General features: G+C 69.8%; 69 protein-coding genes and 4 pseudogenes (1 of these 73 cut by a window edge). 37 read left to right on the top strand and 36 right to left on the bottom strand.

The window, feature by feature from the left end; translation table 11 throughout:
• The 6 genes in view from LXT23_RS10965 to LXT23_RS10940 are tightly spaced (at most 4 nt apart) and all read right to left on the bottom strand, a layout consistent with a single transcriptional unit that may run on beyond the window.
• On the bottom strand, nt 1–631 hold the 5' portion of the coding sequence (locus LXT23_RS10965) for an ABC transporter permease (protein WP_253980063.1). The gene continues 602 nt to the left of window position 1, outside the view; 631 of the gene's 1,233 nt are visible here — the first part of the coding sequence; its start codon is at nt 629–631; the stop codon falls past the left edge of the window.
• 4 nt (nt 632–635) lie between these two features.
• Nucleotides 636–1,874, bottom strand: coding sequence for an ABC transporter permease (locus LXT23_RS10960; RefSeq protein ID WP_253980062.1), 1,239 nt, complete (start codon nt 1,872–1,874; stop codon nt 636–638).
• A complete protein-coding gene (locus LXT23_RS10955; RefSeq protein ID WP_253980061.1) occupies nt 1,871–2,623 on the bottom strand; it encodes an ABC transporter ATP-binding protein in 753 nt (250 codons plus the stop codon). The genes LXT23_RS10960 and LXT23_RS10955 overlap by 4 nt, the downstream gene beginning before the upstream one ends.
• Nucleotides 2,620–3,891, bottom strand: coding sequence for an efflux RND transporter periplasmic adaptor subunit (locus LXT23_RS10950; RefSeq protein WP_253980060.1), 1,272 nt, complete (start codon nt 3,889–3,891; stop codon nt 2,620–2,622). Before LXT23_RS10950 ends, LXT23_RS10955 begins: the two co-directional genes overlap by 4 nt.
• Nucleotides 3,888–5,342: a TolC family protein gene (locus LXT23_RS10945; protein ID WP_253980059.1), complete on the bottom strand. Its 1,455-nt coding sequence runs from the start codon at nt 5,340–5,342 to the stop codon at nt 3,888–3,890. The genes LXT23_RS10950 and LXT23_RS10945 overlap by 4 nt, the downstream gene beginning before the upstream one ends.
• Nucleotides 5,339–6,043: a YIP1 family protein gene (locus LXT23_RS10940; protein WP_253980058.1), complete on the bottom strand. Its 705-nt coding sequence runs from the start codon at nt 6,041–6,043 to the stop codon at nt 5,339–5,341. Before LXT23_RS10940 ends, LXT23_RS10945 begins: the two co-directional genes overlap by 4 nt.
• A gap of 218 nt (nt 6,044–6,261) precedes the next feature.
• Here LXT23_RS10940 and LXT23_RS10935 point away from each other — a divergent pair, with 218 nt between their 5' ends.
• Both LXT23_RS10935 and LXT23_RS10930 read left to right on the top strand, forming a co-directional pair.
• A complete protein-coding gene (locus LXT23_RS10935; RefSeq protein WP_253980057.1) occupies nt 6,262–8,820 on the top strand; it encodes an AAA family ATPase in 2,559 nt (852 codons plus the stop codon).
• A 215-nt stretch (nt 8,821–9,035) separates the two neighbouring features.
• Nucleotides 9,036–9,902, top strand: a complete 867-nt coding sequence (locus LXT23_RS10930) for a DUF2520 domain-containing protein (RefSeq protein ID WP_253980056.1) — start codon at nt 9,036–9,038, stop codon at nt 9,900–9,902.
• Between the two features lie 63 nt (nt 9,903–9,965).
• Here the strand turns inward: LXT23_RS10930 and LXT23_RS10925 are convergent, their stop codons facing one another.
• Nucleotides 9,966–11,291, bottom strand: coding sequence for a hypothetical protein (locus tag LXT23_RS10925; protein WP_253980055.1), 1,326 nt, complete (start codon nt 11,289–11,291; stop codon nt 9,966–9,968).
• A 95-nt stretch (nt 11,292–11,386) separates the two neighbouring features.
• On the opposite strand from LXT23_RS10925, the gene LXT23_RS10920 reads away from it, so the two are divergent.
• The gene (locus LXT23_RS10920) at nt 11,387–14,638 is read left to right on the top strand and encodes a hypothetical protein (RefSeq protein WP_323378886.1); all 3,252 of its coding nucleotides are present in this window, start codon (nt 11,387–11,389) and stop codon (nt 14,636–14,638) included.
• On the opposite strand, the gene nadD is transcribed toward LXT23_RS10920, so the two are convergent.
• The 5 genes from nadD to LXT23_RS10895 form a co-directional block, all read right to left on the bottom strand.
• Nucleotides 14,635–15,195 (bottom strand): nicotinate (nicotinamide) nucleotide adenylyltransferase, encoded by a 561-nt coding sequence (nadD, locus tag LXT23_RS10915; protein WP_253980053.1) that lies wholly within the window; start codon nt 15,193–15,195, stop codon nt 14,635–14,637. The two genes, LXT23_RS10920 and nadD, sit on opposite strands and share 4 nt — an antisense overlap.
• 13 nt (nt 15,196–15,208) lie before the next feature.
• The gene (locus tag LXT23_RS10910) at nt 15,209–15,880 is read right to left on the bottom strand and encodes a hypothetical protein (protein WP_253980052.1); all 672 of its coding nucleotides are present in this window, start codon (nt 15,878–15,880) and stop codon (nt 15,209–15,211) included.
• A 19-nt stretch (nt 15,881–15,899) separates the two neighbouring features.
• Nucleotides 15,900–17,084, bottom strand: coding sequence for an exo-beta-N-acetylmuramidase NamZ family protein (locus tag LXT23_RS10905; protein WP_253980051.1), 1,185 nt, complete (start codon nt 17,082–17,084; stop codon nt 15,900–15,902).
• Nucleotides 17,085–17,097: 13 nt separating this feature from the next.
• On the bottom strand, nt 17,098–18,447 hold the full coding sequence (locus tag LXT23_RS10900) for an adenylate/guanylate cyclase domain-containing protein (RefSeq protein ID WP_253980050.1): 1,350 nt from the start codon (nt 18,445–18,447) through the stop codon (nt 17,098–17,100).
• Nucleotides 18,448–18,515: 68 nt separating this feature from the next.
• Nucleotides 18,516–19,253 (bottom strand): tetratricopeptide repeat protein, encoded by a 738-nt coding sequence (locus tag LXT23_RS10895; RefSeq protein WP_253980049.1) that lies wholly within the window; start codon nt 19,251–19,253, stop codon nt 18,516–18,518.
• Nucleotides 19,254–19,328: 75 nt separating this feature from the next.
• On the opposite strand from LXT23_RS10895, the gene LXT23_RS10890 reads away from it, so the two are divergent.
• A complete protein-coding gene (locus tag LXT23_RS10890) occupies nt 19,329–21,734 on the top strand; it encodes an endonuclease MutS2 (protein WP_253980428.1) in 2,406 nt (801 codons plus the stop codon).
• Between the two features lie 21 nt (nt 21,735–21,755).
• Here the strand turns inward: LXT23_RS10890 and LXT23_RS10885 are convergent.
• Nucleotides 21,756–22,079: pseudogene (locus LXT23_RS10885) on the bottom strand (tyrosine-type recombinase/integrase); the annotation flags it as partial.
• A 173-nt stretch (nt 22,080–22,252) separates the two neighbouring features.
• Between LXT23_RS10885 and LXT23_RS10880 the strand changes: the two are divergent.
• The 4 genes from LXT23_RS10880 (at nt 22,253) to LXT23_RS10865 (ending at nt 24,154) form a co-directional block, all read left to right on the top strand.
• Entirely contained in the window at nt 22,253–22,621 is a 369-nt protein-coding gene (locus LXT23_RS10880) for a hypothetical protein (RefSeq protein WP_253980048.1), read from the top strand.
• A gap of 109 nt (nt 22,622–22,730) precedes the next feature.
• Nucleotides 22,731–23,132, top strand: coding sequence for a hypothetical protein (locus tag LXT23_RS10875; protein WP_253980047.1), 402 nt, complete (start codon nt 22,731–22,733; stop codon nt 23,130–23,132).
• A gap of 6 nt (nt 23,133–23,138) precedes the next feature.
• Nucleotides 23,139–23,654, top strand: coding sequence for a hypothetical protein (locus tag LXT23_RS10870; protein WP_253980046.1), 516 nt, complete (start codon nt 23,139–23,141; stop codon nt 23,652–23,654).
• Nucleotides 23,651–24,154, top strand: coding sequence for a GNAT family N-acetyltransferase (locus tag LXT23_RS10865; protein ID WP_253980045.1), 504 nt, complete (start codon nt 23,651–23,653; stop codon nt 24,152–24,154). The genes LXT23_RS10870 and LXT23_RS10865 overlap by 4 nt, the downstream gene beginning before the upstream one ends.
• On the opposite strand, the gene LXT23_RS10860 is transcribed toward LXT23_RS10865, so the two are convergent.
• The 5 genes and pseudogenes from LXT23_RS10860 to LXT23_RS10840 form a co-directional block, all read right to left on the bottom strand.
• Nucleotides 24,138–24,617, bottom strand: coding sequence for a DUF4123 domain-containing protein (locus LXT23_RS10860; protein ID WP_253980044.1), 480 nt, complete (start codon nt 24,615–24,617; stop codon nt 24,138–24,140). The two genes, LXT23_RS10865 and LXT23_RS10860, sit on opposite strands and share 17 nt — an antisense overlap.
• A gap of 43 nt (nt 24,618–24,660) precedes the next feature.
• Nucleotides 24,661–27,003, bottom strand: coding sequence for a type VI secretion system Vgr family protein (tssI, locus tag LXT23_RS10855; RefSeq protein ID WP_253980043.1), 2,343 nt, complete (start codon nt 27,001–27,003; stop codon nt 24,661–24,663).
• 113 nt (nt 27,004–27,116) lie between these two features.
• Nucleotides 27,117–27,634: pseudogene (locus LXT23_RS10850) on the bottom strand (nicotinamidase); the annotation flags it as partial.
• A 42-nt stretch (nt 27,635–27,676) separates the two neighbouring features.
• A pseudogene (locus LXT23_RS10845) lies at nt 27,677–28,179 on the bottom strand (nicotinate phosphoribosyltransferase); the annotation flags it as partial.
• Between the two features lie 187 nt (nt 28,180–28,366).
• Complete coding sequence (locus LXT23_RS10840) at nt 28,367–31,123, bottom strand: ELWxxDGT repeat protein (RefSeq protein WP_253980042.1); 2,757 nt, start codon at nt 31,121–31,123, stop codon at nt 28,367–28,369.
• Between the two features lie 337 nt (nt 31,124–31,460).
• On the opposite strand from LXT23_RS10840, the gene LXT23_RS10835 reads away from it, so the two are divergent.
• A complete protein-coding gene (locus tag LXT23_RS10835) occupies nt 31,461–32,066 on the top strand; it encodes a Crp/Fnr family transcriptional regulator (RefSeq protein WP_253980041.1) in 606 nt (201 codons plus the stop codon).
• Here LXT23_RS10835 and LXT23_RS10830 read toward each other — a convergent pair.
• Nucleotides 32,044–32,181 (bottom strand): hypothetical protein, encoded by a 138-nt coding sequence (locus LXT23_RS10830; protein WP_253980040.1) that lies wholly within the window; start codon nt 32,179–32,181, stop codon nt 32,044–32,046. The two genes, LXT23_RS10835 and LXT23_RS10830, sit on opposite strands and share 23 nt — an antisense overlap.
• 126 nt (nt 32,182–32,307) lie before the next feature.
• On the opposite strand from LXT23_RS10830, the gene LXT23_RS10825 reads away from it, so the two are divergent.
• From LXT23_RS10825 to LXT23_RS10815, 3 genes are all read left to right on the top strand, one after another.
• Complete coding sequence (locus LXT23_RS10825; RefSeq protein WP_253980039.1) at nt 32,308–33,120, top strand: helix-turn-helix transcriptional regulator; 813 nt, start codon at nt 32,308–32,310, stop codon at nt 33,118–33,120.
• A gap of 163 nt (nt 33,121–33,283) precedes the next feature.
• Nucleotides 33,284–35,089, top strand: a complete 1,806-nt coding sequence (locus LXT23_RS10820) for an ABC transporter ATP-binding protein (protein ID WP_253980038.1) — start codon at nt 33,284–33,286, stop codon at nt 35,087–35,089.
• A complete protein-coding gene (locus LXT23_RS10815; protein ID WP_253980037.1) occupies nt 35,089–36,867 on the top strand; it encodes an ABC transporter ATP-binding protein in 1,779 nt (592 codons plus the stop codon). Before LXT23_RS10820 ends, LXT23_RS10815 begins: the two co-directional genes overlap by 1 nt.
• Nucleotides 36,868–36,911: 44 nt before the next feature.
• Here LXT23_RS10815 and LXT23_RS10810 read toward each other — a convergent pair whose 3' ends face one another.
• From LXT23_RS10810 to LXT23_RS10800, 3 genes are all read right to left on the bottom strand, one after another.
• The gene (locus tag LXT23_RS10810; RefSeq protein WP_253980036.1) at nt 36,912–37,208 is read right to left on the bottom strand and encodes a FruA-associating protein, FapA; all 297 of its coding nucleotides are present in this window, start codon (nt 37,206–37,208) and stop codon (nt 36,912–36,914) included.
• A gap of 303 nt (nt 37,209–37,511) precedes the next feature.
• Nucleotides 37,512–38,930 carry a glycoside hydrolase family 16 protein gene (locus LXT23_RS10805; protein WP_253980035.1) on the bottom strand — a complete coding sequence of 473 codons (1,419 nt, stop codon included), beginning with the start codon at nt 38,928–38,930 and terminating at the stop codon, nt 37,512–37,514.
• Nucleotides 38,931–38,948: 18 nt separating this feature from the next.
• Entirely contained in the window at nt 38,949–39,695 is a 747-nt protein-coding gene (locus LXT23_RS10800) for a carboxylesterase family protein (RefSeq protein WP_253980034.1), read from the bottom strand.
• A 236-nt stretch (nt 39,696–39,931) separates the two neighbouring features.
• Here LXT23_RS10800 and LXT23_RS10795 point away from each other — a divergent pair, with 236 nt between their 5' ends.
• Nucleotides 39,932–41,767 (top strand): vWA domain-containing protein, encoded by a 1,836-nt coding sequence (locus LXT23_RS10795; protein ID WP_253980033.1) that lies wholly within the window; start codon nt 39,932–39,934, stop codon nt 41,765–41,767.
• Between the two features lie 61 nt (nt 41,768–41,828).
• Here the strand turns inward: LXT23_RS10795 and LXT23_RS10790 are convergent, their stop codons facing one another.
• On the bottom strand, nt 41,829–43,124 hold the full coding sequence (locus LXT23_RS10790) for a trypsin-like serine peptidase (RefSeq protein ID WP_253980032.1): 1,296 nt from the start codon (nt 43,122–43,124) through the stop codon (nt 41,829–41,831).
• Nucleotides 43,125–43,263: 139 nt separating this feature from the next.
• On the opposite strand from LXT23_RS10790, the gene LXT23_RS10785 reads away from it, so the two are divergent.
• From LXT23_RS10785 to LXT23_RS10770, 4 genes are read left to right on the top strand one after another with little or no spacing between them, the layout of a single operon-like run.
• Entirely contained in the window at nt 43,264–43,926 is a 663-nt protein-coding gene (locus LXT23_RS10785; RefSeq protein WP_253980031.1) for an RNA polymerase sigma factor, read from the top strand.
• On the top strand, nt 43,923–44,762 hold the full coding sequence (locus LXT23_RS10780; protein ID WP_253980030.1) for a hypothetical protein: 840 nt from the start codon (nt 43,923–43,925) through the stop codon (nt 44,760–44,762). Before LXT23_RS10785 ends, LXT23_RS10780 begins: the two co-directional genes overlap by 4 nt.
• Nucleotides 44,759–47,503, top strand: coding sequence for a CHAT domain-containing protein (locus LXT23_RS10775; RefSeq protein WP_253980029.1), 2,745 nt, complete (start codon nt 44,759–44,761; stop codon nt 47,501–47,503). Before LXT23_RS10780 ends, LXT23_RS10775 begins: the two co-directional genes overlap by 4 nt.
• A 30-nt stretch (nt 47,504–47,533) precedes the next feature.
• A complete protein-coding gene (locus tag LXT23_RS10770; RefSeq protein WP_253980028.1) occupies nt 47,534–49,768 on the top strand; it encodes a S8/S53 family peptidase in 2,235 nt (744 codons plus the stop codon).
• 11 nt (nt 49,769–49,779) lie between these two features.
• Here the strand turns inward: LXT23_RS10770 and LXT23_RS10765 are convergent, their stop codons facing one another.
• Together LXT23_RS10765 and LXT23_RS50350 are read right to left on the bottom strand one after the other, a co-directional pair.
• A complete protein-coding gene (locus tag LXT23_RS10765) occupies nt 49,780–51,342 on the bottom strand; it encodes a glycosyltransferase family 87 protein (RefSeq protein WP_253980027.1) in 1,563 nt (520 codons plus the stop codon).
• A gap of 33 nt (nt 51,343–51,375) precedes the next feature.
• Nucleotides 51,376–52,770 carry a methyltransferase domain-containing protein gene (locus LXT23_RS50350; RefSeq protein WP_323378884.1) on the bottom strand — a complete coding sequence of 465 codons (1,395 nt, stop codon included), beginning with the start codon at nt 52,768–52,770 and terminating at the stop codon, nt 51,376–51,378.
• Nucleotides 52,771–53,096: 326 nt separating this feature from the next.
• On the opposite strand from LXT23_RS50350, the gene LXT23_RS10755 reads away from it, so the two are divergent.
• Entirely contained in the window at nt 53,097–54,398 is a 1,302-nt protein-coding gene (locus LXT23_RS10755) for a flavin-containing monooxygenase (RefSeq protein WP_253980026.1), read from the top strand.
• Between the two features lie 20 nt (nt 54,399–54,418).
• On the opposite strand, the gene LXT23_RS10750 is transcribed toward LXT23_RS10755, so the two are convergent.
• Complete coding sequence (locus LXT23_RS10750) at nt 54,419–55,171, bottom strand: thioesterase II family protein (RefSeq protein WP_253980025.1); 753 nt, start codon at nt 55,169–55,171, stop codon at nt 54,419–54,421.
• Nucleotides 55,172–55,475: 304 nt separating this feature from the next.
• Between LXT23_RS10750 and LXT23_RS10745 the strand changes: the two genes are divergently transcribed.
• The 5 genes from LXT23_RS10745 to LXT23_RS10725 all read left to right on the top strand — a co-directional run bounded on the left by LXT23_RS10745 (nt 55,476) and on the right by LXT23_RS10725 (nt 87,139).
• The gene (locus LXT23_RS10745; RefSeq protein ID WP_253980024.1) at nt 55,476–56,801 is read left to right on the top strand and encodes a cytochrome P450; all 1,326 of its coding nucleotides are present in this window, start codon (nt 55,476–55,478) and stop codon (nt 56,799–56,801) included.
• Nucleotides 56,802–56,930: 129 nt separating this feature from the next.
• Nucleotides 56,931–66,977: an SDR family NAD(P)-dependent oxidoreductase gene (locus tag LXT23_RS10740; protein WP_253980023.1), complete on the top strand. Its 10,047-nt coding sequence runs from the start codon at nt 56,931–56,933 to the stop codon at nt 66,975–66,977.
• 12 nt (nt 66,978–66,989) lie between these two features.
• The gene (locus tag LXT23_RS10735) at nt 66,990–72,797 is read left to right on the top strand and encodes a beta-ketoacyl synthase N-terminal-like domain-containing protein (protein ID WP_253980022.1); all 5,808 of its coding nucleotides are present in this window, start codon (nt 66,990–66,992) and stop codon (nt 72,795–72,797) included.
• Nucleotides 72,794–84,700: an SDR family NAD(P)-dependent oxidoreductase gene (locus LXT23_RS10730; RefSeq protein ID WP_253980021.1), complete on the top strand. Its 11,907-nt coding sequence runs from the start codon at nt 72,794–72,796 to the stop codon at nt 84,698–84,700. The genes LXT23_RS10735 and LXT23_RS10730 overlap by 4 nt, the downstream gene beginning before the upstream one ends.
• Before the next feature lie 24 nt (nt 84,701–84,724).
• Nucleotides 84,725–87,139: a PfaD family polyunsaturated fatty acid/polyketide biosynthesis protein gene (locus LXT23_RS10725; protein WP_253980020.1), complete on the top strand. Its 2,415-nt coding sequence runs from the start codon at nt 84,725–84,727 to the stop codon at nt 87,137–87,139.
• Here LXT23_RS10725 and LXT23_RS10720 read toward each other — a convergent pair.
• Nucleotides 87,136–87,927, bottom strand: a complete 792-nt coding sequence (locus LXT23_RS10720) for a 4'-phosphopantetheinyl transferase family protein (RefSeq protein WP_253980019.1) — start codon at nt 87,925–87,927, stop codon at nt 87,136–87,138. The genes LXT23_RS10725 and LXT23_RS10720 overlap by 4 nt on opposite strands.
• Nucleotides 87,928–88,032: 105 nt before the next feature.
• Between LXT23_RS10720 and LXT23_RS10715 the strand changes: the two genes are divergently transcribed.
• Nucleotides 88,033–88,677, top strand: coding sequence for an HAD hydrolase-like protein (locus tag LXT23_RS10715; RefSeq protein WP_253980018.1), 645 nt, complete (start codon nt 88,033–88,035; stop codon nt 88,675–88,677).
• Between the two features lie 92 nt (nt 88,678–88,769).
• Here the strand turns inward: LXT23_RS10715 and LXT23_RS10710 are convergent, their stop codons facing one another.
• Nucleotides 88,770–90,359: a hypothetical protein gene (locus tag LXT23_RS10710; RefSeq protein WP_253980017.1), complete on the bottom strand. Its 1,590-nt coding sequence runs from the start codon at nt 90,357–90,359 to the stop codon at nt 88,770–88,772.
• 109 nt (nt 90,360–90,468) lie between these two features.
• Here LXT23_RS10710 and LXT23_RS10705 point away from each other — a divergent pair, with 109 nt between their 5' ends.
• Together LXT23_RS10705 and LXT23_RS10700 are read left to right on the top strand one after the other, a co-directional pair.
• Entirely contained in the window at nt 90,469–91,236 is a 768-nt protein-coding gene (locus LXT23_RS10705) for an ATP-grasp domain-containing protein (protein WP_253980016.1), read from the top strand.
• A 219-nt stretch (nt 91,237–91,455) separates the two neighbouring features.
• The gene (locus LXT23_RS10700) at nt 91,456–93,663 is read left to right on the top strand and encodes a M4 family metallopeptidase (RefSeq protein ID WP_253980015.1); all 2,208 of its coding nucleotides are present in this window, start codon (nt 91,456–91,458) and stop codon (nt 93,661–93,663) included.
• A gap of 85 nt (nt 93,664–93,748) precedes the next feature.
• Here LXT23_RS10700 and LXT23_RS10695 read toward each other — a convergent pair whose 3' ends face one another.
• Entirely contained in the window at nt 93,749–94,213 is a 465-nt protein-coding gene (locus LXT23_RS10695; protein WP_253980014.1) for a tetratricopeptide repeat protein, read from the bottom strand.
• A 98-nt stretch (nt 94,214–94,311) separates the two neighbouring features.
• Here LXT23_RS10695 and LXT23_RS10690 point away from each other — a divergent pair, with 98 nt between their 5' ends.
• Nucleotides 94,312–94,902: a hypothetical protein gene (locus LXT23_RS10690; protein ID WP_253980013.1), complete on the top strand. Its 591-nt coding sequence runs from the start codon at nt 94,312–94,314 to the stop codon at nt 94,900–94,902.
• 7 nt (nt 94,903–94,909) lie between these two features.
• Here LXT23_RS10690 and LXT23_RS10685 read toward each other — a convergent pair whose 3' ends face one another.
• Nucleotides 94,910–96,262, bottom strand: coding sequence for a sigma-54-dependent transcriptional regulator (locus tag LXT23_RS10685; protein ID WP_253980012.1), 1,353 nt, complete (start codon nt 96,260–96,262; stop codon nt 94,910–94,912).
• 4 nt (nt 96,263–96,266) lie between these two features.
• Nucleotides 96,267–97,628 (bottom strand): two-component system sensor histidine kinase NtrB, encoded by a 1,362-nt coding sequence (locus tag LXT23_RS10680; protein ID WP_253980011.1) that lies wholly within the window; start codon nt 97,626–97,628, stop codon nt 96,267–96,269.
• Between the two features lie 443 nt (nt 97,629–98,071).
• Here LXT23_RS10680 and LXT23_RS10675 point away from each other — a divergent pair, with 443 nt between their 5' ends.
• The 6 genes and pseudogenes from LXT23_RS10675 (at nt 98,072) to LXT23_RS10650 (ending at nt 104,796) form a co-directional block, all read left to right on the top strand.
• On the top strand, nt 98,072–99,418 hold the full coding sequence (locus LXT23_RS10675) for a TolC family protein (protein ID WP_253980010.1): 1,347 nt from the start codon (nt 98,072–98,074) through the stop codon (nt 99,416–99,418).
• Entirely contained in the window at nt 99,415–100,167 is a 753-nt protein-coding gene (locus LXT23_RS10670) for an ABC transporter ATP-binding protein (RefSeq protein ID WP_323378882.1), read from the top strand. Before LXT23_RS10675 ends, LXT23_RS10670 begins: the two co-directional genes overlap by 4 nt.
• Nucleotides 100,168–100,213: 46 nt before the next feature.
• A complete protein-coding gene (locus tag LXT23_RS10665; protein WP_253980009.1) occupies nt 100,214–101,716 on the top strand; it encodes an efflux RND transporter periplasmic adaptor subunit in 1,503 nt (500 codons plus the stop codon).
• A gap of 15 nt (nt 101,717–101,731) precedes the next feature.
• On the top strand, nt 101,732–102,937 hold the full coding sequence (locus LXT23_RS10660; RefSeq protein ID WP_253980008.1) for an ABC transporter permease: 1,206 nt from the start codon (nt 101,732–101,734) through the stop codon (nt 102,935–102,937).
• A 197-nt stretch (nt 102,938–103,134) separates the two neighbouring features.
• Nucleotides 103,135–104,044: pseudogene (locus LXT23_RS10655) on the top strand (DUF6310 domain-containing protein).
• Nucleotides 104,041–104,796, top strand: coding sequence for a DUF5953 family protein (locus LXT23_RS10650; RefSeq protein WP_253980426.1), 756 nt, complete (start codon nt 104,041–104,043; stop codon nt 104,794–104,796). Before LXT23_RS10655 ends, LXT23_RS10650 begins: the two are co-directional and overlap by 4 nt.
• 156 nt (nt 104,797–104,952) lie before the next feature.
• On the opposite strand, the gene LXT23_RS10645 is transcribed toward LXT23_RS10650, so the two are convergent.
• The 4 genes from LXT23_RS10645 to LXT23_RS10630 form a co-directional block, all read right to left on the bottom strand.
• The gene (locus tag LXT23_RS10645) at nt 104,953–105,441 is read right to left on the bottom strand and encodes a serine/threonine protein kinase (RefSeq protein ID WP_253980007.1); all 489 of its coding nucleotides are present in this window, start codon (nt 105,439–105,441) and stop codon (nt 104,953–104,955) included.
• Between the two features lie 11 nt (nt 105,442–105,452).
• Nucleotides 105,453–106,400: a DUF2381 family protein gene (locus LXT23_RS10640; protein WP_253980006.1), complete on the bottom strand. Its 948-nt coding sequence runs from the start codon at nt 106,398–106,400 to the stop codon at nt 105,453–105,455.
• A 256-nt stretch (nt 106,401–106,656) separates the two neighbouring features.
• Complete coding sequence (locus LXT23_RS10635; RefSeq protein WP_253980005.1) at nt 106,657–106,929, bottom strand: hypothetical protein; 273 nt, start codon at nt 106,927–106,929, stop codon at nt 106,657–106,659.
• On the bottom strand, nt 106,872–107,240 hold the full coding sequence (locus LXT23_RS10630; protein WP_253980004.1) for a hypothetical protein: 369 nt from the start codon (nt 107,238–107,240) through the stop codon (nt 106,872–106,874). The genes LXT23_RS10635 and LXT23_RS10630 overlap by 58 nt, the downstream gene beginning before the upstream one ends.
• Before the next feature lie 369 nt (nt 107,241–107,609).
• Between LXT23_RS10630 and LXT23_RS10625 the strand changes: the two genes are divergently transcribed.
• Genes LXT23_RS10625 through LXT23_RS10610 form a run of 4 tightly spaced genes read left to right on the top strand, consistent with a single transcriptional unit; the run spans nt 107,610 to nt 114,523 of the window.
• A complete protein-coding gene (locus LXT23_RS10625) occupies nt 107,610–109,478 on the top strand; it encodes an N-6 DNA methylase (RefSeq protein ID WP_253980003.1) in 1,869 nt (622 codons plus the stop codon).
• The gene (locus tag LXT23_RS10620) at nt 109,468–110,766 is read left to right on the top strand and encodes a restriction endonuclease subunit S (RefSeq protein ID WP_253980002.1); all 1,299 of its coding nucleotides are present in this window, start codon (nt 109,468–109,470) and stop codon (nt 110,764–110,766) included. Before LXT23_RS10625 ends, LXT23_RS10620 begins: the two co-directional genes overlap by 11 nt.
• Complete coding sequence (locus LXT23_RS10615) at nt 110,763–113,789, top strand: type I restriction endonuclease subunit R (protein WP_253980001.1); 3,027 nt, start codon at nt 110,763–110,765, stop codon at nt 113,787–113,789. Before LXT23_RS10620 ends, LXT23_RS10615 begins: the two co-directional genes overlap by 4 nt.
• The gene (locus tag LXT23_RS10610) at nt 113,786–114,523 is read left to right on the top strand and encodes a M48 family metallopeptidase (protein ID WP_253980000.1); all 738 of its coding nucleotides are present in this window, start codon (nt 113,786–113,788) and stop codon (nt 114,521–114,523) included. Before LXT23_RS10615 ends, LXT23_RS10610 begins: the two co-directional genes overlap by 4 nt.
• A 96-nt stretch (nt 114,524–114,619) precedes the next feature.
• On the opposite strand, the gene sitI6 is transcribed toward LXT23_RS10610, so the two are convergent.
• Nucleotides 114,620–115,342: a SitI6 family double-CXXCG motif immunity protein gene (gene sitI6, locus LXT23_RS10605; RefSeq protein WP_253979999.1), complete on the bottom strand. Its 723-nt coding sequence runs from the start codon at nt 115,340–115,342 to the stop codon at nt 114,620–114,622.
• Nucleotide 115,343 lies beyond the last annotated feature (1 nt).

Below are 115,343 nucleotides of genomic sequence, written 5' to 3'. Positions count from 1 at the left end.
CCTGGTTGTCCATGCTGAACATGCCCAGCATGCTCCCGCGCCGCTGCAGCAGGCCAATCACGCGGAACGGCCGCCCCTTGATGCGCACCTCGTGGCCCACGGGGTCCATGCCGGGAAACAGCAGGTCCGCCACGTCCGTCCCCAGCACCACCACCTGCCGGCCGTCCAGCCCCTCCACCTCGTTGAAGAAGCGCCCGGACTGCAGGGTGACGCCGCTCGTCGTCGGGTAGTTCGGCGGCGTGCCCAGCACGCGCACCGACGGCCGCGTCTCCTGGCTCGCCGTCGCCACCTTCTGGCCGCCCTCGTCGTCCGTGGGCACCACCGCGCCCACCGACGGGCAGGACTCCTCGATGGCGCGCACGTCGTCCATCTCGATGTCCTTGCGCTTGGCGTACTTCGCCCAGTTGATGCGGCCAAAGCCGCCCGCGGGCCACTTCGTCACCTGGAAGGTGTTCGCGCCCATGCGCCCCAGGTCGGTGTTCACCTTGATGCGCAGGCCCTCGATGAGCCCCATCATGGTGATGACCGTCGCCACGCCGATGACGATGCCCAGCAGCGTCAGCAGCGAGCGCAGGGGGTTGCCCAGGAAGGTCCCCAGCGCCAGCCGCAGGTTGTCCAGAATCGCTCGCATCGCGTCACTCGTAGCGGAGTGCTTCCACCGGGTCCAGGTTCGCCGCTCGCGCCGCCGGCCAGATGCCGAACAGCAGGCCCACCAGCGCGGCGAAGCCCACCCCGCCGAAGACGGTGGTGAGCTGCACGTCCGCCGCCAGCGGGGTGATGAGGGAGACGACCTTCGCCGTGCCCAGTCCCACCACCGTTCCCAGCAGGCCTCCCACACCGGACACGCTCGCGGCCTCCATGAGGAACTGGAAGACGATGGTGCGCTTGCGCGCCCCCAGCGCGCGCCGCACGCCAATCTCGCGGGTCCGCTCGCGCACCGACACCAGCATGATGTTCATGATGCCGATGCCGCCCACCAGCAGGGTGATGAGCCCCACGCCCACGGCCACGCCATAGAGCGCGCCGGTGAGCTGCTCGTAGGTCTGCGCCATGGCGTCCGGCTTGTTGATGTTGAAGTCGTCCGGCTGGTCCGGCGGCGTGGAGCGGATGCGCCGGATGATGCCCACCAGCTGGTCCTCCGCCCGCCGCACCTGCGAGGCGTCCGCCACCGCCATCGCTATCTCGAAGCTGCGGCCCTTGCCGAAGCTCGAGAAGAACGTCTTGAAGGGGATGAAGACCACGAGGTCCAGGCTCTCGTTGACGATCTTCCCCTTGCGGCTCAGCGTGCCCACCACCTGGAAGGAGCGGTTGTCGATGCGGATGGTGCGCCCCACCGGGCTCATGCCGGGGAACAGCGCATCCGCCACGTCCGCGCCAATCACCGCCACCGGCCGCGTCACCTCGTCGTCCGCCTCCGTGAGGAAGCGGCCGCCCGTCACCTCGTAGCCGGAGATGTTGAGGTACTCGTGGGTGACGCCCTGGATGCGCACCGTCGACATCTGCTCGCTGCCGTGGGCCACGTCCGCCACGCGCTGCACCGACGGGGAGATGGCCGTCAGGAAGGGCGCCAGGTTGCGCAGGCGCTGCACCTGGTCCAGCGTGAAGTTCTTCCGGCCGCGGTACATCCACCAGTCGCCCTTGACGATCCACGGCCACTTGGACACGTAGAGCGTGTTGGCGCCGAAGGTGGACAGCTGCTTGTGGAAGGACGTGTTGAGGCCCTGGATGATGCCGACGATGGCCAGCAGCGTGGCCACGCCGATGCCGATGCCCAGCGTCGTCAGCACCGTGCGCATCCGGTTGGCCCGCAACGAAAAGAGGGCGATGCGCGCGCCCTCCAGCACGTCGACTCGAACGGCCGACGGGACCTTCATGTGCCCCCCGCCGCCAGCACCGAGGCGGCCGTGCCCAGCGCCACCTCGCGGCCGGAGCCGTCCGCGACGATTTCACCGTCGCTCAGGCGGATGGCCCGGGGGCAGCGCGCCGCCAGCTTGGGCTCGTGCGTCACGAGCACCAGCGTGTGGCCCGCCTGGTGGAGCTGCTCGAACAGCCGGACGATCTCCTCGCCCGTGGCCGAGTCCAGGTTGCCCGTGGGCTCGTCCGCCAGCAGCATGGACGGCTCGGACACCAGCGCCCGGGCAATGGCCACGCGCTGGCGCTGACCGCCGGACAGCTCGTTGGGCCGGTGGTGCATGCGGTGCGTGAGCTGGACCTTGTCGAGCGCCGCCTTGGCCCGCTCCCGGCGCTCACGCGCCGGCAGCCCGCGGTACACCAGCGGCAGCTCCACGTTGGCCAACGCCGTCTCGCGCGGCAGCAGCTGGAAGGTCTGGAAGATGAAGCCGATCTCCACGTTGCGGATGACGGCCAGCTCGTCGTCGGTCATCCGCGACACGTCCTTGCCGTTCAGCATGTAGCGGCCGCTGCTGGGCGTGTCCAGGCAGCCCAGCACGTTCATCATCGTGCTCTTGCCGGAGCCGGACTGGCCGATGATGGCCACCCACTCGCCCCGGCTGATGCCGAACGAGACGCCACGCAGCGCGCGCACCTCCTCGCCGCCCACGTGGAAGACGCGGGTGATGTTCTCGACCTGGATGAGCTGCCCCGCGCCGCTTCCGTGACTCACGACTTCTGCCCACCCTTCATGCCACCGGGGCCGCCCGGGCCCTGCTCGGGCTCGCGCACGATGGTGCCGTCGCTCAGCTCCTTCGACAGCGTCCGGTAGGGGCCCTCCACCACGCGGTCCCCGTCGCTCAGGCCGCTGACAATCTCCAGCTCCGTGTCGGAGGCGATGCCCGTCTGCACCCGGCGCACCTGCGCCTTGTTGTTGGCGTCCACCACGAAGACCACCTTGGCCAGCGACTCGGTGCGCTTGGCCGTCAGCCCGCCGCCCTCCACCGCCGGCTTGAAGTCCGGCAGCGTGCGCTCCGAGCGCACCGTCACCGCCTGGATGGGGACCAGCACCACGTCGTTGCGCGTCTCCGCGGAGATGCGCACCTCGGCGCTCATGCCGGGGAGCACGCCCGGGGGCCGGGTGTCCAGCGCCACCGTGACGGGGAAGCTCGTCACCTCCGCCTCCGTGCCCGGGTTCTTGATGAGCGCCTTCTGGGCAATCTCCACCACCGAGCCCTGGAAGGTCTGCCCCTCCAGCGCATCCAACGTCACCTCGGCAGGCTGGCCCGGCTTGAGGTGCACCACCTCGTGCTCACCCACCTCGAACTTCACCTCCATGGCGGACAGCGCGGCGATGGTCATCACCACGTCCTCGGAGAGGTCCGAGCCACGCACGCGCTCACCCACCTCACGCGACAGCTCGATGACGTTGCCGTCGATGGGCGACTGCAGCGTCGTCTTCGCGAGGTCCGTCTGCGCCTGGTCCACGAAGGCCACGTTGCGCGCCAGCATCTGCTTCGCCGACGCCACCCGCGCATCCGCCGTGTTCTTCGCCGCGCGCGCCTGCTCCACCTCGGCCGCCGACGCCAGGCCCTTCTTCGACAGCTCCTCCACGCGCGCAAGCTCCTGCGCGGAGCGCGTCGACTCCACCTCGGCCACCTGGGTGTCCGCGCGCGACGCGTTCTGCGACGCCATGGCCTGCTTCATCGCGGCCTCGTACAGGCGCTTGTCGATGCGGCCCAGCACCTGGCCCTTCTTGACGGGCTCGCCGTCCTTCACGAGCAGCTCCACCAGGTCGCCGGAGAGGCTGGAGGAGATCTTCACCGTCGTCGCGGCCTGCACCTTGCCCGCGCCGGTGATGGTCCGGGTGATGGTGCCCTTGCGGGCCTTCGAGACCTGGACCTCCAGGGACGGCGGCGGCCGCTCCTTCAGTCCGTTGACGGTGATGGCTGCCGCACCCAGCAACAGGACACCGGCAATCGCACCCTTCCACCACTTCATTTCGACTCTCCTGGGCTCAGGGCGCCCATGGCCCGCGTCAATGTGAAGCGGGCGATTTCGACATCAATCCTGTTTTCCAGCAAGCTGAGCTCGGCGCGCGTCAGGCTGAGCTGCGCGTCCCTGACCTCCAGGGTGGAACCGGCTCCGGCGCGGAAGCGCTCCTCTGCCAGCCGGAGCCCCTGGACGGCGGCCTCGCGGTTGTCGGCGGCCAGGCGAGCGGCCTCCAGCTGGGCTACCAGCGAGCGGTGCGCGAAGCGGACCTCGGCTTCAATCTCCCGCCCCGTCTGCGCCAGCAGCAGCTGCGCGCGGCGGATGCCGGCCTCCGCGCGCCGCGTCTGGGCGCCCGTGGCCAGGCCGTTGAAGAGGTCCCAGCTCAGGTTGACGCCCGCGCTGAAGTTGTTCTGGAGGCGCGGCTCGGTGAAGACCAGCTCCGCGGAAGGGCCGGAGCGCGAGTAGCGTCCCTGCGCACTCAGGCGGGGGATGTACTCCGCACGGGCGATGGCACGCTGCAGCTCCGCGGAGCGCACCTGCGCCTCGAACGCGCGCAGCAGCGGCCGGCGCTCGCGCGCCTGGGAGAGCGCGGTGTCCATGGCGGGCGCGGGGGACGGCTCCTGCGTGAGGACGCCAGGGTCGGTGGCCAGCAGCGGCTCGGTGCCGGGGCGGGCCAGCCAGACGGCCAGCTGCGTCTGGTCCGAGACGAGCTGGGCGAGCGTCTCCGTGAAGGTGATGCGGTCGTTGCCCAGGTTGACGAGCGCGGAGATCTCCTCGTTCTTGCCCACGCGGCCCGCCTGGAAGAGGGCGCGGGCGCGCTCGAGCTGCTCCTCGCTGCGCTTCACCGTGGCGTCCAGCACCTGGAGCGTGGCCTGGGTGCGGAAGAGGACGAAGAAGCGGCGGATGGCCTCCAGCTCGGAGGTGTCCGCCTCCTCCTGGGCCTGGAACTTCTCCGTGTCGCGCAGCACGCCGCTCTGCTCGAGCTGCTTGAAGAGGGCCCTGTCGTAGAGGACCTGCGTCAGCGTCAGGCCCAGGTCGTAGTTCTCCACGTCGCTGGACGGGATCTCCCGCTCGACGGTGCGGGAGACGCCGGGGTTGTCCGGGTCCGGCGTGGGCAGGTTGCGCCTGTTGCGGCCCTCCCAGATCTTGCCCGCGCTGGCGCCAAGCGACAGCTGCGGCAGCACCCGCGAGCGGGAGATGCGCACGTCCTCTTCGGCCACGTCGACGTCCAGCAGGGCCTGGAGCGCGTTGTTGTTCTGGCGCCCCTGCGTGCGGACCTCGGCCAGGGTGACGGGGACGGTGGCCTCCACCACCGACGAGGGAGGCGGCTGCCCGGCCTGCTCCAGCGGGGTGGACTCCGCCGCGCTTTTGCGCGGGGCATCCACCGGGGGCGTCGCGGGGGTGGAGCCGGCCTGGGCGGGAGCCGCGGCCAGCAGGGCGGCGACGAGGAAGGCGCTCATCGTCCACCTCCCATGCCCGGCAGGCCGATCATCACCACGCCGGCGTACATGGCGTACATCACCACCGTCAGCAGCACCGCACGGCCCCGGCTCATGCCGGTGGCGGCGGAGAAGCCCAGGCCCAACAGCACGACGCTCCAGAGGTTGAAGAAGTCCACCGCCGTGGCCACCCGCACCATCTTCGGGCTCAGCCCCTGGAGCACCACGCCCAGGTGGGACGGCACCAGCTGCAGGGCGCGCGCGGAGGTGAGCGTGTGCTGTGCCGCGGCGCAGACGGTGAAGATGAGGTGGTACAGGGCGATGGGCAGCAGCGCCAGGGCCGCCGCCGACAGCAGCCGCTCGAAGGGGGAGGGCCGGTCGAACAGCCAGCTCACCACCCACAGCACGCAGGCCAGCAGCAGCGCCATCAACGGCATCACGAAGACGCCCTTGGCGATGCCACCCACCAGCGCCTTGCGGGAGGCGGTCTGGATCTTGTCGGTGAGGTCGGCCTCGGACAGGCCGTTCATCTCCCCGGTGGCCTGGAGCTCACGGATGACGTCGGGCGCGGCGTCCCAGCGGAGGGAATAGAGTGTCCCGGAGGCGGACACACACAGAGCGAGAATCAAAAGAGGCCAAACCCAGCGGCGGGCCTCGACGGCGGCACGGGTCCCCTCGAAGGGGTCGACGAAGACACGAGCCGGTTGGACGAGAGAGGTCATAGAGTGGGTGTCTCGGAGCGATGTACGACGCTCGCCCTCAGGCAATTGCCTGGCCAGCCGAATAGAGGCGCAGAACAGGCAGGCAGCCAACCGAATTCCGCTGGCGGTCTGCGTTGTACCCCAGTGTTTCAGGGTACCTGTAGCGACCTGTAGCGGAAATTTTGCTGGAGGCCCGGGGAGGGTGTATTCCGCTCGCCTGCCCGCTTGCCGGAGCTCGAATGGTCGATAGCACGGATCTCGCGCAGGTCCTCCACGAGGCGAATGACATCGCGAAGAGCGTGGTCCAGAAGGTCACCTCGGCGCATGTGCTGCTGGCCCTCTTCACGGTGGAGAACCGGGCCCAGCTCCTCCTCAAGGAGCGGGGCGTGGACGAGGACGGCCTCCTCCAGCTGCTGACGTCGGCCCCGGCCGAGCCGGACGGGCTGGTGCGGGAGCTGCGCGAGAAGGCCCGGGAGATTGCCACCAGCCTCGGCTCCGGGGAGGCGGACTGCCTGCACCTGCTCATCGCGGTGACGCGGGTGCGCTGCGCGGCGCACGAGCTGCTCCTCCAGGCCGGCCAGGACCTGGCGACGCTGCGGACGACGGCCATGGCCTACTTCACCAGTGGGCGGATGCCGCGCTTCCTCCAGACGGGCCGCGCGCACGCGCTGGGCTCCCGCCCCCCGGTGAGCCGCCCCGTGGGCGCCCCGCCCTCGCCCCTGCCCGCCTCCACGGTGGCGGTGAGCATGCCGCGCTCCATGCCCGGCGCGCCTCCCGCTCCCCTGCCCTCGCGCCCGTCGCGTCCCACGCCGGCGCTGTCGCCCCGGGACCTCATCGACGTGGATGAGCCGGAGGCCCTGGACGACGTGCCCGTCGCGCCGCCCGCCCCGCCCATGGCCCGGGCGGTGCCGCCGGCACCGCTGCCGCTGTCCACTCCAGCCTCGCGCCCGGTGGTGCCGCCGGCTCCGGCGTCTCCTCTTTCCCAGGCTCAGGCCCCGGCGCGTGGCGTGTCGGTGGTGCTGGACCCCAAGGTGTACCCGCTGCTCACCTCGCTGGGCCGCAACCTCAGCGAGGCGGCCCGCGACGGGAAGCTGGACCCGGTGGTGGGCCGCGCGCGGGAGGTCGAGGAGGTCATCGACATCCTGGGCAAGCGCCGCACCAACAACCCCTGCCTGCTGGGTGAGCCCGGGGTGGGCAAGACGGCGGTGGTGGAGGGCGTGGCGCAGCGGCTGCTGGGCCTGCGCGGCACGCTGGCGGAGAAGGTGCTGGTGGAGCTGGACATGGCCTCGCTGGTGGCCGGCACGCAGCTGCGGGGCTCGTTCTCCGAGAAGCTCAATGCGCTGAAGGAAGAGGTCCGCCGCGCCGAAGGCCGGGTGGTGGTCTTCATCGACGAAATCCACACCCTGGTGGGCGCGGGCTCCACGGGCGAGGGCCCGCAGGACGCGGCCAACGAGCTGAAGACGGCCATGGCGCGGGGCGAGTTCCCCTGCATCGGCGCCACCACGCACGACGAGTACCGCAAGTTCATCAGCGCGGACCCGGCGCTGGAGCGGCGCTTCACGGCGGTGGTGGTGAACGAGCCGTCGGTGCCGGAGACGGTGGAAATCCTCCAGGGCATCATCGGCCGCTACGAGGAGCACCACGCGCTGCGCTACCTGCCGGAGGCGCTGGAGGCAGCCGCGTCGCTGGCCAGCCGCTACGTGACGGACCGGTTCATGCCGGACAAGGCCATCTCCGTGGTGGACCTGGCGGGCAGCCGGTGCCACCGCGAGGGCCGCGAGGTGGTGGAGGCGGCGGACGTGGCGCGGGTGGTGGCGAAGCTGGCGGGCGTGCCCGAGGAGCGGCTGTTGATGAACGACTCGGCGCGCCTGCTCCGGCTGGAGCAGGACCTGTCCGAGCGCGTCATCGGCCACACGGACGCGGTGGCGCGGATTGCGCGGGTCATCCGGCGCAACTACGCGGGCTTCGCGTCGCGGCGGCCCATGGGCAGCTTCCTCTTCCTGGGCCCCACGGGCGTGGGCAAGACGGAGATGGCGCGGGCGCTGGCGGAGGTACTGTTCGGCAACCGGGACGCGCTGGTGCGGCTGGACATGAGCGAGATGGCCGAGGCGCATGGCGTGTCGCGCCTCATCGGCTCGCCCGCGGGCTACGTGGGCTTCGGCGAGGGCGGCCAGCTCACGGAGCCGGTGCGCCGCCGGCCGTCCTCCGTCGTCGTGCTGGACGAAATCGAGAAGGCGCACCGAGAGGTGCAGATGCTGCTGCTCCAGGTGCTGGAGGAGGGGCGGCTGACGGACGGCAAGGGCCGGCACATCGACTTCTCCAACACGGTCATCGTGATGACGACCAACCTGGGCGCGGAGGCGTTCTCCCGCACGGGCCGGCCGGTGGGCTTCGGCGCGGACGCTGCGGGCCCGGCGAGCGCCATGGACCAGGCGTCCTCCGTCGCGCGCAAGGCGCTGCCGCCGGAGCTGTGGAACCGCATCGACGAGCGGCTCCCCTTCCGCCCGCTGGAAGAGGTGGAGGTGGCGCGCATCGCCACTCTGCTGCTGGAGCAGAGCAGCAAGCGGCTGGCGACGGAGCGCGGCATCCAGTACGTCGCGGGCGAGGACGTGGTGGGCCACCTGCTGAAGTCCGGTGGGTTCGACCCGCAGCTCGGCGCGCGGCCCATGCGGCAGATGGTGCAGCGGCTGGTGGAGGCCCCGCTGGCGGAGCGCATCCTCGCCGGTGAGTTCGCCACCGGAGACAGGGTGCGCATCGAGGTCCAGGCCGGTCAGCTCCAGTTCCAGCGGGAGCGATGAGCCGCGCCGCCCGGCGTCCGCCCGTGGTCACCACGGGCAGTGTCCAGCCAGCTCCAGGCGGAGCGAAACGCCCCGCGGCCAACTCAGCGCAGCATCCGGCTGCGGGCAGCGCGGGCAAGGGCCAGACAGCTCCGGGGCAAGCGAAGCGCCCGACCGCCGCTCGCTCCGCGCGGAGTCCGTCCCAGCCCATCGTGGATGAAGGCTGGACAGCTCCTGTGGAATCAAAGCGCCGGACTGCCGCCCGCTCCGCCCGGCGCCCGCCCGTCGTCATCGTGGGAGCGGGCCGGCTCGGTGGAGCGCTCGGGCTCGCCCTGCGCGCGAAGCGGTGGCCGGTGTCTCTCCACTCACGCGGAGCCGAGGGACGGCAGCGGGCCAAGGCCCTGGGACTGAAGCACGCCACCCCGGCGGACCTGCGGCGCGCGCGCGTCGTCATCCTCTGCGTCCCGGACGCGGCGGTGCCGTCGGTGGCCACGGAGCTGTCCGCCACCCTCCCCCGCACGGCCGCGCTGGTCCACACCGCGGGCGCGCTGTCGCTCGACGCGCTGGGCCCGGAGCAGAAGGGCCGTGCCCGGGGCTCCTTCCATCCGCTCTGCGCGGTGTCTTCACCCCGGGACTCGCTCGTCGGACACACGGCGGCGGTGAGCACCCGCTCCCGCGCGCTGCGGGACGTGCTGCGCCGCATGGCCGCGGACGTGGGGCTGAGCGTCATCGACGTGCCCGAGGCGCACCGCGCGGCCTACCACGCGGGCGCGGTGATGAGCGCGGGCGGGCTGGTGGCGCTGGCGGACGCGGCGGTGGCCGCGCTGGGAGTGGCGGGCATCTCCCCCGACGCGGCGCTGGCGGCCCTGCTGCCGCTGATGCGCTCGGCGCTGCGGGGGCTGGAGGCCCGGGGACCTTCGGGCGGGCTCACCGGTCCCATCGTCCGGGGGGACGCGGGCGTGGTGGCGGCACACCTGGGGGCGCTCCCGGAGGACGTCGCCCCGCTCTACCGGTTGCTGTCGCGGCGCGCGCTGCGGCTGGCCGGAGAACGGCTCAGCCCCGAGTCACGCGCCGCGCTGGAACGGCTGCTGCTCAGGTCGTGAGCGGAAGCCTTCGCCGGAGCCACTGCTGCTCGGGGTCGTGAGCAGTGGCTCCGAAACGCGTGCTCAGGTCGTGAGGATGAGCGGCGAGCCCTGGAGCGCCTTGCGCACCACGGCCAGGGCCTGCTCGGACGCGGCCTCCGCCTCGGTGAGGCGGCGCAGGCACAGCTCGCCCTGGACCTGGGTCACCGAACGCTTCAGGTCGGTGAGCAGCGTGAGCGCGGCCTGGAGCATCTCCTTGCCCTGGGGCGAGTCACCGGCCGGCTTGCCGGCGGCCTTCGCCACGTACTCGCCGAAGCGCTTGATGGTGTCCGCCGTCGCCGCGGGGTCGAACTTCTCCAGCAGCGGCTTGATGCGGGCGGAGTTGATGCGGATGAGCCGCAGCGCGCCCACCTTGCTGAACCCGGGGTGCACCAGGCCGATGTCGCTCATCTCGAAGGCGCCCAGCAGGCCCTCGTCCGGAGCCTGGTGCGCGTGCGGCACCACGTCCACGAAGAGGGGCAGCGGGTCCGCGCCCTGCTTGAACATCTCCACCTCTTCCTCGTCCAGCGGCGGGAAGCTCGGCGGGTTGCCGATGAAGAGCAGCGGCAGGACGATCTCGTGCCAGAAGTCCTCGGGCGCCGAGCCCGTGCCGCCCACGGTGCCCTGGAGGTGGGCCATCAGCTCGGCCAGGCGCGGGGCGCGCTCGGCCTGGTCGATGAGCGACTTGGTCGCGTCGAGGCGCTGGAGGGACTGGACGATCTGCCCGTCGAACTGCTGGCGCGCCTCCTGCGGCAGCGGCGGCTGGGTGCGGCCCAGCGCGTTGCGCACGTCACGGGCCAGCACGTCCGGCTTCGTCTCCAGGGCCGTCTTCGCCTTGGCGGGGTCCAGGACGACGAACTGGAGGAAGCCCGGGTCGAACAGGCGCTGGTAGTCCAGGGGCGACAGCTTCGGCGCCTGACCGCTCAGGGGCTGCGCGGGGTTGACGCCCAGGCGCACCTGCCCCAGCGAGCGGCGGATGTCCGCGGCCAGGTCGTCCAGCCGCGCCAGCTTGCCCTGCCCCAGCGAGTCCATCACCGCGCCGAATGGCGACAGCATGATGATGGCGTCGGGGAAGCCCAGCGTCGCGCCCTCGGGCGAGTCCCGGTTGGGGAACCAGAACGCCTGGTGCTCCTGGATGAGGCGCAGGGCGAAGGCCCCGGCCAGGCCGAGCGCCAGCGTCTGGTGCTCCGGCTTGTTCACCTGGAACGGGCCGCCCAGCAGCTTGATGACGGCCTTCTCCACCTCCTGCCACGGCGCCTTGAGCAGGTCGAGGGGCTTTCCCTCGGACTTCTCGAGCGCGGCGGCGACCTGGAGCTGCGCCTGGTGGACGTGCTGGGGAACGGGATGGCCCTGAGGGGCGGGTTCGGACATGGAGGAATCCAGGATCGAAAGGGAGGCGACGCGCCCCCCAATACCGTGAAAAACGCGGTCGTGGCTACGATTTGTGCCCGTATAGGATGCCTCCCATGCCCGCCCCCCGCCGGCTGCCTCCCTGGCATGCCCTGGCCTCCTTTCTCCTGCTGACAACCGTGGGGTGTGCCTTCGTCACACCTCGTTTCCCGCAGAACATCCAGGCGTCCTTCGCGCGGGACGAGATGCGCAAGCTGACGACGGAGTCGCTGGAGCTCTACTACCCGGCGCACCTGAGAGGCCCGGCGCTGCGGATGGCGTCACGGCTGGAGGGCTGCGTGGCCCGGCTGCGCGGGCACACCTGGGACCAGAAGCCGAGGGCCCGGGTGCTCGTCTACCTGACGAGCTCTGACTTCAACAACGCGTACGTGGTGCCGGACTACGCCAGCACGCCGCAGCAGATGGTGATGCCGGTGAACGTGTCGCTGGAGCTGTTCCACCTGTTCGGCCTGGGCGAGGTGGACATCGGCGACGTGGCCTGCCACGAGGCCGTGCACTACGTGCAGCTCCAGCAGACGGACGGCCTCTGGGGCTTCCTCAACCTGGTGACGGGAGGCCTGTTCCAGCCCAACTCCTTCACGGAGTCGTGGTTCCTGGAGGGACTCGCCACGTACTACGAGGGCCGCTTCGGCAAGGACACCGGGCGCCCGCACAGTCCGGTGTGGCGGGGCTGGTACGCGTCGGTGGTGGAGGCCCGCGGGGGCCGGTTGAATCCGGGCTACCTCTCGTCGGAGCACCGGGCGCTGGACCCGTTCGGCGGCAACTACATCACGGGCATGCACTTCGTGGAGTACCTGGCCGCGAAGTACGGCGAGAAGCGGCTGTGGCGGCTCGTGGACGACCAGGGCGACTCCATCGTCCCGCCGCTCGCGGTGACGCTGCGGTTCAAGCGCGTCTACGGGAAGGACATCGGCTCGCTGTTCGACGAATACACGCGCGAGCTGCGCAAGGGCCTCGTGGCGCGCCAGCGGCCGGCGTCGCAGCAGGTCTGGTTGGCGGACGCGGGCTACTTCTCGCGGCTGGCGTCGCATACGGGGAGCGGTGCCACGGCGCTGGTGAGCGTGGGGCGTGAGGACTACTCGCGCCTCACGGTGCGCGAGCCGGACGGGCGCGTGCGCTTCGAGCGGCCCCTGGTGAACCTGCTTCCCGGGCGGAGCTGGGTGCTGGGGTCCCCGTCACTGGTGAGCGGCATGTCCTTCACGGCGGACGGCGCATGGCTCTTCCTGTTGATGGCGGACCTCGACGCGGAGGGAGGCTACGAGGCACGGGTGTGGAAGGTGGATGCGCGCACGGGCGACGTGGTGCGGACGTGGGATGGTCTGAAGGGGCTGGGCGGGAGCGTGACGCCGGATGGCTCGGCGTACGTGTTCGTGAGCCTCGAGGGTGACACGGCCAACGTGGTGCGGCTGGAGCTGGAGACGGGACGGCGCGAGGCGCTGACGCACTTCGAGGCGAGCGCGCCCGTGGGGCCGCCGGCCGTCGCTCCGGATGGCGCGCGGGTGGTGTTCCCCTTCGCCGGGAAGGACGGCTGGGACCTGGTGCTGCGCGAGGCGGATGGGCACCTGCGCTGGCTGACGCAGGACGGGCTCTTCAACTACTCGCCGCGCTGGCTGGACGATGAGCGCCTCGTGTTCCTGCGCGAGCACGATGGCCGGCTGCAGGCCCACGTGATGACGGTGGCCACGCGGGACGTGGTCCGCATCACGGATGTGCCGCACCTGGCGCTGGACGTGAGCCCGCTCGGCAAGGATGAGGTGGCGTTCCTCAATCGCGCGGGGACGGTGTTCACCCTGGACCGTGCACCGGTGAAGCCAGTCGCCGAAGCCCGGGAGCAGCAGGCGGAAGCGCCACCAGTTGGGAGCACCCCGCCGGCGCCCCCCACAGCGCCCCCGCTGGTGGCCGGGGTGTCGTCCCCTCCGGCCCCGACCTCCGGAACGGAACGTCCATTCCAGGAAGCCGGCGCCGCGCCGGAGGCCCCGCCCTCCGGAACGGAACTTCCATTCCACCAGCCCGACGCCGGGGCGCCCCAGGAGTTCTCCGAGTTCCCGGGTACGGCCTCGCAGCCCGGGGCACCCGAGGAGACCGCACCGCCACCGGACAGCCCCGCCGCTCTCACGCCCACGCAGGAAGCGCCGCCCACCAGCACCGATACGCCCCTGGCACTCGCGGCCCTGGATGCGCCCGTGGGCGCGCCGCCTCCGGACCCGGGCGCGGAGCTGAACATTCTCGAGGACGAGCCCTACTCCACCCTGGAGGGCTTCTTCATCCCCGAGTTCCGCCTGCCCTACCTCCTGGTGGCAGCGGACGAGGTCGAGACCGACCGGACGCTGTACAGCGGAGGCCTGGCGCTGTCGGGGCAGGACCGGCTCGGCTTCCACGGGTACTCGCTGCTCCTCTCGCTGAACTCGGAGGAGGACGAGCCGAGCGTGTCGGTGGCGTACGGCAACGCGCAGCTCGCGCCCTGGTACGTACAGGCCTCCGTGGCGCGCGTCCGGGAGAACGAGCGCACGGACCTGCAGGCCACGCTGTTCGGCACGCGCACCTTCTGGACGACGCCGGTGACCATCGGGCTGCTGGCGCTGCGGCGCGAGTACGACGCGACGGACCGCTTCCCCGGTCTCCAAACGCAGCTGATTGGCCCGGAGGTGTCCGTCTCGTACTTCGCGGGAGAGTCCACGTCTTACGGCGGCACGCAGCGGGGGCTGGGGCTGACGGTGGCCGGAGGTGTGTACCCGGGCGCCTTCCGGCGTGACTCGACGATGGGCGACGTGCGCCTGGGCCTGGACGCCTTCGCGGGCGGCCTGCCCTTCACGGGCAACGACAACCTCCAGCTCACGGCGGTGGGCCGCTTCCTCCCGGGTGCCCCGTCCGGCCTGCTGGAGGTGGGCGGCATCAGCGCGGGTCAGCTCTGGTACAGCAGCCGCGACTCGACGGAGACGTCGAGGCTGCCGCTGGAGCTCCAGCCGGGCATCGCCTTCAGCGAGTACCTGCGAGGCTACGAGGACCGGACGACGCGGGCGCGCACTGCGCTCATCGGCTCCGCCACGTACCGCTACCGGGTGCCCATCGACTACGGCTGGGCGTCCACGCTCTGGATTCTCCCATCACTCTTCGTGAGCGACTTCGAGATGGAGGGCTTCGGCTCGGTGGCGCGCACGGACAACCGGGACAACCACGGGGCGGTGGGAGGCTCGGCGGCGCTGCGCCTCACCTTCGGGCAGACGGTGCCGGTGTCCCTCTTCTACCAGTACGCGTACCGCTTCGACCGGGGCCTGGGAGACCTGCACCTGTTCGGCTTCGGCCTCTAGCGGCGCGTCCCCAGCCCGTACAGCCCGCGCGCCCGCGCGTAGGCAATGGCCCCCGAAGGCACCAGCTCCGAGGGCTCCACGCCCTTGGCGAGCAGGTCTCTCACCAGCGTGGAAGACACCTCCGACAGCGGAGGTCCAATCGTGTCCGGCGCCGGGTAGCCCGCGCGGTAGAGCACCAGCACGCGCGCCATCTCCCGGATGCGGTCGAAGTCCTTCCAGTGCGGCAGGTCCTTGAGGATGTCGCTGCCGATGATGAGCGACCAGCGGACCTCCGGGTAGCGCTTCACCAGCAGCGACAGCGTGTCCACCGTCCGCCCGGTGAGCCCCGGCTCGCGCTCAATCAGGCTCGTCTTCAGCCAGCCCGACGACTCCGCGCAGAGCGCCTCGCACATCGCCACGCGATGCTCGAAGGCCTCCATCTGCTTGCCGAACGGGTGCTGCCAGGACGGCATCAGCCACACCTCGTCCACGCCCTGGGTGGCGTGCACGTACGTGGCGGCCATCAGGTGTCCCACGTGGGGAGGGTTGAACGAGCCTCCGAGGAGCGCGACCTGCAAGTCTGGCCTCCCGTCACTTCAGGGTCAGCTTCGAGGACTTCTTCTCCAACACAATCAGCTGCGGCTCCAGCACCACGTGCCCGTCCAGCCGCAGCGCGGAGAAGCGCAAATCGTGCCCCACCTTCTCCAGCAGCGCGCACGTCTGCTCGGCCGCGCCTGCCAGCCGTCCCGGCGTGAGGAAGTAGCGCGGGCCAATCTGCACCACCTTCGGCTCCGGCTCCTTCCCGTGGATGAACACCGCCGCGTTCAGCAGGTCATCCCGCGTCAAATCGTTCTTGTCGTGCACGACGCAGCAGAGCGTGTCGCCCACCAGGTCCATCGCCTTGTTGTTGATGGAGGGGTCCCGGTACTGGAGCGACTCGCGCTCCGGCACGCGCACGAAGCGCTCCATCACCAGCCGCCGGTCGTTCTCCGACGCCACGTCCGCGGGCACGGCCTCCCGGGCCGGGGTGCGCGGCAGCGCGTCCTGCGTGCCCAGCCAGCTCGACACGTCCGCCAGGAAGTCCGCGTCCGAGTACTCGCGCCCGCCCCGGCTCTTCTGCCGCCGCCAGAGCACCCACTCGTCCAGGTCCGTGTAGCGCGCCCCCGTGAAGACGAAGCGGCGCGCGCCCCGGGAGCGCAGCAGCTCATAGGCCGCGTCGAAGGCCTGGAGGTCGCCGTGGCTATCGGAAAAGACACCAATCACGTGGAAGTGGTCCCCCCGCTCAAGCGTACAGCAGGTAGGAGGCCCTTTGCTTCGCGAAGGCCTCGGACTGGGCGGAGAACCCCTCCACCAGCCGGTCCAAAGGCCACCCCGCCTCGATGCCGCGGCGCACCTGGTCCGTGCCGCACAGCAGGTCGAACGCGGGCACGTCCTCGACGAACTCGTACGCGTCCGCGCGCCAGCCGAACTTCCCCGGACCGATGTCGTGCAGCGCCTGGAAGATGGCGATGCCCGTGCGCAGCGGCAGGAAGGCCTGCCGGTCCGTCACGTGGATGAAGGCGCCGTTGCAGGACTCGCCCTGGTACTTGTCGAACGTCGGGGTGAAGCCCACCGCGCGGAAGGCCACGCCCGGCAGGTCCTCCTTGGCCAGCCGCGCCAGCAGCGCGTCCGTGTCCACCCACGGCGCGCCGAACTGCTCGAACGGGCGGCAGGTGCCACGGCCCTCGGAGACGTTGGTCCCCTCCCCCAGGCACATGCCCGGGTACACCAGCGCGGTGTCCGGCGTGGGCATGTTGGGCGACGGCGAGATGAAGGGCAGCCCCGTCTCCGACCAGAACTGGCCACGGCGCCAGCCCTCACACGGCACCACCGTCAGCTCGCAGCCGAAGCCCTCCTGGGTATTGAAGAGCCGGGCCAGCTCCCCCGCCGTCATGCCGTGGCGGTTGGGCAGCGCGTAGAGCCCGACGAAGGAGCGAAAACCCTCTCCCACCAGGTTGCCCTCCATCGCCACGCCATTGAGGGGGTTGGGCCGGTCCAGCACGTAGAAGGGCACGCGCGCCTTGGCCGCGGCCTTCATGGCCAGCGCCATGGTGTAGACGTAGGTGTAGTACCGGCTGCCCACGTCCTGGATGTCGAAGACGAGCGCGTCCAGCCCCTGCAGCCACTCCTGGCGGGGGGACAGCGACTCGAAGGTGGAGCCGTAGAGGCTGTGCACGGGCACGCCGGTGCGCCTGTCGCGGGCCTCGCCCACGGCGACCATGTACTGCGCCTCGCCGCGCACGCCGTGCTCCGGCCCGAAGAGCGCCGCCAGCTTCGCGCCCCCGGCGGAGCCAGCCAGCAGGTCCGCCAGGTGGTGGAAGCGCGAGTCCACGCTGGTGGGGTTGACGATGGCGCCCACGCGCTTCCCCTTCAGCGCGGAGAAGCCCTGCTCCACCCAAACGTCCAGTCCCGTCTTCACCTTCGTCACGGCGTGTCCTTCCTCAGTCCTTGAACTTCTTGAGCGCGTCGTCCGCGACCTTCTTCGAATTGCACTTCATGAAGCTGAGCATCCCGTCGCCCGACTCGTCGTCCGGACCGCCGTCCTCGGCGAGGTCCTCCAGCTCCCCCACCGCGCTCTCCAGCTTCAGCCGCGCGACGGTGGCCACCGCCGCGACGCGGACCCCACACTTCGGGTGCTCCAGCAGGTCGATGATGCGGTCCTCGGCGTCGCCATTGTCCGCCTTCACCGCGCGGGCGTAGTGGTCCAGCGCGCTCCCCGTGTTCCCCGTCGCCTCCGCCAGCCGGCCCTGGAGGTACTGGTTGCGGCCCGGGTCCTTCTCCTGCTGGATGAGCGCCCTCGCCTCCCGGGCCCGCTGGTGCCGCTCCCCATCCGGGGCGTCCTCCACCGCCTGGATGGCCCGCATCGCCGCGCCTCCGCTGAAGGCGACCACGGCCACGCCCGCCACCATCACGGCCAGGCCCAGCCCCACGACGACGCGCCGGCGCTCGCGGACCCGCGTCAGCACGCGCGCGCCCAGGTCCGGGGGCAGCCCTTCCTTCAGCCTCGAGAACAAGGAACCGCCCGCCGACCGCGCCTGCTGCCCCAGCGCGGAAGCTCCCGCCGCCGCGCGCTGGCCCAGCACCGAAGCGCCGGCCGCCGCCCGCTGCCCCAGCACCGAGGCCCCCGCCGCCGCGCGCTGGCCGAGGGCGGACAGGTCCACCGGCGGCCCCAGCGACGACTCGGGGACGCGGGACAGGGCCAGGTTTCCGAAGGGCGGCATCGTCTCGGTGCCCGGCGCCACGGCGATGGCGGCGGCCGAGGGCGCCTCCACGCGGTACGGCGCGCGGGGCACGTGGAAGACGCGAATCTTCCCGGGGATGCCCTTCAGCTCGAAGGCGCCCACCTCCTTCGAGGGCACCTCCGCCTTGTTCATCGCCAGATAGACGGCCTCGGTGAAGTACACCTCGCCGGCCTCGGCGAGCCCCTCCACGCGGGCGGCGATGTTGACGGGCTCACCGAAGACGTCGTTGGCCTCCAGCCGCACCTCGCCCACGTTGATGGCCACCCGCACGTGGAGCTGCTCCTCCTCGGGGGTGTTGCGGTTGTGGTGCCACAGCCGGTCCTGGATGGCGATGCCGCTGAGCACCGCCTGGGTGGGCGACTCGAAGGTGACGAGGAAGGCGTCGCCGATGGACTTGATGATGCGGCCGCCAAACGCCTTGAAGAGGGGCGCCAGCAGGGCGTTGTGGACCTGCAGCAGGCGCTGGTTCTCCTCCAGCGTCTGCCGGCTGGTCCGCTCCGTGAAGCCCTTGATGTCGGTGAAGACGATGGCGAGGTTGGCGGTCTTCAAAGCGGGCGCAGTGTACGTGCCACCGCCCGGGGTGCAATCGCCACGACCAGGTGGATGCCCGCCCGCTGTCAGCGGCGTGAAGGCTTGAGGTCACGCATGCGCCGCTTCGGCGCCGGCTCCATCGACTTGCGGATCTTCTGGGCCAGCTGCGGCCGGCCCGTGCGCTCGTAGAAGTCGGCCAGCCGTCGGAGCACCAGGGGGCTGTCCGGCTGGACGCTCCTCGCGGCCAGCAGCTCGTTCTCCGCGTCCAGCTGACGCTCCTGCTTCTCCAGCACCTCGGCCAGCTGCAGGCGCACCTGCACCCACTCCGGCTTCGCACGGGCGAGGTAGCGGTAGTGCAGCTCCGACTTGAGCCAGTCCCCCAGGGTGGCCCACAGGCCGCCGAGCCGGAATCGGGCGTCCTCGTAGGAGTTGCGGTGCTGGACCGCTTGTTCATATGCCCGGACGGCCTGGAGGGTGTCGCCCCGCTCCTCCCAGAGCAGGCCCCGCAGGTACCAGGCCCGGGGGTTGGTGGGGGCCATGCTGGACACGACGTCCAGGTGGGCCTCGGCCTGCTCCAGGGCTCCGCCCATCTTCAACAGGAGGCGGGCCGCCTCCAGGCGGGGCAGCTCCCAGGATGGCCGGGAGCGGACCAGGGCCTCCACGGCCGCGAGCGCGCCGGCATCGTCGCCGGCGGCCTCCAGGGCCAGGGCGTCCGGGAGGGACGTCGGCGCGGCGGCGGACACGGGGGGCGCCGTCAGGGTGGACGGCTCCGCCGCGTCAGTCGCGCCCGCGAGCATCATGGCCGCCACGAAGAACGCCTTCATGCGCGGCCGATAATAGGTCCGAGCCGCGCTCCTCAACAGATCCTCTTGACGGCCGAACGGCCGCGCATGAAACCCATGACCGTGCAGATATCTCAAAGGACGCTGGAAGACCTCGGCTTCTCGGAAGTGCTACGCGCGCTGACCCAGCGCTGCCGGACCGAGCCCGGAAGGGAACGGGTGCTTGCCCGCCCGTTCCTCGACACCCCGGAGCAGGTAGCGGAGGCGTTCGCGCTGGTCGCCGAGGCCCGCTCCCTCGCCCAGGAGCAGTTCTCCCTGCCGCTCGGCGGCGTGGTGGACCTGCGCATCGCCATCGGCCACGCGGCCAAGGGCGGCATGCTGGAGCCCCGCCAGCTCATCGACGCGGCGCAGCTCCTCTTCGCCTTCGCCCGGACCCGGGAAGCGCTGGACGAGCGGCGTGAGCGGGTCCCCCGGCTGATGGAGATTGCCCGCCGGCTGCCCTCGCTGGAGTCGATGGCCCGCCGCATCGACCAGTGTTTCGAGCCGGACGGTGAGATTTCAGACAGGGCCAGCCCGGAGCTGCGCGAGGCCCGCGAGCGGGCGCGTGGCCTGCACCGGCGCATCAAGTCGCGGCTGGACGAGCTGCTCCACGACGAGAGCTTCCTGCCCAAGCTGCGGGAGAACTACTACACCCTGCGCAACGGGCGGTACGTGGTGCCGGTGGTGTCCAACTTCCGCTCCGAGGTGGACGGCATCGTCCACAACGCCAGCCAGACGGGGCAGACGCTCTTCATGGAGCCGCAGGCCATGGTGGGCCTGGGCAACGACCTGGCCATTGCCCAGTCGGTGGTCACGGAGGAGGAGCGGAAGGTGCTCCAGGAGCTGAGCAACCTGCTCGGCGGCGAGTCGGACCGCCTCCTGGAGGGCCTGTCGGCGGTGGCGGAGCTGGACGAGGCGGAGTCCATCGCCATCCTCTCCGCGGACCTGGACGCCAGCACGCCCGAGTTCGCCGGGGTGACGGACCTGGAGCTGCGGATGCTGCGCCACCCGCGCCTGGTGCTCCGGGACATGGAGGTGGTGGCCAACGACGTGACGCTCACGGGAGACGCCCGGGCGCTCGTGGTGTCCGGCCCCAACGCGGGCGGCAAGACGGTGACGCTGACGGGCGTGGGCCTCTGCTCACTGATGCTTCGCGCCGGCCTGCCGATTCCGGTCGCCCCGGGCTCGCGGATGCCGCTGTACCGCTCGGTGCACTCCACCGTGGGTGACGCGCAGGACCTGGCGCAGGGCCTGTCCACGTTCAGCGCGCACGTCGTCATGCTGCGGGACATCATCGCGGCGGCCGGCGCGGGCTCGCTGGTGCTCATCGACGAGATTGCCGCGGACACCGACCCGCGCGAGGGCGCGGCCATCGCCATCGCGGTGCTGGAGGACCTGATGTCCAAGGGTGTGGTGGTGCTGGTCACCACGCACCTGGAGGAGCTCAAGGCCCTGGCGCACATGGACCCGCGCTTCCTCAACGCGCGGGTGGGCTTCGACTCGAAGCGGATGGCGCCCACGTACCGGCTGCAGATGGGCGCGTCGGGTCAGTCCTCCGCGATCGAGATGGCGGCCCGGGTGGGCCTGCCACAGGCGGTCTGCGAGCGCGCGCGGGAGCTGTCGCTCAATGCCGGCGGCCCGCTGACGAAGGCGCTGGCGGCGGCCGAGGACGAGCGCCGCAAGCTGGGCGAGGAGCTGGAGAAGGCCCGGGCGGCGGCGAAGGAAGCGGAGACGCTGCGGGCGGACCTCGAGAAGCAGAAGCAGCAGTTCGAGCGCGAGCGCCGCGCGCGGATGATGCAGTTCAACGAGGACGTGCACGCGGCCAGCGAGCACGCCGCGGCCGAGGTGCGTGAGCTGCTGGCGAAGCTGCGGTCCGAGCAGAACGAGAAGGCGCTGTCGGAGGCGCGGCTGCAGTTGCAGCAGCGGGCCGAGGACGCGCAGAAGCGGGCGCTGGCGGCGAAGGCGGAGCTGTTCCAGGTGGAAGCGCCGGGGCCGGCCAACCTCAAGGTGGGTGCCTGGGTGCACCACTCCGGGCTGGGCCGGGACGTGGAGATCCTGGAGTTGGCGGACTCGCACGCGGTGGTATCGGCGGGCGGGGCGCTGAAGATGCGGGTGCCCACGACGGAGCTGTCGGGCTCGCGCACGCGCAAGCCGCAGCAGGCGAAGTTCCCGGAGCGGCAGAAGCAGGAGGCAGCGCTGAAGCGCGCGGCCTCGGCGGCGCCCTCGGAGGTGGAGGCGACCCACTTCCGGTGCGACGTGCGCGGCATGCGCGCGGACGACGCGCTCAAGGAGGTGGAGACCTTCCTGGACGGTGGGATGCGCAGCGGCGAGGAGGCCGCGCTCATCATCCACGGCCACGGCACGGGGGCGCTGAAGCAGGCCATCCGTGACTATCTCTCCGCGTCGCCGTACATCCGCATGTACCGCCCCGGTGAGAGCCACGAAGGTGGTGACGGCGTCACGGTGGTGTCGCTGCGGGCGTAGGCATCACATCCCACCGGCTCGAAGCAACTCCTGGATGACCTTGAGCGGGACACCCCTCATTGCGAGGTGGCTGCCGTAGGTGTGGCGGAGGTCGTGCCAGGTGATGGACCCCTGCTCGCGCGTGATGCCAGCGCGGCTCAGTGCCCCCTCTAGCCGATGCTCCGTCATCCCAGCGGTGAGCGGCTGGCCGTCCTCCCGGCAGAACACGTAAGGGCTGCGCAGGTGGCGGTGCCCCTTGAGCGCGTCCACCGCCGAGCCCGGCAGGTCCACCGTTCTTTCCCGTCCACCCTTTGGCAGCCCCGTCACGCCCTGCCAGATGGTGCGCCGAACCTTGAGATGCTCCCGGCCGGTGGAGATCGAGGGCTGCAGCCTCTCCTATCCCAGCCCACGTTGACCCTCTACTCTCCCTGTCAGTACAGTCATACGGCAACTGTATTTCAGTCGGCCGCATCAAACTCCAGGCGCATTTCAGGAAGCATCCTCATGGAACCCAAGCTCAGCACCTGCCGGAGGCGACCATGCTGACTCTGAGTCCGAGCCAGCGGGCCATGATGGCCAGCCAGATGGAGGCCCGGCGCGCCATGAAGCTCGCCGACACCCTCCAGCCGGAACTCCGAGCCCAGGCACCAGACCTCATGAGCGCCTACGACAAGGACCAGGCTCACGGCACCCTCCTGGACACCATCAGCAAGTGCTACGCGCAAGGCATTCATGATGAGGACCAGATCCTGAACATCTGCTACATCCGATTCATCATCAACGCAGATGTCTTTACGAATCAATCATTCGCCTACATTCTGAACAACCGCCTTATGCATCCCTACGCGAAGGCGCGTCATCTGATTCTGTCATTTTTCGCCATCAACGCGATGCGCGGAGGCACCTGACGTGGGGACTCTCGCACTCGGCGTACCTCTCCTGGCCGGCGGCCCTCCCGGGTGGGTGGCGTATGCAGCCCTTGCCGTGGGCACGGTGGTGGTGGGTGGCGCCATCGTCATGAGCAACTCCAAGCCCGCGGAACGGTCCCGGACGAATGACAGGACTACGGCCCGACCCGCTGATTGCATCCCCTGCCGGCAGTGGACGGTCAGGACGCATGCGCAAGGGACGGACGTCGGGGGCACCTCGGCCTCGACCATTGGCTCACCGCCCATCACGCTCTCCGTACCCATTCCGGCGTTGACCGGCGCGGCCAATGCCCATTCCACCTATGCGCTCCTGACCAATACCCAGCAACGGGTGAGAGCAGAAGCCTTCGCCAAGGCACTGAGGTGGCTGTCGGGCTGCCCTTCCAGCGGTGGCTTCCGGGGACAGAAGTCTTTTGAAGTCACGGGCGTAAGAGGGGGCATCCGCTTCGATATCGACTCCTACGGGCCCTCCAACAACTTCGTCACTTGAGGAGCCATGAACCTCGAGCAACTGCGGAAGCATCCGTCCTTTCCCTTCCAGGCCTTCCAGCAGAACGACCTGGAGTTCCTTCTGCTGGAGATGTTCTGGGTCGAGTTCTTCCGAGACTGCCTCGACACGCCTGACCAGGCCCAGGACTGGGAGCCGCTGTTCCCTGCGGAGCGGGATGGCGTGCCCATCCTGGTTGTCGCCAATGCGAAGCGCAACCGGGCCTTACGCATCCACCTGCGGACCAACGAAGACGAGCGTCCCCTCTATCCTTCTGGGACTCCAGAGCTGCCCAACGAATATTTCCTGCCTTTTGATTTGTGGCTGGACACCATCCGCGACTCGACGGGCAGCACGGCGTACCCGGGCCTGGTCATCTCGACAGATATGTCAGCGCCCGCCCTGGACCTGACCCGGAAGCTCGTGACAATGCTCTGCCGGGAAGAGGAGCCAGCAGGGCTCATTCAGGCTTGGCTCGACAACTACTACGAAGAACTGCAGACGCGTGGCTTCTATTGGAAGTGAGCCGTCAGACCTCAATCCGGGAATTCGACGCCTCGGATTTTGAGGGGGTCCGCCAGGTCCTGCGTGAAACCTGGGCCCAGTGCTACGCGGGACTTGGGCTGCTCGAGTCGATGTACAAGCTGCTCGAGGACGAAGCGCTGACGTTCCTCCTGCCGAAAGCCGGCGAGATGCCCCTGCTGGCCCTCGTCGATGCCGAGCCCGCGGGCGTCCTGGTTACGAGACGCGTGCGGAGTATCGACTTCATCCTGGCGCTGTACATCCGCCCCAGGTTCCAGCGAACGGGGCTTGGCAAGGCGCTTCTCGCCCATCCCTCCTGCAACGGTACGAAACCGCCTCCCCAGGAGGCCTGGGTCCGGGAAGCGAGTCCAGGGGCCATCGCCTTCTACCGTGCACTGGGTTTCGCGGAGGTCGGCCGGCGTTGCGTGGCGCTTGCCCCGGACCCGACCGCCAAGGTCATCGTCATGCAGCGGCGACAGACGCTCCTCACCTCGGCGCCTTGAACCGCAGCACCTCGCCCTTCTCTCCCTCCACGAGGACGGTCTCCAGGGCCCCCAGGAACTCGGTCCGTTGCTCCACCGAACACGTTGGGAGAAACATCCGGAGGACGCGCGGATCATAGAACCGGAAGTAGAGCTGCCTTTTCGTGGTTGCGTCCTGCACCATGAGGAACTTGCGCAGGTGCCGCCGCGTCTCCTTGAACGGCAGTCGTGAGGTGAGGAAGAGGCCCCAGCTCTTTCCCCACCCCCGGTGTACGAGCTGCGCTAGCAGCTCCGAGTCACCGGGCAGGCGCACCAGGTAGGGTGCCACCTCCGCCAGTTCCTTGCTCTCCGGGCCCTCGTAGAGAGACTCATATTGCTCCCCCGCCCCCTGAAGAAGCTTCAGAACCCGGCGCTCCCGGGCCGCATCGAGCACCGCGAAGAGCGGCTCGGCTTCCGCCCGCATCATCTTGAGGGCATGCTCCACTCCGGTGGCACCTTCTCCCTCTGACCGCAGCTCCCGGGACATTCTAGGCCCCCTGGCCCGGCGGGTTCTTCTCGCACTTCTCGACGAACGGCGTCCCCTCCACTGCGGCAATCCGCAACGTTTCGACCTGAGCGGACGGAGCGCTTGCGCCTGACTCCTTCTTGACCTTGGCGCCCTTGACCTTGATGTCGGACCCTTCCAGGGTGAAGGTATTGGCTGAAAACTTGACGTTGCCTGACTTGTCGATGGTCAGGATCTGCTTGCCATTCACGGCCAGCAATAACTTGTCTGCCTTCAGTCCGAAGGTCTTGGCCAACCAGCCAATCGGCTCCGTCACGAGCAACTGGGACTTGCCGCCGACGGTGTCCGACATGTCCTTGCCCACCACCAGGGAGACCTGCCCCTTCACCTCCAGTTGCTGTTCGCCCGAGGTCTTCGCCTGCTTGTCCTTGGCGACGACTTCCTGGCGACTGCCCACGACATACTCCGTATGCGCCGCGCCAATCTCCGTCGTTCGCACTCCGCCCGTGGCCTCGTTGAAGGCCAGGGCCACGTTGACGCTGTAGGCACCGCCAATGGTGGTGGCCTTTGCCGCCCCCACGCTCTCCATCGTGCCCTGGGCCACCAGCGCCGTGAGCCCCTTGCCTACCGTCATGGCCTGGTTGCCTTCGACGGACTCGTCGTGGCTCCCCCCCGTGACGCTGTCCCGGTTCTTCTGGACGAGCAGCGACTGGTTGCCCTCCACCACGCCCACGTCGTCCAGCTCGACGTGCAATTGCTGGTTCCCCTCCACCGTGCGCTTGCGGTCCTTCTTCACCAGCAGGTCTTCGTAGCCGCCCACCTGCTGGTCCTTGTCGTTCTCGGTGAGCAGGTCCTCGTCCTTCTGCGCGTGGGTGAATACCTCCTCGGCGCCCGCGGAGTCTTCAATCCGCACCTCGTTGAAGCCATTGCTGCCCAGGCTGGAGGCGCTCTTGCGCGTGGACTTCGTCTTCTCGTCCGGCAGCCCGTATGGGGTGGTGTTGGTGCCGTTGTAGACGGCGCCCGCCACCAGCGGCCGGTCCGGGTCTCCCTCCAGGAAGCGGACGATGACTTCCTGGCCGATGCGCGGGAGCCACACGTCACCCCACGCCGGCCCGCCCCACGGCTGGCCCACGCGCACCCAGCACGACGACTTCTCGTCGTTCTTGCCCTCGCGGTCCCAGTGGAACTGCACCTTGATGCGGCCGTGCGAGTCGGTGTGGATTTCCTCGCCCGCCGGGCCCGTCACCGTGGCCGTCTGCGGGCCAGCAATCTGCGGCAGCGGCGTCAGCCGGCGCGGCCGGAAGGGCACCGCCTTGGGCAAGAGGCGGAACTGGTTGCGGTAGAGCCCCTGCAACGACTCGCTGCCGCCACTCACGTCCGGCTGCACGCCCGAGTGCACCACCTCGGTGATGAGGTACTCGCCCGCGAAGGTGCCGTCCTCCGGTGCGTCCAACTCCAGCAGGAAGCCGGGCGTCAGCCGGGGCGCAATCGCCTCGCCCGACAGCGTCCGCCCGCCCACGCCCACCGCCTCCGCGCGCACGCTCGCCGCCGACCTACCCACCCCTGGCGCCACGTAGCCGGCCGGGTAGTCATAAATCTCCAGCGCCGCCACGCCCTCGGGCGCCTTGCCCTTGCCGGAGATGTCCACCGCGGGCTTCTCGAAGTCGAAGTCCTTCAGGTGCACCGCGCCCGGCCTCAGCCGGTGCACCACCTCCAGTGCGTAGACGAACTCGCCGTCCACCGCCTCCTTGCCCAAGTGCGGGCGCAACGGCAGCATCCCGCCCTGAGGCAGCGGCGCGTGCGCGCTGGGCTTGTCGCCCAGCACCAGCGTGTGGCCCGAGTCGGTGTGCTCGAAGAAGTAGAAGATGCCCTCCCACTCCATCAGCCGGCTGACGAAGGCGAAGTCACTCTCGCGGTACTGCACGCAGTACTCGCGCGGCGCGTAGCTGCCGGAGAGCGCCAGCCGCACCTCCACCCCACCCTCGCCCAGCACCGCCTTGAGGATGTCGGGCACGCTCCTGCCCTGGAAGATGCGACTCTTGTGCACCTGGGACAGCCGCCACAGCTTGGGCACCACATGGGCCCGGTAGCGGCGCCGGCCCGTCTTCAAGCCCAGCGCCTCTACCTCGCGCACCTGGCCGTGCACGTAGCGCGCGTCGCCGTCGCGCACCGACAGCGTCACCAGCGCGTCCTTCCACACGAGGTCCGCCACCGCCAGCGGCTCGCCGTCCTTCGTGAAGAAGTCGACCCGGAAGTCGTACAGCCGGCTGACGCCCTCCGTGCCGGACACCCCGGACACACTCAGCTCGTCGGGGCCGAAGGCACCGACCTGCACGGAGAACGCGGGCTCACTGCTTCGCGACATGACTCCCCTTTCGTCGGCAATAGGACTCCACCGGCGGCCGGGAACGGCGGCGGAATTCTACCACATGGGGGGCAACGCGAACGCACTCCCAGGCCGGGAGGGAGGCAGCAGAGGTCGAGCGGGTCCGTGGTCCGCACCCCGCGCATGCCCGCCGCGCGGAAGTCCTGGAGGGCGGCGTCCGCCACGCGGGGGAAGTCCAGGGCGGGAGGCAGCGGATCCAACGGCGGCGCCGGCACGGGGCTCATGGCGTCTTCCAGGATGAAGACGCGCCCCATCTTCGAGCGGTCCGTCCGCTCGATGTGCTGCCGCGGGTACTGGAGCGTGGACAGGACGCAGTGGGCTTGGCCTGCCCGAAGACGTACACCCGGTCGAAGGACATCAGGTGGTCGAAGAGGCGCGTGTTGAACTCACCCACCTTCTGCCCCTTCACCTCCGTCACCTCGGGAGACAGGACGGAGTAGTTCTCGGTGAGGGGGTGCTCGCCCTTGAGCTCGAACCAGGTGAGCGTGTCACGGACCAGGGCGTGGAAGAGGCTGGCCTCGTAGACGGCGGGCACCAGCGCGTGGCTGAGGCCTCCCAGCAGGGCATGGAAGGGCCAGATGGTGAGCACGTACCGACCGGTGGCCAGAAGGCCACCTGCACGTCGATGCCGAAGGCGGCGATGCGGCGCTGGTTCGAACTCACGGGTGGCCTGGGCGTCCAGGCCGTCCTCGAGGATGTTGACGGGGCGGATGCCCATGTCGCGCGCGCGCGTCACGGCGTAGAGGTACTGCAGCTTCTTGTTGCCCGAGTCGAAGCGGATGGAGTCCTGCGAGCCCGGGTCCTCGCGGATGAGCTGGAAGGCGGCGGGGATGCCGGAGGTGAGCGTGTCGAAGGTGCCCAGCAGGTAGCTGGAGCGGCTGGGCCGGCGCTCGCGCATCGCGCGGAAGGCGGCATCGTCCGAGCCGTAGCGCTGCACGTGCTCATGGCTCATGGTGCCCACGGGAATCATCCCCAGCTTGCGCGCACCCTCCACGTTGCTGGTGCGCATGACGCCGACCTCCTTGCACGCGCGCAGGGCCAGCTCGTGGTGCTCCTGGCAGGTGGCGGCGCGCAGGCCCACCTCGAAGATGCGGGCGGGGTCTCGACGAGGTCGACGAGCGCCTTCACGGTGGCGCGCACGCGGCGCAGGTAGCCCGCGCATAAGAGGGATGGGGGCCCTGTTGAAGAGGAGGGAGGGTGCAGAGGGGCCGAGGAGGGCCGCTGACGGGGCCGCCCGAGCGATGCTCCCGGTCGGTGGACAGGCCGCTTGAGCCCCCTTGGGGCACACGCCTGGGGCGGCTGACGCTGAACGAACGTCAGCCGCCCCGAGACGCCTTCCCGCCTACGGGCTGGCGATGGTCACCAGCGGCAGGCGCCACAGCTCCCGCCCGCTCATGCCGTCCTCCGCAGTGAAGAAGACGGTGTCCCCCTCACGCACCAGGGAGCGCGGGAAGGAGGAGGATGCCCCCGGCGCGACGTCGCCCACGCGCCAGGTGCCGGACTCCGTGCCATCCGTCACCCACAGCTCCGTGCCGCTCACCCCATCCGAGCCGGTGAACAGCAGCAGCCCCTCCGCCTCCAGGGCCAACATCGACACCGCCCCCACCCCGGACGCGGCTCCAGCATGGAGGTCCACCACGCGGACGGTGCCGGCGGCGGTGCCATCCGTCTTCCACAGCTCGCGACCGCTCACGCCGTCCTCCGCCGTGAAGTAGAGGACGCCGTTCAGCACGGTGAGCCCCTTCGGCGAGGCGCTCCCCGCCCCCGGCCACAGGTCCGCCACCTGCACGGTGCCGGCGGCGGTGCCATCCGTCTTCCACAGCTCGCGGCCGCTCACGCCGTCATCCGCGATGAAGAACAGCGCCGAGCCCACGGCGATGAGCGTCTCCGGGGAGGAGCTCGCCACGCCCGCGCGCAGGTCCGCCACAAGCACCGTGCCCGCGAGGGTGCCATCGCTCTTCCACAGCTCGCGCCCCGCCACCGAGTCCTGCGCGGAGAAGTACAGCACCCCGCCCAGGCTCGTCACCTCGCGCGGCGCGGAGGCCGAGGCGCCCGCCCCGATATCCTTCACCTGGAAGGTGCCCGAGCTCGTCCCATCCGAGCGCCACAGCTCGGAGCCGAAGCTCGGGGTTTCAGCGGCGCAGTAGAGCAGCCCGCCGATGGACTTCAGCTCCTGCGGATGCGAGGACGCCGTGAGATACGCGATGTCCTTCACGCGCACCGTTCCCGAGCTCGTCCCGTCCGTGCGCCACAGCTCCCGGCCGTACTGACTTTCACCCGCGGAGAAGTAGACGAAGCTCCCCACCGCCGTGAGGCCCCCGGGGAAGCTGCCGCTGAAGGAACTCCAGATGTCCCTCACGAGGACCGTGCCGGCCGAGGTCCCATCGCTCATCCACAGCTCACGACCATTGGAATGATCGTTCGCGGCGAAATAGAGCGTGTTGCCCAGGCGGATGACGGATTCCGGATGACTGCCCGGCGCTCCTGCCTGGACGTCCTTGACGAGCACCGTGCCCGTGGAGGTGCCGTCGCTCTTCCACAGCTCGCGGCCGTTCACGCCGTCATCCGCGGTGAAGTACACCGCTCCATTCATGCCTGTGAGGGACTCGGGGGCCGAGCCCGAGGCGCCGGTGCTCACGGCCACCGTGCCCGCCTCCGTCCCATCGCTCTTCCACAGCCGGCGGGACGACCCGTCGTGGGTCGCCGCGAAATACAGGGAGCCCAGGGCGTAGACGGTGTTGATGGGATTGCCGGCGCCGCTGCCCACGTAGATGTCCTTCACCAGGACCGTGCCCGCCTCGGTGCCGTCCGACTTCCACAGCTCCTTGCCCGACACGCCGTCCGTCGCGGTGAAGTACACCGTGTTCCCGACACCCGTGGGGTAGCTGATGCTGGAGCTGCTGGAGCCCGGGAAGATGTCCTTCACCCGCACGGTGCCAGCGGCCGTGCCGTCGCTCTTCCACAGCTCCCGGCCGCCCGTGTCGCCCGTCGCGGTGAAGTACAGCACGCTACCGGCCACGGTGAGCGCCGACGGGGAGGAGCCATTCTGACCGGACACGATGTCCGCGACCCGCACCGTGCCGGACTCCGAGCCGTCGCTCCGCCACAGCTCCCGGTTACCGGTGCTGTCGTATGCGGAGAAGTAGAGCAGTCCGTTCATCACCACCAGGTTCTCCGGCGACGAGCTGTACTGACCGGACTCGATGTTCCGCACCAGGTACGTGCCCGCGCTCGTCCCGTCGCTGCGCCACAGCTCGCGCCCGCTCGAGCTGAGGCCCGCGTCCGCAGAGAAGTAGAGGATGCCGTTCATCGCCCGCAGGTACTGCGGGGTGGACCCCGTCGCACCAGCCTGGATGTCACGGACCCGGAGGGTGCCCGCGGCGGTGCCATCCGTCCTCCACAGCTCACGCCCGGACCCATCCTGGCCGGTGAAGAAGAGATAGGAGCCCGCGACGGTGAGGTTGTCCGGAGACGCGGTGCCGGGACCGTACGGAACGTCGGCGACGCGAACAGTGCCCGCAACCGTCCCATCCGTCTTCCACAGCTCACGCCCCGTGGAGCCGTCGTCCGCGACGAAATAGAGGGCCCCGTTGAAGGGAACGAGCGCCGACGGAGTGCTGCTGTCGAGCCCCGGCCGGATGTCCCGCAGCAGCACCGTGCCCGCCGCGGTCCCATCCGTCTTCCACAACTCCTGACCGTGGGTGCAGTCGTTGGCGGAGAAGACCAGCACCCCATTGATGGGGGTGAAGGAGTTGATCGTCGCGGAGTTCGCGCCCGGGCAGACGTCCTTCACCAGCACCGTGCCCGCCGCCGTCCCGTCCGTCTTCCACAGCTCTTCACCCGAGGAGCCGTCGTTCCCGAGGAAGTAGAGCGCTCCATCCAGCTCGCCGGAGAAGTAGAAGCTTGCCGTCAGCGTGGGAGCGGTGGTCCGCACGTCACGGACCAGCTCGGGCGTCCCCGGCGCCAGCAGCGAGGCCTTCCGCGACACGCTGCCCATGGTCCCCTGCTCGATTCCGTCCGCCCCCTCACCACAACCCAGTACCCATCCACCGAGCAGCGCGAGCGCGCCCCCGAGCTGCATCGAAGTTCTGCGAGTCATGCATTCCCCTGTGCGCGGACCTCACACCGCCTCGAGATGGGCGGCGCATCCGCGCCAGAGGCATATACCGTTGTGGACTGGCAACCCTGACATGCCACGGATTGCCGTCAGGCGGTGTCGCCAATGACGCTCACCCCCCGTGCTGCGCAGCCCACGTCTGCGCGTTCGAAGCCCGTCGGGCAACCTGGGAGGCCCAGCAAGCTCAAGAAGTTGCGCCTTCTGCGGCAGGAACTCTGGAGCGATACCGCCCCCATCGTGCCGCCGTGCGAGGTAACGTTCCAGCGGAACGACTTTCACGAGCAGCTGATGGGGTTCCCTCCGGTCGCGCAGTGTTCTCATGAAACACAAGCTCATCGACTACTTCCGCCGCATCGCTCCTCTGTCCGACGAGGAAGCCCAGGCCATCCTGGACAGCATGGTGGTGAAGACCTGTCCGAAGGGCACTCACCTGCTCATGGCGGGCCAGGTCTGCACCGAGGCGTACTTCGTCCTCCAGGGCTGCGTCCGCCAGTACTACGTCGTCGACGGTGAAGAGCGGAGCAACGGGTTCTTCACGGAGAACGAATGGGTCCTCTCGATTCACAGCATGATGACCCAGACCCCGGCGGATCACTTCCTGGTCTGCGCGGAAGACACCACGGTGGTGGTGGGCACCGAGCAACGCGAGGGGGAGCTGTACCGACGCTTCCCTCGCTTCGAGAGCATCTCCCGGATGGCGATGCAGAAGGTCCTGGCGGAACAGCAGGAGCGGCTCGCTTCCCATCTCACCGATACCCCGGAGCAGCGCTACCTCAAGCTCTCGAAGACACGGCCGGACATCCTCCAGCGGATTCCCCAGTACCAGCTGGCCAGCTACATCGGCGTGAAGCCCGAGTCGCTGAGCCGCATCCGGAAGCGCATCGCCACGCGCGGCAAGCCGGCTACGCCGCGACGGAAGGAGTGACCGTCCGGAACCCCTTGGCGATGAGCCAGCCACCCAGGAACAGCTCGAACCAGCCCCCGGGCCCGGAGAAGAGGATGCCCCACGGCAGCCCGAAGAGCTCGATGGTCGACCGCACACGCGAAGCCTGTGCCGGTCAGTGGGGGCGGGCCCATCCGCGGGCCTTGAGCATCATGCGGATTGCTCGCATCATCCGGCCATGCGCAGGGTTCATTCTCATCTGCAAGAGCAGCCACCACGCGCCATGCCCCACGCGCTCTACCGCCCGAAGCCGCCGCTCGACAAGTTCGTGGACTCCTTCTGGGTGTCCGGCGACTACGTCGCGCAGGCACCGCGCGAACGTGTGCTGCCGTCGGGCGCGCAGTCCCTCGTCGTCCCTCTCTATGAGACCCCGACGCGCATCTACTCCGGCGAGCACACGACCGAGGCCGCCGACGTCTCCGGTGCCATCTTGTGCGGCGCGCGAAGCACCCCGCTGATCATCGGCCCCCCACCGGGTCCGACGGTCGGCGTCGAATTCAAGCCCGGTGGCGCGCACCCCTTCTTCGGCGTGCCCGCCAATGCCCTCGCGGAGCAGACCCTGGCGCTGGATGCGCTATGGGGCGCGTCGGCACGCGCGCTGCACGAACGGCTGATGGAGACGCCCTCCCCGCTCGGGCGAGTGCAGCTGCTGGAAGAGCACCTCCTGCACCGACTGCGCCACTCCTTCGAGCTGAGTCCCGCGCTGCGTGCGTCTCTGGACGCGTTCGAGGAACCCGACCTCACGTCGGTCGCTGAAGTCAATCGCCGGACGGGGCTCTCTCCGAAGCGCCTCCTGGCCTTGTTTCGCGAAGAAGTCGGCTTGAGTCCGAAGACATTCTGGCGTGTCCGACGGTTTCGAGCGGTGCTACGCGACCTCGAGCAGGGCTCCTTGCGTGGCGCCGCGTTGGCCGCCGAGCACGGCTACTTCGACCAGGCCCACTTCCTTCGCGAGTTCCGGTCACTCTCCGGCTCGAGCCCGCGCGAATATCTCGCGAAGCGTGTCGCGGGCACCGACCACGTCTCGGTCCACGGGTAAAAATATACAATCCCCGGTGCCTGCCCTGGCGTTTCCTCGGCCCCATGGAACCGAGTGAACGCCCTCCGCACCGCATGTCGGCTGGCCCGGCAGTGACAGCCGGGTCGAACCCCTGGAACACCCCGCGAGCCATTCGCATCACCATCCATGAAGGGAGGCGGGCATGAGTACCGACCTCCCCGCCTCCAAGGCCGAGGAACGCTCGCTCGCGGGCCTCAAGGCGCTCCTCGGGCCACAAGCACTGTTCGTCGCCGGAGCCGCACTCTCGTCGACGTTGGCAGCAGCCCTCGCGCTGGTGCCGTTCTTCGTCGTCGCGCGCATGGCGACCTCGATCTACGCAGCGCCGCCGGACCTCGCCGCGGTTCGCTCGCTCGCCCTCCTCGCCGCGGGTGCGCTCGCGTTGCGCTACATCCTCGTCTCCGCCGCGCACATGCTGGCGCACGTCGCGGCGTTCCGCCTCCTTCATGAGCTGCGCCTGCGGCTCGCGAAGAAGCTCGGCGCCGTTCCGCTCTCGTTCTTCAGCCGTCGTGGCGCCGGGGAGCTGAAGAAGACGCTGATGGACGACGTGAACCAGATCGAAGGGTTCGTCGCTCATTACCTCCCGGATGCGGTCACCGCGCTCGTCGTCCCGCTCGCGACGGCCATTGCCCTCCTGTGGGTCGATTGGCGCATGGCCCTCGCCAGCATCGTGATGGCGCCACTCGCCATTCTGGCGATGTCGGTCGCCATGCGAGATGTCGGCAAGGCGAATCTGCAGTGGGACGAGCTCCAGAGCCGGATGAACCGCTCGCTGCTCGAGTACCTCCGGGGCATCCACGTCATCAAGACCTTCGGCCTGTCCGCGCAGCGCTTCAGCGAGCTCTCGCGCTCCATCGAAGCGGGGCTCACGTGGACGGAGGGGTTCATGCGCACCAACGGCCGCGGCTACGGCGCGTTCGGCGCGCTCATCGGGTCGAGCCTCGTCGTCCTCGTGCCCATGGGCGGCTGGCTCTACACGCGCGGCACCCTCTCGCTCGAGTCGCTCGTGCTCTTCCTCGTGCTCGGGCCACAGCTCCTCATGTCGATGATGCGGCTGATATTCGCGTGGGGCAACGTCGACCGCATCCAGGCAGGCAACGCTCGCATCCAGGCCATGCTCGCCGCGCCGGACCTCGAGACTCCTGCCAGCGCCGCGCGGCCCGCGCACGATGGCGTCGCGTTCCGTGGCGTCGGCTTCCGTTACGAGGACGGCGCCGCGGAGGTCCTCCACGACGTCTCCTTCGAAGCGCCAGCGGGCAAGGTCACGGCGCTGGTCGGCCCCTCGGGTGCAGGCAAGACGACGCTCGTGCGGCTCGTGCTCCGGCTATGGGACGCGACAAGTGGCGCGGTCCAGCTCGGCGGCGTCGACGTGCGCGCACTCACGCTCGATGAGCTGCTCTCGCGCATCTCGATGGTCTTCCAGGACGTGTTCCTCTTTCACGGCACCGTTCGCGAGAACCTTCGTCTCGCCCGTCCCGATGCCACCGATGCGCAGCTCGATGCCGCGTGTCGCGCCGCGCGTGCGTACGACTTCATCCAGGCGCTCCCCAGGAAGTACGAAACGCTGCTCGGTGAGCGCGGCGCACGCCTCTCGGGAGGCGAGAAGCAGCGCCTGTCCATCGCTCGCGCGCTCCTTAAGGACGCGCCGGTGCTGCTGCTCGATGAGGCGACGGCCTTCGCCGACCCCGAGAACGAAGCACGCATCCAGGAGGCGCTGGCCAAGCTGTGCGGGGGGCGGACGGTGCTCGTCGTCGCACACCGGCTCTCGACGATCGCCTCCGCCGACCACATCGTCGTCCTCGACGGAGGCCGGGTGAAGGACCAGGGCACGCACGACGAGCTGCTCGGGCGCTGCCCGCTGTACCAACAGCTCTGGCGCAGCCACACCGAAGCCCTCGACTGGTCGCTGGGTGAACCTGGTGGACCCGCTGTCGCGAAGGAGGTGGGGTGATGCTCGGGGAGATCTTCACACTCGGCGAGCGGCTCGCGGGCCGCAGGGACGCACGTCTCCGGCGCGGCCTCTTCTTCGCATTTGGCGAAGCGCTCGCGATCGCCACGCCCTACGCCCTGGTCACCTTCTTCGTTCGCGAAGTGCTCGAGCGCCGCCTGTCGATGCACCTGATGTGGTGGATCACCGGTGGCATCGCGCTCTCGGTGCTTCTGCGCCTCGTGTTCTCGATCGGGGCGATGTCCAATATCTTCATCGCCGCGCACTCGCTCATGGGGCAAGCGCGCATCCGCACAGCCGACCATCTGCGACGCCTGCCCATGGGGTTCTTCACCCAGCGAAGGAGCGGTGAGCTGGCGGGCGTGCTCACCACCGACGTCGCGCTCGTCGAGGACGTCTGGTCTCACACCATCGGCATCTTCACGTCGAGCTTCGCACTCCCGATGCTGGTCGGCCTCGGTCTCAGCTTCCTGGATTGGCGACTGGGACTCGTCATCCTCGCCGCGCTACCGGTGGCGCTCCTCGTGCTGGCTGCGACCACGCCCCTCTTCGTCCGCGAGTTCGAGGCCGTGCTCGAGGCGGCTTCAGACGTGAGCGCGCGCATCGTCGAATACGTGCAGGGCATCGCCGTGCTTCGCGCGTTCGGCCGGCACGGCGAGGCCTACCAGCGCTTTGTCAACGCAATGGAGCGCCTGCGTGACGCCCTCATCCGCTCCGAGGTCTGGCCCTCTCCGCTGCTCGCCGTGTTCGGTTTCGTCGTCGAGGTGAGCTTCGTCGCGGTGGCGTACGCGGGAAGCGCACTGGCGCTGCGCGACTCGATCGAGCCCGGGGTGCTGCTCGTCTTTCTCATCGTGACGGTGGGTGTCGTGCGCCAGGTGGCGGATCTCGGTGTGGCGCTGCTCATGCTTCGAGCGTCTCAGCGCGCGCTCGGCCGCGTCGACCGGCTGCTGGCGGAGAAGCCGCTTGCGGAGTCATCCGCACGAGCGGCGTCGATCCAGACATTCGAGGTGGAGGTCGACTCCGTGTCCTTCGCCTACGAAGACGAGCTCGTGCTCGACGGCGTCTCGGCGACGTTCCCCGCGCGCTCGCTCACCGCGCTCGTCGGCGCTTCGGGCTCGGGCAAGTCGACGCTGGTCCACCTCATGGCGCGCCTGTGGGACATCCCGCGCCCGGGAGCCATCCGCATCGGCGGCGTCGACATCCGCGACATCCCGTTCGAGGAGCTGCACCAGCACATCGCGATGGTGTTCCAGGACGTCGTCCTCTTCTCCGGGACCATCCTGGAGAACCTCCGCGTCGGGCGGCCCGACGCTTCACTCGAAGAAGTCGAGCGTGCAGCGAAGGCCGCGCGCGCCCACGACTTCATCACGGCCTTGCCGAACGGCTACGACACCCTCCTCGGCGAAGGAGGCGGAACCCTCTCGGGTGGCGAGCGCCAGCGCCTGTCCATCGCGCGCGCCATCCTCAAGGACGCCCCCATCGTGCTCCTCGACGAGGCGACCGCCTCGGTCGATGCGTCGGCGGAGGCCGAGATCCAGCGGGCGATCGACGAGCTGGTCAAGAGGAAGACTGTCGTCGTGATTGCCCATCGCCTGCGCACGGTGCGGCGGGCGCACCGCATCGTCGTGCTCGACAAGGGGCGTGTCGCGGAGGCTGGCACACACGAGGAACTGCTCGCGAAGCGCGGCGTCTACGCGGCGCTCTGGCGGGAGCAGGAGCGCGCCAAGGGCTGGCGGCTCGCGGCGAGCGCCCCACCCCGAGCAACCGAGAAGCCAGCCTGAAGCAGATGGCCATCGTCGCCAGCACCCTGCCCGAGCGCCACCCGTCAGCCCTGGTCGCGCTTGTAGCGGGCCTTGGCGACATGCAGGGCCCACGCCTCGGCCGAGTCGAGCTCCGCCCGCGCGCTGGCAAAGCGGTCGAGGCTCGCGTCGGTGCCATCGAGGGCGAAGATGGCATCGTGGAGCTCCTTCTGGGCCTGGGTGAGGCGGAGGCGGGTCTGCAACCACAGCCGGGCTGTCATGCTCGAAGTGAGCTTCACCTGGCTGGGAGCCCAGGTCTCCAGGGCTGCGAGGTCCGCCGACGTCAGCTGCTCGATTCCTACCTGCTCATGGGTCGTGTGCATGGTCGGATGGTTGCCACGGCCGCCAGGGCCAGCATCTGTCCGCTCGGGCAATGAGAAGCCAGCTGCTGAGCACTCGCTGACAGTTCCACCCTCTCCGGGGGCACCTCCTTCCCCGGGAATCCGAGTTCCGAAACTCCAGTCATCCGATTCCAAAGACACAGGGGCCGATGAAGCAGCGAGGCCCAGGCCTCCACCTCGACCGGGAAGACCTTCTGGCCGGCCAGTGGCTTTGCCATTGCAGCGCCCCACATGGAAGAGGGACCGAGCGCCATGCTCGGTCCCTCCTGGTTTGGCAGGCAGTTGTTACGGGGTGTAGGTGTAGCTGGTCACCCAGTCGATCAGCAGGTGTCCCGGCTGAGCGTTCGAGCGGTCCGGCGCGACCTGAATCGTCCAGCGGTGGTGGGTGTTAGGGATGTCGTGGGTGACCGTCTTCACCAGCGCTCCGTCCACGTAATACTTGACGCTCGTGGGGGTCCACTCGGTCGTGGCGACGTGCCAGTCCTCGAAGGTGGCGATGTTGGTCAGGCTGTCCGAGGAGCCGCAGTGCGGTATCGGGTCGCCGTCGTCGTCATCACAAGGGGTCGGGTGGTGATAGATGTTGAAGTAGCCGTCGAGCGGCCCCTCGGGGAAGTCTATCTCCCCGTCCGACCAGTAGTCAGACGCAGGCCAGACCATCATCGCCGTTCCGTTGCCCTCGGCGTCAACCGCCTTGAAGCGGATCGAGTAGCGCCCGTACAGGTGTCCCCAGGCGCGGTCCGGAGGACCGAACACACCCGCAGCACCGCGGTCACCATCGAGGTTGATGTCCATCATCCCGTCATGGGCGTTGATGAGCGCGCGAGGCCAGTAGATACCGGCGTCATCGTAGGGCCGCCACGAGTTCTCGTAGGTGCGCATGAACGAGCCAGTACCGGTTCCCGTTGACGCCGCGGTGTCAAAGTCCTGGACCATGTTCTGAGTCCAGCCGGGGAGGTTACCGACAGGTGCCCTCGACGTGGGCGGCGGGGTGGTTCCGCTCACGGTGAAGGACTTGTCCGGCATGTCCGGCCACGTGTTGTTGTACCCGACAAACAGAGCGTAGGTGTAGGTCCCGGGCTTGACTGTCATCGTGCCGGTGAGCGCGAGGCCCGTGGTAGGGACAACCACGTTGGTCTGCTTGGCGATGTCGTAGACCGTGCCGTCAGTGTGGGTGGCGAAGATCCCGACTTCCTGCACGGTGACCGAGCTGGAAGCCTTGATGTTGCCGTTCACGGTGACCGAGGTCCCGTTGACCGTCGCCGACAGGCTGTTTTCCGTGAATGTCACAGAGCCCGGAGGGGGCGTGGTCTGGGGAACGGTGAAGGTCTTGTAGGGAGTCCCACCGAGGACGTACCAGACACCATCATTCAGGACACAGGGAGCGTACTGATACGTCCCGTTGGCGAACGTCTTGGACGCCGAGGTGTAGGAGGTGCCCCCCTCAGCGGAGGTGTTGATATAGACGTTCGTGCGCTTCGAGAAGTCCAGCGCTCCACCGCTGTAGGGGTTCACACAGACCTTGTACTCCTCAACCTGCTCGCGCACGGACGCGGAGATGGAAGCGGTAGCCACGGCAGTGTTGCCCGTCACGGTGACGTTGGACGTGATGACGCTGAAGTTGGCAAAAGCTGCGCTGGCGCTGACCGCTCCGAACCCGAGAAGCACGACCCCTGCCGCGGCCAGAGCTGTGAGTTTTCGTTTCATTTTTTCTCCAAACTCCCGTCAGAGCGAGTGGCTCAACATCCACGTGTAGATGTCATGGCCCGCTGAACCGCTGTAGGTCCGGGACCAGGAGTCATGCCCCACGCCCTGATACAGCGTGAGCTGGGCCGGCGGGTTCGCCGCGGGATTGCAGACGTTGTTGAGCTTGTTGACAGGTTCGATGGACCCCCACTGAGACACGGTTCCATCCGCCGTGCCATGGAAGGCCCACACCGGGACGTTCCACATGTTGCAGATGGCAATCCCGTTGCCATTCCCCGCGATGGGAACGATGGCCGCGAGCTTCTGGGGAAAGGCCACCGCGTAGGACCAGGTGACGACAGCCCCCGCCGAGAGCCCCGTCAGATAGATGCGGCTCGGGTCCACGCGGTAGCGGCGCTTGGCGAACTCGATGATGCCGTCAATCTCACTGTTCCCCCACCAGGCATTGAACCGCTGGGGCGAAATGAGGATGAACGGGAAGTGGCGTCCATTCCGGATGAGGCGGGGCGGAGCGGTGACCTCCATGAGCCTCTCGAGGCCGGCGGCCGTCCCATCGCCCTCCTGCCCCAGGCCTCCCAGGAAGATCACCAGCGGATAGGTCGCCTCGGAATTGTCGTCATAGTCCTGCGGCAGGTACTCCCAGTAACCGTAGTTGATGCCCTGAACGGTGGTCCTGGGACGCGCCAGGATCTGCCCCTGCGCGGCCAACGAGCCCTGCGCGAAGAGCAGGACCCAACCCAACAAGATGCGCTGCGATGTCGACATAGCGACTCCTCTCCAACGATGGGGGACGTCGATACTTTAGTTACCAAGTTACACTTATTCCATGAATTGATTGAGTTGCAGTCTAGACAGATAAATCTAGATTCAGTGGAGACAACGGCGCCCCTGGCGTGCGGGCACGGCAACCCAGGCGGCCACCCGCCCACGAGCGCTCGTGTCATGACGTCTGACAGGGGGTTGGCATAGGCTGCCTTTTGTTCCTCACGAAAGGCTCCGACTTGAAGGCTACCTATACGCTCAGCCACCCCGTGCTCCCCATGGGGGCGTCGTCCAAGGTCGATCTGCTGGTGACGTTCTCCTCGGAGGGTACGGCGTCCACGCGACGCTCGCTCAACCTGGGGCTCGTCATCGACCGCTCGGGCTCCATGGCGGGTGCGCCGCTGAAGAATGCCATCCAGGCCTCGCACGAGCTGGTGGAGCGCATGCGCCCCGAGGACACGCTGTCCGTCGTCACCTATGACGACGCGGTGGCCACGGTGCTCGCCCCGGTGAAGGTCAAGGACAAGGCGGCCATCGGCAAGGTGCTCGCCCGGGTCAACGCGGGCGGCTGCACCAACCTGAGTGGCGGGTGGCTCAAGGGCGTGGAGCACGTGAAGAGCCAGCTGTCCGCCGAGGGAATCAACCGCGTGCTGCTGCTCACCGATGGGCAGGCCAACGCGGGCATCACGGACCCGGGCCAGCTCATCAACATGGCGCGGGAGAAGTCCAACGCGGGCATCATCACCACGACGCTGGGCTTCGGCGCCAACTTCAACGAGGACCTGCTCATCGGCATGGCCAATGCCGGCGAGGGGCACTTCTATTACATCCAGTCGCCCGAGGACGCCGCGGGGGTGTTCCGCATCGAGATGGAGGGCCTGGGCTCGCTGGTGGCGCAGAACCTGGAGGTGGTGCTGAAACCCGCCCCCACGGTCAAGGTGGCGAGCGTGCTCAACCGCTACCGCACCGAAGCGCGGGGCCAGGAGGTGTCCGTGGGCCTGGGCGACGTGTACGCCACGGAGCCACGGCAGCTCGCGGCGGAGCTGTCGGTAGCGGCCCCGTCGTCGGCCGGTCCGACGACGCTCGCCACGCTGGTGTTCAAGGCACAGGTGGTGGTGGACGGGAGCGTACGGGAGGTGACGGGCGAAGTGCCCATCCTCGCGCAGCTGGCCCCGGCCGCCGAGTCGGCGGCGGTGGCGGCGGACAGGAACGTGCTGGCCCAGACGAGCCGCCTGCGCATCGCGCGCGTGAAGGACCAGGCCATCGAGCTGGCCGACAAGGGCGAGCTGGCTTCGGCCTCCAAGCGTCTGCGCGAGGTCATCTCCGAGCTGTCGTCCCTCCTGGACAAGGCCTCGTACGAGCTCGCCGAGGAGGTGGAGCAGCTGTCGCACTACGCGCAGCGGCTGGAGTCGCGCACCTACGATGCCGTGCTCCGCAAGGAGCTGAGAGACCAGTCGTATCAGGCCGGCACGCGCACCCGTGGAGACCTGGCGCTGCGCGGGACGGCGGGAGGCTCGGCGGACAGCCTGGAGGCCGTGAGCGACGCGGGCGGTGGCATCGTGCTGGAGTGCGTGCGCGAGGGCGGCAAGCTGCGCGTACACACCGTCTCCCCGGGGTATGACGCGAGCTTCAACGTGCAGTTCCCCCGGAGCGCGCGCGAGGAGGGCGTGCGCTACGTGGTGGAGAAGCTGGAGACCTCCGGAGACGGCACCTTCTACCGGGTGGTGGGCAACATCAAGCGGCTGGCGGCGCCGGGACAGCAGCGGTCAGCACGCAAGCAGGAGGCGGCCCCCGCCAAGACGGGCAAGCCCACGGCCTCGAAGGTGACGGCCAGCTCGGCGGCGGACCTGCCCACGACGAACAGCGTGGGCACGGGGGTCATCGTCCAGTGCGTCAAGGAGGGCAGCAAGCTGCGCGCCCGAGTGGTGTCGGACGGGTACGACCCGAACCTCAACATCCGCTTCCCGCGTGAAATCCGCGAGGAGAACGTCCTCTACGTGGTGGACGAGATCATCACCATGGCCAACGGCAGCTCCTACATCGCCTGCGGCGACATCCGCCGGCTGGTGCAGTAGCGACGCGCGGACGACTCCCCTCCTCCACGGGTGCTCCCCGTGGAGGAGGTCACTTCCTTCGTCAGTTCGAGCTCTGGACTCCGACTTCCGGCCGGGTGGGGTCGTCGAAGACCGGGAGCGGCGCGGGGGGCAGCACGGCCTGGACCGGCGACGACGCCGTGAAGTCGAGGACCGGGTTCGTCGGCTGCGCGGCCTTCATCCAGAGCAGCGACGCCGAGAGGACCACCGAGGCCTCCTCGGCCGTGAGCCAGCGGCTCTCGGGGGCCACGAGGCGGATGAAGCGGGTGGGCGCGGGCTGCGAATCGGGCGCGCCCTCCTGGCTCCCATGGACGCTCTCGCCCGGCGCGTGGAACTCCTGCCAGCGGTAGTACTTGCCCTCGATGACCTGCAGGACCTCACGCTTCGGAAGGAGGTCATTGCGGTTGCTGGGCGGGTTCACCAGGCGGAAGTAGGCCGGCGGATGCAGCGGGATGGGGACGCCCCGCAGCGTCTTCCGATTCAGCAGCAGCGCGCTGAGGGACAGCTGCGGCTGCAGCTGACCGGCTCCGGGAGCGCCGACTCCGACGATACACGCCCTGTTCATCCAGGCCTCGACGACCTGCTGGTTCTCGGAAACCATGCGGGTGCCAATGCCATCCCAGGTGCTGCTGTGGCCCCGGTTGACGCCGACGATGTATCGCTCGTTCGTGCTGCTGTAATACACCCAGACCGGGCTGCCGCTGGCGCCTCCCGTCGAGGTCGCGTCGTAATACATCTTGCGTGACTCGTAGAGGCCGACGTCACCGAACCCGCGCCACTGCTCCTGCGCCATGCCGACCCCCGCGAGAGGCAGGTCCTCGGAGGGGTAGCCCGACAGGTTGATGAAGCCGGGCTCCTCCTCGAATGCGACGGGGATATAGGTGTTGATGCCCATGCTGCCGAACGAGCTCGACACGAAGATGGCGCCGTAGTCGTACTTGCTGTCGAGCGTGGCGACCCACCGGGTGTTGGTGGCGAGCCCCGAGTCCGACCTGCTCCCGAAGGGGTCGACGCTCGCGCCCTGCACCTCGCTGTAGTAGCTGCCGGGATGCACCGATGCAATCTCGCGCCACGTGCCCGTCTGACCGTTCCAGACCACGTGTCCGTTGGTCAGGACGGTGCAGCCCGCGATGAGCCCACCGCTGCCGCGGCCTCCGCCCACGGGGCCGATCTTCACCTTCACGATGGTGTGCCACGGAAACACGATGGGGCTCTCGACGATGTCGCGCTCGTCGGTGGCCTCCGCGGGGGACGCGAAGCCGACGAGGCCCGCGACGAGGGAGAGTGCAGCCGACGTACGGATGTATCGACGATGAACGTGTGACGAAGAAACGGACATGAAGCCTCCTTGCGAGTACAGAAGGCTTTTCGCGTCGGCGCCGGAAGATCCGACATGCCGTTGCGAGAAACAGCAGGGCTCCACTCCGTCCACCCGGTGGACACTCGCGCGTCGCCACATCTAGAGTCCCCTGAATTCCATGACTCGCAGCGTGACGGAGGGGACCGCGGAGCTGGTGGAGCGAGCACTCGCCCGGGATGGCGAGGCGCTGCGGTCCCTGGTGGACATGCTCACCCCCGTCATCCAGTCCCGCGTGGCGCGAGCCCTGCTGCGCCGGGCCTCGGCCGCGAGCGGGCGGAACATCCGCCAGGAAGTCGCCGACCTGACTCAGGACGTGTTCGCCGCCCTCTTCGCCGACCAGGGCAGGGCGCTGCGAGCGTGGAGGCCCGAGCGTGGGCTGACGCTGGCCAACTTCGTCGGCTTCGTCGCCGAGCGGCAGGTGGCCTCCATCCTCCGGACGACGTGCCGCAGCCCCTGGACGGAGGACCCGACCTTGCTGGAGGAGCTCGACTCCCCCGCGGAAGACTCCAGCGTGGAGCTGCGGCTGGAGTCCCAGCAGATGCTGGAAGCGCTCCTGGACCGCCTGCGCGAGGAGCTCAGCCCCCTGGGCCTGTCCCTCTTCGAGGCCATCTTCATCCACCAGCGCTCGGTACCCGAGGTCTGCGAGCAGATGGGCATGAGCCGGGATGCCGTCTACGCCTGGCAGAGCCGGCTGGGGCGGCTGAGCCGGCGGCTCGGCGCGGAGCTCATGTCAGATTCACAGGACCCGCCGCGAATACCTAAAGTGAGTGACGTTCCATGAGCGACAAACTTCTCCGGGAGCTGGGCCGCGTGGCGCGGGAGCGTCAGCGCGCCGAGGCACGCGACGGGCGCTGGGAGTCGCTCACGGAAGGGACGCTCTCGGAGGACGAGCGGCGGGAGCTGGAGCGGCTTGCCCAGGAGGAGCCGTCCGCGGCGGAGGCGTACGAGGCCTTTCGCCCACTGGATGCGACAGCGCGGGAGCACATCGCCGCACGCCTGGAGCGGGAGCTCGCGGAGCAGACCGCTGGTGGCACGCCACTTCTCTCACGCGAACCGCTGGCTCCTGCCCGCGAAGCGCAGTCTCCCGCCCGCCAGGCCCCACGCGCGCCCAGACGGGGCCTGCGGAGGCTCGCGCCGGCGGTGGCCGCCATGGCCGCTGCCGCCGCGCTCCTCTTCGTGCTCCTCCCCCGGGAGACACCTCCCCTGCCGGGCTACAGCCTGTCCGTCTCCAGCGAGCAGGCGGTGCGCGCCGGGGCGCCGGCGCAGGACGTGCCACGCCTCGGTCCCGGCTCCCGGCTCGACGTGCTCCTGCGCCCGGAAGAAACGGTGGAGGGAGCGGTGGAGGTGCGCGCCTTCCTCCTGAGGCCGGGCGAGGTACGGGCCTGGACACCGCCCCTGGAGCGCTCCGCGGAGGGCGCGGTTCGCATTCGCGGTCCGGTGGAGGAGCTGCTCTCCGTTCCGCCGGGCGAGTGGACCCTGGCCATCGCAGTAGGCCGTCCCGGGACACTGCCGGAAGCACCAGAGGAACTGCTCGCCGGAGTCGAGGAGGGCCGCGCGCCACAAGAGGGCCCCTGGAAGCTCCTCACCCAAAAGCTCCTCCTCGTGGACCGCCCTTGAGTCGGGCCTCGCTGCTGCTGGCACTGGGCCTGCTGCTCACCAGCGGGGCCTGTCAGTGCCGGAGCCAGCCGCCCGCCGCAGCGCCACCACCGCCACCCTCCCTGCACGTCGGGTTCGCCGGCTGCGCAGCCGTCACGAGCGGCCCCGTCTGTGAGCTGCCCGGAGACCGCCGCCTCCGGCTCTGGGTGGAGGTTCCCAAGCAGGTGGCGCTGAGCGTCTCCGCGGGTGGGGCTCGCCTTCCCGTGGAAGAGCGCGAAGTCCGAGGCGGACGCGCCTGCACCTTCGTGGTGCCGGCCGGAGCCACGGAGGTGGTGCTGGCGGTGAGCCTGCCCCAGGGCCCGGCGGTTTGGCGGCTGCCGGTGCGGAACTCGGAGCAGGTGCCGCTCCTCCAGCGTGCAACGGCGCTGCGCGCGGAGGGGAAGGCCGAGGATGCGGCGAAGCTGCTGCGCGAGGAGACGCCGGCCCTCCCGGAGGTCCCGCGCACGCGGGCGAAGAGCCTGCTGGCCCGCGTCGAATTATCGCTGGGCCATGCCGAGGAGGCGGCCGCGCACCTGAGGGAATCCATGGCGCTCCATCGCCTCGGGGGGCGGCGCTCGGACGAGGCCAGCGACGCGATGGTCCTCGTCTACACGCTCATCCACCACGGACGCCGCTTCACCGACGCGCGCGAGGTGCTCGAGGCCGTGGGCTCCATGGAAGGCAACCATCCCGAGGGGGGCGCCCAGCGGGCCTACCATGAGGGACTGCTGGCCCTGGAATCGGGAGACGTCGGCGCCGCGCTCCAGCACTTCGCCGAGGCGGAGCTGCTCGCGGAGCGGCTGGGCATCGGACGCCTGCACCGGGCCGTTCGGCAGGTGCTGGCGACGACGCTTCAGTCCCTCGGCCGCGACGAGGAGTCCCTCGTGCTGCTGGGAGCGCTGCGTGACGAAACAGCGGGCTCCGACTGTGAGAAGGCGGACCTGCTCACCAACATCGGCTGGGGACTGCTGCTCGCGCGGGAGGCCGGTGGCGCGCCACGGGGCGAGCCGGTGCCCCCGCTGGAGGAAGCGCTCGCCCTCTACCGCGGCGTGTGTGCCAGCCCTGACGACGAGGCCAATGTCCTCGTGAACCTGGCGCTGGCGGAGCTGCACGCCGGACGCGCCGGGGCCGCGGCGGCACGGCTGCGTGAGGCCCGCCACGCACGCCCCGAGCCGGGAGCCCGCCTCGCCCTGTGGTGGCTGGACCTCGAAGGACGCATCCACCTGGCCGCGGGACAGGCGCGTCAGGCACGGCAGCGCTTCGCACGGCTCGCGGAGCTGGCCGAGGCCTCGGCGTCCCCCGAGGCCCGCTGGCGCGCGGCATTCGGCCAGGCCCAGGCGGCGGAGCAGCTCGGGGACGTGCGCACGGCGCTCGCGGCCCATGCCCGGGCCGAGGCCCTGCTGGACGGCGAGGCCCTGCGGGTGCCGCTCATGGAGGGCCGGCACGTCTTCCTGCGTGAGCGCGAGCGCGGCAGCCGTGCGTACGTCGCGCTCGCGGTGAGGACAGGACACGTCACGGAGGCCCTGGAGGCGGCCCGGCGCGCGCGAGCACGGGTGCTCGAGGCCGTGCGGCTCTCGGACCGAGTGACGCACCTCCCGGCAGCGGAGCGAGCCCGGTGGGACACCGCCCTCGCCGCCTACCGCCAGGAGCGCGAAGCCCTGGACGAAGAGGCCGCGCGGGACTGGCGGCTGTCCACGGCCCGCCTCGCGGAGGTCCGCCAGGCCCGGCGACTGCGGGACGAACGACTGCGGGCGCTCCTGGAGGAGTCCTTCACCCTCCTCGTGCCCGCCGCCTCCGCGACGCGCTCTCCGCAGGGCACGCGTCCCCGTCCCGCTCCCGGGGAGCTGTGGCTCGTCTACTACCCTGCGCCACGAGGGTGGATTGGCTTCGCGGCCGCCGAGCACACCGTGAAGGCCCGCTTCCTCGAGCCCGTCGCGCCCGGTGCTTCGCCCGAGGTGCTGGCCGCCACCCTGCTGGAGCCCTTTCGCGAGGAGCTCCTCGCGGCCCGTCGCGTCACCCTGGTTCCCTACGGAGTGCTTCGCGCGGTGGACTTCCATGCCCTGCCCTTCGGCGCGGACGCGCTGGTCGCGGGGCGTCCCGTGGCCTACGCGCTGGACCTGGCGAGGCCGGAGCCGGCCGAGGCAGCCCCCCGCGAGCGCACCGCGCTCATCGTCGCCGACCCCGAAGGCAACCTCCCCCAGGCGCGAGAAGAGGCGCGGCTCGTCCACGCGGCGCTGCGCGAGGACTGGCAGGTCCAGGTGCAGTCGGGCCCCGCCGCGACGGGGGCGGGCGTTCGCGCCGCGCTCGAGCGCGCGGAGCTCTTCCACTACGCCGGGCATGGGCGCTTCGCCGGGCTCGGCGGTTGGGAGAGCGTGATGCCCCTGCACGAGGGACAGCTGACGGTGGGCGACGTGCTGGCCCTGCGTCGCGTTCCCTCCTGGGTGGTGCTCTCGGGCTGCGAGACGGTCCTCGCGGCCCAGGACTCTCCCGTGGAGGGCCTGGGACTGGCACAGGCCTTCCTGGCCGCCGGCGCACACGGGGCCGTGGCCGCCTGGCGCGAGGTGGACGACGCGCACGCCATGGAGCTGATGCGAGCGCTCTACCGCCACGACGGGCCCTTCACCGCCACCGGGCTGCCGGAGGCGCTCCGCCACGCCCAGCTCGAGCTTCGCGCCCGCCGGCCGGAGTCGGACTGGGCCGCCTTCCGCGCACTCGTTCCCTGAGCCACACCCCTCCCTCCTGGAGACACACGCATGGACCCCACCCGCCGTCTGCTTGCCATCACCCTGGCCTTCGGGGTCGCGGCCTGTATGCCCTCGGGGACAGCCCCGGAAGCAGAAGGGCGCCCGCCCCTGGCGCGTCAGGAGCTCGCTTCGGATGCCGGGACGCCGCCCTGCCCCGCCGCGAATGGAGGGACCTGCGTTGCCGTCTCGCCAGCCATCGCGCCCGAAGCGGCGTGCCCGAGCAGCCGGTGGATTGCCGTCCTGAAGCCGGACATCTCCAGCTGCCCGCCGGGCCCCTCCGGCTCGGCAGGCCAGTGGGTCGAGGCCCGGCTGTTCGCGGCCACGAAGGGACAGTGGGCGCTGCCCCCCGGACTCGCGCCCTTCTGTTCCTACGACTGGGTGTCCTCGGGAAGCGGCCTCCCCCCACCGCTGGCGGTAGCGGCGCTGAAGTCGGCCGTGGACGGGCGGACGGTGAGAATCGACCCCGACTGTCAGGTGGTGGCGCCCCTGGGGACGAGCGCCACCGTCAAGGCCGCCTGGCAGATGCTGCAGAAGGACTTCCATGCGCAGACCGAGCGGCTGGCCGTCCTCCCCACGGGCGCGACGCTCCCCCCTGTCGAGGTGCGCGTCGCGGTGGTGGACTCCTCGCCGCACCGCTACAGCGGGGGCGAGGCAGTGGAGGACCGGCTCGGACATGGGCATGCGATGGGCCGCGTCGTGCGCGAGCTGGGCTGTCCGGACGGCAGCCCGGTCTGCATTGCCCAGGTGTCCAACCACCTGTCGCTCCCCCAGGTGACGCCGAACGTGCGGGACCTGGCGCATGGCGGCTACTTCGGAGAGCAGACGCAGCTCGCGCGGGCCATCCACAACGCGGTGACCGAGTGGCGCGCCCACAACGCGGGGAACGTCCCCCCGGGTGAGCCCGCGACACCCCAGCCCCGGCTGGTCGTCAACCTCAGCCTCGCCTGGGACGCCCGCTTCGGCGGCGCATACGACGGCAATCAGGTGGAGCAACTTCCGGCGCCGGTGCGTGCCGTCCATGCCGCCATCACCCATGCCGTCTGCCGTGGAGCCGTGGTCATCGCCGCGGCAGGCAACGACCCGGGCGGACCGGATACCGTCCACGGCCCCATGCTCCCCGCCCGGTGGGAGCAGAAGCCGGCGCCGGAGTACTCGCAGTGCGAGCCGCTCGAGGACCCGGGCTATCCGGCGCCGACCGCCTACCCCCGCTTTCCGCCAGCCAATGTGACGCCCTACCGGCCCCTGGTGTACGCGGTGGGCGGAGTGCGCGCGGACGACGCCCCGCTGGCGAGCACCCGTCCCGGAGGGCGCCCGCGCCTGGCAGCCCCCGGAGCGCATGCGCTGGCGTCGGACACCGACGTGTTCGGCAGGCTCCAGCCCACGGACATCCTCACCGGGACGTCCGTGTCCACGGCGGTGGTGTCCGGAGTGGCCGCCACCAGCTGGGGTTACCGGCCCGACCTCTCCGGGCCCGAACTCATGGAGCGCGTACGCCAGGGCTCGGTCCCCCTGGGCACCCCCGCGGACTTCTGCCTGGGCGGACTCCCTTGCCCATGGCCCTCCTCGGACCCGCGCCGCGTCATCGGCCGTGTCTCCCTCTTCCGGGCCCTGGAGGCCGCCTGCAAGGGCGTCGTCTCCCAGCACTGCCCGTCACTCCTGCCGCCCCCGCCAGCCCCGCGGCCCGCGCATGGCTCGCCTCTGCCGACCTTGGATACGGCCACGAGGAACAGCATCGAGTCGAAGCTCACCCGCACCGTCGACGGCTCGGCGCTCAACGTGGCGCTACCTCCGCTGCCCATCTGCCGCCAGAGCGCGCTGCGCTCCAACCGCTGGGCCTACGATGAGACGGTCTGCCCGTTCCGCCAGTACTACGGCATCCCGCTCCGGCCCTGGACGAACCCGCAGCCGAGCAAGAATCCCTGCACCTGCTGCCTGATGGAGGTCGACACGAACGAGGCCCTCGCCCTCGCGCCCACCGCGACCCTCTACCTCAGCATCGACAGCGAGTACGTGACCCGGAGCCTGGACTCACCCACGCTGCTGCTCAACGGCAGGTACGAGCTGGACATCTCCGGGGTGATGGAGCGCGCGGGGCAGCCCACCCTCACCGGGGGCGACGAGGTCAAGGTGACCGGGATTCCCATCGACCCGGCCTGGCTCCCCATCGACAGCGCGGAGCTCATGTTGCGCGGTGAGGAGGTGGGCGTCCCGTACTCCACTTCCAGCGAGCTGCTCCTGCAGTAGCGCGCGGGGCCTCAGCCCAGGGTCGCCGACCCCACGTTGCCGGGAACGCGCGCCGGCTCCGCCGCCGGTGCGCTCACCTTCACGGCAAGCCAGAACCCCGTCACGTACAGCACCGTCTGCGCCACCAGGGTGAAGGCCACCATGGGGCCCACAATCGGCGGCCCGTAGATGGAGATGACGAACCACCCGAGGACGAAGGGCACGAGGTACCGCGCACCGGAGCGCAGCAGGGGCGTATAGGCCGCGAACAGCCACACCCCGCCCACCGCGCAGTACGTCCACGGCGCGAACGGGCTCCGGAAGGAGGACAGGCTCAGCAGCGCCAGCCACACCACCAGCTGGGTCAGCCTGAAGTGGGAGCCCGCCTCTCCTCCCGCCTCGCGCTTGTAGAGCCGGTGCGCCACCACCACGGCCAGCGCCACGACCAGCAGCGAGTACACCGCGATGATGGCGCGAGCGACGGCGAGCGGGTCCGCGATCCGCACCCCCACGAGCTGCAGTTTGAAGGGCACGCCGAACGGCGAGTAGTTCACCAGGATGGCCGGCGTGAAGTTCCACACGAAGTCGAACAGCTCTCCGCTGGAGATGCGCGGCACCGCGCTGGTGAGGTAGTCCACGAAGGGCTTCTCACCGACGACCAGGAACGCGAGCACCGTGTAGAGCGCGCCGAAGCCCGTCGTCCACAGCGCGTCCTTCCATCGCCGCTGGACCAGCAGGTAGATGCCGAGCACTCCCGGGAAGATCTTCGCGAGGATGGCGAACGCCAGCAGCGCCCCGCCCAGCGCATGGCGCTTCCTGTCGAACGCAATCATCCCGCCCAGGCACAGGCCGTAGACGAGCAGGTGGATGTTGCCCAGCTGCACGTTCACCAGCGTGGGCAGCGACAGCCACACCACCGGCGTCAGCCCGCCCAGCACCGCGCCCTCGCGCCCGCCCACCCAGGACGCCACGAAGAGCATCGAGAGCAGCGCGGCGGCGGTGTAGAGGACGTACCAGCCCGCCCGCAGCGAGAAGAAGTCGCGGCTGATGCTCAGCATCAGCTTCGGCAGCAGCAGGAACTGGGGCGGATACGCGTAGTAGTCGCGCTCCAGCGGCTCCACCGCCGGGAGCACCGCGTCCAGCTCGGGCGACTTGTAGTGGCTGAGGATGAAGAGGTTCTCCTTCCCCTGCTCCGCGAGCACGGCGGCGCTCAGGTAGCCCGACAGGCAGGTGTGCTTCACCATGAACTCCACCTTCGGAGTCAGCGAGTACTGCTTCTGGTGCGGGTCGAGCATGAAGACGCCCAGCCGCGCCATCGCCACCACCACCAGGAGCGACGCCAGCCCCAGCAGGACGAAGGCCGTCCGGGACCTGCCGCGCAGCCAGGCCACCCACTCGGTGGGGACCCGCGGCACCAGGAAGAAGAACGACAGCGCACCGGCCACGAGCCCCACCGGAAGGGCCGCGCCGAAGGGCACTCCCAGCAACACCAGCAGCACGACCAGCAGGGGCGCCAGGAGCCCCGTGACAAACCCCGCCATCAACGCCGAGCCGGCGTTGAGCGAGGAACGGAATGCGGCGGACTGCGCGGACATGGCGGACGCTCTCTGTCTTGGAAGGCGTGGACGCTACTGGCCGGGACTGACGTCGGCCGGAGCGGCCTTCTCCAGCACGAAGGTGACGTGAGCCGAAAACGGCGCCGCGTGGCGGCTGCGCTCCAGGCACCGCTCCACGCCCCACAGCCGCCGGTAGGCGAACTCCGGCACGAAGTCCGGCAGGAAGGTCCGGTACTCCGTCTTCACCAGCTTCCAACCCTCGCTGAACGGACCGCTGGTCTCCTTGAGCCACACCTCCGTGCCGTCATCGATGTCCTTGATGAGCGGAAAGATGTAGCTCATGTAGAAGCGGAACAGCGGGTTGTTCACATTCATCTCGTGCACCAGGAAGCGGCCCCCGGGCCGCAACACCCGCTGCACTTCCTTGAAGGCCTGCTGCTGCCGGTGCTCGTCTGGCAGGTGGTGGATGACGTTCACCGCATAGACGAAGTCCTGCGAGCCATCCTCGAAGGGCAGCGCCGCGATGGAGCCCTGACGCACCAGGTTCCCATCCGAGCCCAGATACTTCCGGGCCTGCTTCACCTGGTTCTCTGAGAAGTCAATCCCTTCGACGTGATACCCCCGGGACAGCATCTCCTTGAGATACCAACCCTGACCGCAGCCGGCGTCAATCCCGCGCACATATTCCTGACGTGGCAGGTGGTCCTGGTTCAATTCGATCTTCCGGCTGAGCAGCCTCAGGCGGATGTGCTCCGGCACGTTGGATTTGTATTCGTCCGCAATCACATCGAAGTGGTTGGCCTCCGCCGACTCACGGCGCACCTGCTGGCGCAGCCGCACCAGCGCCCACAGGGCCCCCGCGATGACGAGCCAGTAGGTGAAGGCCCGCACCAGCGCCGTGGAGTAGACGGCGACCTCCGCGGACACGCCGAGCTGGACGAGCATGGAGATCATCCCGCGCCCCACCATCAGGAAGCCCGGCCAGGCGAGTGACGCGGCGCCCTGCGCATGGCTGGCGGCGTAGATGCGCACCGCCTCCGGGAGGGCGACCTCCACGCCGAACAGCCGCAGCGTGCCCCACAGGGACAGGCCGGTGACGCTCCAGATGAGGATGGCGAAGCTCTGCGCGAACAGCAGGCTGGTGGCCAGGGGCAGCACGCCAATCCGGCGCGCCCGGCTCTTGGTGGGGAACAGCGCCAGGGCGAACGCCCCCGCCACGAAGACGACGGCCGCGCCCCCCACCAGCGAGTAGGACGCGGCATACGCGAGGACGCCAATCGCCACCGCGTCCGTGGCCAGGTCCGCCAGCAGCAGCGCGAGCGCCCGCATGAACCGCTCCCGGAGCGGCGCGATCCTCAGGACATACAGGACGTAGAACGGCGTGAGGTTGCCCACGAAGGACGCCAGGAAGGCCAGGAACAGCTTGCGGCTGGGCGCCAGCACATGGCCGGCCCGCAGCAGGAACATCCACTTGAGATATCGGGTCGCCAGGTTCCCGATTGTGATCGACGCGGTCAGCGCGACACACAGGATAACAGACAGGACTGACGTGTGATTCAAGACCCCCAGCGCCACGTCGGGAACGCTGTACTCACGGAACGTATCCAATGAGTTGGCAATGGAGAGCCCGATACCCAGCACGAGAAGTATGGCGACAATGGATTGCACCCAGATACTTTTCATGCAAGACTTCCCCGCCTGTTCAATGGATGTCCGGGCTCAATTCGCGATCATTCGCGGCTGCGCTCCGCGGAAACTTCCACGACACAATCACCTCAACAGCTACCATCGCCATGATTGCAAATCAACCGGCCGAGACATTCTGCATCATCGGTGCCGGCGCGGCCGGACTGGCCGTCGCAAAGGCATTCAAGACGGCGGGCCTTACCTTCGAGGTATTGGAGTCCGCCTCTGGAATAGGGGGCATCTGGGATGCCTCGCGCGCCGACTCACCGGTGAGCCGCAACACCCACGTCATCGCCTCGAAGTCCGTGCAGGCGTATCCGGATTTCCCCATGCCGGCGTCCTACCCGGACTATCCCAATCACAGCCTCGTGCTGGACTACCTGAGAGACTATGCGCACAGCGCCGGCATCCTGCCGCACATGCGCTTCAACACCTCCGTGCTGCAGGTGGAGCCGGCGGGCCCGCGGTGGCGCGTGCGGGTGGAGGGCGGGCCTGAGCGCGAGTACGCGGGCGTGGTGCTGGCCAGCGGCCACGACCGCACGCCCCGCATCCCGGAGTTCCCGGGCCAGCACTCCATCGAGGTGCTGCACTCGAAGAGCTACAAGAGCCCTGCCCAGCTGATGAACAAGCGCGTGCTGGTGGTGGGCGCCGGCCAGTCCGCGGCGGACATCCTCTGTGAGTCGGCGATGAACGCGGCGCGGACGTTCCACAGCACCCGGCGCGGGTTCTTCTGCATGCCCAAGTACCTGATGGGCCGCCCCACCGACACCATGCTGCAGGCGAAGGCGCCGAGCTTCCTGCGCCGCCTCTCCTACTACCTCTTCTTCCGCTTCCTCTGGCGGCGCTCCAGGGGCCTGGGCATGCCGGTGCCGGTGATGAAGCAGGACCTGGTCATCCCGGTGCTGGGGGACCAGCTGCATCACCACTACACCCACGGGGACATCGTCCATAAGGGCAACGTGCGCCGCCTGGAGGGCGACCGCGTCTACTTCGACGACGGGACGGACGAGCAGATCGACGTCGTGTTCCTCGCCACGGGGTATCTGCCGTCCTATCCCTACATCGACCGCAAGCACCTGAACTGGGCCGAGGGCGACAACCGCCCGTCCCTGTTCATGCACATCTTCCCGCCCGAGGCCGACAACCTCTTCGTCGTGGGAATGGTGCGACCGGTGGGCTCACACTGGGACGTCTACGAGTACCAGGGCCGGCTCATCGCGGCCTACCTCCGGGCACGCCAGCAGGCGCCGGACAGGGCCCGGCGGCTGGACGACCTCCGGCGGAGCCGGGGCCCCCAGTCCGACTTCCGGGCCGGCATCCGCTTCTACAACCCCGCCGACTACCCTCTAGTGGTCGAGAAGCAGGAGTATGTGAATCACGTGAAGGGTCACCTCCGGAAGCTGGGCTGAGGTGCCCTCCCCGGCCCGGCTCAGCGCCTGCCAGGGACGAACGCCGCGAGCTCGCGCGCCACTGCGGCGGTCAGCGCCGGGCGCTGCTCGTGCAGGTAGAAGTGCCCGCCGGGGAAGAGCTCGACGGACTCCAGGTGGGACGCCAGCTCGCCCCAGGCACGAAGCTGCCCGGGCGTCGCGCGCTCGTCGTCCCGCCCGCCGTAGACGTGGAGCGGGCAGGCAAGCGGGCCGTCGTCCTCGAACTCGTACGTGTCGAAGACCTCGAAGTCCGCCCGGAGGACGGGGAGGAAGAGGGCCCGCAGGTCCGGCTCGGAGAAGACCTCCTCGGGCGTGCCGCCATAGCCGCGAATCTCGGAGAGGAACTCGGCGTCTCCCAGGCGCCACAGCAGCTTGCGGCTCCGGGGCAGGTGCGGCGCGGCCGCGGCGCTGACGAACAGCGCGCAAGGCCCCTGGCGCCCCACGCGGCGCAGGTGCCGAGCGAGCTCGAACGCGAGGAGCGCGCCCATGCTGTGGCCGAAGAATACGAAGGGGAGGTCCAGGAAGGGTGCCACGCCTTCCGCGATTGCTTCCACCAGTGCCGCCGCGCGACGGATGGGTGGCTCGCGCAGCCGCGCCCGCCTGCCTGGCAGCTCTACCGCACACACCTCGATGTCCTCCGGGAAGTCACCTTGCCAGCGGCTGTAGATGGACGAACCGCCCCCCGCATAGGGCAGACAGAACAGCCGCAGCCGGGCAGCCGGCGACGGCCGGCGGTAGAGCCATTGAGCGTTCATGATGTGGTGCGCCACACAGCGTGACACGTCTACGCATGCGGCGAGACACCGCGAGTATTTCGACAACCCGAACAGACGTCAACGCGGGGTCATCGAGACTCAGCCACCGCGGCAATTTCCGTCGCACAGCCGGGCCATGTCAGTCCCCTCAGGTACAGAGCAATCATCGCGGGCTTCAACCCACGAAGGCTCACAAACACGACACGGCAATCCCCACCCAGGTGACCGGCTTCGGCTCATGCGTCAGAAAAATACAGCGAAGAGTGAGGCGAAACAGCCGCCAGGGCCGGGGCTGCTCGCGGCGTTGAAGCTGACTCCTGACCTGACGCGAGACGCGCTCGGGACGATGAGTCGTATCTCGCGCACGCATGGAGACCTGGTGCGGGTGAAGATCGGGCCGATGCTCGTGTATCTGCTCAATCACCCGGACTACGCGAAACACGTCCTGCAGGACAATCACACCAACTACCGCAAGAGCTCCATCTACCACGAGTTCAGCGTCCTGCTCGGCGACGGCCAGCTGACGACGAACGACATGGAGTACTGGCGGAGCCAGCGCAAGCTCATCCACCCGGCCTTCTCACGCGCCCACCTGGAGCGGTACTTCTCGAAGGTCTCGGAGAGCTCCAGCGCCATGCTGGAGCGGTGGGAGGCCTCGGCCCGGGCAGGCCAGCCGCTCGACGTCTATCGCGAGTTCATGCGCCTGCTGCTGAGCCTCACCGGGAAGATCCTCTTCAGCATCGACCTCAGCGAGGAAGCGCCGCAGGTGAGCGACGCGATGCGTGTCGCGTTCGACTTCATCATGAAGCGCGTGAATGCGCCCCTCAAGCTGCCGCGCGACTTCCCCACCCCGGCCCGCCAGCGCGTCGCCCGCCATGTGGACGTGCTGAATGAGATCGTCCGCCGCCTCATCGAGGAGCGGCGCCAGGGCGAGGACCGGGGTGACCTGCTCACCACCCTCGTGCGGGCGCGCGACGAGGCCGGCAATGCGATGAGTGACGAGCACCTGCGCGACGAGATCAAGACGCTGCTCGTCGCCGGGCACGAGTCGCCGGCCAACATCCTCTCCTGGGCCTGCTACCTGCTCTCGCTCAACCCGGACAAGGAGGAGCGGCTCGTCGCGGAGATTGCCCAGGTGGTGGGTGACCGGCCGCCGACGTTCGCGGACCTGCCGCGCCTGCGCTACTGCCAGATGGTCATCGAGGAGACGATGCGCCTCTACCCGCCCGCCTGGGTGGTGGAGCGCACGCCCATCGAAGACGACGAGATTGGCGGCTTCCACATCCAGGCCGGGGCCCGGGTGACGATGTTCATGTACGAGATCCACCGGCACCGCGACTTCTGGGAGGAGCCCGAGCGCTTCGAGCCCGAGCGCTTCTCCGAGGAGCGCTCCGCCGGACGCCACCGGTTCTCCCTGTTCCCCTTCTCCGGAGGGCCGCGCATCTGCCTGGGCAAGGACCTCTCCATGGTGGAGATGGTCATGTGCCTCACCATGGTCGTCCAGCGCTTCCGGCTCCGGCTGGAGCCCACGCATCCGGTGGTTCCGCTGCCCTCGGTGAACCTGCGGCCTCGCGACGGAATCGTCTTCCACATCTCCCCGCGCCGGAGCGCCGTGGCCGCGGACGGGTGATGGCGACGTCCCGCGGCCACGCAACGTGATCGAAGCATCGAGCAGCGAGGAGCCAGTTCCCATATGAGTCCGTTCGGATCGGCGCAGACAGGGGGTGCGCGTCGTGGCCGCGACCCCGCGGTAATCGGCATGGCCTGCCGCTTCCCCGGCGCGGACGATGTGGCCGGGTTCTGGCGCAACCTCGCCGCGGGCATCAACTCCGTCACGGAGATTCCAGCGGACCGGTGGGATGTCGGCCGGTGGTACTCGCCGGACATCGGTGCCCCCAACCGCTCCACGAGCCGCTGGGGGGCGTTCGTCCGCGACTTCGACCGCTTCGACCATGCGTTCTTCAACGTCTCGCCGCGCGAGGCGCGCAGCATGGACCCGCAGCAGCGCCTGCTCCTGGAGGAGACCTGGCACTGCCTGGAGGACGCGGGCATCTCCGTGGAGACGCTCGTGCGGGCCCGCACCTCCGTCTACGTGGGCGCCATGGCGATGGACCACTACCAGACCGCCTATGCGCCTGGGGTGGACACGGAGAGCTACGCCTGCGCGGGCACGTACGCGTGCATGCTGGCCAACCGCGTCTCGTACCACCTGGGAGTGAGCGGCGAGAGCCTGACGCTCGACACGGCCTGCTCGTCCTCGCTCGTGGCGCTCCACCAGGCCCGGAGAGCGCTGCTGCTCGGCGAGGCCGACTACTGCCTCGTGGCCGGCGTCAGCCTGGACTTCAGCCCGTGGAAGTACGTCTCGTTCGGGAAGTCGCGGATGCTGAGCCCGACGGGGCAGTGCCGCACGTTCGACAAGGACGCGGACGGCTACGTGCCCGGTGAGGGGGTCGGCGTCATCCTGCTCCAGCGTCTCGAGGACGCCGAGCGGGCGGGCAGTGCCATCCATGGCGTCATCCGGGGCTCTGCGGTGAACCACGTGGGCCGCGCGGCGTCACTCACGGCGCCACGGGTGGGAGCGCAGCGGGACGTCATCCTCGCGGCCTGCCGCGACGGGGGCGTGGACCCGGCGACGCTCTCCTACGTGGAGGCCCACGGCACGGGGACCTCGCTGGGGGACCCGGTGGAAGTAGCGGCGCTCACAAAGGCGTTTCGCACGAGCACCGAGGCGCGCGGCTTCTGCGCCATCGGCTCGGTCAAGACGAACATCGGCCACCTGGAGGCCGCGGCGGGCATCGCGGGGCTCATCAAGACCCTGCTGATGATGCGGCACGAGCAGGTGCCCCCGACGTTGAACCTGACGACCCTCAACCCGCTCATCGACTTCGAGCGCTCCCCCTTCGTCCCGGCCAGACAGGGTCACCCGTGGACCCGGCCTTCCGGAGCGCCCCTGCGCGCGGGGGTCAGCTCGTTCGGCTTCGGAGGGGTGAACAGCCACGTCGTGGTCGAGGAGTATCGACCCGGGAGCCCAGCCCCGGGCCTGGCGAGGCCGCCCGAGGCGCCGCTCGCGTTCGTCCTCTCCGCGCGAACGGAGCCGAGCCTCCGCGCGCTCAAGGCGAAGTGGCTGGCGCGGGTGCGCTCGCCCGACTTCGACGGGGCCGCGCTCCGCGACGCCTGCCTCACGCTCCAGGAGTCCGGGAGGTCCTTCAAGCGGCGCTTCGGCGCGGTGGTACGAACCCCGGCGGAGCTGGAAGCGGCGCTCACCCGTGAAGACGACCCGGTGACACCCGGAGCGGTGGCGAATCCGACCCTGTTCTTCGGTGGGCTGCCGGACGGCGGAATCGCCGCGGCACGGGCGCTCCATCGCAGTGATCCGCTGTTCGCGGCGGCCTTCGAGCGGCTCGCCGCGCCCCTCCTCCATCGGAGAGGCCACGGCTCCGCGAAGGAGCTCCTGGCGGCGGGGGGCTTCCTCCCGGAGGAGCTTCGCCCCGCGCTCGCGTTGTGCGTGCGTTGTGCCCTCGCCGAGAGCCTGACCCAGGCAGGCCTCTCGCTTCGCAAGGTCGCCGGAGCTGCCGCGGCCACCCTCGTCAGCTCGGGCGCCCTTTCCTTCGACGAGGCCCTGCGTGCGCTGCTGCCGGAAGGCGCCGGGGTCTCGTTGCGCCGCCCACGGCTTCCCTACCTGCACCCCGAGACAGGTGCGGTGGTGGAGCCCTGGGACGCGGACGCCGCGCTCCTGCAGGACCTGGTCTCCGGCTTCCAGGTGGACCGCGAGGGCGTCCGCAAGGCCGCTGCGGATGCACGGCTCCTGTTCGGGACACAGCACACCTTCTCCCGTCACCTGGAGGAGTGGCGGCAGCCGCTCGCCACGGTGGGCCGCTCCCTGGAGTCGCTGCTCGCCGGGCCTTCTGCCGCGGATGAGCGCCTCGCGGCACTCGTGCTCGCGGTGAGCCGGCTGCGGCTGGAGCGCAAGTGGTCGCTCGGCGACCCGCCGCTGCCCGGTGACGCGCGCCTTGCCGAGCTCGCCAGGCTCGCCGTGGAGGAGCTCCTGCTCCCGGACGAGCTCGTCCGACTGCTGTGCGAACCGGATGCGCGCTCCTTCGGGACCATCGCCTCGGCGCTCGCGCAGCGGCTGAACCGGGGGAGGTGGACCGGGCCGTGCTCGGCCGCGAGAGGGCCTGGCGCGCCGCTGCCCGGGCCGGAGGGAACGCTCTCCCTGTCCGCGCTCCTCGCTGCGTCGCCAGGGAATGGCAGTGTCCTCCATGAGGAGCAGGGCCCGGTGCTCTGCCTCGGTCTTCCTCCCGAATCCCTTCGCGCCTCGTCCCTCGTCGTCGCACTCGATGAAGCGGCGGAGGGCGCGAAGCTCGAGGCGCTGCTCACGCTGTGGCGTGGAGGGCTGGAGCTCACATGGGGGCGCTACGCGGAGGTGCGGTCCCACCGGCGGTTCCGCCTTCCTGGGTACGCGTTCGACGGGACGCACTTTCCGCCGCCCCGCGTCGAAGCGGCGAAGGCCACCCCCATGAGCGCCACGAATGCCGAGCGGGCGGAGCCCAGCCTCGAAGTCCCGTCCGGGGCGCGCGAGGGCGTCTGGCGCGCCAGCGAGCCCATCATCCGCGACCACGTCATCACCGGGCGGCTGCTTGCACCAGGTGCCGTCCTCATGCGCGCCGCGCTGCTCGCCGCGCGCCAGCACCAGCCAGCCGCGAACTGCCTGCGCGAGGTCTCCCTCCACACGCCGGCCCTCGTCGAGGACGCGCTGGCCTACGCGGTCGACACCGAGGCGTCCGGGCGGTTCATCGTCCGCGCCGGAGCCACGGCGCTCTGCACCGGAGCGTTCAGCGTGGACGCCTCGGGCGGCGCTCCCGCCTCTCGACGTGCCGCCGTGCCCATGTCGCCCGCCGAGCCCGCGGAGCTCTACACGCGCCTCGCCCGCCTGGGCTACGGCTACGGTGACAGCCTCCAGGTCCTGCGCGGCCTCGAGCACGAGGAGGGGCGCCTCGTCGCGCACCTCGAAGGGGCGCCCGGCGCGGGGGACCTCGATGCGGCCCTGCTCGATGGCGTCCTCCAGTGCGTCGTCATGCAGGCCCTGATCGACGGCCGGCTCCAGGACGGCAGCCTCCTCATCCCGTTCTTCATCCGGCAGCTCCGCCTGCTGGGGCCGCTCGCCGGGCAGCTCACGGTGGAGGTCACCCAGGTATCCCCGAGTGGGCGGAACGGCGACCTCCAGGCTCACGTGGTTGCGCGGTCCCCGAGTGGTACGCCACTGCTCGAGCTCGAAGGGGCGGTCTTCCGGCGCGTCGCCGCCGGCTTCCTCGGTGGGCACCTCGAGAGCCCTGACCACTCCGAGGTTGCGCCAGGCGCATCGCCCTTCCCCGTCAAGACCCCGGCCCGGCAAGGTGCCGGCGCTGACGCCCCACCCGCCCACCTCGAGGGCACGAGTCTGTATGCGCCGCGCTGGGTTGCCGCGGAGGTCGCGCCGGTCTCCGCGACGCGAGGCCCGTCGCTCCTGATCCTGCCGCCCCACACCAACGGGGAGGCACTCTCGCTCGCGCTGGCGGCCGAAGGGCCGGTCCTCGTGGCCCGGGCGTCACCGGAAGGCCGGCCCGGCGAGGCCCACTTCAATCCCCTGGAGCTGGAGGACTGGACGCGGCTCCTCCGCCGAGCCACCGAGGAGCTGGGGACGACGGAAGGACCGCTGAGCGTCTACTTCCTCCTGGCGGCGAATGACGAGCCGGCCTCTTCCGCTGAGGCGCTGTGGCGCCAGCAGACGCATGGAGCGCGGGCGCTCTTCCTCCTCGCGAAGGCGGCTGGAGCCTCGCGCTTCAAGGCGGTGCGCATCGCGCTCGTCGTCCATGACGCCTTCTGTGTGAATCCCGGCGACACGGCGCGCGGCTACGCGGCGGCCGGACTGGCGGGTGCGGTCCGGACGGTTGCGCTCGAGTACAAGAAGCTCCGTCCGGTCGTCATCGACCTCGGGCGTCGCGGCCTGGACGCGGCCACGCTGCCGGGCCTCCTCCGCTCGGAATGCCAGTCGAGCGCCACTGCCGAGCACGTCGTGGCCTACCGTGAGGGCCGCCGCTTCGTTCCCCGCGTGACTCGCGCGAGAGGGAACCAGGACGGTGTGCCGTATCGGGACGGCGGGGTGTACCTCGTCGTCGGCGGCGCCGGTGGAATCGGCCGGAAGACCGCCGCGCACCTCGCGGCACGGACGCGGAACGCACGCATCGCGCTCGTAGGCCGCTCGCCCATGTCGGCCGAGCTCGAACAGGTCCTGCGTGAGCTGGAGGGCGGCGGCACGGGAGCCCGGGTCCGCTACTTCCCGACGGACGTCACCCGTCCCGAGGACCTCGCCGCAACCCTCGCCCAGGTGAAGCAGGCCTTCGGCCCCCTCCACGGCGTCATCCACTCGGGCGGCGTGCTCGCGGACCGGCTCATCTTCAGCAAGGACGTGGAGTCCTTCGACCGCGTGCTCCGCCCGAAGGTCGTCGGCGCCTGGCTCCTGGACGACCTCACCGCGTCGGAGCCGCTCGACTTCTTCATCGTCTACTCCTCCGTCGTCTCCGAGCTCGGCAACGTCGGCCAGGTCGACTACGCGGCGGCGAACGCGTTCCTGGACGCCTTCATGGATTACCGCCGGGCGCGAGGCCGACCGGGCCGCAGCCTGGCGGTGAACTGGACCCTCTGGGCCGAAGGCGGGATGGGGCGGGACGTCCAGGCCATCGAGCAGCTTGCCGCGAGGGGCATCACCCTCCTCGAAGACGGGCCCGCCTTCGCCGCACTCGACTCGGCGCTGACGGGTCCCGAGGAGCGGGTCATCGTCCTCGGCCCGGGCCCGGGGCATCCATTCGGCGAGCGACTCGTGGACGTGGCGCCCGCGTCCCCGCCTCACGCTCCCCTCCCGGCCCCGAAGCCGGACGACGCGGCAGCGCTCGAGGCCTGGCTGACCGGCCTCATCGCGGCGCGGATTGGCGCCGACGCGTCGGCGGTCGATCCCGAGGAGTCGTTCTTCGCCCTCGGCGTCGAGTCGGTGATGGTGAAGGAGCTCATGAAGGAGCTGGACCGCGAGTACGACGGCCTCTCGCCGACGTTGCTCTTCGAGCGGCCCAACCTCCGTGAGCTCGCCGTCTTCCTGGCGTCGCGTCCACGGCGGGCGAGCATGCCCGTGCCGCCCCCGCCTGGGCCCCCGGTGCAGGGGCCTGCCTCCGAGCCCCGCGCGAAAGCAAGGACTCCGACCCGGACTGCGGGGCCGCTCCCGGAGCGCGCCATCGCGGTCATCGGGATGGGGGGCCGCTTTCCGAAGGCGCCCGACGTGGAGACCTACTGGCGCAACCTGCTCGCTGGCGTCGACTGCATCACCGAGATTCCCGCCGACCGGTGGGACTACCGGCGCTACTTCCATCCCGACCCCACCCACCCGGACACGACGTACGGACGCTGGGGCGGGTTCATGGACGACGTCGACAAGTTCGACCCGCTCTTCTTCAACATCTCCGTCCGCGAGGCGGAGCAGCTGGACCCCCAGCAGCGGCTCTTCCTCGAGTGCACCTGGGAGACCCTGGAGCATGCCGGCTACGGCAACCGGAAGCTCCTGCGTGAGAAGGACGTCGGGCTGTTCGTCGGCGCCATGTGGAACGAGTACACGCTCATCACCGCCGAGCAGGGCTCCTTCCGGGGACGTTATGCCGGGCCTGGCTCGCTCTACTGGCAGATCGCCAACCGCGTCTCGTACTTCCTCGACCTCACGGGCCCCAGCATCGCCATCGACACCGCGTGCTCGTCGTCGCTCACGGCGGTGCACCTCGCCTGCCAGAGCATCCTCGACGGGGAGTGCTCCATGGCCATCGCCGGAGGCGTGAACCTGTCACTCCATCCGGAGAAGTACGTCTACCTCGGCCAGCTCCGCTTCCTCTCCACGGACGGGCGGTGCCGCAGCTTCGGCGAGGGGGGAACCGGGTACGTGCCGGGCGAGGGCGTGGGTGCCGTGCTGCTCAAGCCGCTGGAGCAGGCACTCGCCGACGGCGACACCATCCACGCGGTGATTCGGGGGACGTCGGTGAACCACGGTGGGCGGGCCTCCGGCTTCACCGTGCCCAATCCCCGGCAGCAGGGCCGCCTCGTCGAGACGGCCTTCTCCCGCTCCGGAGTGGCGCCCTCGGAGCTCGGGTACATCGAGTGCCATGGGACGGGGACCTCACTGGGAGACCCCATCGAGATCCAGGGGCTGACCCAGGCCTTCGAGCAGGCAGGCGGCGCGGCGCGGAAGGCCTCGTGCGCGATTGGCTCGGCGAAGTCCGTCATCGGCCACCTGGAGGCCGCGGCGGGCATCGCGGGGCTCATCAAGGCGGTCCTCTGCCTCCAGCGCGGCAGGATTCCTCCGAACCTCCACAGCCACATCAAGAACGCCAACATCGACTTCGCGGCGGGACCGTTCTTCGTCGCGGAGGAGGTGCTCGACTTCCCGCTGCGCGACGGCTCCCGCTACGCGGGGCTCAGCTCCTTCGGGGCGGGCGGGTCCAACGCGCACGCCATCCTCCAGTGGTCCGCCGACTGGGACAGCGTCACCGCCGACGACGCGAGGCCGGAGCTGTTCACCCTCTCCGCCGCCAGTGAGCCCCAGCTCCAGGAGCTGGCCCGCCGGCTCCACGCCGGGCTCACCGGCGAGCACACGGCGCGCTACGCCCTGCGCGACATCGCCGCGACCCTCGCCATCGGCCGCACCGAGCTGGCCGAGCGGCTCGCCATCGTCGCCGGCTCGCGCACGGAGCTGGTCCGCAGGCTGGAAGCGTTCCTCTCCACTCCCACGCACGCGGACGGCGTTGCCAGGGGAAGCACGAAGGAGCGGGCCTCGGCGGAGCGGGCCTCCATCGATGCGCTCGTCGCGAGTCGCGACCTCGCGAAGCTCGCGGCGCTCTGGGTGCGCGGCGCCGCCGTGGACCTGGGCGCGCTCTACGCGGACCGCGCGTGGCACCGGGTCGCGCTACCGACCTATCCCTTCGAGCGCCGCCGCTGCTGGATTCCCAGGGCGGAGGGGGCTGGTCCCTCGGTGGCGCCGGCGGTGCTGCACCCGCTGGTCCACACGAACACCTCCACGCTGGGCGCGCAGCGCTTCCTGACGGTCCTCACCGGGGAGGAGCCGTTCCTCGCGGACCATGTCGTCGGAGGACGGAAGCTCCTCCCGGCTGTGGCCTCCATCGAGGCGGCGCGGGCGGCCGTGGAGCTGTCTGGAGAGCAGGCGACATCCCTGCGGGACCTCGTCTGGGTGCGCCCGCTCGTTGCCGGTGACACCGGGTGCCGGTTCCAGGTCCGCCTCCGGCCAGAGGAGCGCGAGCTGGAGTTCTCGCTCGTCGAGGCGGATGGGGCCGGAGACACCGTGTTCGTGCGAGGGCGCATCCTCCGAGACGCCCGGGCTGGTGGGACCGCGCCGCCCGTCGACGTCGAGGCACTGAGGAGTCGCGCCACGGAGCGGCTCGACCGCGAGGCGCTCTATGCGCGGTTCCGGGCGCATGGCTTCGAATATGGCCCCGCGTTCCAGTCCGTCGTCGAGGTGTACCGGGCCGGGTCCGAGGCGCTGGCGCGTCTCGAGCTCCCTGCCGTGGCGGCCTCACAGGCGCTCCAGTTCCATCCCTCGCTGCTCGACGGTGCGCTGCAGACGGCGCTGGTGCTCGTGGATGACGGTGACGACGCACGTCAGCCTCCCCTGCCCTTCGCGCTGGGAGCGGTGGAGCTGCATGCAGCTCCGCCCGGCGCCTGCTGGGCATGGGTGCGCCGGAACGACTCCCAGCGGCTCGACGTGACGCTCGCGGACGACACCGGGCGGGTGCTGGTGACCATGCGAGATCTCGTGCTGCGGCGGCCCCAGGAGGGGGCTCGCCCGGCGCCCCGTCCAGCGCCAGGCCCGGTGGAGCCGACACCGCCCCTCGCGGCGGCCCTGGCGGCTTCGGCGACGGCACCAACGGCGGCCCTGCGCACGCGCGTGGAGGCGCAGCTCCTGTCCGTCTACGCCGAGCTGCTGAAGGTCGCAGTGGCCGAGCTGGACCCCGAAGTGCCGGTGAGCAACTACGGGGTCGAGTCGGTGATGATGATGACGGTCCTCAGCCGCGTGGAGGCCCTCTTCGGCCGCGCGGTCGAACCCAACGCCATCGTCGAGCACCCGGCGATCCGCGACTTCGCCACCTATCTCATCGACGAAGGCGTGGCGAAGGCGGAGGCCCCACGCATCGAGACCGCGGCGGCCGCGCCTCCCCCTGCGCCTCGCATCGAGAGCGCGAAGGCCGCGCCCGCCCCGGCTCCTCGTAGCGAGACCGCGGCGCCCCGCCCCATCCCGGCATCAGTCGCGATACCCCAGGCGCGTCCCACCCGCGTCGCGGTGGTCGCGATGGCGGGCCGGCAGCCACACTCCGCCAACCTGGAGGAGTTCTGGCGCAACCTCACCGCCGCACGCCGGCTCACGGGGGAGGTTCCGGCGGAGCGCCTCCAGGACTTCCGCACGGCGGGCGGCCTCCCGGGTGACCTGCGCCACATCCGCTTCGGTGCGTTCCTCGACGGCATCGACCTCTTCGATGCCGCGGCATTCGGCGTGTCGGACACGGACGCGCTCCTCATGGACCCGCAGCAGCGGTTCCTCCTGGAGCTGAGCCGCGAGCTGTTCGACGCCGCGGGCTACCGCGCCGAGGAGCTGCTGGGGCGCAGAGTCTCGGTCTACATCGGCGGCGGGGAGAGCGCGTACCTCAAGCGCCATCGCGCCAGCGTTCCCGACGAGGCCGCGGGCCGGATGGTGGTGAGCACCATCCCGAACATGCTCGCCGCACGCATCTCGGACCACTACGGCTTCACCGGGGGCTCCCAGACGGTCGACACTGCGTGCTCGTCCTCGCTCGTCGCCATCCACCAGGCCTGCCGCGGCATCCTCACCGGCGAGGTGGAGATGGCGCTCGCGGGCGGGGTGGAGATCATCCTCGACCCGTTCTACTTCACAGGCTTCGCGCGCGCAGGCGTGCTCACCGACAGTCCCAACACCTACGTGTTCGACGAGCGCGCGAGCGGGTTCGTCCTCGGCGAAGGTGCGGGGCTCGTCCTCCTCAAGTCCTACGAGGCGGCGCTGCGCGACGGCGACCCGATTCTCGCGCTCGTCGCGGGCTCCGCCGTGAACAACGACGGAAGGACCATGGGGCTGACCACTCCGAACCAGGAGCGTCAGACGGAGCTCATCCTCTCCGCACTCGAAGCGAGCAGGCTCTCTCCCACGGACATCTCGTACCTGGAGGCCCACGGGACGGGGACGCTGCTGGGTGACCCCATCGAGATTCGCGCCGCGACCAAGGCCTTTGGACGCGGCACGGAGCGCTGGTGTGCGCTGGGCAGCGTCAAGTCGAATGTCGGCCACTCCCTGCATGCTGCCGGAGTGACGGCCTTCCTCAAGACGGCGCTCGCTGTCGAACGCGGAGTCCTTCCGGCGACGCTGAACTGCGAGCGTCCGCATCCCCGCTTCCGGTTCGAGGAGTCACCATTCCGTCCGAACACCACGACGGTGCCCTGGGCTCCGCGCAACGGACTGCGGCGGGCCGGCATCAGCTCCTTCGGCTTCGGCGGAACGAACTGCCATGTGGTGCTGGAGCAGTTCGTGCGCGACGGGCAGCCCCAGACCCGCGCGCCCCTTCCCCCGACGCGCTTCCGTCGACGCTCGTGGTGGCTGGGACGGACGGACGGCGAGCGCATCTCGAAGCACGAGCTGCTGCTCCGCCTGAGTCGCGGAGAAATCACCCCGGACAGGGCCCTCGAGCTCGGTCGCCAGGCGCGGAATGTCGACTGACAGGACACAGGTATGAGGCTGACCGAACGAGACATCTACGAGCGCGTCGCACGGCGGGAGCTCTCGGTCGAGGCGGCCATGGAGCTCCTCTCCGAGCTCGAAGGGGCGTCGACTCCCCCTGCGGCCGTCGTCGAGCCCTCGCGCGTGCAGGCCAGCGGAGCCAAGGGGGAAGAGCGCTACGAGCTGCGCGTCCGCCGGTTCCTGGAGGAACGGCTCCGGCGCGTCCTCCAGCTCAGTGGAGACATCGCGGCGGACCGGGGCTTCATGAGCCTGGGCGCCAGCTCGGCCTCCCTCCTCGGGGCGACGAAGGCGCTCGAGCGTGAGCTGGGCCTGGAGCTGTTCCCGACCATCTTCTTCGAGCACGGCAACCTCGAGGCCCTCGCGGCGTACTTCGCGGAGCACCACGCCGACCGCCTGCGCGAGCTGCTCGACACGCGGCCTGCCGAGGCGGCGGCGCCGCAGCAAACGCCCCGCGAGCCGGAGCCCGCCCCGCGGGTGCCGGCCACGGTGACGGCCGCTCCCGCTCCCGCGCCGCTCCGTCCGATGCGCACACTTTCGCCCCCCGTGCGCGAACGGCCTCATCGCGCCTCGGCCGCGGCCGACATCGCGATTGTCGGCGTGAGCGGCCGGTATCCGGGCGCGCGCAACCTCCGCGAGTACTGGCGGCTGCTGGCGGAGGGCCGTGACTGCATCACGGAGGTTCCGCGAGACCGCTGGGACCACTCGCGCTACTTCGACCCCGACCGCGAGAAGCCGGGCGGCACCTACAGCAAGTGGGGCGGCTTCCTCGATGACATCGACAAGTTCGACGCGCTCTTCTTCAACGTGTCGCCCCGGGAGGCGGAGCTCCTCGACCCACAGGAGCGCCTCTTCCTGGAGACCGCCTGGGGAGCGCTCGAGGACGCCGGCTACACGCGGGTCGGGATGCGCCGCAGCGGCCTCCGTCCTGAGGAGGCGGGCGTCTTCGTCGGGGTGATGTGGAGCAACTACCAGCTCTACGGCGCCGAGGAGGCGCGCCTGGGCCATGGCCCGCTGCCGACCTCCGCGCACTGGAGCATCGCGAATCGCGTCTCGTACTTCTTCGACCTCCAGGGCCCGAGCCTCGCGGTGGACACGGCGTGCTCGTCCTCGCTGACCGCGCTCCACCTCGCCTGCGAGAGCCTGCGAAGCGGCGACTGCCGGCTGGCGCTGGCGGGCGGAGTGAATCTGTCCACCCACCCGTACAAGTACCTGGCGCTCAGCCAGGGCCGCTTCGTGTCGAGCGACGGACGGTGCCGCAGCTTCGGAGCCGGCGGAGACGGCTACGTCCCCGGTGAAGGGGTCGGCGCCGTGGTGCTGCGCACCCTCGAGGATGCGGAGCGCGACGGGGACCACATCTACGCCGTCATCAAGGGAACCGCCATCAACCACGGCGGCCATGCGAGCGGCTTCACCGTGCCCAACCCGAACGCCCAGGCCGCGCTCATCCGCCGCGCATTGGAGCGCTCTGGAGTCGAGCCCGGCACCATCAGCTACATCGAAGCCCATGGGACGGGAACGGCCCTCGGTGACCCCATCGAGATTGCCGGGCTCTCGCAAGCGTTCCGCGAGCACATGCCGGGGTCGGGCGTGTGCCCCATCGGCTCGGTGAAGTCGAACATCGGGCACCTGGAGTCCGCGGCGGGCATTGCCGCCCTGACCAAGGTGCTCCTGCAGTTGGAGCACCGGACGCTCGTGCCGTCCCTGCACAGCACGCCCGCCAACCCCCACATCGACTTCGCCAGCACGCCCTTCCACGTCGTCCGTGAGTCCATGGAGTGGCGGCGTCCCGTCGATACAGACGGGATGGAGGTGCCACGGCGCGCCGCGGTGAGCTCCTTCGGCGCGGGAGGCTCCAACGGGCACGTAGTTTTGGAGGAGTACGTCTCGAGCCGCCGAAGCGAGGCGCCCCTCTCCGCGCAGCGTGAGCTCGTCCTGCTCTCCGCGAAGAACCGCGAGCGCCTGCGCGAGCAGGCCGCCCAGTACCTGGAGCTGCTCACCGAGCATCGGCCGCCGCTGGGCGAGCTCGCCTTCACGCTCCAGGTCGCCCGCGAGCCCATGCCGGAGCGGCTCGCGCTGCTCGTGAGGGACCATGACGAGCTGCGCACCAGGCTCGCCGCCTTCGTCGAGCGCGGCGAGCTCGCGGACGGCGTGTACGCGGGAGCCGAGAACGCGGGTCCGGCGCGCCTGCGCGGGGCCGATGCTGACGACCAGGCCTATGTCCGCATGCTGTTCGAGAGCGGGAAGCTCGACCGGCTCGCGGCGTTCTGGACCTCGGGCTCCGAGATTGACTGGAGCCAGCTCCGGAGGGACAGCGGTCGGCGGATCCCACTCCCCACCTACCCCTTCGCCCGTGAGCGCTACTGGTTCGAGGAAGTCCCTCCGGGAGCGAAGAAAGAAGGCAACGCGCCACAGCCTGTCGCGGACGCACCGGCCCCTCGCCTGAGCTGCCTCGCCAGGAAGTGGCATGCGGCGCCGCTGACCGGACCCTCAGCGCCGCTGTCGAACCGGCGCCTCGTCGTCCTCCACGACGCCTCCGCGCCCGAGCCGCTCCGGCGCGCACTGGCCCGGCTCGTTCCGGAGGGGCTCCACCGCATCGAGGTCGGACGCGTCGCCCGGCCCCTGGTCTCCGGGCATCCGGCGCTCGACCGCGACGACCTCGAGGCCGGCGCCGCGCTGGCCCGGGAGCTGTTCAGCCATGCGAGTGGCCTCGAAGGCGTGCTGGACCTCTGTGACCTCACCCGCGCCGACGATGGAGGCCGGGTCGATTACGGGAGGATGGGATTCATCCAGGGCGCCCTGGCGGAGCGTGGCGCGGCGCCGTTCCTCCTGCTCCATGTCACGGCGGGCCTGCTCTCCGGGGAGACCCTGGCCGGCGCGCCGCTGCACGGGCTCGTGACGGCCATCGCGGGAGAGTATCGCGGGGTCACCGCGCGCAGCATCGACGTCGAGCGTGGAGACCTGGACCCCGAGCGGCTGTTCGCCTTGCTCGCCCTCGAGGCGGCTCGAAGCCCGTCCTCCACCGGAGGCGTGGCGGATGAGCGACAGGCCCGGTACCGGAACGGACAGCGGGAGCTGCTCGCGCTCCGCGAGGTTCCACTCGTGCCGGCGCTCTCGGTCACTCCCGACCGTGCCTACGTCATCTCGGGCGGGACGCGCGGGCTCGGAGCGGCCTTCGCGCGGATGCTCGTCGAGCGCGGCGCACGCCAGCTCGCGCTCCTCGGGGCGCAGGCGCTGCCCCCGCGCTCGGAGTGGGCCCGCCTCGCAGCCGAGGACTCGGCTGACGCACGGAAGGTGCGGGCCATCCAGGACCTGGAGGCGCATGGCGCGACGGTGCTCCTCCATACCGGGCCGATGACCGACCGCACCGCGCTCCGGCGCTTCTTCGGCGAGGTGCGCAGCTCGCTGGGTCCCATCGCCGGAGTCCTCCACTGCGCGGGCGCCGTCTCCGACGAGAGTCCGGCCTTCCTCCACAAGACTCGCCGGGGCATCGAGCGGGTGCTGGAGCCGAAGCTGGAAGGCACCCGCGTCCTGGCGGACCTGCTCGAGGACGAGCGCCCGGACTTCTTCGTCCTCTTCTCCTCCGTGTCCGCCGTCATCCCCAGCCTCGCGGTGGGGCTGTCGGACTATGCGCTCGCGAACTCGTTCCTGGACCGCTTCGCGGAGCACCAGCACCGACGGGGCCGGACCTGGTTCCGCTCGTTCAACTGGCCCTCGTTCCGCGACACGGGCTTTGGCGAGGCGACGACCGACGCGTATCGCGGTGCCGGGCTCGCCGCGCTCACCGTGCAGCAGGGCTTCGCCCTGCTCGACGGAGCCCTCGGAGTCACGGGGGAGCCCGTCGTCCTTCCGTGTGTTGGCACGCCCATGCTGGACTCGGGAGCCCTGCTCGGCTTCTCCGCGCCAGCGCCGACGCCGCGACCCTCCAGGCAGGAGCCGCCCGCTGCTGTCCCCACCTCCGGTGGAACAGGAGGGCGCGCCGCCGCGTACGAGGCGCTCCTGCGCATCTTCTCGGCCGAGCTGAAGCTCGCACCTGAGCGCTTCCGGGGAGATGTCCGCTTCGAGGAGTACGGCGCGGACTCGGTCCTCATCGCCTCCGCGGTGAAGCAGATCGAGAAGGTCATTGGCGTCGCGTTCGAGCCAGGCTTCCTGCTGGAGCACCCGACGCTCGACTCCCTCTCCGCGTTCCTCGCCGAGCGCCACCCGGAGCGCTTCGCCGCCACCGGACCGCGCCAGCTCCCGCCGACCGTTCCACCTCCGGCGAAGCCCCGACCCGCCGCGCAGGCAGCAAGCACCTCCGCCCCGCGTGAGGCCGTGTCACCGGACAGGACGACGGCCATCGCCATCGTCGGAATGGCCTGCCGCTTCCCGGGTGCTCCGGACAAGGAGCGCTTCTGGGAGAACCTCGCTCGCGGCGTGTGCTCCATCCAGGAGGTTCCGCGCGAGCGCTGGGACCCGGGCCAGTTCTACTCGCCGGAGCCGGGACCGGGCCGTACGAACAGCAGGTGGGGCGGCTTCGTCGAGGGCATCGACCTGTTCGACCCGGCGTACTTCCGCGTCAGTGAAGCGCTCGCGCCGCAGCTGGACCCGCTGCAGCGGCTGATGCTGGAGACCACCCTCCTCGCCACGCTCGACGCCGGCTATTCGCGCGAGGAGCTGTCGAACCGCCGGGTGGGCGTCTACGTGGGCACCCGCTCCGGCAACTACCTGAACCGGGTGGAGCAGCCGGAGAAGGGCACCATCGTCGGCATCGGGCAGAACTTCATCGGCGCCCGCATCTCCGACTTCTTCAACTGGCGCGGCAACAACCTGGTGGTCGACAGCGCCTGCTCGTCGTCGCTCGTCAGCGTCCATCTGGCCTGTCAGGCGCTCCGCGACGGGGAGGTCGACGCGGCCGTGGCGGGCGGCGTCGACCTGATGCTGGACGAGGTCACCTACCTGACGCTGAGCGCCGCGGGTGCGCTCTCGCCCGACGGGCGCTGCCACACCTTCGACGAGCGCGCCAACGGCTTCGTCCCCGGCGAAGGAGCGGGCGCGCTGGTGCTGAAGCGCCTGGACGATGCGCTCCGCGACGGTGACCGCGTCCATGCCGTCATCCGGGGCTCGGCGGTGAACAACGATGGGCGCACCATGGGCATCACCACGCCCAACATGGAGGCGCAGGTCGAGGTCATCGAGGCGGCGCTCGCGAAGAGCGGCCTCTCCGCGGCGGACATCTCCTACGTCGAGGCGCACGGGACGGGGACGATGATTGGCGACCCCATCGAGCTGAAGGCGCTGGCCACGGTGTTCCGGCGCCAGACGGACGCCCGGGGGTTCTGCGCGGTCGGCAGCGTGAAGACCAACATCGGGCACCTGCTGTCCGCCGCTGGAGTCGCGGGGCTGGTGAAGACCGCGCTCTCGCTGGAGCGGAAGCAGCTTCCCCCCAGCCTGCACTGCGAGCGGCCGAACCCGCGCTTCGCCTTCGAGCAGTCGCCGTTCTACGTCAACCGCGAGCTTCGCCCGTGGGCCGCGCCCGACGGGCGGCCGCGGCGTGCGGGCATCAGCGCCTTCGGCTTCGGCGGGACGAACTGCCACATGGTCCTCGAGGAGCACGTGGGGATGGACTCGCCCCGCCGTGCGCCCCTCCCCGCTCCGGTGTTCACGAAGCGCAGCTATCTCCTTCCAGCACGGCGGCGGACCGACACGGTCGTTCCCATCGCGGCCGTGCCACCCACCCATGACGCCCCCCTCCTGCGTTTCGAGCCCCTCGTGGGCGAGCGGCCGGGCCCTCTCTCTTCGACGGACGCAAAAGCACCATGACGCGCATCGTGATTCCCAGTGTCCAGACGCTGCTCCGCTTCGATGACGCCGTCGTGCGGGACCACCGCGTCCACGGGGTGAGGATCCTCCCGGGCGTCGTGTACCTCGACGGGCTCTGCCGCATTGCCCAGGCGGGCGGAGTCGAACCCGCGCGGCTGGAGCTGCGGGACATCCTCTTCGAGACGCCGGTCGCGCTGTCGGAGGGCTTCGACCAGCGCATCTTCTTCCGCTCGGAGCAGGTGGGCGACGGCGTCCGCGTCCGCATCAGCTCCCGACGGGAGAAGGACGGCCAGGAGCTTGGCGCCAGTGAGGAAGCCATCGCGTCCTGCTCCATCCAGGCGAAGCCGTCGAACCGGCTGGCGCAGACGCTCGACGTCGTCGCGCTCCAGGGCAGCAGCCGGTCTGCCACACCGGTCGATGCCATCTACGAGCGGACGGAGCGCCTGGGCATCCAGCACCGTGACTTCATGCGGACCCGGGGCCGGGTGCACCGCCTGGGCGACCGCGTCATCGCGGAGCTGGAGCTGGGCGAAGCCGCCCTGCGCCGGAAGGACGAGTTCTTCCTCCATCCGGCGTTCCTCGACACGTCGACCATCATCCCCTTCATCGACCCGGAGTCCGACGTCGAGGCCGGGAGCGCCTACATCCCGATGTTCGTCCAGGCGTTCCGCGCGTGGGGGCGCTCGGGGACGAAGGTGTATGTGGAGACGCGCGCGGGTGCGGCCGCACGCGAGCGTGATGTGCTCGAAACCGACCTGCGGATGTACGACGCGGACGGGAGGCTCATCGCGGAGCTCGACCGGCTCACGGTGAAGCGCGTGCGAGGCGACGGCCTCATCCGGAGGCTGACAGCGCCGGTGACGCGCCCGGCCTCCACGGACGCGCGTCCTGCCAGTGCTCCGGAAGCCAGTGCCCCCAGCCTCGCTCCCGCGGCGACGCGCCGGGAGCGAATCGTCCAGGACCTCAGCGAGCTGGTGACGGCAATCGGCCACCTCCCGCGCGAGCAGGTCACGCCCACCGTGGGCTTCTATGACCTGGGGCTCGAGTCTTCCCACCTGCTCGGCATCGCGAAGGCGCTGGAGGGGCGCGTCGGCCGCGCGCTCTACCCCACGCTCCTGTTCGAGTACCAGACCCTCGACGCCCTCGCCGGGCATCTCGACGCCGGACTGGGTGACCAGTACCGCTTCCCCAGCGCCGAGGCGCGTCCGACGGCCCAATCGGTGACGGCCCCCGAACCGCGGCCCGTCAAGGACGAGGCGATGTTCTTCGGGTTCGACTGGGAACCCGCTGCTGCGCCCGAGGCAACGCCGCGTCCGCTGGAGCAGGTGCTCGTCTTCGAGGATGGGGAGCCGCGGTTCGAAGCGCCTCCGGGGATGCGTGTCGTCCGGGTGCGCCGGGGGGAGCGCTTCGGAGGCACGGGGGAGTCCTTCACCGTCAATCCCTCCTCGCCCGAGGACCTGCCGCGCCTCCTCCGTCAGCTCCAGGACGAGCACCAGTCTTTCGGGGCCGTGCTGTACCTGTGGGGCTACGGAGCCGACGCGCGGGCGGAGCGCTTCCTGGAAGCCACCCTCCACCCCTTCCGCGACCTGGCGCGAGCGCTCTCCGAAGCGGGTGCGGTGAGCGACCGGCTGTTCGCGTTCCATCCCGATACGGCCGGGCTCTCGCGTGCCTTCGCGGCGACGCTGGGAGGCTTCGCTCGCACCGCGCGGCTCGAGCTCCCGCGCCCGACCCTCCGTTCCGTCCTGGTGGATGCCGTAGGAGAGCAGAACCTGCTGGCGGTGGCGGCACGCGAGGCGGCGCTCGACTCGCCGGAGACCGAGGTGCGCTACGTCCAGGGTGCGCGGCAGGTGCGCAGGCTCGCGCCCCTCGCGGCGCCTCGGGCCGGGAAGCGCCTGCGCCCCGGGAGCGTCGTCCTCATCACCGGAGGCCTCGGAGGGCTCGGACGCCTCGTGGCGCGCCGGCTCGCGGCGACGCTCGGCGCCCGGCTCGTGCTGACCGGTCGGCGGGCACACGACGCCAGGGCAGAGACGTTCTGCGCGGAGCTTCGCGCGCTGGGCGGAGAGGCGCTCTATGTCGCCGCCGATGTCTCGTCAGCGGAGGACGCCTCACGCGCGGTGCGGCTGGCGCGGGAGCGGTTCGGAGCCCTGCACGCCGTCCTGCATGCCGCGGGAGTGCTCCGGGACGGCTTCATCCGTGGGGCGCGCCGCGAAGCAGCGGAGGAGATTGCACGGCCCAAGCTCGCTGGCACGGTGAACCTGGTCCGCGCGGCGGAGGGAGCGGACCTGGAGCTGGTCGCGCTGTTCTCCGCGCTGTCGGCTGTCACCGGCAACCCGGGCCAGGCTGACTACGCGGCCGCGAACCGCTTCCTCGACGCGTTCGCCGAGGAGGCCGAGGCACGACGGCTCCGGGGAGAGGTCCGCCACCGGACCGTCAGCGTGAACCTGCCACTCTGGCGGAGCGGAGGCATGGGCGTGTCTCCTGCCCAGGCGAAGGCCCTCCGCGAGGGAGCGGGGCTGGGCCTCCTTCCCGACGAGGAGGGGCTGGACCTCCTCGAAGCCTGCCTCGCCGGAGACAGGCCGCAGGTGGCGGTGGTCTGGGGCGAGCCGGAGAAGGTCCGCGCCCGCCCCGAGTTCCACCGGGAGGAACGTGCAGCCGCCCCTCCGCGCGCGGCGCTCGCCTCGCGCTCGCGCGGGCGGCTCGACATCGCGGTGGTGGGGATGAGTGGCCGCTACCCGGGGGCCTCGGACCTGGACGAGTTCTGGCGGAACCTGGAGGCCGGGCGGGACTCCGTGACGGAGGTGCCGCCGGAGCGCTGGGCTCCCGAGGCCTACCCCACGGAGGGTGGGCCGCTGAGCCGCTTCGGCGGGTTCCTCGGCGAGGTGGACCGATTCGACCCGCTCTTCTTCCGCATCCCTCCGGGGACGGCGGCGTTCCTGGACCCCCAGGAGCGACTCTTCCTCGAGACGGCCTACGCCGCCGTGGAGAACGCCGGCTACAAGCCGGAGGACTTCACGGCGCCCCGGAATCGCGTGGGCGTGTTCGTCGGCGTCATGTGGGGCGACTACCGCCTCATCGGCGCGGACGCCGCGCGCCAGGGTGCCCCCGTGGCCACCTCTTCGCTGTTCTCCTCGACGGCGAACCGAGTCTCCTACTTCTTCGACTTCGTCGGGCCGAGCATGGCCATCGACACGGCCTGCTCCTCGTCGCTGACCTCGCTCCATCTGGCCTGTACCAGCCTCGCGCTGGGGGAGTGCGACGCGGCGATTGCCGGCGGCGTCAACCTCCTGCTCCACCCGGACAAGTACCTGCTGCTCCGCCGGCTCAACATGACGTCGTCCGACGGCCGGTGCCGCTCGTTTGGCGCCGGGGGTGACGGCTACGTCCCTGGCGAGGGCGTGGGCGCGCTGTTCCTCAAGCCGCTGGAGCGCGCGCTCGCGGAGGGAGACACCATCCACGGCGTCATCCGGGGGACGGCGGTCAATCACGGAGGGCGCGCGGCCGGCTTCACCGTCCCCCACCCCGTCGCGCAGGCCGACGCCATCCGCCGGGCCCTGGAGGCGTCGGAGGTCGACCCCGACAGCATCGGGTACATCGAGGCCCATGGCACGGGCACGTCGCTCGGAGACCCCGTTGAAGTCGTAGGGCTCAGCCGCGCCTTCGCGGGGCGCACGCGCCCGTTGGCGCTCGGCTCGGTGAAGTCGAACATCGGGCACCTGGAAGCGGCGGCGGGCGTCGCGGCGGTGACGCGGGCGCTCCTCCAACTGCGTCACGGGCGGATTGCGCCTTCGCTCCACTCGGGCACGCTCAACCCCGCCATCGACTTCGCCTCCACGCCATTCCGAGTACCGCAGGTCGTCGAGGCCTGGCCCCGCCCGCGGGGCGCGGAAGGTGAGCTGCCACGCCGCGCCGGGGTGAGCTCCTTCGGGGCGGGAGGCTCGAACGCCCACGTCATCCTCGAGGAGTACGTCTCCCCTCCCGTCGCCGCGCCCGCGCGCGAGCGGGAGCTGTTCGTCCTGTCGGCGCGCTCGCCGGAGCGGCTGCGCGCGTACGCAGCGCGGCTCGCACGGTTTCTGCGCTCCACGGACCGGACCGACTTCGGGGACATCGCGCGCACCCTGCAGGTCGGCCGGCCCGCCCTGGAGGCGAGGCTTGCCCTGGTCGCGGAGAGCGCCTCCGAGGCGGCGGAGCGACTCGAGCGGTTCCTCGCGGGCACAGGGGGCGGTGTCCGCACGGGGCTCGCGGAGGCAGGAGTCGACGCCACCCGGCTCGCGGACCGCTACCGCGCGGGCGACCTCGAGGGCACGGCCGAGCTGTGGGTCCGAGGCGCGGCCGCGGACTGGAGCACGCTCAATGGCGGCCCCCGCCGACGGCTCCCGCTCCCGGGCTACCCGTTCGAGCGGAAGCGGTTCTGGGTCGACGTGCCCACCGTGCCCTCTCCCGCTGACACGGCCTTCCTCGCCCAGGTCCGGGCGGCCTTCGAGAAGAGCCTTACTCCGACGGAGGAGGAGCTCGAGCGGGGCCAGCGGCAGCTCGGCCAGTACGCGGCGGCCGCGCTCTATCAGCGGTTCCGACAGATGGGCTTCCCCGGCGAGGGAGAGACCGCCACCGTCCGGGCGCTGAGGGAGCGGATGGGGGTGCGGGAGACGTTCGCCCGCTTCTTCGACGCGTGCCTGGAGATCCTCGAGCGGCACGGCTCCGTCACGCGCGAGGGGGAGCAGGTCCGGGTCATCGGCTCGGCGGCGGAGCCCGCGCGACTGCGCGACGCGCTCCTCGCACGGTTCCCCGAGACGACGCCCTACCTGCGCCTCGTCGACACCTGCCTCGACTCCTACCCGGAGACGCTGCGCGGCACGCGTACCGCGACCGGCGTCCTGTTCCCCAACGCGAGCCTGGAGCTCACCAGCGCCATCTACCGGGACAGCCGGGCCTATGGCTTCACCAACGACCTGGTCGCCCGGTTCCTCGCGTCCGCCGTCCGGCTCCGCGCCGCCTCGGGGCGCCGCCCGGTCCGCATCCTGGAGGTAGGGGCCGGAACGGGGGGCACGTCCCGCAGCGTGCTGGAAGCCCTCTCCCGCCTGGGCGTGGAAGTCGAGGTCCATTACACGGACATCTCGGGTGGCTTCGTCGCGCACGGGCGGGAGACGTTCGCCCAGGCGTATCCCTTCACGCGGTTCCGCATCCTGGACCTCGAGAAGGACCCCATGGCCCAGGGGTTCGCTCCGGGCACCTTCGACGCGGTCTACTCCGCCAACGCCGTGCATGCGGTGGCGGACCTCGACGAGGCGCTGGGACGCATCAAGCAGCTGCTCGTCCCTGACGGGCTCCTGGTGCTGAGCGAGGCGACGACGAACACCGAGGCCCTGGCCCTGACGTTCGGCCTCCTCGACGGCTGGCACCGCTACCGCGACCCCGAGCGGCGCCTGCGCCATGCGCCCCTGCTGTCCGCCGAGGGCTGGCGTGAGGCGCTCAGCCGCACGGGCTTCCGCGGCTTCACCACGTATGGGCCCGGCCTCTCCGCGGACGCGGAGCCGAGCCAGCGGGTCATCGTCGCCGCGAGCGACGGCGTGCTTCCCGTGCGCGACGCCGCCGAGCCCGAGCCGTCCACGGTGCCAGCCCGGCCGCCCCCTGCCTCCGGGCAGGAGCGCCCCGAAGGGTTGGAGCGCGCCATCACCGCGCTGGTCGCCGAGGGGCTCGGGGCCAGCCTGGAGGACATCCGGCCCGAGCGGTCCTTCTCCGAGTACGGAGTCGACTCGATTCTCGCCGTGAAGATCGTCGAGCGCGTCAACGCACGCTTCGGACTGGCCCTCAAGCCGACCGTGCTGTTCGACCATCCTTCGGTGCGGGCACTGGCCCGCCACGCGGCGTCGCAGGGGGCGCGGGCGCAGGTCGAAGCGCCGTCGCCAGTCATGGCCCCGGAGCCGTCCTCCGCGCCTTCACGCCCGTCGCCGCCTGCTCCCGGTCAGCCGCTCGACATCGCCGTCATCGGCATGTCGGGCCGGTTCCCGGGGGCTCGCGACTACCGTGAGCTGTGGGCGAACCTCGCCGCGGGCCGTGACTCGGTGACGGAGGTTCCTGCCGAGCGGTGGAGCGTTGACGAGCACTACCAGCCGTGGCCGCCGGTCCTCGAGAAGACGTACTCGAAGTGGGGCGGCTATCTCTCCGACGTCGACCGGTTCGACCCGCTCTTCTTCAACATCGTCCCCGCCGAAGCGGACTTCATGGACCCGCAGCAGCGCATCTTCCTGCAGGAGAGCTGGAAGGCGCTCGAGGACGCGGGGCTCGACGCGAGCCGGCTCGCGCGGGCGCGCTGTGGCGTCTTCGTCGGGGCGACGTCGTCCGACTACGCGTCGCTCATCCGCGAGCGCGGGCTGTTCGGCTCGCACCACGTGTTCACCGGGAACAGCCTCGCCATCCTCCCGGCGCGGGTCTCCTACTACCTGAACCTGAAGGGCCCGTGCTTCGCCGTGGACACGGCGTGCTCGTCATCCCTCGTCGCCCTCCACCAGGCCTGCCAGAGCCTCGCGAGCGGCGAGTGCGACCTGGCGCTCGCCGGCGGCGTCTCCGTCTTCGTGACGCCCGAGTACCACCTGCTCGCGTCGTCGCTCGGGATGCTCTCGCCGGGAGGGCGCTGCAGGGCGTTCGACGACTCCGCAGACGGCTTCGTGGTGGGCGAGGGGGCGGGCGTCGTCGTCCTCAAGCCGCTCGCGAAGGCGCTCGCCGACGGCGACCCCATCCACGGCGTCATCAAGGGCATCGCCGTCAACCAGGACGGGCGGACGAACGGCATCACCGCGCCCAGCTCGCTCTCCCAGACGGAGCTGGAGGTGGAGGTGTACGAGCGCTTCGGCATCCGCCCGGAGACGCTCGGCTACATCGAGACGCACGGCACCGGAACCCGGCTGGGTGACCCGATAGAGCTCGAGGCGCTCACCGCCGCCTTCCGCCGCTACACCGACCGGCGCCAGTTCTGCGCGATTGGCTCCATCAAGTCGAACCTCGGCCACCCGTCGCACGCGGCCGGAGTCGCGAGCCTCATCAAGGTCCTGCTCGCCCTGCGCGAGCGGCGACTGCCTCCGTCACTCCACTTCCGCACGCCCAACCGGCTCATCGACTTCGACTCGACGCCGTTCTACGTCAACACGGAGCTCCGCGACTGGGCGAGCGACGGCCCCCGTCGCGCGGCGGTGAGCTCGTTCGGCTTCAGCGGCACGAACTGCCACCTGGTCGTCGAGGAGCATCCGGACGCGCGGCCCCGCGCGAGCAGGGCACCGGCCCAGGCCCTCCTCCCGCTCTCCGCCCGGACGGAGGACTCGCTTCGCCAGTACGCCCGGGAGCTTGGACGCTTCCTGATGCAGCACCCCGGCGCCGAGCTGGCGGACGTCGCGGCCACGCTGCAGACCGGCCGGGCCGCCTTCGAGCACCGGGTGGCGCTCCTGGCCGGGTCCACCGAGGAGCTCCGGGAGAAGCTCGCCGCCGTCGCCTCGGGTACGGACGCGCCGGGGCTGTATCGGGGGACCGCGGACCCGGACGCGCAGCCCGACCGGGTGCGCCTCACGCCCGACGCCGAGCCGGGCGCGACCGCCAGCGCCTGGGCGACCGGCACCTCGTTCGACTTCACCGGGCTGTATGCGGGCACGGCGCCACGGCGCATCCCGCTGCCGACGTACGCCTTCGCCACCGAGCAATGCTGGCTCCCCGCCAGGCAGGCGTCGCAGCCCGTCCAGGCGCCCCCTGTCCCGGCCGCTCCCGTACCCGGTGAGCGCGTCCGCTCCATCCTGCGCTCGGCCGCTGCCGAGCAGCTCAGTGTCCCCGCCGGAGAGCTCGACCTCCATGCGCCGTCCGAGGAGCTCGGGTTCGACGAGGTCACCCGCGCCGGCCTGCTGGAGCGTCTGAACCGGGAGCTGGGGACGGACCTCAGGGCCCATGTCTTCTCCGTTGGAACCACCCTCTCTGAACTGTCGGAGCGCCTCGCGAGCGTGCCGGCCCCCCAGCCATCGCGCGCCCCCGAGGCCCTCGTCATGACCAGCCCCCGCTTCACCCCCGAGCCGCAGGTCGCGGACGGAGAGCTGCGCCGCCGGACCGAGGACTACCTGAAGCGAGTGCTCTCCGAGTCCTTCCGGCTGCCTCCGGAGCGACTGCGCTCGCGCACGCCCCTGCAGGACTACGGAATCGACTCCGTCCTCATCAACAAGCTCAACAAGCTGCTCGAAGAGACCTTCGGCGCGCTGCCGAGGACGCTGTTCTTCGAGTACCAGACCCTCCACGACCTGGCCGGGTACTTCGCGCAGCACCATGCCGAGCGGCTCCTCACCTTGCTCGACGGCCGCCCCACCCTCCCGGCTCGTGGGCCCGCGGCCACCGAACCGGCAACTGTCGCGCCTCCCGCCCCCGCAGCCGAGCCCCGGCCCATGCGTGGCACGACGCGGCAGGACCTCCAGGACATCGCCATCATCGGCATGGCCGGGCGCTACCCGATGGCCCGCGACAACGAGGAGCTCTGGGCGAACCTCCTCGCCGGGAAGGACGCCATCGTCGAGGTTCCCAAGGAGCGCTGGGATCATCGCCAGTACTTCAGCGAGGACAGGGACGAGCCTGGCGCCACCTACGCGAAGTGGGGAGGCTTCCTCTCCGACGTCGACAAGTTCGACCCGCGCTTCTTCAACATCACTCCGAAGGAAGCGGAGACGATGGATCCGCAGCAGCGCCTGTTCCTGGAGACCTCGTGGGCGGCGCTCGAGGATGCCGGGTACACGCCCCGTCGCCTCGCCGCGAGCGCGCGAGCCCGGGGCAAGAAGGACGCGGGCGTGTTCGCCGGAGTCATCTATGGCGAGTACAGCTTCTTCATCGATGTCCCCATCGCCGGGTACTGGGCCGTCCCGAACCGCGTCTCGTACCACTTCGGCTTCAACGGCCCGAGCTTCGCGGTGGACACCGCCTGCTCGGCCTCGCTCACGGCCATCCACCTGGCCTGTGAGAGCCTGCGGCGCGGCGAGTGCGCGTATGCCATCGCCGGAGGGGTGAACGTCTCCATCCACCCCGGCAAGTACGTCCTCATGGCCCATGGCCGCTTCGCCTCCAGTGACGGGCGCTGCCGCTCCTTCGGCGCGGGTGGGGACGGCTACGTCCCTGGCGAGGGCGTCGTCTCGCTCATCCTCAAGCCCCTCCACGAAGCCCGCGACGACGGGGACCGCATCTACGGGGTCATCCGGGCGAGCACCATCAACCATGGTGGCCGCACCAACGGCTTCAGCGTGCCGAGCCCGAACGCGCAGGCGGAGCTCATCACCGAGGCGCTCGACCAGGCGGGCGTGGACCCACGCGGGCTCAGCTACGTGGAGGCCCACGGCACCGGCACCGCGCTCGGTGACCCCATCGAAATCACCGCGCTCACGAAGGCGTACCGCCGGTACACGCAGGACCGGCGGTTCTGCGCCATCGGGTCCGCGAAATCGAGCGTCGGCCACCTCGAGGCCGCTGCCGGGGCCGCGGGCATCGTGAAGACGCTGCTCCAGCTCCAGCACGAGACGCTCGTCCCCTCGCTGCACTCGGAGACGCCGAACCCGAACATCGACTTCGACTCCAGCCCCTTCTACCTCGTCCACGACGTCAGGCCCTGGCCGCGCGGCGCGGGGGGAGACCCGGGGCGGCCGCGCCTCGCGTCGGTGAGCTCGTTCGGCGCGGGTGGCTCGAATGCGCACGTCGTCCTCGAGGAATACGTCGAGCACGCGAGCGCGACGGCCGCGCCCGGGGGACCGCAGCTCATCCTCCTCTCCGCCCGGCGAGAGGAGCGGCTCCAGGAGGCCGCCCGAAACCTGCTCGGGTTCCTCCGCTCGGAGCGTGGAGCGAAGACGCCGCTCGCGGACATCGCCTGGACGCTGATGGTCGGCCGCGAAGCCTTCGAGCACCGGCTCGCCCTGGTGGCGTCGTCCCACGAGGAGCTGGTCTCCAGGCTGGAGGACTTCACCGGCGGCCGGAAGCCGCAGGAGGCCTTCGCCGGAGTGGCGCGCACGCACCGTGACACCGACGACCTTCCCGGGGAGACGGAGCCGGACCGCGAGTACCTGCGCAACCTCTACGAGCGCGGGCACCTGACGCGCCTGGCGGAGTTCTGGAGCCAGGGGTGGCTCATCGACTGGGAGCAGCTCCGTGGCGCGCGGCGCGGCCGCACCGTCAGCCTGCCGGCCTACCCCTTCGCGCGCGAGCGGTACTGGATCTCCCCCGAGGAGTTCCGGCGCCAGGGCCCGGCGCCCGTGGCGCAGACGCCCACCGTCATCCCGCAGGCCCCGGCCCGGCTCGAGCCGGTAGCGCCCGTGTCGCCGCCGGTGAGCGACGGTGACTTCCGCGCCCGCCTCCAGGCGCAGATCAAGAGCATCTTCGCGGAGCTGACGAAGCTGCCGGAGCCCGAGCTCGACGTCGACGCGGACTTCTTCGACTTCGGGTTCGACTCCGTCGCCTCGGTCCGGATGCTCAACCGACTGATGAAGCTGTATGGCGCCCGGGTCCCCGCGACGGCGATGCAGGAGCACAACACCATCCGCTCCTTCGTGAGCCACGTCGTGGACGCCGGGTACATCAAGCCGGACTCCGCGCCGGTAGCACCCGCTGCGACAAGCCCCCAGGCCGGGGCGCCGTCCGCCGTTCCGGGTGTGCCCTCGGAGGCCCGTGCTCCGGAGAAGCTCACCCGGGAGACGCCGTTCCCCGTCGAGAGCATCTTCGTCACCGGCGTGACGGGCGTGCTCGGTGGGAAGCTGCTGCACGACCTGCTGGACACCACGAGCGCGCGCATCTCGTGCCTCGTGCGCGGGGAGTCCATCGAGCAGGCGAAGCGGCGCATCCTGTACTTCCTTGAGACCTATGACCCGAAGGGACGGCTCACCGAGGCCTTCCACCAGCGCGTCACGCCGGTGCTCGGCGACGTCACGCTCGACCGCTTCGGGCTCGGTGACGCGGCGTACGCGCGCCTCGCGGCGGAGACCGATGTCACGTTCCATGCGGCCGGCAAGACGACCCTGGTCACCTTCTACGAGGCGCTCGCGCCCATCAACGTGGAGGGCACGCGCCGGGTCATCGACTTCGCGCTCCTGACGAAGCACCGGTACATGGTCTACGTGTCGAGCTTCAGTGCGCTCGGGGACCGGCTGAACTTCAACAACCCGCCCTTCACCGAGCGCGACCTCGACCTGGGCCAGGGCTACGACCACCTCCCGTACCAGGAGACGAAGTACCAGGCCGAGAGGCTGATCCACGCCGCGTCGGAGCGCGGGCTCGTCTGGAACATCTTCCGTCCCGGCAACATCATGGGAGACGGAGCCACCGGCCGGTATCCGTTCGCCGAGGTCAGCGTCAAGGGCGTCTACTACGACATCTTCAAGACGGTCATCGAGTCGGGGCTGTCGATGATGTCGCCCGTGCACTGGGACATCACGCCCGTCGACTACGTGTGCGCGGGGATGATTCACCTCGCGCTCCGGCGGCCCTCGTATCGAGAGACGTACCACCTGACGAACCCGGACATCCGCCGGTACTACGACGTCGTCAACCACCTCCGCGACTTCGGCTACGACATCCAGTTCACCTCCATCGACGAGTTCTTCCGGCTCGCCAACGAGCGGCGCATCTTCCGCAAGGGCACGGAGGTGCCGTACGACAGCCAGACGCTGGAGATGTTCAAGTACGGCGTCGAGATCTTCGGGAAGATCCACTACGAGGAGAGCTCGTACGCGAACTGCGCCTATACGCGGAGCATCCTGGGCGCGGTGGGCATCGACTGCCCGACGATTGCGCAGCTCGTCCCGGTCTACCTCCAGCACTGCATCGAGGCAGGCTACCTGCCGCCACCCGCGGCGCTCATGCCCGTGGCACCGGGGACCGTGGTCAGCGGCGCTCGGGCCCGGGTCGGCTGATTCCGTGCGAAAGGACTCTTGGACATGACAGCTCGCGCGGACATCCAGCCTGGCACCCAGGACGCCGTCGTCTTCCCCGGCCAGGGCTCGCAGCGGCCTGGGATGGGGGCGGACTTCCACAAGCAGTGGCCCATCGCCCGGCGCACCTTCGAGGAGGCGTGCGACGCGGTGGGAGAGAACCTGGTCCAGCTCTGCTTCGAGAAGGACCCGAGGCTCCACCTCACCGAGTTCACGCAGCCCTGCATCCTCACGATGGAGATTGCCGCCTGGCGGGCGCTGGTGGAGGAGTTCGGCCTCCAGGCCACCGTCTTCGGTGGGCACAGCCTGGGCGAGTACACCGCGCTGGTGGCGGCCGGAGCGATTCCGTTCGCGGACGCGGTCCGGCTCGTCCGGCGACGCGGGGCGCTCATGCAGCGGGCCGTGCCCCAGGGGAATGGTGCCATGGCGGCGCTCGTCGCCGACGACCTGGAGCGCAGTGGCGCGCTGGGAGTCGCGCGGGCGGCGGGGGCCGAGGTCGCGAACCACAACTCGCTGGCCCAGGTGGTCATCAGCGGCACGAGCGAGAGCATCGAGCGGGCAAAGCGCGCGCTGGCCGAGTCACATCCCTCGCTGAGCTTCATTCCGCTCCAGGTCAGCGCACCGTTCCACTCGAGCCTCATGCGCTCCATCGAGGGCGAGTTCCAGGCCTACCTGGAGTCGTTCGCGCGCGGGTTCCGGCCGGAGCTGGCGGCGCGAGTCACGTCGAATGTCACGGGTGACTTCCACGAGGCGGGGTCGCTCATCGCGAACCTGGTCCAGCAGATCTCCGGCTCGGTGCGGTGGCTGGACAACATGCGCGCGATGGGTGCGCGGGCGCAGCGCATCTACGAGGTGGGCCCGGGCGCGCCGCTGTCCAAGTTCTTCCAGACGCTCGGCAGGACCGTGACACCGGTGACGAAGGCAGCGGACGCGGAGGCTGCGCTCCGGGGGTATGTGGCCCCGCGGGCCGAACCTTCCGTGGTCCGAGCGCCAGCTCCACCCGCTGTGCGGTCGGCCCCGGCTCCTGAGCGGGCCACAGGCACACGGGCGCTCGTGAGCGCGGAGCGGCTGGGCGACGCGGCATTCCGGAGGGACCACAACGTCCGCCTGGCCTACGTGGCGGGCGCGATGGTGAAGGGCATCGCCTCCCCGGAGCTGGTCATCCGCATGGGGCGGGCGGGGCTCCTCAGCTTCTTCGGAGCGGGAGGGCTCGGCCTCGAACGCATCGAAGATGGCGTCCGCCGCATCCAGGCCGCCCTGCCAGCGGGCGCCCCCTGGGGGGTGAACCTCCTGCACAACGTCAACCATCCCGAGCTCGAGGAACGGACCGTCGACGTGCTGCTCCGCCTGGGCGTCCGCTGCGTGGAGGCATCCGCGTACACCGTGCTCACCCCCGCCGTCGTGCGCTACCGGCTCAAGGGGGCGCGGCTCGCCGCTGACGGCGCGCGCCCCGCGAACCGCCTGATGGCGAAGCTTTCGCGCCCGGAAGTCGCACGGCAGTTCGTCTCCCCTGCCCCCGAGCGCATCGTCCGGGCGCTCCGGGAGAAGGGTCTCATCACCGACGAGGAGGCGCGCGCCGCGGCCCGGCTGCCGATGGCGGACGATGTCTGCGCGGAGTCGGACTCGGGCGGACACACCGACAAAGGCGTCGCCTTCAGCCTGCTGCCCGCGATGATGCACCTGCGCGACGAGGCCATGGCCGAGCACCGCTTCCCGGCGCGCATCCGCGTGGGCGCGGCGGGTGGCATCGGGACGCCCGAGGCCGTGGCCGCCGCCTTCACCCTCGGCGCGGACTTCATCCTCACCGGCTCCATCAACCAGTGCACGCCCGAGGCCGGGACGAGCGACCTGGTCAAGGACATGCTCGCCGACGCGGACATCCAGGACTTCGCGATGGCACCCGCTGGCGACATGTTCGAGCTGGGCGCCCGCATCCAGGTCTTCCGCAAGGGCGTCTTCTTCCCCGCCCGGGGAAACAAGCTGTACGAGCTGTACCAGCGTCACGAGTCGCTCGAAGCCATCGACGAGAAGACCCGCGAGCAGTTGGAGACGCAGTACTTCAAGAAGCGCATCGACGAGGTCTGGGCGGAGACGAAGGCGTACTACCTGAAGACCGACCCCGCGCAGGTGGAGCGCGCCGAGAAGAACGCCCGCCACCGGATGGCGCTCGTCTTCCGCTGGTACTTCGTGGACACCATGCGCCGCGCCCGGCGAGGCGACACGGCGGACAAGGTGAACTTCCAGATTCACGGCGGCCCCGCGCTCGGCTCCTTCAACCGCGCGGTGAAGGGGACGCCGCTGGAGCCCTGGCGCAACCGCCATGTCGATGCGCTGGCGGCGTTCCTGATGGAGAACGCGGCGCGGGTGCTCGAGGAGCGCTGGCGCCGCTTCACCGCCGAGGCCGTGGAGCGGGTGGCCTAGCTCCGCGGCACGTCACGCCCGAGGACTTGGCGGACGCGCTCCAGGTCTCCCGGCGTGATGTGGATGACCGAGTGCTTCGGAGTGACGACCGCCACCACGTGGGAGCCGAGCACCCACGCCCGGGCCCGGTACTGCGCGAAGTTGCGGAAGAGGCAGCTCCAGCCTCCGTCCGAGTGCGGCTCGAAGGCATCGGTCTCCAGGATTTCGAACGGCGTCGTCAGCCCGCAGCGCAAGGCCTTGGAGAGGGCCTCCTTCATCGCCCAGAGGACGTTCACCGCGAGGTCCCCGCTCGCAGGCGCGTGCCTCGCCATGGCGAGCTCCCTGGGAGGCATCACCGACTCGAAGACCTCCGTCCGCTGCGGGTCGACCAGCTCCACGTCCACGCCGAGGATGTGCTCGGGCCCGCAGGCCACCGCCACCGCGACGGCGCGGGTGTGGCTGAGCGACACGAGGGGCGGCTCGTCCCCCGTCCCCTTGACGATGGGCTGCTCGAACACCCCTGGCGCTATCTCCACGGCGTGCAGCGGCGCGGTGATGCCGAGCGCGCGGACCGAGAGCTTCCCCGCGACACGCCCCAGGAAGAAGCCGAGCCGGCGCGAGTCCGCGCGGAGCTCCTCCAGGCGCTGGCGCTCCTTCTCGTGCAGGAGCGTGAGGTGCCGGGCCTCGAGAGCGGCGGCGGACTCGAGGTGGACACAGGTGAGCACGCCGGGCACCGCCACCCCGTGGCGCACCATGCCGAGCGACACTGTCGCGAACGCCTCGGGGGAGAGAGCATCAGGGTAGGTCATTCGTCCGGATTCTGTGGCAACCCGGGCGGCGGCTCAATGCGCACGTGGAGCCCGGGGACTGGTCCCCCCCTTCCCTCCCGCTCCCGGTGAGGCAGGATGTGCGCCGTGACTACCCACATCGTCTTCGACTTTGACGGGACGCTGGCGGACTCGAAGGACGCGGTCATCCGGCTCTACAACGCGCTCGCCGAGAAGCGCGGCTACAAGGCGCTGTCCGCCGACAACCTGGAGGAGCTGCGCAAGCTGTCCATCCTGGAGCGCTGCGCCCGGATGGGCATTCCGCCCTACCGGCTGCCCTGGCTGGCGGTGCAGATGGGCCGGAGCCTGCGCGAGGTGATGACCACCATCGCGTTCCACGAGGGCATCCCCGAGCTGCTGGCGGAGCTGAGGCGCCGCGGGCACCCGCTCGCCATCCTGTCCACCAACCGGGAGGAGAACATCCGCGCGTTCCTGCGGCACCACTCGGCCGAGGCGCTGGTGGAGAGCATCCACTGCAGCAGCAGCTTCTTCGGCAAGGCCCGGCTGCTGCGGGCCCTGATGAAGCAGCGCGGGCTCCGGCCCGACCAGCTCGTCTACGTGGGCGACGAGCACCGGGACGTGGTGGCCTGCAAGGAGGTCAACGTGAGGGTCATCGCCGTGCGCTGGGGCGCGGATGCCGAGGCCCGCCTGCGGGAGGCCGGGCCGGACGCCATCGCCGGGCACCCGGCGGAGGTGGCCGAGCTCCTGTCCCGCTGGTCCGAGCGGCGCTGACTCTTTCTCACGGCCAGCCCGAGGGCTTCCACCCGGCCTCCGCTCAACGCCTGGAGTCCAGCAGCTTCTGCCCCGCCGACTGCCCGTGAGGCTCACCGCAGCTTCAAGGTGAGCCCCCCGAAGGTCATGTTCTCCCGGTGGTCCCCATCGCCCGAGTGGGTCATGGGGGCCTCCGCGAGGCCCACCGCCACCACGTGGCTCCCCTCCACGTCCACGCCCAGCAGGTGGAAGTGGCGCTCGCCACCGTCGAGCGGGACACGCTGCACCCTCACGCGGGCGCCGTCCTCGGAGACCAGGGCCAGCAGTGGGCCGGCGCCGCGGCTGATGCTCATGCCTCCGCCCCACCGGTCCCAGCCCGTCGCCCCCGCGACGAGCAGCCCCTCCGAGGTCCACCGCAGCGCCGAGAGGTGGTCCGCGCGCTCCCCGGCCACGTAGCGCTCGAAGCGGAGTGCGCCCGTGCGCCTGCCGAGCACGGCCACGTAGCCGTCATACGGCGCCATCCGCGAGTCGGCGCCGGGGAACGGCGGGTAGTAGTGGATGACGCCGCGGGCATCCTGGCGCACCGCCGTGCCGGCGAGGGCGACCTCCCCGTTCTTCACCGCCATGTCGAACACGACGAACTCGGCCACCGAGGCGGGGACGAACGGGTGTGTCCCCTCCCGCTCGCCCAGGGCGGAGAACGCCGTGAAGGCGAACGGCTGGTACTCGGTGTCCATGGGCGACGCGACGTCCTCGCCGGTGAGGCAGTCCAGCCGCGTCACGTCCTGGAACGTCTCGCTGGAGGCGAGGCACCGCAGCGTGTTCCACGTCCGGCCCACCACCACGCCGCCGTCTCCGTCCACCGCCAGCAGCGTGCGCAGCGGCGCTTCGCGCCAGCGGAACTCGTCGTAGGCCCAGGCGGCGGGCTCCACGCGGTGCCGTCCGTCCACGAGGCGCGTCCACTGCTCCGAGTAGTCCGTCCCCGACCACCCCAGCGCCATCACCCCGGAGACGAGGTACGGAGACGGCCTGTCGGGCGCCTCGTCGGGCTCGTCCACCCGGGAGAGGAAAGCCACCACCAGCCCCTCTCCGCGCGCCTCCGTGCGGAGCCAGCCGTCGGCGAGCGCGTGCACGTACCGGGACTTCATGCGGAACGGCTGCGCGGGCAGGTCGGCGCCCAGGTCCCCCGGAGGCAGCGTCGCGGCCTCGGGGAGCGGCTGGCGGGCCAGCACCTGCCCCTCCGCGGACAGCCGGACGAGGTCATACCCTCCCCGCTCCGCGTCGATGCGCTCCACCCCCAGCGTCAGCTCGCCCGAGGGGTGCACCGTGAAGTCGCTGAAGTGCTCCCGGGGCTGGGCCTCCCGCGCCCAGAGCTCGCGGGCCTCGGGCGAGTACGCCACGAGCCGCCGCGTCGTCCCGCCGGCGCTGTCGCGTGACGTCTCCAGCACATACACCCGGCCGCCGGACAGGCGCGTCTTGAGGCCACCCCACCCCGGGCGGGACGTCGTGCCGTGGGACAGCGTGCCCCGGTCGAAGGTGTGGTCCAGCGACACCGGAGGCACCTCGCAGCCCGCCTCGCACGAGTGCTTCGGCGCCTCGTGGCAGGCCGACAGCAGCACACATAGCAGCGCGCCCAGGTGGAGGTGGGTGACGGCGCGGACCCATCCGCGAGCTCGAACGGCTGGGGACTGGAAGTACGTCATGACTCACATACGGAGGGGGCGTGGCACCCTGGTCCATGGGAAGGCGCCAGCGTCAGAACCCCCGGCGCCGGCACGTCCGGGCGACCACCCTTCCACCGAGGCTCGGCACATGCACTGGGTCGTCCAGGACAACCTCTTCAACGAGCGGGGCTTCCACACGCTGATGCAGACGCTCGAGCGCGGTGGCATCCCCCACACGCTGGTGAAGGTCATCCCGTTCGACGGCGGCGTCCAGCCGGAGGTCCAGGTCTCCGGCCCCGTCATCGTCATGGGCTCGCTCAGCCTCGCCCGGTATGCGGTGCGGCGGGGCTGGGTGCCGGGCTCGTTCATCAACGACAACTTCGACTTCCGCGTCTGGCGCGAGCACCTGGGCGAGCACCTGCTGAACGCAGGCGCCCAGGTCTGCCGCTTCGCGGACGTTCCCCCGCGGGACGGGCCCTTCTTCATCCGCCCGTGCCTGGACGACAAGTCGTTCTCGGGCATGGTCACCACCTGGGAGGAGTTCGCGGCGTGGCGCGACAGCGTCCTGAAGCTCGAGGAGGCCACCACCGTCTCCCCGGACACCTGGGTGGCGGTCAGCGCGCCGAAGCACCTCCAGCGCGAGTACCGCATGGTCGTCGTCGACGGCCGCGTCGTCACCGGCACGCGCTACAAGCTCGGGGACCGCGTCGTGGGCTCGGCCGAAGTCGAGCCGGAGGTCTACACCTTCGCGCAGGCCATGGCGGACCGGTGGGGCCCGGCCCGCGCCTACGCGCTGGACGTCTTCATGCACGACGGCGGGCTGTACGTCGGGGAGATCAACAACCTCAACTCGGCGGGCTTCTACGCCTACGACGTGGGGAAGATGGTGGCCGCCATCGAGGCGATGCACTGGTAGCGCCCTCCGGGTGGGCGACACCTCGCGGGGTGTCGCCCACCGCATCTCTTCCGGCCCCGGGGTCTCAAACCTGTATTACGAGTAAACACAGACAGACCTCTATTTCGGTGCAATGCAGAGAAATCAATGAACACATAACTTCCGCTTGAAATCCGAATTACTCATGTGTCATGAAAGTCTCTCTTCTTCGGAAAGGTCGTGCGCTTGAGCAATCGATTCTTGAGGTCGTTCTGTGCGGCGTGGGTTGGCGCCGGACTCGTGGCGTGTGGCTCGGTGCAGCAGGAGACGGAGCCGGCGCAGGGAGCGGCGAAGGACGCGGACATCCAGGCCGCGCTGGCCCGGCTGCCCGGAGCCGAGGTGCTCGGCCGCAAGGGAGAGGTGCCCTACTTCATCCAGGGAGACCTGGGCCGGCTGTCCGACCTGTCCGCGCAGCGGGCGCGCTCGGACGCGGGGGGCGAGGCGCGTGAGGCGCTGGGTGAGATTGCCTCGGCCTTCCGCCTGCGCAACGACGACCTGGTCTTCCGGCGCGCCTCCGTGGACGCCGAGGGCCACAAGCACCTGCGCTTCCGCCAGCTGATGAACGGCCTGCCCGTGGTGGGCGCCGAGCTCGTCATCCACGCGGACGAGGAAGGCTTCATCTACGCGGCCAACGGCTCCGCGCGCGGCGCCAGGCCCTCGGCCACGAAGCCGACGGTGGCCTCCGAAGTCGCGCTGAAGGCGGCCGAGCTCGGCTCCACCGCGAGCCGCGCCTCCGCCAGCGGCCCCGCCACCCTGGTCTACATCTACCCCGAGGGCTCCGATGAGCCCCGCCTGGCCTGGCAGGTCCGCACGCTGGGTGAGCGCAACGGCATGCCCGCCGACGACCTGGTCTACGTCGACGCGCAGCGCGGTGGCGTGCTGGCGCTCCACCCGCAGCTCCACTCGGCGCTCAACCGCCGCGTGCACAGCGCGAACAACGGCACGTCCACCCCGGGCACCCTGCGCCGCAGCGAGGGCCAGGCCGCCACGGGTGACGCGCACATCGACATGAACTACGACCAGCTGGGCGTGACGTACAACTGCTACAACACGCTCTTCGGTCGTGACTCGTACGACAACGCGGGCGCCGCGCTCATCAGCACCGTGCACTACAGCACCAACTACGTGAACGCCTACTGGGACGGCACGCAGATGGTGTACGGCGACGGCAACGGCGTGGACTCCATCGAGCTGGGCAAGGACCTGGACGTCACGGTCCACGAGCTGACCCACGCGGTGACGGACACCGAGTCGGACCTCATCTACTCGGGTGAGTCCGGCGGCCTCAACGAGTCCATGTCCGACATCTTCGCCGGCGTGTGCGAGAGCTGGCAGCGCGGCTGGGCCACCGACGCGGACGTCTTCAAGATTGGCGAGGACGTCTGGACGCCGGGTGTCACGGGCGACGCCCTGCGCTACATGGCCGACCCGGCCGCGGATGACGTGTCGCTGGACTTCTACGGCGACTACTCGTCCGGCGTGGACGTGCACTACAGCTCCGGCATCAGCAACCTGGTGTTCGCGCTGCTCTCCACGGGTGGCACGCACCCGCGCGGCAAGACGAGCATCAACGTGGCGGCCATCGGCCCCGAGAAGGCCGCGCGCATCTTCTACAAGGCCAACACGGACCTGTTCACCGCGAGCACCACGTTCGAGCAGGCGAAGACGTACACCATCCAGGCCGCGCAGGCGCTCGGCTACGACGCGGCCACGGTGCAGGCCGTGACGGACGCGTGGCTCGCCGTGGGCGTGCCGCCTCCGCCGCCGGTGACGACGCCGCTGACCAACGGCGTGCCGGTGACGGGCCTGTCCGGCAGCTCGGGCAACAAGAAGTACTACACGCTCGAGGTGCCCGCCGGGCAGACCAGCCTGAAGTTCGAGACGTCCGGTGGCACGGGTGACGCGGACCTGTACGTGCGCTTCGGCTCCGCGCCGAACAGCAGCACCTACGACTGCCGTCCGTACACCAGTGGCAACGCGGAGACGTGCACCTTCAACAACCCGGCGGCCGGCACCTGGTACGTCATGGTGAATGGCTACAGCGCGTACTCGGGCATGTCCCTCACGGGCACGCACACGGGCACGGGCGGTGGCGGCGGCACTCCGGTGACGGAGACGGCCACCGGCACCGTGGCGCGCAACGAGAACGACCGGTTCGGCCCGTACAACGTGGTGCCGGGCACGACGTTCAGCGTGGTGATGACGGGCACGCGCAACCCGAACCTGTACGTGCGCTTCGGCTCGCAGCCCACGACCACCGCCTATGACTGCCGGCCGAACACCTCGGGTGCCTCGGAGACGTGCAGCCTGACGGTGCCGGCGGGCCAGACGGCCGCCCACGTCATGGTGCGCGGCGGCGGCTCGGGCACGGCGTCCTACAACCTGACCATCAACTACACGCGGCCGTAGTCACGGGCCGTCGTCACTGAAGGCTGAAGTCCGGCGGGCGGCTTCCTCCTGGGAGGCCGCCCGTCGTCTTTCGTACACGTCCGGCTCAGGCCGGCGCGTGCTCGGCCAGCACCCGGTCCAGGGCCTCCGCCTGCCGCCGCAGGTCCGGGTCCGAGGCCTTCAGCACCTTCGCCACATGGGTTCGCGCCCGGGCCGGGTCCGTCTTCGCCAGGGCCAGGGCCATGTAGAGGTTGCTGCGCGCCTTGTCCGGCTGAGCGGCCAGCACCGGCGTCAGCACCTGCTCCGCCCGTGCGTCCTCGCCCCGCTCCAGCAGTGACATGGCCAGATCACACGCGGGCTCCGGCTCGGCCGGCGCGCGGGCATTCGCCAGCTCCAGCAGCTCCAGCGCCCGGACGCGCTCTCCCGCCAGGTCCAGCGCGAGCGCCAGCCCGTACATCGCCTTCGCATCCCCTGGGGAATTCCGGAGCGCTTCTTCCAGCAGCCGCCGCCCCTCCCCCACGTCTCCCGCTTCCAGCCGGGCCATCCCGTCGCGATAAAGGTCCGTTCCCACTCAGGTCTCCTCGCACCACGCGGCGCGTCAGTCACAGGTAAGCAACTCTCGCACTACAAACTCCGACAACCTGAGAGAAAGCCTTCCCCCAGGTTCCCATGATCGTCCGCTCGCCCCCAGTCTCTGCCCGCCGCCCGGTCAACTCCACTTCCGAGACATCCGCCGCGGAGACGTCCAACACCGTCGCCAAGACGCGTGCCCACCAGAAGGACACGTTCACCGGGACCACCACCGCCACGCAGCGTACGGCGAAGGTCGGCGCCGCGCCGGCGGGAGACCACGGCAAGCTGATGCGGGAGTACCTCACCGGTGCCCGCCCGCCCCCGGCCGACTTCGAGAAGGTCATGGGCTACAAGCCCTACGCCATCCAGACGAAGCATGGCCAGCGGATGCAGGACCCGCACGGCTCCGCCTCGGCGCCCGGGAAGGTGGGGCCGGACAAGGAGTTCGACCCCGCGGCCAAGACGCACGACTACGGCTACGACCTGCTCCGCTACTACGCGAAGAAGGGCACGCCGCTCGGGCCCGAGGCGCGCAAGGCGGCCGACGCCCAGTTCCGCACGGACCTGTTCGACTACGCCAACGACCAGAAGAGCCTGGGCAGCCGCATCAAGTTCCGCGCGTGGGCGCAGATCTACGCCACGGCGGTGGAGCTGAACTCGCGCGTGCAGGGCTACGGCCCTCCGTGACGTCGCGCTACTGCATGCCGTAGCGCCGCAGCTTGTCGTAGAGCGTCCGCAAGCCGATGCCCAGCCGCTGGGCGGCGCGCTTGCGGTTGCCGCCCTCGTCCGAGATGGCCTGCTCGATGGCCATCCGCTCCAGCTCCTCCAGCGTCTTGTCCGGAAGCCGCCCGCCCTCCGGAGCGGTACCGGCGGGCGCGGGAGTCGAGCCCCCCGGCGGGTCCATCCACAGGTGCCGGGGCTCCACCACCTGGCCGTCCGTGAGGATGGCCGCCCGCTCCAGCGCGTTGCGCAGCTCGCGCACGTTGCCCGGCCACGGGAAGGCCACCAGCCGCTCCGACGCCTCGGGTGACAGCCGCAGGCCCGGTCGCCCCAGCTCCTCGCCGATGCGCCGCAGCAGCAGCTCCGCCAGCGGCTTCAGGTCCTCGCGCCGCTCGCGCAGGGACGGCAGGCGGATGGGGAACACCGCGAGCCGGTGGTAGAGGTCCTCGCGGAACTCGCCCCGCGCCATCATCGCCTTGAGGTCGCGGTTGGTGGCCGCCACCCAGCGCACGTCGGCCTCCAGCGTCCGCGTGCCGCCCACGCGCTCGAAGCGGCGCTCCTGGAGCACGCGCAGCAGCTTGGCCTGGAGCTCCGCCTTCAGCTCACCCACCTCGTCCAGGAAGAAGGTGCCGCCCTGGGCCAGCTCGATGCGCCCGCGCCGCTGGGCCACCGCCCCGGTGAACGCCCCCTTCTCGTGGCCGAACAGCTCGCTCTCCAGCAGCGTCTCCGTGAGGGCCGCACAGTTGACTGCGACAAAGGGCCCCTCGGCCCGCTCGCTCTGCTGGTGCAGCGCGCGCGCGGCCACTTCCTTTCCGGTGCCGCTCTCCCCCATCAAGAGGACCGTGGCCTGGGTGGGCGCCACCTTGCGCAGGGCCTCCACCACCGGCGCCATGGCCGGAGCGCCCCAGCTCAGCACCACCTCGCCCGAGGTGTGCCGGGCCCCAGCCTTGAAGTTGAGCAGCGCGCGGCGCTCCAGGGCCCGCGCCACCGTCAGCCTCAGCTCGGCGGGGCTGCTCACCGGCTTCTGGAGGTACTCGAAGGCGCCGGCCTTCATCGCCGCCACCGCGCTCTCCACCGAGCCGATGGCGGTGAGGACGATGACCTCCACGTCCGGCTGCTCCTCGCGCACCTTGCGCAGCAGTGCCAGGCCGTCCAGCCCGGGCATCTTCAAGTCTGTCAGCAGCAGGTCCACGCCCTGCCGGGCCAGCAGCCGCGCCGCCTCGTCGCCATCCGCGGCCGTCGTCACCACGTGGCCCTCGTACTCGAGCGCCTCGGCGAGGAACGTGCGCACGCCCTCCTCGTCGTCCGCCACCAGGATGCGCGCCATGGCTTCAGCTCCCCCTGGCGGGGACGGTGAGGCGGAACTCCGCGCCACCGCCGGCATGACTGCGGGCACTCACGGTGCCGCCGTGCAGCTCGACGATGCGGCGGGTGATGGCGAGGCCCAGCCCCACGCCGCGCAGCCGTCCGGTGACGAACGGCTCGAAGATGCGCTCCTCTTCACCCGCGGGGATGCCCGGCCCGTGGTCCTTCACGGTGAAGACGAGGGACCTGCCCTCCTGCTCCACGCTCGCCTCCACCCGTGTGCCCTCGGGGCTTGCCTGCACCGCGTTGCGCAGCACGTTCTCCAGTGCCTGCTGGAGCCTGCCCGCGTCCACCGGAAGCCGCAGGCGCTCCGGCAGGTAGTGGGCCTCCACGCTCGCCTCGCCCGTGGCCTCCACCGCCGCGCGCAGCACGTCGTTCGGGTCCGCCTCCGCGCGCCGCAGCTCCCCGCTGCGCACGAAGCCCAGCAGGTCGTTCATCAGCTGCTCCAGCCGGACGGCCTCGCTCACCACCCGGTCCGCCTTGGGGCGCAGGACTTCATCCCGCTCCACCCGCTCGGCCAGCAGCTGCGCGTGGCCCTTGAGCGAGGCCAGCGGGTTGCGCAGCTCGTGCGCCAGCACCGCGGACATCGTGCCGAGCGCCGCCAGCCGGCGCCCCCGCTCCAGCTCCTCCGAGAGGGCCTCGCGCTGGGCCAGCGAGCGCGAGAAGGCGAAGGCCAGCACCAGGATGCCCAGGCTGGAGATGATGGCCACGACCAGCAGCCGCTGCGAGCGCGACTCCAGCTCCAGCGCGGTGAGCGGCTCGAACTCGTAGGCGATGCGCAGCCCGCGGCGCGGGTCCTGCGGAGGCCCTGCCTCGGTGGGAGGCGGGGGCGCGGGTGCCTGCGCGGATGCCGGATTCGCACCGGGCGCGGCGCCCTCCGCCTGGGGGAAGCGGGGCCGACGCAGCCGGTGCATGAACCGGACGCGGCCCCCCTCCAGCTTGAGGTCCGGCCCCTCCCGGAACTCCCCCGGCGAGCGCTCCCCCGCCGCAGCCAGCACCTGCTTGTCCTCGTAGACCGCCACGTAGCGCAGCCCGCCGTCCCGGTTGGCCGCGAGGAAGCCGTCGAGCGCCTGCTGGCTCGGAGGGCCGTTGAAGTCCCGGAAGGCCTCGAACGCGGCCATCCCGATGACGTTGGCCATGCCGCGCGTGACGAGCGAGGAGGACTCCAGGGCGGAGGCGCGGATGAACCACGCCGCAGACAGCAGCACCGCGCACATCAGCGCCGCCGCCACCCAGGGCAGCCGGGGCCCCCGGGGACGCCACCAGGGCGCGCCGCTCATCGCCGACCTCCGGCCCGGTGACTCCCACTGCATGGCGTCTTCCTGCATGTTGCGAACTCTGCATGCGGAGTGCGGAATCCGCACTCACTTCCCACCGGACCTGGTGCCGCCTGGGGCCGCTCGGCGCGCTCAGGCTTCCTGGATGTCATGGGCATCGCTCCTGGGGGTGGAGGGCGACCGGAGGCCGCCGGCAGGGAGGACAGGCGGGCGCGCCTGCTCCGCGCACCCGCCTTCCACGCTGTTGCAGTGCAAGCAGGAGGCCCACACGCCGCGAAGGCCTCGTTCTCCTCTAGGGAGCGCGCGAAGTCGGCACCCCGGGCCTGGTGGATGCGGACCTCGCATGCGGAATCCGCACCCGGGCTGCGGTTCCCGCAGCGGTGCCGGCACTTTTCCCACGGGTTCCAGGGGGTTGGACGCTGGCAAGGCGCATGCAATCGAGCCCTCCCATGAAGACGTCCCAGAGAGCGTGGTTCAAGAGGCGACCGCAGCGGATGTCGGCCCTGGCCCTGGGCTTCCTCGGGCTGGTGGCCGCGCCGGGTATGGGCCTGGCCCAGACGCCCGAGCGCCCGGCCGAGCAGCCCCCGGTGCCCCCGGCGGAGCTCCGGGCGATGCGCGCGGTGCCGAGTGTGAGCCTGGAGGAGGCCATCGCCCGGGCCCTGAAGACGAACCCCCAGGTGGCGCAGGCCGCCGGCACGGTGACGACGTCCGAGGCGGCCGAGCGCAGCGCCTTCGGTGCGTACCTGCCGACCCTGTCGGCCAACGCGAGCGGCTCGCTGGCGAGCAGCGAGCGGGTGGATCCGGAGACGGGCGCGGTGTCGTCGGGCTCCAGTGACACGTACAGCGCGGGCCTGTCCGCCGGGTGGGACGTCTTCACGGGCGGGCAGCGGAGCGCGACGCGCAAGCAGACGCGGGCGCAGTCGAACGCGGCGGAGGCGCAGCTCACCGCGCAGCAATCCACCGCGGTGTTCGACGTGGAGCGCTCGTTCTATGAGGTGCTGCGCGCGGCGGGGCTCGAGGACGTGGCCCGCTCCCGCATCGAGCGGGCGAAGCAGAACGCGGAGGCGGCGGAGCGGCGGCTGGCGGTGGGCTCGGCGACGCGCTCGGACGTGCTGCGCGCGCAGCTGGACCTGACCACGGCGCGCGAGTCCCTGCTCACCGCGCAGACCCAGCGCTCCACCGCGTCGCTGGCGCTGGGCCGGCTCATCGGCGAGGACGGGCCGGTGGACGCGAAGCCCGTGGACGACTCGGCGCTGAAGCCGCTGGCGCTCACCGAGGAGGCGCTGGTGACGGAGATTGTCGCGCGGGCCCCCTCGGTGCTCGCGGCGGAGGCGAACCTGCGCGCCAACGAGGCGGGCGTGGGGGTGGCGAAGTCGAACTACCTGCCCACGGTGCAGCTGTCCGCGGGCTATGACTGGTTCAACCAGGACCTGGCCGTCACCGGCGGCAGGACGAGCTGGTCGGTGCGCCTGGGCCTCTCCTACCCCATCTTCGACGGCTTCCTCCGCGAGGAGCGCGTGGTGCGCGCGAGGACCGCGGCGTCGGTGTCGCAGACGCAGCTGGCGGACACGCGACGCTCGGTGCAGTCGGGCGTGGGCCAGTCGCTGGGCCAGCTCCGGCTCGCGGAGGAGCGCATCACCCTGGCCGAGCAGTCCGTCCAGGTGGCGCGCGAGGACCTCAAGGTCCAGGAGGAGCGCTACCGCCTGGGCGCCACCACCATCCTCGAGCTGCTGACGTCGCAGGAGAACGTCGTCACCGCGGAGACCAACCTGGTGTCGTCCCGCTTCGACTACCGGATTGCCCGCGCCGAGCTGTCTGCGCTCGCTGGGAGGTCGTTATGAGCACGTCCCCTACTCCGCGGACGGCCGCGGCCCAGGGCCCGGGCAGCGCGCGCGACATCTCGGACGTGGTCATCCGCGTCGAGGGGCTGCGCAAGGACTACAAGATGGGCTCGGAGGTGGTGCGCGCGCTGCGAGGCGTGGACCTGACCATCCGCCGCAACGAGTACGTGGCGGTGATGGGCCCGTCCGGCTCCGGCAAGTCCACCTTCATGAACCTCATCGGCTGCCTGGACGTGCCCAGCGGCGGGCAGTACTGGCTCAACGGCCAGCCGGTGGCGGGCATGAGCGAGGACGCGCTGGCCCGCATCCGGAACCGGGAGCTGGGCTTCGTGTTCCAGAGCTTCAACCTGCTGCCCCGCGCGTCCGCGCTGGACAACGTGGCGCTGCCGCTCATCTACGCGCGGGTGGCCAAGAAGGAACGGCGCGAGCGCGCGGCGGCGATGCTGGAGAAGGTGGGCCTGGGCGAGCGCAAGGACCACCGGCCGAACGAGCTGTCCGGCGGTCAGCGCCAGCGCGTGGCGATTGCGCGCGCGCTGGTGACGCAGCCGGCGCTGCTGCTGGCGGACGAGCCCACGGGCGCGCTCGACAGCAAGACGGGTGAGGAGATCATGGCCCTCTTCGGCGAGTTGCACGCCCAGGGCCAGACGTTGATGCTGGTCACGCACGAGTCGGACATCGCGGCGCATGCCCAGCGGGTGTTGTTCCTGAAGGACGGCGTCATCGAGCGGGACGAGCGGAAGCGGGACTGAACCGGTCCGCGCTCCGCGCGCGGCGACATGGACTCTGGAGGACGTCGTGAGCAAGTCGAAGAAGTGGGTGATTGCAGGTGCCGCGGCCCTGGCGCTGGGCGCGGGGGTGTACACCACCACGCGAGGCAGCGAGCCGGCCGCGCAGGAGCGGTCGGCCGCGGTGGCGGTGGTGGAGCGCCGGGACATGGAGCTGGTGGCGGAGTCCGCCGGCCTGGTGGAGCCCCTGCGCGTGGTCGAGGTGAAGTCCAAGGCCTCGGGTGAGGTGCTGCGCGTGCACTTCGACACCGGGGACAAGGTGGAGAAGGACGCCCTGCTGGCGGAGATCGACCCGCGCGACGTGCAGAACGCGCTGGCCCAGGCGCAGGCGGACGTGGAGTCCGCGCGGGTGCGGCTGAACACCACGGAGTCCCAGCGGCAGCGGCTGGAGGAGCTGCGCAAGTCCGGCTACGTCACGCAGCAGGAGTACGAGACGGCCGTGGACGCCTCCGCCACCGCGCGGGCGGCCAAGGTGCGGGCGGAGACGAACCTGCAGCTCGCGAAGGAGCGCAGCCGGGACGTCACCATCCGCGCGCCGATCGCCGGCACCCTGCTGGAGCGGCAGATTCAGCCCGGGCTCATCATCGCCTCGGCGACGTCGAACGTGTCCGGAGGCAGCACGCTCTTCAAGATGGCGGACCTGTCGGTGATGCAGGTGCGCGCGAAGGTGGACGAGACGGACGTGGGGCAGATCAAGCCCGGCCAGAAGGCGCGCGTGACGATGGAGGCCTACCCGGGCCGGACCTTCATGGGGGACGTGGTGAAGGTGGAGCCACAGGCCCTCGTGGAGCAGAACGTCACCCTCTTCCCGGTGCTCGTGAGGCTGGAGAACCCGGAAGGGCTGCTGCGCCCGGGGATGAACGCGGAGGTGTCCATCGAAATCTCCCGGCGGCGTGACGCCATCACCGTGCCGAATGCGGCCGTCGTGGGGCTGAGGGACGCACGGTCCGCCGCGGTCGCGGTGGGTGTCTCGGAAGATGCGGTGCGCGCGTTGATGCGGCCGGCGGGCGGCGGCGCAGGGGCGGCGGGCGCGGGTCGGGGTGGCTCCGGTACGGGCGCGGGCGGTGAGGCCGCGGCGGGGGCTGGGGGCGCTGCGACGCCTGTCGTGGGAGCCGAGGCCGGTGCGGGCCCGGGGGCGACTACGACTGCGAGCGCGGGCGGCAACGTGGCGCCCGCGAGCGGAAATGCTCCGGGAGCAGCGAGCGGAGCCGGCGGTGGCGAGGGGCGTGGTGGCCGGGGCATGCGCGAGGGACGGCAGGGCTCGGGAGACACGCGGCCAGCCATCGTCTTCGTGCAGGGCGCGAAGGGGCCGGAGCCCCGGAGGGTGGTGCTCGGGCTGAGCGACTGGGAGAGCTCGGAGGTGGTGAGCGGGCTGGAGCCGGGTGAGCAGGTGATGCTCATCTCCGTGGCGCAGCTCCAGCAGCAGCAGCAGCGGAGCACGGAGCGGATGCGTCAGGCGACCGGCGGAATCGTGCCGGGCGCCGGTGGTGGTGGTCCTCGCGGGATGCGGTGAGGAGGAGGCCAGGTCATGGGAGAGATCATCCGGGTCGCATTCGATGCGGTCCTCGCCAACAAGCTCCGGTCGCTGCTGACGATGCTGGGCATCGTGATTGGCATCGCGGCGGTCATCACGATGGTGGCGCTGGGCGAAGGTGCCCAGCGCTCGGTGGAGCAGCGGCTGAAGACGCTCGGCACCAACGTCCTCACGGTGCGCCCCGGCCAGTCCTTCGCGGGTGGCCTGGGCCGTGGACAGGCGACGATGTCCATCGACGACGCGGAGGCGCTGCGAGCGAATCCGCGCCACATCCAGGCGGTGGCGCCGGAGATCGAGTCGCGCTTCCAGGTGGAGTACGGCGCGAAGAACGCGAACCTGTCCGTCGTGGGGACCTGGCCGACGTACTTCGGCATCAACGAGTCGAAGGTGGCGGCGGGCCGGCTGTTCACGGAGGCGGAGGACCGCGGCCGCCGCCGGGTGGTGGTGCTCGGAGCGCTGGCGGGGGCGCAGCTGGGGCTGACGAACACCGCGTCGCTGATCGGCGAGTCGGTCCGTATCCGTGGCATCCCTTTCGAGGTCATCGGGGTGCTGGCGGAGAAGGGCTCGCAGGGCTTCTCCAACCCGGATGAGAGTCTCTACATCCCGCTGGCCACCGCGCAGTTCCGTGTCATGGGAAGCGACCGCATCCGCTCCATCGCCGTGCAGGCCGCGGACGAGAAGTCCATGGACGATGCGATGGCTGAGATTGATTCGAAGCTGCGGCGTGAGCACCGGCTGCGTCCGGAGGAGCAGGCGGACTTCAACATCCGAGACCAGGCCACGCTGCTCGCCACGGTGCAGGAGACCACGCAGACGTTTTCGCTGCTGCTGGCGGGTATCGCGGCCATTTCCCTGCTGGTGGGAGGCATTGGCATCATGAACATCATGCTCGTGTCGGTGACGGAGCGGACGCGAGAGATTGGTCTGCGCAAGGCGCTGGGGGCCACGGGAATGGACATCCTGCTCCAGTTCCTCGTGGAGTCGCTGGTGCTGTGCCTCGCGGGCGGCACGTTGGGACTGCTCCTCGGCGTGGGCGGAGCAGAGCTGCTGCAGCGCCTGGCGGGCTGGACGGTGGTGGTGGCGCCCGAGGCCATCATCGTGGCCATCGCCTTCTCCGCATCGGTGGGCGTGTTCTTCGGCATCTGGCCCGCCCGGCGCGCAGCGAGCCTCGCGCCTATCGAGTCACTGCGGTACGAGTGAGTGAGCTGGAGGCGGTGGCTTCGATTCCCGCCGCCTCCACATTTGGGGTGGAAAGGTGTACCGTTGAGCTGCGGCGGCTCGGACCGGATGCGTTCGGTTCTGGCTCTCCAGGGGGCCGCGCTGCCAGACTCGGGCGCGCTCCGAGCACGCTCGCTGTCGATCGTGGCGGGCAGAACCCCTTCCGTCAGGATCTGACCATGCATTCCCGAACATGTGTCGCACTCCTGCTGCTTCTCTCGGCCTGTGCAACGACGGAGCCGAGCCCGAAAGGCCCAGCGGCCCGGAACCCGAGGGTCGCCAACCTCCAGAGAGCAGCGACGATGCCGTGGGCGGATGGCGGGCGATGCGTGGTGCGGGAGGCATCCAACGAATGGGCCGTGCTCGTGGAGCGGTGCTATCACGCACTCGACCATGACAGAATCCAGTTTCGCGATGTCACGGGAAGATGCTCTGTCGCCTCCGCAGGTGCTGCGACCTTGGGTCTAGGCGTCTGCATTCTAATAGCACCTGAGATAGTCGTTGGAGCCGTGATTGTCGCTGGCGCAGTCGTGGCGGCAGTCGCCATCAAAGAGGAGTTGGATGCATATCGGAGGGCATCCCGTGGGCGTGCGACGCCTGAGACCCAAACTCGGCCATCCAATGAGCAGGAGCATTTGGCGCATCGAAAGCCCAAGCCCGAGCCATCAGGGCAGGATTGGTTCCCCCCGGCGCCGACCGATCCGCTCGACCGAGAGCGCCGTCCGTCGTGCGAGCCCATCCCCGGTGCGGCACGCGGGCGAAGATGTACCGCATAACGAGTGCGCCGATAAGTTCCCGCCCAACCGTTATCCCGGCATGGACGTATTCGTGGGCGGTGAGCGCTTCGATGCGCTGCAAGTCGGCGTGCGCGTGCTGTGGGAGATCAAGACACATCGATTTGATACATACAACGCCTATATCCAGGGCCAGGAGATCGACAGGGAACTCAAGCAATTGCGTAAGGAACGCGCCGCAGCGCGGGCCTGTGGATATGATTTCGTTGTTGGCGTGAGCACCCAAGTGCACAAAGACGCGCTACTCGCCCTCGAACCCTCCCTCAAGATCGTCGTCACGGGATGCAAGAGATGACTACTCAAAGCACCCTGATTCTCATCGTCTATGCACCTGCGTTTGTGTCTGACGACAACCGCACAATCGCTGCCGTCCATGCTTTGGAACGAGCATTGCCCGGCTTGCGCCTGGAGTGGAGAGTTACCGAGAGGCGACGGCTTGCCGCGTTGCCACAACGCGATGCGTGGTTGGCTGAGGAGGCCACACGCGGCGAGTTCCCGATGGTATGTAACAACGATAGGCGTTACCCTGTGATGATTTCCGGGCTGCACCGCTCCGCGGATGAGAGCCCAGGCGGTCGGCCACAGCTCCAAGTCCATGCGAAGTTGCCTCTAGATGCGGCGGCTATCGCAGCAGCGGCGGAGATGCTGGAGCGCGTAGCGGAGGGCACACGTGCGTTCTGGGGACGTGCGACCCCACACGACGCCGCGGTGGACATCGCGTATCAGACAGCACCCACGCTGGAAGGGCCGCCGTCCCCACGCCGGGGGCTGCCCGCCCTGAAGCTCTTCGAGCATATCCGCTCGCCCGAGATTCCCTATTATCTCGGGTGGCTGAACTATTGGTCTGCCGCTGCCGCACAGGCCATCGGGTTCCCGGACCCGACCCGGGACGCGGACCTGCTTCTACGGGCGCGGCGCACGGCGACGGGCGGGTGGGTCGTGCAGCTCACGGACGCGCCGCTCGATCTCGACAAGCCCGCTCACCTGGACGCACTGAAGCGGGCCTACGAGCGCTTCCCGGCGATCGGCGGACGCGCAGCCCCTTGAGGCCCGGCGCCGCTGGCGGTGGCCGCGGGCGCCGTCTCGTTGCCCGGCACGATTCAGGGCGGCCCGATCAAGCCGCTGCGCACGCGCCCGATCCGGCCCGCAGTGCGTGTAGCAGCGCGGTCAGCAGCACAAGGCGTGATGAGCCGAGCGAGCGAGTTACCGGAACGCATCGACGATGAACGCGGCTGCGACAGAGCCGTCGAGGATCGCGGTTCCAGGCTTGGACTCGGGCAACTTCCTCATCTGGTCATAGCCGAGCCGCGCCACCGCGCAGATGGGAACTTTTTCTCCGTTCGGTGACTGCGCCTCGTAGTACCGGATGACGACCTGCGGGCCGCTCGTCCAGACCTGCCCGTACAAGCGGCTCGTCGCACGGAGCGGGCCGAACTCCTCCCTCGTGACACTCTCAATCGGTCCGTCATAGAGCGTGACGCGACGGCTCTCGGTCTGGTTCGCGTCGAGATCCACCAACGCGCTGTCCCCAACGCGCAGCCCCATGTAGCGAATCGCCTTCTTTGATTCTTCCGGGCACTCCTGCGGACCTGGACTACCGTCGGGGCGCAACGCTACGCCGCTCCCTGTGCAGCCGGGCGACGTAACGAGCAGGACGATAGAACTGAACAGGAGGGCTTTGGGGGTCGACATGAACGGCACTTCTACTTCTGAAGGAGGGTGCGTTCCAACTTCACGAACACCTGGAGGAGGCCGTCTCCTCGGAAGACCTGGAGCGCGAGATCAGTGAGTTGCCCGTCGTCCGTCAGGAAGGCGCTCTTGTCCGCTACGACCGCGATCCGACCCGTCTGCCCCGGAACGATCGTGGCTCGGTCCATGCGAAGCGCGAAGGGTCGAGCCGTGTAGTGGGTGAAATCACGGGTCAGGTAGGCACCGTCGAACTCCCACGGCCCACCGTAGTCGGTGTTCTTCAAGGTGACGAGCGCTGCCGCTTTGCCGGGGCCTTCGAAGACTTCGACGATCATATCCATGTCCTCATTCTTCGGCCGGTAAACGAACCTGCGGCGAAATGGTGTTTTCTTCCGCTGTCCGTTTACGAGGAGCGTCGCGTAGGCGTGATCGACGGAGTTCTCTTCCTTGCGGTAGCGCTCATTCTCTTCAGTGAGGGTGTCATTCTTCTTGAGCGCGTCCATCAGCGCCGCGTGCATGGACGCATGACTTTCCCGGTCTTTGAACACGTCGACCTGTTGGTCGAGAATCGGCGCCCATCCCCCGTCCCTCTTGCTCCATGGTGGCTTTACGAGGAACGGGATTTCGGTTCCATCAGCCAGTGTCACGACCAAGGGAATTCCTTCGTCCCTGTTGAGGTCGTAGATGGGCTCAAGGAGCACCTTGTTACGAACAACCGCCAGCGGTTCCAGTCGGCCCTCCCAACCGATCATCTTCGTCTTGACCGCGTCTACGAGCTGCTCGAACCGCAGTATCGTGACGACCTGCCCCTTGACGTAGATGGAGTGGGTGCCATCGTTCGGGTGCTCCGAGAGCATGATGGGGCGCACGGTGGGATTGTCGCGCTCTTCGCTGGCCTGCGCGGCTGACGCGGCCACAAAGACAGCAATCAGGCCATACCCAAAAAATGGTAGAGTACGCATAGTCCGTCCAACCTAACAAGATGGGCGCGGGCGCAGCAACCCACGCGTGCCTCGCCTGTAGGGCGCGGCTCATCGCCCTGTTCGGGCGGCCCAAGAAATGTCCTTAACAACCATGATGCCTCCGAGGGGACCCTCCGCCTGCGGCTCAGTCGAAGGGGACGACACGCCCCTCCCTCAGCACCATGTTGTCCAGATGCAGGTCGCCGTGACACTCCCGCACCCGCCCGGCCGCGCGCCGTGCCGTGAGCGTGTCCCGCTACCGCACATACGTCTGTTCGGTCCACTGGCGCAGGCATTCGAGCTCCGTGAGATCTTCGGCCGCCTCGACCCGCGCCTCGAGCTGGGTGAAGTTCCGCACCATGGTGGCGAGGACCTGCTCGGGGTGTCCATGGGGCACATCGCCCCCGGCGACGGCGGCCGGTGCGTGGAAGTCAGCGAGGTCTCGCACCAGCGTCTCGAGCTGCAAGGCCGTCAGCGCCCCGCGCGCCACCACGCGGTCGAGCAGCGCCTCCTGCTCGAACCGCCGCATCCTACCGCATACTCGAAGGCGGGTTCCTCGCCCAGGCGCGGCTCCTCCGGCGTCCCTCCAATGGGGACGGCGTCGAGGTAGAGTTCCGCCGCCGTGCGGCGGTTGAGTCGAAGCTCGTCCTCGCAGGCCACCCGGCGCTTCGCGAGCGCGCTGTAGTCGAGGAAGACCAGGTCCAGGGGCTTCTTCAGCTTGTACGCGTACTCGCCGGCCAGCAGGACATGGGAGATGTGCGTCTCGAGCACAACATCCACTCGGTCGACGGGGTGCGGGTAGCGACGCGGCTCCCGCAGCGCGACCACGAGCCGCTGCATGGACGGAGCCTCCTGCCCGGGCTCGACGTGCGCCGGGAGAACCTCGCTGTCCAGGGCTGGCATCGCGTCCTCCCGCTGGCTGGGACAGATGCCCCCTACGGTGGGATTACCAGCAAGCAGAGGCAAGTTCCGGCCTCGCGTCCTGAAGCGAGCCTGCCCTCCACACGGTAGGCCGCCCGAAGATCTGGCAAGCGCTGTCCCGGCCGCCCCTCCAGGGCACGAAGCCCTGACGCGGCCGGTGCGCGCGGCTGGCGAGGGCGGGGCTCCTTTCACCCGGGGTGAGAGGGCACGCCCCTCGGCGAATCCTTCGCGCTCATGGTACAGACCCCGGAACTCCGGTCCTCCGGGACCGCCTGTTGGGAGGAAGTCTTGGCAAGCTCAGGGTTGTCTCCGCTCAAGCGCCGTCTGGCCCTCGCGCAGCTCGGGAGGGCGCGGCTGGACGAGCTGACCCGGCGCTACGGGCTCGACGTGGGCGACCGGCGCGCCGTCGAGAACCATGTCGAGTCCCTCGTCCGCTCGCGCTCGGTCGACTTCGCCGAGCTGCTCGGAGGGCTCAAGCGCGAGGAGCTCCAGTCCATCTGCGACGCCCTCGGAGTGGACCGCAGCGGGCGCGAGAAGGACGTGCTGGTGCAGCGCATCCTCGGCGGCGAGGCCGGGCCGGCACAGCCCCCGTCTCCAAGCCAGGGCCCCGGGCGCAAGCCCGCGGCGCTGGAGCAGCGCAACCTGGAGCTGTCCACCACGGAGCGGCTCACCGTGGACCAGCTCGAGCGCCACCTCTGGAGCGCCGCCGACATCCTCCGAGGCTCCATCGATTCGTCCGACTACAAGAACTACATCTTCGGGATGTTGTTCCTGAAGCGCATCTCGGATGTCTTTGAAGAGGAGGCCGAGCAGCTCCTCGCGGAGGGAGAGTCCGAGGACGTGGCGTGGGAGGACCGCGACTCCCACCGGTTCTTCGTCCCCCAGCGCGCCCGCTGGAGCGAGCTGCGCAAGGTCGCCACCAACCTCGGCCAGGCGCTCAACACCGCCTGCTCGGCGTTGGAGGATGAGAACAGCACCCTCGATGGCATCCTCGCCGGCATCGACTTCAACGACGAGCGCAAGCTGGGAGATGGAAAGAACCGGGACACGGTGCTCTCCAAGCTGGTGCAGCACTTCTCGAAACTGTCCCTGCGGAACGCGTCGCTCTCCGAGCCCGACATGCTCGGGCGCGCGTACGAGTACCTCATCGAGAAGTTCGCGGACGATGCTGGCAAGAAGGGTGGCGAGTTCTATACGCCTCGCAAGGTCGTCCAGCTCATCGTGGAGATGCTCCAGCCAAAGGAGGGCATGCGCATCTCGGACCCGACGTGCGGCTCGGGCGGCATGTTGATTGAATGCGCGAAGTACGTGCAGCGCCACGGCGGCGACCCTCGCAATCTGACCCTGCACGGGCAGGAGAAGAACCTCGGGACGTGGGCCATTTGTAAGATGAACCTGCTGCTTCACAGCCTGCCCGACCACCGGATAGAGAAGGGCGACACCATCCGCGACCCGAAGCTCGTGCAGGACGATGGGCTCATCCTCTACGACCGGGTGATAGCAAATCCGCCGTTCTCCCTCGACGAGTGGGGCCACGAGGTGGCCGAGGCCGACGCACATGGACGGTTCCGCTTCGGGATTCCTCCCAAGGCGAAGGGCGACCTCGCCTTCGTCCAGCACATGGTCGCCACGCTCAACAAGCAAGGACAGTTGGGTGTTGTCATGCCGCACGGAGTCCTCTTCCGAGGGGGCAGCGAAGCCGAGATTCGGAAGGGGCTCTTCAAGAGCGACCTGATCGAGGCGGTCATAGGCCTGCCGTCGAACCTGTTCTACGGAACGGGCATCCCTGCGGCGGTGTTAGTGATGAACCGAGCGAAGCCAGCAGAGCGCCGAGGCAAGGTGCTGTTCATCAACGCCGCTCAGGAGTTTGAGGCGGGCAAGGCGCAGAACTACCTGCGTGACCAGGACGTGAAGAGGATTGTGGCTACCTTCCTCGCATTCAAAGACGTTGAGCGGTACGCCCGCGTCGTCCCGGCTGAGGAGATTGAACGAAATGATTTCAGCCTGAACATCAGTCGCTACGCGGACACCACCGAAGCGGAGCAGACGGTGGACGTGGAAGAGTCCGTGCGCAAACTACGGCAACTTGAAGCCGAGCGTGCCGCCGCAGAGACGAAAATGAACGCGTTCCTGAAGGAGCTTGGGTATGCCTCCTGATGGCTGGTCACGCGCAAAGCTGTCTGATCTGATAGCCGAACTTGAATCCGGGGTAAGCGTAAACTCCGAAGACCGACCTACCAGTCCCGGTGAAATCGGTGTGCTCAAAACTAGTGCAGTCACCTACGGCCGGTTCAATCCTCAAGAGAACAAGGCAGTAATACCTCCAGACCTTTCGCGTGTGCGCACTACGCCCAGAACGGGTGAAATCATCATTAGTCGCATGAACACGCAATCTCTCGTTGGAGCCAGCGTCTATGTCGATAGAGATTACCCTCATCTATTCCTACCCGACCGACTTTGGCAAACCGTATTCAGGCAACCCGATGCATTGTCAACTCAATGGCTAAGCTACGTCTTGGCATCACCCAAGATACGTGAGCGCATGTCCGCGATGGCAACTGGCACAAGTGGAAGCATGAAGAACCTAACGAAGGGGCAGTTACTATCGCTCGACGTCAACGTTCCGCCCCTCCCCGAACAGCACAAAATCGCCGCCATCCTCTCCTCGATGGACGACACCATCGACAAGACACAGGCCATCATCGACCAACTGGAAGTCGTCAAGAGGGGACTCCTTAGAGACCTGCTGACGAGGGGAATTCCGGGATGGCATTCTGAACATAAGCTGACTCCGATCGGAAAGATGCCAGAGGGCTGGACGTGTCGCCCCCTCGGCTTTGTCATCGAACGCATCGATACCGGATGGAGTCCCCTGTGCGACGCGCAGCCTGCACCGCCGGGAGAGTGGGGAGTTTTGAAAATCAGTAGCGTCACATGGGGCGAATTCCGACCGGAGGAGAACAAGCGACTTCCGTCGGGAATGGAGCCCCGGCCTGAGGCGGAGGTACACGAAGGCGACCTCCTCGTGAGTCGTGCAAACACGAAAGAACTGGTTGGGCGTTCAGTGCTCGTCACGGGCGCGCCTTCACGGCTCATGGCGAGCGACAAACTGCTTCGCCTGCGGCTAATGTCCCAACGAGCAACGGCTGCATTTATTAATTTTGCACTCTCGACTGACGCATCTCGGGCGCAAATAGAGGATGCGGCTACGGGATCAAGCGGATCGATGAAGAACATCTCGCAAGAGAAGCTCCGGAGCATCATGGTTCCGTTGCCTCCTCTTGACGAACAGATATCGATTGCCGCTGCCTTAGACAGCATTTCGCAGCGAATCCAGCGGGAGCGTTCAGTTCTTGATGAGATTCGCAATCTCAAGTCTGCACTTCTTTGTGTACTGCTCTCTGGCGAGGTACGCGTTACATTCTCGGCACAGGAGGCCGCTTGAGCCCCGCGCCTCCATCGGACTGGAACGAAGAACACCAATCCGAAGGGCCGGCCGTCACCCTCCTGGAGAAGCTCGGCTACACGTTCGTGCCCGCGAACGTCCTGGAGGCCGAGCGCGCTAGTCTGAAGGACCCCGTCCTCACCGAGCGCCTCGCCCACGCCCTCAAGAAGCTGAACCCGTGGCTCTCCCCTGAGAACGTCCACAAGGCCGTCCGCGCCATCACCAGCAACCCGGCCGCGAGCCTCATCGAGGCCAGTGAGAAGCTCCACACCACTCTGACCCACGGCATCAGCCTCGAGCAGGACGTCGGCGCGGGGAAGAAAAGCCAGACCCTCCAGTTCATCGACTTCGCCCGGCCCGAGCGCAATGAGTTCCTCGTCACCCGCCAGTACCGGGTGCTCGGCGCGAAGAAGGAGATCCGCCCCGACCTCGTGGTCTTCGTCAACGGCATCCCGCTCGCCGTCATCGAGTGCAAGAGCCCGACGCTCGGCGACAAGTGGCGCGACGAGGCCATCCGGCAGGTGCTGCGCTATCAGGAGGTCGGCTCCGAGTATAAAGACCTCGGCGCCTCCAGACTCTTCGAGACGACCCAGCTCATCATCGCCACCTGCGGCCAGGCCGCCTCCTACGGCACCATCTGGACGCCCCACCGCTTCTGGGCCGAGTGGAAGGAGCCCCACCCGCTCACCCTGGACGAACTCGGCACGAAGCTGGGCCGCAAGCCCTCCGCACAGGACGTGCTGCTGTACGGCCTGCTGGAGCCCCGGAACCTCCTCGACCTCACCCGCAACTTCGTCGTCTTCGAGGTCGAGCGCGGGAAGACCCTCCGCAAGGTCTGCCGCTACAAGCAGTTCATCGCCGTCAACCGCGCCCTTGAGCGGGCCCGGACAGCGAAGCGTCCCGAGGAGCGAGGCGGCGTCATCTGGCACACGCAGGGCAGTGGCAAGAGCCTCACCATGCTCTGGCTCGCCCTGAAGCTCCGGACGGACCCGGCCTTCGACAACCCCACCCTCGTCGTCGTCACCGACCGCACCGACCTCGACAAGCAGATCACCGACACCTTCCTGCGCTGCGGCTACCCCAACCCCGAGCGCGCCGGGGGCGTGAAGGAGCTGCGCGAACTCCTGGAGAATCCCACCGGCATGACGGTCACCACCACCATCCAGAAGTTCCAGGAGCTCACGAGCGCCACCGGGAAGTCCAAGCGAGCCCCGCGCGACGAGCACCCCACCCTGTCCACGGCCGACAACATCTTCGTCCTCGTGGATGAAGCCCACCGCACGCAGTACAGCAGCCTCGCGGGGAACATGCGCAAGGCGCTCCCCAACGCCTGCTTCCTGGGCTTCACCGGCACGCCCATCGACAAGGAGGACCGGAGCACGCTGCACACCTTCGGCCCCTACATCGACCAGTACACCATCGAGCAGGCCGTGCAGGACGGCGCCACCGTCCCCATCTTCTACGAGAGCCGCCTCCCCCAGCTGCGCATCCTCGGCACCAGCCTCGACAAGGTGTTCGACCACGTCTTCGCCGACCGCTCGAAGGAGGAGCGCGAGGCCATCAAGAAGAAGTACGCGACGGAAGACGCCATCGCCGGAGCCCCCCGCCGCCTCGAAGCCATCAGCCTGGACCTTCTGGAGCACTACACCCAGTTCATCCAGCCCAACGGCTTCAAGGCGCAGGTGGTGGCCGTCAGCCGGGATGCCGCCATCACCTACAAGGACACGCTGGACACGCTGAACGCGCCGGAGTCCGCTATCATCATCACCGTGGGCCACAACGAGGGCGCGCGCTTCCAGAAGCACAGGACGAGCAAGCAGGAGCAGGCGCGGCTCATCGAGCGGTTCCTGGACCCGAAGGACAAGCTCTCCCTGCTGGTTGTCTGCGACATGCTCTTGACGGGCTTTGATGCCCCCGTGGAGCAGGTGATGTACCTGGACTCGCCCCTGCGCGAGCACACGCTGTTGCAGGCCATCGCCCGCGTCAACCGCAGGGCGGACGGAAAGAAGTACGGGCTCGTGGTGGACTACTGGGGCGTGTCCATGGCGCTCAAGGAGGCCCTGGCCCTCTTCTCGCCCTCGGACGTAAAGGGCGCCATGCAGCCGAAGACGGACGAACTGCCCCGCCTCCAGACGCGCCACCAGGCCGCGCTGCGATTCTTTCAGAAGGTGAAGGACCCGGGCGACCTCGACGCGTGCGTGGCAGTGCTGGAGCCCGAGGACGTGCGCGCCGACTTCGACCGCGCCTTCCGGGCCTTTTCCGAGTCGCTCGACATGCTCCTGCCCGACCCCAGGGCGCTGCCCTACGTGGACGATGCCCGCTGGCTCGGGAAGATCCGGAGCGCCGCGAAGGCCCGCTTCCATGACGAGCGCCTGGACATCGGTGACTGCGGCGCGAAGGTGCGCAAGCTCATCGAGGAGGCCGTGATCGCCGACGGCATCCAGTTGCTCGTGAAGGAGGTCTCCCTCTTCGGCAGCGAGTTCGACGAGAAGGTCGCCGCGCTCAAGACACCCGAGGCCCGGGCCAGCGAAATGGAGCATGCCCTCCGCCACGAGATTCACGTCAAGCTGGAGGAGAACCCGGCCTTCTATACGTCCCTGCGGGAGCGCCTGGAGCAGCTCATCGAGGACCGCAAGTCCCAGCGCATCGACGACGCCCGGCAGTTGGAGCTCCTCCAGGGACTCGTCAACGACGCTCGCAACGAGATCGGAATGGCCCAGAAGGCGGGTCTGAACGAGCTCGCGTTCGCCATCTACGGTGTGCTGAACGAGGGCGCGATACCCCAGGCGGGCGAGCCGGAGCCCGTCTACAACGAGGCCCGGAAGGACCTGGCGTCCCTCATCCAGGAAGCCCTCGAGCCGGGCACCGCCATCATCGACTGGGCCACCAAGGAAGACGTGCAGCGGGAGATGCGTCAGCGCATCAAGAAGCAGCTCCGGGCCGCGCGGTTTGGCGACGCCGAGGAGGTGGAGGCCGCGACCGCCAGAATCATGGACCTCGCGCGGGCCCGGAGGGGACGGTGAGCGTCGCACTGGAGCGCTCTGAGGTCCGGTGGGGGAACACGCGCATCCCCTACGGCATCCGCAGGAGCGGCCGGCGCACGACGGTGGCGCTGACCGTCTCCCCGCCGGGGCAGGTCCTGCTGACGGCACCCCGGGATACGCCCCTTGAGCGGTTGGATGCGGTGGTGCACGCCAAGGCGAAGTGGATTGCCTCGCGCCTGCGCGCCGTCCGCCCTCCCGAGCCCATGCCCGGCCCTCGTGAGTTCGTCGGGGGCGAGTCCTTCCTCTACCTGGGCCGACAATACCGCCTGGAGGTGCGGGCGGGCGGAGAGGACACCGGGGTGCGACTCGGGCGCGGACGGCTCCAGGTCCAGGTCCCTGGGGGACGCACGGGACAGGCGCGGAGCGATGCGGTGCGGGAGGCGCTCGTCGGGTGGTACCGCGCGCATGCGCTGGCCCGGCTGGCCGAGCGGACCGCCTGGTGGGCTCGCCGGGCCCGCATGCCCGAGCCCCGGGTGCTCATCCGTGAGCAGGAGAAGCGCTGGGGCAGCTGCAGCCGGGGAGTGGTGCGCTTCAACTGGCGCATCATCCAGGCGCCGATGCGGCTGGTGGACTACGTGGTGGCCCACGAAGTCGTCCACCTCCTCCATGACGCCCACGGACGGGAGTTCTGGGCGGCGCTCGGGCGGCTGCTTCCGGACTACGAGGCGAGGCGGGCCCGGCTGCTCGCGGAGGGCCCCCGGTTTATCTGGTAGCCCGCCCTGTGCCTGTCCAACTGACCGCTGCCTCAAGCCCCGCGCTCGCATCCTCCACACCTGCTTGAGGGAGCAGGCCAGTGGCCTGTAACCCGCTCATCGCGTAGGCAGCTCACGGTAGGTGATGCCGTCCAGGTCCAGGCGCAGCACCGCATCCATGAAGCGCTCGGTGCCAATGACCATCGTGGCGAAGTTGCCCACGCGGAACAGGTCCCGGTCCGTGGGAAGTGAGGCCGCGTCGAGGATGGGTTCGTCGGGCCGCGACAACGCGAACCGGCCACAGGTGGCGCACGGGGGCGGCACCTCCGGCGGAATGCAATCCGGGTGCAGCCGGCCATGGGGCTCGATCTGGAGCTCCAGCATTTCCGGCGGGTTCTTCTGTCGAAAGTGCAACTCAGTCCGGCAGCCGCGCAGCCCCCTCACGCCTTCCGCCTGGAGTTCCTCCAGGCTTTCCCGGCGCATCAGCATGAGCCAAGACCCATCCCAGGCGAACGGACCGAAACTCCCGGAGGCCCGCCCCACCAGCGGACCGAAGGACGTACCGGGTGGCAGCCAGGCATCTGGAGGCGCCAGCGGACGCACCAGCTCGCGCAGCCGCGCGAACTCGGAGAAAGGCTCGGGCCTGGGTTCCTCGAACTCTCCCACCTCTGGTAGGAGCGACAGGTCAATGCAGGGATATTGGTGCCCCGAAGAGGCCCACGTCGTGCTGCAGCCGGGACACCGCACCCCCGGCAGATACCATTTATGCGAGGCGTCGAAGCTTCCGCGATAGGCGGACATCTCGCTCTCGTTCTCGAGCAGCCAATAGAACCGGCTCATC

Origin of the sequence: Pyxidicoccus xibeiensis, from assembly GCF_024198175.1 — a bacterium.
GTDB lineage: Bacteria > Myxococcota > Myxococcia > Myxococcales > Myxococcaceae > Myxococcus > Myxococcus xibeiensis.
This window is presented reverse-complemented; position numbering and strand designations above follow the sequence as displayed.

What these genes read in the sequence shown, in the direction of transcription:
- tssI (WP_253980043.1), bottom strand. Translation starts at nt 27,003, where the DNA reads ATGTCGCGAAGCAGTGAGCCCGCGTTCTCCGTGCAGGTCGGTGCCTTC.
- LXT23_RS10840 (WP_253980042.1), bottom strand. Translation starts at nt 31,123, where the DNA reads ATGACTCGCAGAACTTCGATGCAGCTCGGGGGCGCGCTCGCGCTGCTC.
- LXT23_RS10890 (WP_253980428.1), top strand. Translation starts at nt 19,329, where the DNA reads ATGACCGTGCAGATATCTCAAAGGACGCTGGAAGACCTCGGCTTCTCG.
- LXT23_RS10660 (WP_253980008.1), top strand. Translation starts at nt 101,732, where the DNA reads ATGGGAGAGATCATCCGGGTCGCATTCGATGCGGTCCTCGCCAACAAG.
- LXT23_RS10670 (WP_323378882.1), top strand. Translation starts at nt 99,415, where the DNA reads ATGAGCACGTCCCCTACTCCGCGGACGGCCGCGGCCCAGGGCCCGGGC.
- LXT23_RS10870 (WP_253980046.1), top strand. Translation starts at nt 23,139, where the DNA reads ATGAACCTCGAGCAACTGCGGAAGCATCCGTCCTTTCCCTTCCAGGCC.
- LXT23_RS10680 (WP_253980011.1), bottom strand. Translation starts at nt 97,628, where the DNA reads ATGCAGGAAGACGCCATGCAGTGGGAGTCACCGGGCCGGAGGTCGGCG.
- LXT23_RS10945 (WP_253980059.1), bottom strand. Translation starts at nt 5,342, where the DNA reads ATGAGCGCCTTCCTCGTCGCCGCCCTGCTGGCCGCGGCTCCCGCCCAG.
- LXT23_RS10875 (WP_253980047.1), top strand. Translation starts at nt 22,731, where the DNA reads ATGAGCAACTCCAAGCCCGCGGAACGGTCCCGGACGAATGACAGGACT.
- LXT23_RS10920 (WP_323378886.1), top strand. Translation starts at nt 11,387, where the DNA reads ATGCCCGCCCCCCGCCGGCTGCCTCCCTGGCATGCCCTGGCCTCCTTT.
- LXT23_RS10785 (WP_253980031.1), top strand. Translation starts at nt 43,264, where the DNA reads ATGACTCGCAGCGTGACGGAGGGGACCGCGGAGCTGGTGGAGCGAGCA.
- LXT23_RS10800 (WP_253980034.1), bottom strand. Translation starts at nt 39,695, where the DNA reads ATGTCGACATCGCAGCGCATCTTGTTGGGTTGGGTCCTGCTCTTCGCG.
- LXT23_RS10645 (WP_253980007.1), bottom strand. Translation starts at nt 105,441, where the DNA reads ATGTCGACCCCCAAAGCCCTCCTGTTCAGTTCTATCGTCCTGCTCGTT.
- LXT23_RS10825 (WP_253980039.1), top strand. Translation starts at nt 32,308, where the DNA reads ATGCCCCACGCGCTCTACCGCCCGAAGCCGCCGCTCGACAAGTTCGTG.
- LXT23_RS10925 (WP_253980055.1), bottom strand. Translation starts at nt 11,291, where the DNA reads ATGTCCGAACCCGCCCCTCAGGGCCATCCCGTTCCCCAGCACGTCCAC.
- LXT23_RS10935 (WP_253980057.1), top strand. Translation starts at nt 6,262, where the DNA reads ATGGTCGATAGCACGGATCTCGCGCAGGTCCTCCACGAGGCGAATGAC.
- LXT23_RS10690 (WP_253980013.1), top strand. Translation starts at nt 94,312, where the DNA reads ATGATCGTCCGCTCGCCCCCAGTCTCTGCCCGCCGCCCGGTCAACTCC.
- LXT23_RS10640 (WP_253980006.1), bottom strand. Translation starts at nt 106,400, where the DNA reads ATGCGTACTCTACCATTTTTTGGGTATGGCCTGATTGCTGTCTTTGTG.
- LXT23_RS10730 (WP_253980021.1), top strand. Translation starts at nt 72,794, where the DNA reads ATGACGCGCATCGTGATTCCCAGTGTCCAGACGCTGCTCCGCTTCGAT.
- LXT23_RS10630 (WP_253980004.1), bottom strand. Translation starts at nt 107,240, where the DNA reads ATGCAGCGGCTCGTGGTCGCGCTGCGGGAGCCGCGTCGCTACCCGCAC.
- LXT23_RS10765 (WP_253980027.1), bottom strand. Translation starts at nt 51,342, where the DNA reads ATGTCCGCGCAGTCCGCCGCATTCCGTTCCTCGCTCAACGCCGGCTCG.
- LXT23_RS10685 (WP_253980012.1), bottom strand. Translation starts at nt 96,262, where the DNA reads ATGGCGCGCATCCTGGTGGCGGACGACGAGGAGGGCGTGCGCACGTTC.
- LXT23_RS10740 (WP_253980023.1), top strand. Translation starts at nt 56,931, where the DNA reads ATGGCCTGCCGCTTCCCCGGCGCGGACGATGTGGCCGGGTTCTGGCGC.
- LXT23_RS10675 (WP_253980010.1), top strand. Translation starts at nt 98,072, where the DNA reads ATGTCGGCCCTGGCCCTGGGCTTCCTCGGGCTGGTGGCCGCGCCGGGT.
- LXT23_RS10720 (WP_253980019.1), bottom strand. Translation starts at nt 87,927, where the DNA reads ATGACCTACCCTGATGCTCTCTCCCCCGAGGCGTTCGCGACAGTGTCG.
- LXT23_RS10820 (WP_253980038.1), top strand. Translation starts at nt 33,284, where the DNA reads ATGAGTACCGACCTCCCCGCCTCCAAGGCCGAGGAACGCTCGCTCGCG.
- LXT23_RS10950 (WP_253980060.1), bottom strand. Translation starts at nt 3,891, where the DNA reads ATGAAGTGGTGGAAGGGTGCGATTGCCGGTGTCCTGTTGCTGGGTGCG.
- LXT23_RS10940 (WP_253980058.1), bottom strand. Translation starts at nt 6,043, where the DNA reads ATGACCTCTCTCGTCCAACCGGCTCGTGTCTTCGTCGACCCCTTCGAG.
- LXT23_RS10895 (WP_253980049.1), bottom strand. Translation starts at nt 19,253, where the DNA reads ATGAAGGCGTTCTTCGTGGCGGCCATGATGCTCGCGGGCGCGACTGAC.
- LXT23_RS10810 (WP_253980036.1), bottom strand. Translation starts at nt 37,208, where the DNA reads ATGCACACGACCCATGAGCAGGTAGGAATCGAGCAGCTGACGTCGGCG.
- LXT23_RS10790 (WP_253980032.1), bottom strand. Translation starts at nt 43,124, where the DNA reads ATGTCCGTTTCTTCGTCACACGTTCATCGTCGATACATCCGTACGTCG.
- LXT23_RS10815 (WP_253980037.1), top strand. Translation starts at nt 35,089, where the DNA reads ATGCTCGGGGAGATCTTCACACTCGGCGAGCGGCTCGCGGGCCGCAGG.
- LXT23_RS10960 (WP_253980062.1), bottom strand. Translation starts at nt 1,874, where the DNA reads ATGAAGGTCCCGTCGGCCGTTCGAGTCGACGTGCTGGAGGGCGCGCGC.
- LXT23_RS10635 (WP_253980005.1), bottom strand. Translation starts at nt 106,929, where the DNA reads ATGCGGCGGTTCGAGCAGGAGGCGCTGCTCGACCGCGTGGTGGCGCGC.
- LXT23_RS10725 (WP_253980020.1), top strand. Translation starts at nt 84,725, where the DNA reads ATGACAGCTCGCGCGGACATCCAGCCTGGCACCCAGGACGCCGTCGTC.
- LXT23_RS50350 (WP_323378884.1), bottom strand. Translation starts at nt 52,770, where the DNA reads ATGTTCCTGCTGCGGGCCGGCCATGTGCTGGCGCCCAGCCGCAAGCTG.
- LXT23_RS10750 (WP_253980025.1), bottom strand. Translation starts at nt 55,171, where the DNA reads ATGAACGCTCAATGGCTCTACCGCCGGCCGTCGCCGGCTGCCCGGCTG.
- LXT23_RS10805 (WP_253980035.1), bottom strand. Translation starts at nt 38,930, where the DNA reads ATGAAACGAAAACTCACAGCTCTGGCCGCGGCAGGGGTCGTGCTTCTC.
- LXT23_RS10780 (WP_253980030.1), top strand. Translation starts at nt 43,923, where the DNA reads ATGAGCGACAAACTTCTCCGGGAGCTGGGCCGCGTGGCGCGGGAGCGT.
- LXT23_RS10705 (WP_253980016.1), top strand. Translation starts at nt 90,469, where the DNA reads ATGCACTGGGTCGTCCAGGACAACCTCTTCAACGAGCGGGGCTTCCAC.
- sitI6 (WP_253979999.1), bottom strand. Translation starts at nt 115,342, where the DNA reads ATGAGCCGGTTCTATTGGCTGCTCGAGAACGAGAGCGAGATGTCCGCC.
- LXT23_RS10835 (WP_253980041.1), top strand. Translation starts at nt 31,461, where the DNA reads ATGAAACACAAGCTCATCGACTACTTCCGCCGCATCGCTCCTCTGTCC.
- LXT23_RS10650 (WP_253980426.1), top strand. Translation starts at nt 104,041, where the DNA reads ATGACTACTCAAAGCACCCTGATTCTCATCGTCTATGCACCTGCGTTT.
- LXT23_RS10770 (WP_253980028.1), top strand. Translation starts at nt 47,534, where the DNA reads ATGGACCCCACCCGCCGTCTGCTTGCCATCACCCTGGCCTTCGGGGTC.
- LXT23_RS10735 (WP_253980022.1), top strand. Translation starts at nt 66,990, where the DNA reads ATGAGGCTGACCGAACGAGACATCTACGAGCGCGTCGCACGGCGGGAG.
- LXT23_RS10880 (WP_253980048.1), top strand. Translation starts at nt 22,253, where the DNA reads ATGCTGACTCTGAGTCCGAGCCAGCGGGCCATGATGGCCAGCCAGATG.
- LXT23_RS10755 (WP_253980026.1), top strand. Translation starts at nt 53,097, where the DNA reads ATGATTGCAAATCAACCGGCCGAGACATTCTGCATCATCGGTGCCGGC.
- LXT23_RS10710 (WP_253980017.1), bottom strand. Translation starts at nt 90,359, where the DNA reads ATGACGTACTTCCAGTCCCCAGCCGTTCGAGCTCGCGGATGGGTCCGC.
- LXT23_RS10620 (WP_253980002.1), top strand. Translation starts at nt 109,468, where the DNA reads ATGCCTCCTGATGGCTGGTCACGCGCAAAGCTGTCTGATCTGATAGCC.